Origin of the sequence: Cryobacterium sp. Hh38 (assembly GCF_004403235.1) — a bacterium.
GTDB lineage: Bacteria > Actinomycetota > Actinomycetes > Actinomycetales > Microbacteriaceae > Cryobacterium > Cryobacterium levicorallinum.
In genome coordinates this window covers 1-112,066 of sequence record NZ_SOHD01000017.1, presented here as the reverse complement: position 1 = coordinate 112,066, position 112,066 = coordinate 1, and the positions used below count along the sequence as shown (strand labels likewise).

At 63.9% G+C, this 112,066-nt stretch carries 110 protein-coding genes, 1 tRNA gene and 2 pseudogenes (1 of these 113 cut by a window edge); 64 read left to right on the top strand and 49 right to left on the bottom strand.

The window, feature by feature from the left end:
• From E3T41_RS06525 to dnaA, 7 genes are all read right to left on the bottom strand, one after another.
• Positions 1 to 237: the 5' portion of a DUF3566 domain-containing protein gene (locus E3T41_RS06525; RefSeq protein ID WP_092448022.1), read on the bottom strand. The gene continues 168 nt to the left of window position 1, outside the view; only the first 237 of its 405 coding nucleotides appear in the window; the start codon lies at positions 235 to 237; the stop codon falls past the left edge of the window.
• Positions 230 to 2,857 (bottom strand): DNA gyrase subunit A, encoded by a 2,628-nt coding sequence (gene gyrA / locus E3T41_RS06520; protein ID WP_241991056.1) that lies wholly within the window; start codon positions 2,855 to 2,857, stop codon positions 230 to 232. The genes E3T41_RS06525 and gyrA overlap by 8 nt, the downstream gene beginning before the upstream one ends.
• A gap of 52 nt (positions 2,858 to 2,909) precedes the next feature.
• Positions 2,910 to 4,928 carry a DNA topoisomerase (ATP-hydrolyzing) subunit B gene (gene gyrB / locus E3T41_RS06515; RefSeq protein WP_092448020.1) on the bottom strand — a complete coding sequence of 673 codons (2,019 nt, stop codon included), beginning with the start codon at positions 4,926 to 4,928 and terminating at the stop codon, positions 2,910 to 2,912.
• A 121-nt stretch (positions 4,929 to 5,049) separates the two neighbouring features.
• A complete protein-coding gene (locus E3T41_RS06510; protein WP_092448019.1) occupies positions 5,050 to 5,589 on the bottom strand; it encodes a DUF721 domain-containing protein in 540 nt (179 codons plus the stop codon).
• Positions 5,582 to 6,751 (bottom strand): DNA replication/repair protein RecF, encoded by a 1,170-nt coding sequence (gene recF, locus E3T41_RS06505; RefSeq protein WP_134477795.1) that lies wholly within the window; start codon positions 6,749 to 6,751, stop codon positions 5,582 to 5,584. The genes E3T41_RS06510 and recF overlap by 8 nt, the downstream gene beginning before the upstream one ends.
• A gap of 5 nt (positions 6,752 to 6,756) precedes the next feature.
• Entirely contained in the window at positions 6,757 to 7,905 is a 1,149-nt protein-coding gene (gene dnaN / locus E3T41_RS06500; protein ID WP_092448017.1) for a DNA polymerase III subunit beta, read from the bottom strand.
• A 438-nt stretch (positions 7,906 to 8,343) separates the two neighbouring features.
• Complete coding sequence (dnaA, locus tag E3T41_RS06495) at positions 8,344 to 9,762, bottom strand: chromosomal replication initiator protein DnaA (protein WP_092448016.1); 1,419 nt, start codon at positions 9,760 to 9,762, stop codon at positions 8,344 to 8,346.
• A 420-nt stretch (positions 9,763 to 10,182) separates the two neighbouring features.
• Here dnaA and rpmH point away from each other — a divergent pair, with 420 nt between their 5' ends.
• The 8 genes from rpmH to E3T41_RS06455 all read left to right on the top strand — a co-directional run bounded on the left by rpmH (position 10,183) and on the right by E3T41_RS06455 (position 15,377).
• Complete coding sequence (gene rpmH, locus E3T41_RS06490) at positions 10,183 to 10,320, top strand: 50S ribosomal protein L34 (RefSeq protein ID WP_010204566.1); 138 nt, start codon at positions 10,183 to 10,185, stop codon at positions 10,318 to 10,320.
• A gap of 23 nt (positions 10,321 to 10,343) precedes the next feature.
• On the top strand, positions 10,344 to 10,730 hold the full coding sequence (gene rnpA / locus E3T41_RS06485) for a ribonuclease P protein component (protein ID WP_092448015.1): 387 nt from the start codon (positions 10,344 to 10,346) through the stop codon (positions 10,728 to 10,730).
• Positions 10,727 to 11,038 (top strand): membrane protein insertion efficiency factor YidD, encoded by a 312-nt coding sequence (gene yidD, locus E3T41_RS06480; RefSeq protein WP_092448014.1) that lies wholly within the window; start codon positions 10,727 to 10,729, stop codon positions 11,036 to 11,038. The genes rnpA and yidD overlap by 4 nt, the downstream gene beginning before the upstream one ends.
• Positions 11,039 to 11,046: 8 nt before the next feature.
• Positions 11,047 to 12,030: a membrane protein insertase YidC gene (yidC, locus tag E3T41_RS06475; protein WP_092448013.1), complete on the top strand. Its 984-nt coding sequence runs from the start codon at positions 11,047 to 11,049 to the stop codon at positions 12,028 to 12,030.
• 164 nt (positions 12,031 to 12,194) lie between these two features.
• A complete protein-coding gene (locus E3T41_RS06470; RefSeq protein ID WP_233195422.1) occupies positions 12,195 to 12,671 on the top strand; it encodes a R3H domain-containing nucleic acid-binding protein in 477 nt (158 codons plus the stop codon).
• Between the two features lie 12 nt (positions 12,672 to 12,683).
• Entirely contained in the window at positions 12,684 to 13,379 is a 696-nt protein-coding gene (gene rsmG, locus E3T41_RS06465; protein ID WP_092448012.1) for a 16S rRNA (guanine(527)-N(7))-methyltransferase RsmG, read from the top strand.
• A gap of 76 nt (positions 13,380 to 13,455) precedes the next feature.
• Positions 13,456 to 14,427 (top strand): ParA family protein, encoded by a 972-nt coding sequence (locus E3T41_RS06460; RefSeq protein WP_174775284.1) that lies wholly within the window; start codon positions 13,456 to 13,458, stop codon positions 14,425 to 14,427.
• Positions 14,427 to 15,377, top strand: a complete 951-nt coding sequence (locus E3T41_RS06455) for a ParB/RepB/Spo0J family partition protein (RefSeq protein WP_092448011.1) — start codon at positions 14,427 to 14,429, stop codon at positions 15,375 to 15,377. Before E3T41_RS06460 ends, E3T41_RS06455 begins: the two co-directional genes overlap by 1 nt.
• A gap of 692 nt (positions 15,378 to 16,069) precedes the next feature.
• Here the strand turns inward: E3T41_RS06455 and E3T41_RS06450 are convergent.
• The 6 genes from E3T41_RS06450 to E3T41_RS06425 all read right to left on the bottom strand — a co-directional run bounded on the left by E3T41_RS06450 (position 16,070) and on the right by E3T41_RS06425 (position 23,954).
• The gene (locus E3T41_RS06450) at positions 16,070 to 17,026 is read right to left on the bottom strand and encodes a D-alanine--D-alanine ligase (protein WP_092448010.1); all 957 of its coding nucleotides are present in this window, start codon (positions 17,024 to 17,026) and stop codon (positions 16,070 to 16,072) included.
• A gap of 42 nt (positions 17,027 to 17,068) precedes the next feature.
• Positions 17,069 to 18,433 carry a PLP-dependent aminotransferase family protein gene (locus E3T41_RS06445; RefSeq protein WP_233195408.1) on the bottom strand — a complete coding sequence of 455 codons (1,365 nt, stop codon included), beginning with the start codon at positions 18,431 to 18,433 and terminating at the stop codon, positions 17,069 to 17,071.
• Between the two features lie 101 nt (positions 18,434 to 18,534).
• The gene (gene trxA, locus E3T41_RS06440) at positions 18,535 to 18,858 is read right to left on the bottom strand and encodes a thioredoxin (protein ID WP_092448009.1); all 324 of its coding nucleotides are present in this window, start codon (positions 18,856 to 18,858) and stop codon (positions 18,535 to 18,537) included.
• Positions 18,859 to 18,880: 22 nt separating this feature from the next.
• Positions 18,881 to 19,843 carry a thioredoxin-disulfide reductase gene (gene trxB, locus E3T41_RS06435; protein ID WP_092448008.1) on the bottom strand — a complete coding sequence of 321 codons (963 nt, stop codon included), beginning with the start codon at positions 19,841 to 19,843 and terminating at the stop codon, positions 18,881 to 18,883.
• A 180-nt stretch (positions 19,844 to 20,023) separates the two neighbouring features.
• Complete coding sequence (murJ, locus tag E3T41_RS06430; protein WP_104132964.1) at positions 20,024 to 21,652, bottom strand: murein biosynthesis integral membrane protein MurJ; 1,629 nt, start codon at positions 21,650 to 21,652, stop codon at positions 20,024 to 20,026.
• Positions 21,645 to 23,954 carry a DUF6049 family protein gene (locus tag E3T41_RS06425; protein ID WP_134477793.1) on the bottom strand — a complete coding sequence of 770 codons (2,310 nt, stop codon included), beginning with the start codon at positions 23,952 to 23,954 and terminating at the stop codon, positions 21,645 to 21,647. Before E3T41_RS06425 ends, murJ begins: the two co-directional genes overlap by 8 nt.
• A 79-nt stretch (positions 23,955 to 24,033) precedes the next feature.
• Between E3T41_RS06425 and E3T41_RS06420 the strand changes: the two genes are divergently transcribed.
• The 8 genes and pseudogenes from E3T41_RS06420 (at position 24,034) to E3T41_RS06385 (ending at position 30,410) form a co-directional block, all read left to right on the top strand.
• Positions 24,034 to 25,464: a CCA tRNA nucleotidyltransferase gene (locus E3T41_RS06420; protein ID WP_104132966.1), complete on the top strand. Its 1,431-nt coding sequence runs from the start codon at positions 24,034 to 24,036 to the stop codon at positions 25,462 to 25,464.
• Positions 25,465 to 25,612: 148 nt separating this feature from the next.
• A pseudogene (gene rpsF, locus E3T41_RS18410) lies at positions 25,613 to 25,981 on the top strand (30S ribosomal protein S6); the annotation flags it as partial.
• Positions 25,982 to 26,224: 243 nt separating this feature from the next.
• On the top strand, positions 26,225 to 26,743 hold the full coding sequence (locus E3T41_RS06410; RefSeq protein ID WP_092448003.1) for a single-stranded DNA-binding protein: 519 nt from the start codon (positions 26,225 to 26,227) through the stop codon (positions 26,741 to 26,743).
• 49 nt (positions 26,744 to 26,792) lie between these two features.
• Positions 26,793 to 27,056 carry a 30S ribosomal protein S18 gene (gene rpsR, locus E3T41_RS06405; protein ID WP_035835236.1) on the top strand — a complete coding sequence of 88 codons (264 nt, stop codon included), beginning with the start codon at positions 26,793 to 26,795 and terminating at the stop codon, positions 27,054 to 27,056.
• Between the two features lie 9 nt (positions 27,057 to 27,065).
• Positions 27,066 to 27,515 carry a 50S ribosomal protein L9 gene (gene rplI, locus E3T41_RS06400; RefSeq protein WP_092110565.1) on the top strand — a complete coding sequence of 150 codons (450 nt, stop codon included), beginning with the start codon at positions 27,066 to 27,068 and terminating at the stop codon, positions 27,513 to 27,515.
• A 594-nt stretch (positions 27,516 to 28,109) separates the two neighbouring features.
• A complete protein-coding gene (gene dnaB / locus E3T41_RS06395; protein ID WP_369828705.1) occupies positions 28,110 to 29,417 on the top strand; it encodes a replicative DNA helicase in 1,308 nt (435 codons plus the stop codon).
• A gap of 100 nt (positions 29,418 to 29,517) precedes the next feature.
• A complete protein-coding gene (locus E3T41_RS06390) occupies positions 29,518 to 30,114 on the top strand; it encodes a hypothetical protein (RefSeq protein ID WP_092448002.1) in 597 nt (198 codons plus the stop codon).
• 47 nt (positions 30,115 to 30,161) lie between these two features.
• Entirely contained in the window at positions 30,162 to 30,410 is a 249-nt protein-coding gene (locus E3T41_RS06385) for a hypothetical protein (RefSeq protein WP_092448189.1), read from the top strand.
• Positions 30,411 to 30,452: 42 nt separating this feature from the next.
• Here E3T41_RS06385 and E3T41_RS06380 read toward each other — a convergent pair whose 3' ends face one another.
• Positions 30,453 to 31,463: an AraC family transcriptional regulator gene (locus E3T41_RS06380; protein ID WP_233195409.1), complete on the bottom strand. Its 1,011-nt coding sequence runs from the start codon at positions 31,461 to 31,463 to the stop codon at positions 30,453 to 30,455.
• 226 nt (positions 31,464 to 31,689) lie between these two features.
• Here E3T41_RS06380 and E3T41_RS06375 point away from each other — a divergent pair, with 226 nt between their 5' ends.
• The 5 genes from E3T41_RS06375 to E3T41_RS06355 all read left to right on the top strand — a co-directional run bounded on the left by E3T41_RS06375 (position 31,690) and on the right by E3T41_RS06355 (position 37,422).
• Positions 31,690 to 33,036 (top strand): sugar ABC transporter substrate-binding protein, encoded by a 1,347-nt coding sequence (locus tag E3T41_RS06375; RefSeq protein WP_134477791.1) that lies wholly within the window; start codon positions 31,690 to 31,692, stop codon positions 33,034 to 33,036.
• A gap of 74 nt (positions 33,037 to 33,110) precedes the next feature.
• Positions 33,111 to 34,061 carry a carbohydrate ABC transporter permease gene (locus E3T41_RS06370; protein ID WP_134477789.1) on the top strand — a complete coding sequence of 317 codons (951 nt, stop codon included), beginning with the start codon at positions 33,111 to 33,113 and terminating at the stop codon, positions 34,059 to 34,061.
• Positions 34,061 to 34,873 (top strand): carbohydrate ABC transporter permease, encoded by an 813-nt coding sequence (locus E3T41_RS06365; protein ID WP_134443440.1) that lies wholly within the window; start codon positions 34,061 to 34,063, stop codon positions 34,871 to 34,873. Before E3T41_RS06370 ends, E3T41_RS06365 begins: the two co-directional genes overlap by 1 nt.
• Positions 34,874 to 36,367, top strand: a complete 1,494-nt coding sequence (locus E3T41_RS06360) for a mannitol dehydrogenase family protein (protein ID WP_134477787.1) — start codon at positions 34,874 to 34,876, stop codon at positions 36,365 to 36,367.
• Positions 36,368 to 36,414: 47 nt separating this feature from the next.
• A complete protein-coding gene (locus E3T41_RS06355) occupies positions 36,415 to 37,422 on the top strand; it encodes an NAD(P)-dependent alcohol dehydrogenase (RefSeq protein WP_370257233.1) in 1,008 nt (335 codons plus the stop codon).
• A gap of 59 nt (positions 37,423 to 37,481) precedes the next feature.
• On the opposite strand, the gene purB is transcribed toward E3T41_RS06355, so the two are convergent.
• Positions 37,482 to 38,864 (bottom strand): adenylosuccinate lyase, encoded by a 1,383-nt coding sequence (gene purB / locus E3T41_RS06350; RefSeq protein WP_092447996.1) that lies wholly within the window; start codon positions 38,862 to 38,864, stop codon positions 37,482 to 37,484.
• Positions 38,861 to 39,388 carry a low molecular weight protein-tyrosine-phosphatase gene (locus E3T41_RS06345; protein WP_092448187.1) on the bottom strand — a complete coding sequence of 176 codons (528 nt, stop codon included), beginning with the start codon at positions 39,386 to 39,388 and terminating at the stop codon, positions 38,861 to 38,863. The genes purB and E3T41_RS06345 overlap by 4 nt, the downstream gene beginning before the upstream one ends.
• A 126-nt stretch (positions 39,389 to 39,514) precedes the next feature.
• On the opposite strand from E3T41_RS06345, the gene E3T41_RS06340 reads away from it, so the two are divergent.
• Positions 39,515 to 39,796 (top strand): hypothetical protein, encoded by a 282-nt coding sequence (locus E3T41_RS06340; protein WP_104132972.1) that lies wholly within the window; start codon positions 39,515 to 39,517, stop codon positions 39,794 to 39,796.
• On the top strand, positions 39,793 to 41,253 hold the full coding sequence (locus E3T41_RS06335) for an alpha/beta hydrolase (protein WP_134477783.1): 1,461 nt from the start codon (positions 39,793 to 39,795) through the stop codon (positions 41,251 to 41,253). Before E3T41_RS06340 ends, E3T41_RS06335 begins: the two co-directional genes overlap by 4 nt.
• Positions 41,254 to 41,262: 9 nt before the next feature.
• Here the strand turns inward: E3T41_RS06335 and E3T41_RS06330 are convergent, their stop codons facing one another.
• Positions 41,263 to 41,655, bottom strand: a complete 393-nt coding sequence (locus E3T41_RS06330) for a phage holin family protein (RefSeq protein ID WP_092447992.1) — start codon at positions 41,653 to 41,655, stop codon at positions 41,263 to 41,265.
• A gap of 114 nt (positions 41,656 to 41,769) precedes the next feature.
• On the opposite strand from E3T41_RS06330, the gene E3T41_RS06325 reads away from it, so the two are divergent.
• From E3T41_RS06325 to E3T41_RS06255, 15 genes are all read left to right on the top strand, one after another.
• Positions 41,770 to 42,876, top strand: a complete 1,107-nt coding sequence (locus E3T41_RS06325; protein ID WP_134477781.1) for a histidinol-phosphate transaminase — start codon at positions 41,770 to 41,772, stop codon at positions 42,874 to 42,876.
• Between the two features lie 37 nt (positions 42,877 to 42,913).
• Entirely contained in the window at positions 42,914 to 44,065 is a 1,152-nt protein-coding gene (locus tag E3T41_RS06320; protein ID WP_092447990.1) for a thiamine pyrophosphate-dependent dehydrogenase E1 component subunit alpha, read from the top strand.
• Positions 44,065 to 45,069, top strand: coding sequence for an alpha-ketoacid dehydrogenase subunit beta (locus E3T41_RS06315; RefSeq protein WP_092447989.1), 1,005 nt, complete (start codon positions 44,065 to 44,067; stop codon positions 45,067 to 45,069). Before E3T41_RS06320 ends, E3T41_RS06315 begins: the two co-directional genes overlap by 1 nt.
• Positions 45,070 to 45,101: 32 nt before the next feature.
• A complete protein-coding gene (locus tag E3T41_RS06310; RefSeq protein WP_134477779.1) occupies positions 45,102 to 46,511 on the top strand; it encodes a dihydrolipoamide acetyltransferase family protein in 1,410 nt (469 codons plus the stop codon).
• 165 nt (positions 46,512 to 46,676) lie between these two features.
• The gene (locus E3T41_RS06305; RefSeq protein WP_092447987.1) at positions 46,677 to 47,105 is read left to right on the top strand and encodes a hypothetical protein; all 429 of its coding nucleotides are present in this window, start codon (positions 46,677 to 46,679) and stop codon (positions 47,103 to 47,105) included.
• Positions 47,106 to 47,177: 72 nt separating this feature from the next.
• On the top strand, positions 47,178 to 48,230 hold the full coding sequence (locus tag E3T41_RS06300; protein WP_092447986.1) for a metal ABC transporter substrate-binding protein: 1,053 nt from the start codon (positions 47,178 to 47,180) through the stop codon (positions 48,228 to 48,230).
• Between the two features lie 7 nt (positions 48,231 to 48,237).
• A complete protein-coding gene (locus E3T41_RS06295; RefSeq protein WP_241991050.1) occupies positions 48,238 to 49,035 on the top strand; it encodes a metal ABC transporter ATP-binding protein in 798 nt (265 codons plus the stop codon).
• On the top strand, positions 49,036 to 49,935 hold the full coding sequence (locus E3T41_RS06290; RefSeq protein WP_241991049.1) for a metal ABC transporter permease: 900 nt from the start codon (positions 49,036 to 49,038) through the stop codon (positions 49,933 to 49,935).
• Entirely contained in the window at positions 49,935 to 50,786 is an 852-nt protein-coding gene (locus tag E3T41_RS06285; protein WP_092447983.1) for a metal ABC transporter permease, read from the top strand. The genes E3T41_RS06290 and E3T41_RS06285 overlap by 1 nt, the downstream gene beginning before the upstream one ends.
• Entirely contained in the window at positions 50,783 to 51,202 is a 420-nt protein-coding gene (locus E3T41_RS06280; protein ID WP_134477777.1) for a Fur family transcriptional regulator, read from the top strand. The genes E3T41_RS06285 and E3T41_RS06280 overlap by 4 nt, the downstream gene beginning before the upstream one ends.
• A 244-nt stretch (positions 51,203 to 51,446) precedes the next feature.
• A complete protein-coding gene (gene rpmB, locus E3T41_RS06275) occupies positions 51,447 to 51,683 on the top strand; it encodes a 50S ribosomal protein L28 (RefSeq protein ID WP_035835252.1) in 237 nt (78 codons plus the stop codon).
• Positions 51,683 to 51,850 (top strand): 50S ribosomal protein L33, encoded by a 168-nt coding sequence (gene rpmG, locus E3T41_RS06270; protein WP_035880539.1) that lies wholly within the window; start codon positions 51,683 to 51,685, stop codon positions 51,848 to 51,850. The genes rpmB and rpmG overlap by 1 nt, the downstream gene beginning before the upstream one ends.
• A gap of 2 nt (positions 51,851 to 51,852) precedes the next feature.
• Entirely contained in the window at positions 51,853 to 52,158 is a 306-nt protein-coding gene (gene rpsN, locus E3T41_RS06265; RefSeq protein WP_092110538.1) for a 30S ribosomal protein S14, read from the top strand.
• A gap of 303 nt (positions 52,159 to 52,461) precedes the next feature.
• Complete coding sequence (locus E3T41_RS06260) at positions 52,462 to 52,749, top strand: HU family DNA-binding protein (RefSeq protein WP_092447981.1); 288 nt, start codon at positions 52,462 to 52,464, stop codon at positions 52,747 to 52,749.
• 203 nt (positions 52,750 to 52,952) lie between these two features.
• Positions 52,953 to 54,944: a cytochrome c oxidase assembly protein gene (locus tag E3T41_RS06255; RefSeq protein WP_104132982.1), complete on the top strand. Its 1,992-nt coding sequence runs from the start codon at positions 52,953 to 52,955 to the stop codon at positions 54,942 to 54,944.
• Here the strand turns inward: E3T41_RS06255 and E3T41_RS06250 are convergent.
• A complete protein-coding gene (locus tag E3T41_RS06250; protein WP_092447979.1) occupies positions 54,941 to 56,008 on the bottom strand; it encodes a hypothetical protein in 1,068 nt (355 codons plus the stop codon). The two genes, E3T41_RS06255 and E3T41_RS06250, sit on opposite strands and share 4 nt — an antisense overlap.
• A 126-nt stretch (positions 56,009 to 56,134) precedes the next feature.
• On the opposite strand from E3T41_RS06250, the gene E3T41_RS06245 reads away from it, so the two are divergent.
• Complete coding sequence (locus E3T41_RS06245) at positions 56,135 to 57,490, top strand: ATP-dependent RecD-like DNA helicase (RefSeq protein WP_092447978.1); 1,356 nt, start codon at positions 56,135 to 56,137, stop codon at positions 57,488 to 57,490.
• A 38-nt stretch (positions 57,491 to 57,528) separates the two neighbouring features.
• On the opposite strand, the gene E3T41_RS06240 is transcribed toward E3T41_RS06245, so the two are convergent.
• The 4 genes from E3T41_RS06240 to E3T41_RS06225 form a co-directional block, all read right to left on the bottom strand.
• The gene (locus E3T41_RS06240; protein WP_092447977.1) at positions 57,529 to 58,122 is read right to left on the bottom strand and encodes a hypothetical protein; all 594 of its coding nucleotides are present in this window, start codon (positions 58,120 to 58,122) and stop codon (positions 57,529 to 57,531) included.
• 51 nt (positions 58,123 to 58,173) lie between these two features.
• Complete coding sequence (locus E3T41_RS06235; RefSeq protein WP_092447976.1) at positions 58,174 to 58,584, bottom strand: DUF4383 domain-containing protein; 411 nt, start codon at positions 58,582 to 58,584, stop codon at positions 58,174 to 58,176.
• Positions 58,585 to 58,755: 171 nt separating this feature from the next.
• A complete protein-coding gene (locus E3T41_RS06230; protein WP_092447975.1) occupies positions 58,756 to 59,019 on the bottom strand; it encodes a GlsB/YeaQ/YmgE family stress response membrane protein in 264 nt (87 codons plus the stop codon).
• A gap of 115 nt (positions 59,020 to 59,134) precedes the next feature.
• Complete coding sequence (locus tag E3T41_RS06225) at positions 59,135 to 59,410, bottom strand: hypothetical protein (RefSeq protein WP_134477775.1); 276 nt, start codon at positions 59,408 to 59,410, stop codon at positions 59,135 to 59,137.
• Positions 59,411 to 59,680: 270 nt separating this feature from the next.
• Here E3T41_RS06225 and E3T41_RS06220 point away from each other — a divergent pair, with 270 nt between their 5' ends.
• Positions 59,681 to 60,148: a MarR family winged helix-turn-helix transcriptional regulator gene (locus E3T41_RS06220; RefSeq protein WP_092447973.1), complete on the top strand. Its 468-nt coding sequence runs from the start codon at positions 59,681 to 59,683 to the stop codon at positions 60,146 to 60,148.
• Positions 60,149 to 60,169: 21 nt separating this feature from the next.
• Here the strand turns inward: E3T41_RS06220 and E3T41_RS06215 are convergent, their stop codons facing one another.
• Both E3T41_RS06215 and E3T41_RS06210 read right to left on the bottom strand, forming a co-directional pair.
• A complete protein-coding gene (locus E3T41_RS06215; protein WP_134477773.1) occupies positions 60,170 to 61,033 on the bottom strand; it encodes an NAD-dependent epimerase/dehydratase family protein in 864 nt (287 codons plus the stop codon).
• A gap of 312 nt (positions 61,034 to 61,345) precedes the next feature.
• A tRNA-Gly gene (locus tag E3T41_RS06210) sits at positions 61,346 to 61,416 on the bottom strand.
• Positions 61,417 to 61,487: 71 nt separating this feature from the next.
• Here E3T41_RS06210 and dcd point away from each other — a divergent pair.
• On the top strand, positions 61,488 to 62,069 hold the full coding sequence (gene dcd / locus E3T41_RS06205) for a dCTP deaminase (RefSeq protein WP_092447971.1): 582 nt from the start codon (positions 61,488 to 61,490) through the stop codon (positions 62,067 to 62,069).
• A gap of 85 nt (positions 62,070 to 62,154) precedes the next feature.
• Positions 62,155 to 62,676: a hypothetical protein gene (locus tag E3T41_RS06200; protein ID WP_092447970.1), complete on the top strand. Its 522-nt coding sequence runs from the start codon at positions 62,155 to 62,157 to the stop codon at positions 62,674 to 62,676.
• Positions 62,677 to 62,711: 35 nt separating this feature from the next.
• Here E3T41_RS06200 and E3T41_RS06195 read toward each other — a convergent pair whose 3' ends face one another.
• From E3T41_RS06195 to E3T41_RS06185, 3 genes are all read right to left on the bottom strand, one after another.
• A complete protein-coding gene (locus E3T41_RS06195) occupies positions 62,712 to 63,512 on the bottom strand; it encodes an isocitrate lyase/phosphoenolpyruvate mutase family protein (RefSeq protein WP_134477771.1) in 801 nt (266 codons plus the stop codon).
• Positions 63,513 to 63,600: 88 nt separating this feature from the next.
• Positions 63,601 to 64,911: an MFS transporter gene (locus E3T41_RS06190; RefSeq protein ID WP_092447968.1), complete on the bottom strand. Its 1,311-nt coding sequence runs from the start codon at positions 64,909 to 64,911 to the stop codon at positions 63,601 to 63,603.
• Positions 64,912 to 64,994: 83 nt separating this feature from the next.
• Complete coding sequence (locus E3T41_RS06185; RefSeq protein WP_166791503.1) at positions 64,995 to 66,092, bottom strand: LacI family DNA-binding transcriptional regulator; 1,098 nt, start codon at positions 66,090 to 66,092, stop codon at positions 64,995 to 64,997.
• Positions 66,093 to 66,224: 132 nt separating this feature from the next.
• Here E3T41_RS06185 and E3T41_RS06180 point away from each other — a divergent pair, with 132 nt between their 5' ends.
• The 8 genes from E3T41_RS06180 (at position 66,225) to E3T41_RS06145 (ending at position 74,487) form a co-directional block, all read left to right on the top strand.
• Positions 66,225 to 67,238 (top strand): substrate-binding domain-containing protein, encoded by a 1,014-nt coding sequence (locus tag E3T41_RS06180; protein WP_158251677.1) that lies wholly within the window; start codon positions 66,225 to 66,227, stop codon positions 67,236 to 67,238.
• Positions 67,239 to 67,277: 39 nt separating this feature from the next.
• Positions 67,278 to 68,306: an ABC transporter permease gene (locus E3T41_RS06175; RefSeq protein ID WP_092447965.1), complete on the top strand. Its 1,029-nt coding sequence runs from the start codon at positions 67,278 to 67,280 to the stop codon at positions 68,304 to 68,306.
• A gap of 2 nt (positions 68,307 to 68,308) precedes the next feature.
• Positions 68,309 to 69,082 (top strand): ATP-binding cassette domain-containing protein, encoded by a 774-nt coding sequence (locus E3T41_RS06170; RefSeq protein ID WP_092447964.1) that lies wholly within the window; start codon positions 68,309 to 68,311, stop codon positions 69,080 to 69,082.
• A gap of 239 nt (positions 69,083 to 69,321) precedes the next feature.
• A complete protein-coding gene (gene dnaK, locus E3T41_RS06165) occupies positions 69,322 to 71,196 on the top strand; it encodes a molecular chaperone DnaK (RefSeq protein WP_092447963.1) in 1,875 nt (624 codons plus the stop codon).
• Between the two features lie 9 nt (positions 71,197 to 71,205).
• Positions 71,206 to 71,832, top strand: coding sequence for a nucleotide exchange factor GrpE (locus tag E3T41_RS06160; RefSeq protein WP_092447962.1), 627 nt, complete (start codon positions 71,206 to 71,208; stop codon positions 71,830 to 71,832).
• A complete protein-coding gene (locus tag E3T41_RS06155) occupies positions 71,825 to 72,826 on the top strand; it encodes a DnaJ C-terminal domain-containing protein (RefSeq protein ID WP_134477767.1) in 1,002 nt (333 codons plus the stop codon). The genes E3T41_RS06160 and E3T41_RS06155 overlap by 8 nt, the downstream gene beginning before the upstream one ends.
• 2 nt (positions 72,827 to 72,828) lie before the next feature.
• A complete protein-coding gene (locus E3T41_RS06150) occupies positions 72,829 to 73,245 on the top strand; it encodes a heat shock protein transcriptional repressor HspR (RefSeq protein WP_092447960.1) in 417 nt (138 codons plus the stop codon).
• Positions 73,246 to 73,320: 75 nt separating this feature from the next.
• Positions 73,321 to 74,487 carry a class I SAM-dependent methyltransferase gene (locus tag E3T41_RS06145; RefSeq protein WP_092447959.1) on the top strand — a complete coding sequence of 389 codons (1,167 nt, stop codon included), beginning with the start codon at positions 73,321 to 73,323 and terminating at the stop codon, positions 74,485 to 74,487.
• Positions 74,488 to 74,600: 113 nt separating this feature from the next.
• Here the strand turns inward: E3T41_RS06145 and E3T41_RS06140 are convergent, their stop codons facing one another.
• The 4 genes from E3T41_RS06140 to E3T41_RS06125 all read right to left on the bottom strand — a co-directional run bounded on the left by E3T41_RS06140 (position 74,601) and on the right by E3T41_RS06125 (position 80,823).
• The gene (locus E3T41_RS06140) at positions 74,601 to 75,194 is read right to left on the bottom strand and encodes a histidine phosphatase family protein (protein WP_241991048.1); all 594 of its coding nucleotides are present in this window, start codon (positions 75,192 to 75,194) and stop codon (positions 74,601 to 74,603) included.
• Positions 75,191 to 76,513: a glycosyltransferase 87 family protein gene (locus E3T41_RS06135; protein ID WP_134477765.1), complete on the bottom strand. Its 1,323-nt coding sequence runs from the start codon at positions 76,511 to 76,513 to the stop codon at positions 75,191 to 75,193. The genes E3T41_RS06140 and E3T41_RS06135 overlap by 4 nt, the downstream gene beginning before the upstream one ends.
• Before the next feature lie 169 nt (positions 76,514 to 76,682).
• A complete protein-coding gene (locus E3T41_RS06130; protein ID WP_134477763.1) occupies positions 76,683 to 80,123 on the bottom strand; it encodes a DEAD/DEAH box helicase in 3,441 nt (1,146 codons plus the stop codon).
• Between the two features lie 184 nt (positions 80,124 to 80,307).
• A complete protein-coding gene (locus E3T41_RS06125; RefSeq protein WP_092447955.1) occupies positions 80,308 to 80,823 on the bottom strand; it encodes an Lrp/AsnC family transcriptional regulator in 516 nt (171 codons plus the stop codon).
• A 234-nt stretch (positions 80,824 to 81,057) separates the two neighbouring features.
• Here E3T41_RS06125 and E3T41_RS06120 point away from each other — a divergent pair, with 234 nt between their 5' ends.
• From E3T41_RS06120 to E3T41_RS06105, 4 genes are read left to right on the top strand one after another with little or no spacing between them, the layout of a single operon-like run.
• On the top strand, positions 81,058 to 82,137 hold the full coding sequence (locus E3T41_RS06120) for a thiamine pyrophosphate-dependent enzyme (protein WP_092448186.1): 1,080 nt from the start codon (positions 81,058 to 81,060) through the stop codon (positions 82,135 to 82,137).
• The gene (locus E3T41_RS06115) at positions 82,130 to 83,212 is read left to right on the top strand and encodes an alpha-ketoacid dehydrogenase subunit beta (protein ID WP_134477761.1); all 1,083 of its coding nucleotides are present in this window, start codon (positions 82,130 to 82,132) and stop codon (positions 83,210 to 83,212) included. Before E3T41_RS06120 ends, E3T41_RS06115 begins: the two co-directional genes overlap by 8 nt.
• Positions 83,205 to 83,534 carry a biotin/lipoyl-containing protein gene (locus tag E3T41_RS06110; RefSeq protein ID WP_092447953.1) on the top strand — a complete coding sequence of 110 codons (330 nt, stop codon included), beginning with the start codon at positions 83,205 to 83,207 and terminating at the stop codon, positions 83,532 to 83,534. The genes E3T41_RS06115 and E3T41_RS06110 overlap by 8 nt, the downstream gene beginning before the upstream one ends.
• Before the next feature lie 2 nt (positions 83,535 to 83,536).
• Positions 83,537 to 84,307, top strand: coding sequence for an alpha/beta fold hydrolase (locus tag E3T41_RS06105; RefSeq protein WP_104132993.1), 771 nt, complete (start codon positions 83,537 to 83,539; stop codon positions 84,305 to 84,307).
• Positions 84,308 to 84,335: 28 nt separating this feature from the next.
• Here E3T41_RS06105 and E3T41_RS06100 read toward each other — a convergent pair whose 3' ends face one another.
• The 6 genes from E3T41_RS06100 to hisC form a co-directional block, all read right to left on the bottom strand.
• On the bottom strand, positions 84,336 to 84,620 hold the full coding sequence (locus E3T41_RS06100) for a type II toxin-antitoxin system PemK/MazF family toxin (protein WP_134477759.1): 285 nt from the start codon (positions 84,618 to 84,620) through the stop codon (positions 84,336 to 84,338).
• A 544-nt stretch (positions 84,621 to 85,164) separates the two neighbouring features.
• Positions 85,165 to 85,512, bottom strand: a complete 348-nt coding sequence (locus tag E3T41_RS06090) for a type II toxin-antitoxin system PemK/MazF family toxin (protein WP_092447951.1) — start codon at positions 85,510 to 85,512, stop codon at positions 85,165 to 85,167.
• Between the two features lie 356 nt (positions 85,513 to 85,868).
• Complete coding sequence (locus E3T41_RS06080; RefSeq protein ID WP_092447950.1) at positions 85,869 to 86,660, bottom strand: ABC transporter ATP-binding protein; 792 nt, start codon at positions 86,658 to 86,660, stop codon at positions 85,869 to 85,871.
• Between the two features lie 7 nt (positions 86,661 to 86,667).
• A complete protein-coding gene (locus E3T41_RS06075) occupies positions 86,668 to 87,579 on the bottom strand; it encodes an ABC transporter permease (RefSeq protein ID WP_092447949.1) in 912 nt (303 codons plus the stop codon).
• Between the two features lie 32 nt (positions 87,580 to 87,611).
• Positions 87,612 to 88,607, bottom strand: coding sequence for an ABC transporter substrate-binding protein (locus tag E3T41_RS06070; protein ID WP_092447948.1), 996 nt, complete (start codon positions 88,605 to 88,607; stop codon positions 87,612 to 87,614).
• Between the two features lie 67 nt (positions 88,608 to 88,674).
• Complete coding sequence (gene hisC / locus E3T41_RS06065; protein ID WP_134477757.1) at positions 88,675 to 89,742, bottom strand: histidinol-phosphate transaminase; 1,068 nt, start codon at positions 89,740 to 89,742, stop codon at positions 88,675 to 88,677.
• A gap of 271 nt (positions 89,743 to 90,013) precedes the next feature.
• Here hisC and E3T41_RS06060 point away from each other — a divergent pair, with 271 nt between their 5' ends.
• From E3T41_RS06060 to E3T41_RS06050, 3 genes are read left to right on the top strand one after another with little or no spacing between them, the layout of a single operon-like run.
• Positions 90,014 to 92,194: an ATP-dependent Clp protease ATP-binding subunit gene (locus E3T41_RS06060; protein ID WP_134477755.1), complete on the top strand. Its 2,181-nt coding sequence runs from the start codon at positions 90,014 to 90,016 to the stop codon at positions 92,192 to 92,194.
• Between the two features lie 60 nt (positions 92,195 to 92,254).
• Positions 92,255 to 93,304: a zinc-dependent alcohol dehydrogenase family protein gene (locus tag E3T41_RS06055; RefSeq protein ID WP_092447945.1), complete on the top strand. Its 1,050-nt coding sequence runs from the start codon at positions 92,255 to 92,257 to the stop codon at positions 93,302 to 93,304.
• A gap of 32 nt (positions 93,305 to 93,336) precedes the next feature.
• The gene (locus E3T41_RS06050) at positions 93,337 to 93,807 is read left to right on the top strand and encodes a hypothetical protein (protein ID WP_092447944.1); all 471 of its coding nucleotides are present in this window, start codon (positions 93,337 to 93,339) and stop codon (positions 93,805 to 93,807) included.
• On the opposite strand, the gene E3T41_RS06045 is transcribed toward E3T41_RS06050, so the two are convergent.
• The 8 genes from E3T41_RS06045 to E3T41_RS06010 all read right to left on the bottom strand — a co-directional run bounded on the left by E3T41_RS06045 (position 93,804) and on the right by E3T41_RS06010 (position 102,442).
• Positions 93,804 to 94,226, bottom strand: coding sequence for a nitroreductase family protein (locus E3T41_RS06045; protein ID WP_134477753.1), 423 nt, complete (start codon positions 94,224 to 94,226; stop codon positions 93,804 to 93,806). The genes E3T41_RS06050 and E3T41_RS06045 overlap by 4 nt on opposite strands.
• A 27-nt stretch (positions 94,227 to 94,253) precedes the next feature.
• Positions 94,254 to 95,939, bottom strand: a complete 1,686-nt coding sequence (locus E3T41_RS06040) for a long-chain-fatty-acid--CoA ligase (RefSeq protein ID WP_134477751.1) — start codon at positions 95,937 to 95,939, stop codon at positions 94,254 to 94,256.
• Positions 95,936 to 97,018, bottom strand: coding sequence for a low specificity L-threonine aldolase (locus tag E3T41_RS06035; protein WP_134477749.1), 1,083 nt, complete (start codon positions 97,016 to 97,018; stop codon positions 95,936 to 95,938). The genes E3T41_RS06040 and E3T41_RS06035 overlap by 4 nt, the downstream gene beginning before the upstream one ends.
• A gap of 31 nt (positions 97,019 to 97,049) precedes the next feature.
• Positions 97,050 to 98,162: an ABC transporter permease gene (locus tag E3T41_RS06030; protein ID WP_092447940.1), complete on the bottom strand. Its 1,113-nt coding sequence runs from the start codon at positions 98,160 to 98,162 to the stop codon at positions 97,050 to 97,052.
• Positions 98,159 to 99,043, bottom strand: coding sequence for an ABC transporter ATP-binding protein (locus E3T41_RS06025; RefSeq protein WP_104132999.1), 885 nt, complete (start codon positions 99,041 to 99,043; stop codon positions 98,159 to 98,161). The genes E3T41_RS06030 and E3T41_RS06025 overlap by 4 nt, the downstream gene beginning before the upstream one ends.
• 142 nt (positions 99,044 to 99,185) lie before the next feature.
• Positions 99,186 to 99,851: an SDR family NAD(P)-dependent oxidoreductase gene (locus tag E3T41_RS06020; RefSeq protein WP_170851516.1), complete on the bottom strand. Its 666-nt coding sequence runs from the start codon at positions 99,849 to 99,851 to the stop codon at positions 99,186 to 99,188.
• A complete protein-coding gene (locus E3T41_RS06015) occupies positions 99,851 to 101,257 on the bottom strand; it encodes a DUF6421 family protein (RefSeq protein ID WP_092447938.1) in 1,407 nt (468 codons plus the stop codon). Before E3T41_RS06015 ends, E3T41_RS06020 begins: the two co-directional genes overlap by 1 nt.
• Positions 101,258 to 101,821: 564 nt before the next feature.
• Positions 101,822 to 102,442, bottom strand: coding sequence for a Fic family protein (locus tag E3T41_RS06010; protein WP_198416392.1), 621 nt, complete (start codon positions 102,440 to 102,442; stop codon positions 101,822 to 101,824).
• 23 nt (positions 102,443 to 102,465) lie between these two features.
• Here E3T41_RS06010 and E3T41_RS18935 point away from each other — a divergent pair, with 23 nt between their 5' ends.
• The 3 genes from E3T41_RS18935 to E3T41_RS05995 all read left to right on the top strand — a co-directional run bounded on the left by E3T41_RS18935 (position 102,466) and on the right by E3T41_RS05995 (position 104,809).
• Positions 102,466 to 102,714 carry a nucleotidyltransferase family protein gene (locus E3T41_RS18935; RefSeq protein WP_134477867.1) on the top strand — a complete coding sequence of 83 codons (249 nt, stop codon included), beginning with the start codon at positions 102,466 to 102,468 and terminating at the stop codon, positions 102,712 to 102,714.
• Positions 102,715 to 102,993: 279 nt separating this feature from the next.
• Complete coding sequence (locus E3T41_RS06000) at positions 102,994 to 103,992, top strand: acetamidase/formamidase family protein (RefSeq protein ID WP_104133001.1); 999 nt, start codon at positions 102,994 to 102,996, stop codon at positions 103,990 to 103,992.
• Between the two features lie 55 nt (positions 103,993 to 104,047).
• On the top strand, positions 104,048 to 104,809 hold the full coding sequence (locus E3T41_RS05995) for an SDR family NAD(P)-dependent oxidoreductase (RefSeq protein ID WP_092447935.1): 762 nt from the start codon (positions 104,048 to 104,050) through the stop codon (positions 104,807 to 104,809).
• A 21-nt stretch (positions 104,810 to 104,830) separates the two neighbouring features.
• Here E3T41_RS05995 and E3T41_RS05990 read toward each other — a convergent pair whose 3' ends face one another.
• Together E3T41_RS05990 and E3T41_RS05985 are read right to left on the bottom strand one after the other, a co-directional pair.
• Complete coding sequence (locus E3T41_RS05990) at positions 104,831 to 105,724, bottom strand: amidohydrolase family protein (RefSeq protein WP_092447934.1); 894 nt, start codon at positions 105,722 to 105,724, stop codon at positions 104,831 to 104,833.
• 35 nt (positions 105,725 to 105,759) lie between these two features.
• Positions 105,760 to 106,536: a sulfite exporter TauE/SafE family protein gene (locus tag E3T41_RS05985; protein ID WP_092447933.1), complete on the bottom strand. Its 777-nt coding sequence runs from the start codon at positions 106,534 to 106,536 to the stop codon at positions 105,760 to 105,762.
• 267 nt (positions 106,537 to 106,803) lie between these two features.
• On the opposite strand from E3T41_RS05985, the gene E3T41_RS05980 reads away from it, so the two are divergent.
• Positions 106,804 to 108,582 (top strand): gamma-glutamyltransferase family protein, encoded by a 1,779-nt coding sequence (locus E3T41_RS05980; protein ID WP_370257170.1) that lies wholly within the window; start codon positions 106,804 to 106,806, stop codon positions 108,580 to 108,582.
• A 154-nt stretch (positions 108,583 to 108,736) separates the two neighbouring features.
• Complete coding sequence (locus tag E3T41_RS05975; protein WP_134477745.1) at positions 108,737 to 109,420, top strand: GntR family transcriptional regulator; 684 nt, start codon at positions 108,737 to 108,739, stop codon at positions 109,418 to 109,420.
• Between the two features lie 94 nt (positions 109,421 to 109,514).
• On the opposite strand, the pseudogene E3T41_RS18735 reads toward E3T41_RS05975, so the two are convergent.
• Positions 109,515 to 109,859, bottom strand: a pseudogene (locus E3T41_RS18735) (LLM class flavin-dependent oxidoreductase); the annotation flags it as partial.
• A gap of 80 nt (positions 109,860 to 109,939) precedes the next feature.
• Here E3T41_RS18735 and E3T41_RS05965 point away from each other — a divergent pair.
• Entirely contained in the window at positions 109,940 to 110,341 is a 402-nt protein-coding gene (locus tag E3T41_RS05965; RefSeq protein WP_233195416.1) for a DUF3592 domain-containing protein, read from the top strand.
• Here the strand turns inward: E3T41_RS05965 and E3T41_RS05960 are convergent.
• A complete protein-coding gene (locus tag E3T41_RS05960) occupies positions 110,338 to 111,489 on the bottom strand; it encodes a cation:proton antiporter (RefSeq protein ID WP_104133004.1) in 1,152 nt (383 codons plus the stop codon). The genes E3T41_RS05965 and E3T41_RS05960 overlap by 4 nt on opposite strands.
• Before the next feature lie 60 nt (positions 111,490 to 111,549).
• Here E3T41_RS05960 and E3T41_RS05955 point away from each other — a divergent pair, with 60 nt between their 5' ends.
• Entirely contained in the window at positions 111,550 to 112,017 is a 468-nt protein-coding gene (locus E3T41_RS05955; protein ID WP_104133005.1) for an SDR family NAD(P)-dependent oxidoreductase, read from the top strand.
• Positions 112,018 to 112,066: the final 49 nt, after the last annotated feature.

Here is a 112,066-nt window from a genome sequence, read left to right as displayed (position 1 = left end):
CGATTCTCCCGCCACGGTGGCGTACAGCTCATCGACACTGGTCAGTACCTCGGTCTGCACGAGCACGGTGTAGGTGAGGAAGGTAGCGACGATGGTGACGATCGCCAGGCACACCGCCACCAAGAACGACAGTTTCACGCTCGACCAGAAGTCGACGTAGACCAGTTTGAGTCGAACCTGCTTGCTTGTGGTCTTACGAGTGGACTTCTTGGCGAGCTTTTCGGCGACGCTACTCATTCGGTGTCTCTACTTTCCCTGAATCCGCGTGAGGAACAGCGCCGTCTGCAGCACTGCTGTCGACCGCACCAGCTGGTAGATCGGCATCCGTCACATCTTCTTCGTCGGTGATTTCATCGGTTTTTTCATCCGTGGCGACCAGATTACGTTCAATGTTTTTCGCGATGGAAATGATTCTGTCTTCATTCGCAAACTTTGCGAAAACAACACCCATTGTGTCCCGACCCTTGGCCGGAACCTCGGCGACGTCAGAGCGTACCACCTTGCCACTGGCAAGTACCACAAGGACCTCGTCCTCGGGATTCACGATCAACGAGCCGACCAGATCGCCGCGATCGTCGTTGAGCTTGGCCACCTTAATGCCCAGGCCGCCACGATTCTGCAGCCGATACTGGTCTGCCGCGGTGCGCTTGGCGTAGCCCCCCTCGGTGACGACGAAGACGTAGCCGTCATCATTGATAACGGATGCGTCCAGCAGCGTATCCTCACCGCGGAAGTGCATTCCGATCACGCCGGACGTGCTGCGACCCATCGGGCGCAGCGCTTCGTCGGTGGCGGTGAAGCGAATCGACATGCCCTTGCGGGATACCAGCAGCAGGTCGGAATCATCTTCGACCAGCAGGGCAGAGACGAGCTCGTCGCCCTCACGCAGCTTGATCGCGATGATGCCGCCGGTGCGGTTAGTGTCGTATTCACTAAGCGCGGTCTTCTTGATCAGTCCATCGCGGGTGGCGAGGGTCAGATATTGGGCAACCCCGTAGTCACGAATGTCGAGAATCTGTGCGATTTCCTCGCCCGGCTGCAGCGCGAGCAGGTTGGCAACGTGCTGGCCCTTGGCATCGCGACCGGATTCCTGCGCCTCGTACGCCTTGGCCCGGTAGACCCGACCGGTGTTGGTGAAGAACAACAGCCAGTGGTGTGTCGTGGTCACGAAGAAGTGTTCGACCACGTCGTCGGCGCGCAGTTGAGCGCCCTTGACGCCCTTGCCACCTCGGTGCTGGTTGCGGTAGTTATCGCTCCGGGTGCGCTTGATGTAGCCGCCGCGGGTGACGGTGACCACCATCTCCTCTTCGGGGATGAGATCCTCGATCGACATATCGCCGTCGAAACCGAACATGATTTCGGTGCGGCGGTCGTCACCGAACTTCGCGGTGATCTCGGCGAGTTCTTCGCTGATGATCGTGCGCTGACGCTCGGGGCTGGCCAAGATCGACTTGAATTCGGCGATCTGCACTTCGAGTTCGGCGGCCTGGTCGATAATCTTCTGGCGCTCGAGGGCTGCCAGGCGGCGCAACTGCATGGTGAGAATCGCGTCGGCCTGAAGCTTGTCCACGTCGAGCAGAGCCATCAGGCCTTCGCGAGCGTCGTCGACCGTATTCGACCGACGAATGAGAGCGATAACCTCATCGAGAGCGTCCAGCGCCTTGAGATAGCCGCGCAGAATGTGGGCATCCGCTTCGGCCTTGTTCAAGCGGAATTGGGTGCGCCGAACGATGACCTCGATCTGGTGCGCGACCCAAGCCGAGATAAAACCGTCGAGGGCGAGCGTGCGCGGCACGCCGTCGACGATGGCCAGCATATTGGCGCCGAAATTTTCCTGCAGCTGAGTGTGCTTGTAAAGGTTGTTCAGCACAACCTTCGCGACGGCGTCGCGCTTGAGCACGATAACGAGGCGCTGGCCGGTGCGACCAGACGTCTCATCCCGAATGTCGGCGATGCCGGCTACTTTGGCGTCCTTGACCAGATCGGCGATCTTGATCGCGAGGTTGTCGGGGTTCACCTGGTAGGGCAGCTCGGTAATTACGAGGCAGGTGCGACCCTGCAACTCTTCGATGCTGACCACGGCACGCATCGTGATCGAACCACGCCCGGTGCGGTAGGCGTCCTGAATACCCTTGGTGCCGAGGATTTGAGCGCCGGTAGGAAAATCAGGTCCCTTGATGCGCGAAATCAGCGCTTCGAGCAGCTCGTCGCGGGTGGCGTCGGGGTTGTCAAGGTACCACTGGGCGCCGGCGGCGACCTCGCGCAGGTTGTGCGGCGGAATATTGGTGGCCATACCGACGGCGATTCCGACCGAGCCGTTGACCAGCAGGTTCGGAAAGCGGGCCGGCAGCACGGTCGGCTCGAGCGTGCGGCCATCGTAGTTGTCCTGAAAATCGACGGTGTCTTCGTCGATGTCGCGCACCATTTCGAGGGCGAGCGGCGCCATCTTGGTTTCGGTGTACCGCGGGGCTGCTGCGCCGTCATTGCCGGGGGAACCGAAGTTTCCCTGGCCCAGGGCGAGCGGATACCGCAGACTCCACGGCTGAACCAGACGCACGAGCGCGTCGTAGATCGACGAGTCACCGTGCGGGTGGAACTGTCCCATCACGTCACCGACGACGCGGGCGCACTTGGAGAACGCCTTGTCCGGGCGGTAGCCGCCGTCGAACATGGCGTAGATCACCCGACGGTGCACCGGCTTCATACCGTCGCGCACGTCAGGCAGCGCACGCCCGACGATGACGCTCATCGCGTAGTCGAGGTAGGAGCGCTGCATTTCCAGCTGCAGGTCGACCTGGTCGATCTTGCCGTGCTGCACGAGGTGGGCCGCAGCCGCAGCCGCGTTCGCTGCACTCAGTTCAGGGGTCACTGCTTCGGGCGTATTCGAGTCGGAGTTGCCCGTGGTGTCATCAGATGTCAAGGAAACGCACGTCCTTCGCGTTTTTCTGGATGAAGTTGCGTCGGGATTCGACGTCTTCACCCATCAGGGTGGAGAAGATTTCGTCGGCGGATGCCGCATCATCCAGGGTGACCTGCAGCAGGGTGCGGGATTCAGGAGCCATCGTGGTTTCCCACAGCTCCTTGTAGTCCATCTCGCCGAGGCCCTTGTAGCGCTGAATGCCGTTGTCCTTCGGGATCCGCTTGCCCGAGGCCGCGCCATCGGCAAGGAGGGCGTCGCGCTCGGCATCGGAGTACACGTATTCGTGCGGCGAGTTGGTCCACTTGAGCCGGTACAGCGGCGGCTGGGCCAGATAGACGTAGCCGAGGTCGATCAGCGGACGCATGTATCGGAACAGCAGTGTCAGCAGCAGGGTCGTGATGTGCTGGCCGTCGACATCGGCGTCGGCCATTAACACGATCTTGTGGTACCGAACCTTGTCCGGGTTGAATTCTTCGCCCATCCCAGCACCGAAGGCCGTGATCATGGCCTGAACCTCTGCGTTACCGAGGGCACGGTCGAGGCGAGCCTTTTCGACGTTGAGGATCTTGCCGCGCAGCGGCAAGATCGCCTGGAACTCCGGGTTGCGCCCCTGAACGGCGGAGCCGCCGGCCGAATCGCCCTCGACGATGAAGATCTCGGACAAGGAGGGGTCCTTGCTCTGGCAATCCTTGAGTTTGCCCGGCATGCCGCCGCCCTCGAGCAGTCCCTTGCGACGAGCGGTTTCCCGAGCTTTGCGGGCCGCCATACGAGCGTTCGATGCCTGTAAGGACTTACGAATAATTTCGCGGGCCGGGTTCGGGTTGCGGTTGAACCAGTCGGTGAGCTGATCGTTGGCGACCTTTTGTACGAACGACTTCGCCTCGGTGTTGCCGAGTTTGGTCTTGGTCTGGCCTTCGAACTGCGGTTCGGCGAGCTTGATCGACACGACCGCGGTCAATCCTTCACGCACGTCATCGCCGGTGAGGTTGTCATCCTTTTCTTTCAGGATGCCCTTTTCGCGGGCGTACTTGTTCACGAGTGTGGTCAGCGCGGCGCGAAAACCTTCTTCGTGGGTGCCGCCCTCGTGGGTGTTGATCGTATTCGCGTAGGTGTGCACGCTCTCGGTGTAGGCCGTGGTCCATTGCATGGCCACTTCCAGCGCCATCTTACGTTCGTGGTCTTCCCACTCGAACGAGATGATCTCTTCGTTGACGAGGTCAGCCTTTTTGGCACGGTTGAGGTACTCGACGTAGTCGACGAGTCCCTGATCGTACTTGAAGGTGTTACTAACGACCGTGCCGTCGTCATCGCGGTGGGCTTCACGCTCGTCGGTGAGGGTGAGACGCAGGCCCTTGTTCAAAAAACCCATCTGCTGAAAACGAGCGCGCAGCGTTTCGTAATCGAAATCGATCGTCTCGAAGGTCTCAGCGCTCGGCCAGAAGGTAATGGTGGTGCCGGTTTCGTCGTTCGCTTCGCCCTGTTCCAGGGGAGCGTTGGGGACACCGTTGGCGAAACTCTGACGCCAAATGAATCCCTGGCGACGAACCTCGACCTCGAGGCGGCTCGACAGGGCGTTCACCACGGAGCTGCCGACACCGTGCAGTCCACCGGAAACGGAATAACCGCCGCCGCCGAACTTTCCACCGGCGTGCAGCACAGTCAGGACAACCTCAACGGTCGAACGGCCCTCTGCCTTGTGAATGTCGACGGGGATTCCGCGACCGTTGTCTTCGACGCGAATAGCGCCGTCGGCCAGAATGCGAATATCAATCGTGTCGCAGTGCCCCGCCAGGGCTTCGTCGACGGAGTTGTCAACGATCTCATAGACCAGGTGGTGCAGTCCGCGCGGTCCGGTGGATCCGATATACATACCGGGTCGCTTTCGAACGGCTTCCAGCCCCTCGAGGACCTGGATATCGTCTGCACCGTATTCGTGCTCCGGCTCCCGCTCCGCCACTATTGGGGATATATCTGGGGACGTGCGTTCGGGCGTCGGTTCAACTGTCATCTGAAAATAGGCTCCTGACCATCGCACGGGCGACCATTCAGTCTACCAAATGAGGCGAGACCAACCGGCCATAATCGCCGTTTGACGCCTTTTGTTCAAGGGGGTGACCTTATTTGCTGGATCACCCGTAGGTATCGCGTGGACCACGCCCTGGAATTGATCTGGGACCCTTTTTCCAGGATGGGGCGTTGGGCCCCTGGAAACGAATCGATTGGATGCCGGCATCTGGGTAGCGGGTCGCGATGTGTTCCATGATGACGTTCCGCATCAGACGTAGCTGTGTCGCCCAGGCAGTCGACTCGCAGTGCACCGTGAGTACGCCGTCATCGATGCCCGCCGGGGTGGAATGCTTGGCGGTTTCTTCACCGGCCAGCAGCATCCATGAAGCAAGCAGTTCCGATTGAGCCAGTGGTGAATTCCAGCCGAGTTGCATGGTGAGCGAGTTGATGGTGTCGCCGAGGCCACGCGGATCGCGTCCAATTCCAAAGGGCACACTCGAACCGGCGGCCGGGGCGATGCGCTTGCGTCCGCGGGTACGGCGTGCGTTCGGATCGCCAAAGATACTCTTGAATCGTAGGTAAACCTGGCTGGCTTCACTGGCATTGGATTCCAGTGAATCACTGCTCTCTGGTGTTTCACGTGGAACATTCTGGTCAGCCATCGATGACCGCGCCGGCGTGAATGTGGATGGTGTGCGCCACCAGCGCCTGGGGAACGTCTTCCAGTACGGCGGCCGTGATCAGAACCTGCTCAAAAGACCCGATCGCCGCGGCCAGTCGGGCTCGGCGGTCCAAATCCAGCTCTGCGAATACGTCGTCGAGAATCAGCACTGGATCCCCGCTCGCTGAATCCTGGCGTAATAGCTGAGCGGATGCCAATTTCAGCGACAGCGCGAACGACCACGATTCCCCATGACTCGCGTAGCCCTTGGCCGGCAGCTCGTTGAGCATGAAGACGAGGTCGTCCCGGTGCGGGCCAGCGAGGGTTATACCGCGTTCGAGTTCACGTTTGCGGAGTCCTACCATGGCGGTACGAAAGATCTCAGTGGTGGAGGATTCCACCGAACCCGGTCCGGCCGCCGAGCCGATGCCGCCGAGCGCAGCCCCGCCGACGTCTTCATCGGCGCCGAGAATGCTCAAACTTGCCACCAAGGCAGGCCCATGGTCTTCATTCACAACGGCCCGATAGGCCGCGCGCAAAGGATCTCCGAGCAGATACACGAGTTTGGCCCGCTCGTCGATAATTTCTGAGCCGAACTCGACGAGTCGTTCGTCCCAGATATCGAGGGTGGACAGCTTATTTCCGCGGAGACCGGAAGAGCGCGCCGACTTGAGCAGGGTATTGCGCTGTTTGAGCACGCGGTCGTAATCGCTGAGAACCGCGGCCAGCCGCGGGGTCCGCAACACCAAAAGTTGATCGAGAAACTTACGCCGACCAGAGGGATCTCCGCGCACGAGCGCGAGGTCCTCCGGGGCGAACACCACACTGGAGAAATAACGGGGCAGGTCACGGGTCTTGATCACCGAGCGATTGACCTGCGCTCGATTCTGTCCGGTGCGGTTGAGTTGTACCTCGGCCAAGATGTCACGACCGTTGTACTCGAGTCGCGCCCGGATGATTCCGGCGTCCTGCCCAGCCCGAATCATGGCCTTATCGGTCGAGACCCGATGCGAGCCGAGCGTACTGAGAAAACCGAGGGCTTCGACCAGGTTCGTTTTTCCTTGACCATTACGTCCGACGATGAGGTTAGGCCCGGCGTTGAATGAAACCTCGGCCGTCGTGTAGTTGCGAAAGTCGGTGAGCGAGAGGTGGGTGACCCGCACCGTCGTTAGCGCAGCAGCAGGTTGGGCTGGAGCAGGTACTTGTAGCTGTCCGCTCCGGCCTGCTCGCGCGACGTCTGGCTGGTAATCAGAACGGGACCGGGCTTATTCGGGTTTTCCGTCTTCGTGAATGAGATGCGCACGAATTCCGAGTGCACTGCGCTGAGTCCGTCGAGGAGGAACTGCGGCTTGAGCGACACGATCGTCTCGGTCCCGGAGAGAATCGCGTCGATGGTCTCCGAGGCCTGGGCCTGTTCGGAACCGACCGCTTCCAGGGTGACTCCGTCAGCGGCGAAGGTGAAACGCAGGGCTGCTTCACGCTCAAGCACGAGCTGCACGCGGCGCGTTGCCTCGATCAGCTCGGCTGTGTTCATGACCGCGTAGTTGTCGACCGTTTCGGGGAACAACCGACGCACCGGAGGAAAGTTGCCTTTGATCAGCAGTGATGTGACGGTTTTCTTGTTGGCGGTGAAGGCAATCAGTTCGCGGTCGTCATTGTTGGTGATCGACACCGAAATGGTTCCGCTGTGGCCGAAGGTCTTGCCGACTTCCTGCAGGGTTCGAGCCGGCACCAGGGCCGTAATCGTTCCCTCGGTGGTGTTGCTTCCGTGGTCCCAGTCGATTTCGCGAACGGCCACACGGTAACGGTCGGTGGCAACGAGGCTCAGGCTGTTTTCGGTTATTTCCAGCTGCACGCCCGTGATGACGGGCGTGACATCATCACGGGAAGCGGCGACGGCCACCTGGGCTACTGCGGCGGCAAATTCTTCGGCGGGCACCAGACCGGACTGGGTGCTCACCTGCGGAATGCTGGGATATTCCTCAACCGGCATAGACAGCAAGGTGAAGCTCGCCGAACCACAACTGACCTTGATCCGGGAATTTTCCGTGGAAAAACGTACTGGCGCGTTGGGCAGGCGGCTGGCGATCTCGGCCAGAAGACGTCCGGAGACGAGTATTTTGCCGGTTTCTTCAACTTCGGCGATGATCTCGGTCTGGGCGGAGACTTCGTAGTCGAAGGACGAGAGTATCAGGCCCGTTGCCGTGGCTTCGATGAGCACACCGCTGAGGATTGGCAGGGTCGTTCGCTGGGGTAGAAGTTTTACGGCGAAGGAAACTGCTTCGCTGAAGACATCCCGATTTGCCTGAAATCTCACGATGTCATTCCTTAGCGTTGCGAAAGCGGATGGTTGGGCCTCAATGCTAGCTGGCTTCACCGTCCGGTTCGGTACCGGGGCCCATCGGTGGCTTCGGCAGTCAAGGTTGTCGGCTAGATCTGGTTAAAGAATTTTTGTTAATCTTCTTAACCGTTGTGGAAACTGTGGATAACTCTGTGAAAACGGCTGAGGTACTGAGAACTACACGTTTGTAACTTGTGGGCGACCTGTGGAAGTTTGTCATTCGTTTGCGCAAGCGCAACTCTTGGTAATTACAAGTTTCTACAGGGAAGCTCCGAGTTTCTACAGGCGACGACCGGTTGTGTGAGTTAATTCCACAGGGTTATCCACAGGTGTGAAAACTAAAAAAAATTCAACCCCTCCGGGTCAAACTCAGCTGAGCTTGCCGTGAGGGGCCGAAAATTTTGCCGTTGGCGCTTACTTGTACCGGTGATCCTGCTTGATGCGGTTGGTTAGTTCAGTGACCTGATTGTAGATCGACCGTCGCTCCTTCATGAGCTCACTGATCTTCTTATTGGCGTACATCACTGTTGTATGGTCCCGATTGCCGAACAGCTGCCCAATCTTGGGCAGCGACAGATTCGTGAGCTCACGACACAGGTACATGGCGATTTGGCGGGCCGTGGCGATGGCCTGCGAGCGACTCGACCCGTACAGGTCATCGACCGAGAGCTTGAAGTAATTAGCCGTGTTGGTGATGATGTCGACTGGAGCAATGACGTTGTCTTCGTCCAGGGTGATGAGGTCCTTCAACACCGTTTGAACGAGGTCCATGTCAACCGGAGTCTTGTTCAAACTTGCGAAGGCAGTGACCCGAATCAGTGTTCCCTCCAGTTCGCGAATGTTGGACGATACCTTCGACGCCATGAACTCCAGAATGTCGTGGGGCACCTGCAGCTTCTCGCTCTGGGCCTTTTTGCGCAGAATGGCGATGCGCGTCTCGAGGTCGGGAGCCTGGACATCTGTTATCAAACCCCACTCGAAGCGGCTGCGCATTCGGTCTTCAAAACCGGTGAGGTGTTTCGGCGGCAGGTCACTCGTGATGACCACCTGCTTGTTGTGGTCGTGCAGGGTGTTGAAGGTATGGAAGAAGGCTTCCTGGGTCTCCGCCTTGTTCTGCAGAAATTGGATGTCGTCAATCATCAGAATGTCGATATTGCGGTACCGAGCCTGAAAGGCCGAGCCACGGTTGTTGGCGATGGAATTGATGAAATCGTTGGTGAACTCTTCGGAACTGACATAACGTACCCGGATGCCCGGATACAGGCTCATGGCGTAGTGGCCGATCGCGTGCAAAAGGTGGGTCTTGCCCAGCCCGGACGACCCGTAAATGAAGAGCGGGTTGTAGGCCTTGGCCGGCGCTTCAGCCACGGCAACAGCGGCCGCGTGAGCAAAGCGGTTGGATTGCCCGATGACGAAATTGTCAAAACTGTATTTGGGGTTGAGTCGCGTCTCGTGTGGCCCCGCGGGGGCAGCACTCTCGAACACCGATTGCGGCGGTGCCGGCGTAATGACGTCGGGCGGGGTCATCGTCTGCTGAACCGGGCGCAACGACTCCTGCTCGAGTTCGGGATTCACGACGACGTAAAACGTCGACACCGCGGTGGCCTCGTCGAGCTGACCCATTGCGGTGAGCAGAGGAACCCGCATCCGCTGATTGAGCATGCTGGCCGTGAACTCGTTGGGTACCTCAAGATAGAAGGTGCCAGCGGCGATACCTTTCGGCTCGACCAGACTGAGAAAGCCGTAGAGCATGGGCGTAATCGTGGCGTCGGACTCCAGGGAGGTCAGAACGGACCGCCAGGTTTCGGCTATCGGCGCTTCAACGTCTGCCATGGTTCCTACAATCTGTGTGGTTCGAAATAACTCTGTTCAACTGTGAAGACCGGCGCGCCTTCGTTCGGGTGGTACCGGTACGTTCGTCAGGACTGGATCAAAGTTATCCACCGCTTGTGTATAAAACCGGTGGAATTCTCAGGTTTAGGGCACCATCCTGTGGATAACTTGTCTTTACGGTAGTCAATCCCGGTCGTGGAGGCTAATTTTGCAGTTCCTGCGCCCGAACGTTCGGTTTCTGCGTTGGAGTCATTATTGTGGAGAATCACTCGATTCGGGCGCTGAGTTTGACCAGACGTTACCGAGGCCGTAGTTTTAATCAGTTGACCCCATCCCGCGGGCTTCCAACTTCTGTGCGCGCCGCTGTTCTGGCCGAGGGGAAATTGGCCAGCGGTGATTCAAATACGTGGAGATTGAACTATGAGCAAGAGAACCTTCCAGCCGAACAACCGCCGTCGCGCCAAGGTGCACGGCTTCCGCCTGCGCATGCGTACCCGTGCGGGCCGCGCCATTCTCGGTGCTCGCCGTCGCAAGGGTCGCACCGAACTCTCCGCGTAAGTTCTCGTGGTCGCCAGGTTCTCGTGCTCGCTCACGTAAATCGCATCACGAGCGGCAGTGATTACCAGGGCGTCGTTCGGCGCGGTGTGCGGATCGTTGGTGCGCACACCGTTTTGTACATACGCAAAAGTGACGGTCGGCCCGGATCCGCTCAAACGGATGCTGTCGGCCCGGTTCGCTTCGGATTCATCGTCGCTAAGAATGTGGGTGACGCCGTGAGGCGCAATCTCGTTCGCCGCCGCCTCAAGGCGGTCACGTTCGAGCTGCTCCCCGCGGTGACGCCGGGAACGGATGTCGTCATCCGTGCTTTGCCTGCGGCGCGCGATGCCGCGTGGCAGACGCTGCACGACGAGGTTCAACGTTCCCTGTCTCGCCCCCTCCCGATGCGAAAAAGCAGCCCGGGCCGATGACCCCCGTACTCGCGACGATTATTCTGCTCCCGCGCAATGTGGGCGTGCTGATTCTTCGCGTGTATCGCGCCGTGATTTCTCCCCTCTACGGGGATGTGTGCCGGTTTTACCCGTCTTGCTCGGCCTACGCACTGGGGGCCGTTCAGGAACACGGACTAGCGTGGGGAAGCGTCCTCGCTGCACGGAGACTGAGCCATTGTCATCCGTGGTCTGAAGGCGGCATCGATGATGTACCTCTCAAAAGCACGCGTCGCTTTCGTTTGACGTCGTTCGGTTTTGTCGTTGCACCCAGCCACGGAAAGGGCTAACCCACAGTATGGACCTCATAGGTACGATCCTCTGGCCTCTGAAATGGGTGGTCGAGCTGCTGCTCGTAGCCTTCCACTGGCTGTTTTCCCAGATCGGAATCGCGGGACTGGGCTACGACGACGGTCTCACGTGGGTGCTGTCCATCGTCGGCCTCGTTCTGGTCGTGCGTGCCGCCCTCATCCCCATCTTCGTGCGGCAGATCAAGAGCCAGCGCAAGATGCTCGAGGTCGCCCCACAACTGAAGAAGATCCAGGACAAGTACAAGGGCAAGAAGGACCAGTTCTCGCGTGAGGCAATGTCCCGCGAGACCATGGCCATGTACAAGAAGACGGGTACCAACCCGCTGAGCTCCTGCCTGCCGCTGTTGCTGCAGATGCCAATCTTCTTCGCACTGTTCTCGGTGCTCAACGACGCCCAGCGCGCCAAGGCCGGCGTCGGACCGCTCAATCAGAGCCTCGCCGAGAGCTTCGGCAATGCCACGCTCTTTGGAAATGCACCCCTGCACGACACCTTCGCCTCCCAGTGGTCGCTGTGGACGGCCGGTGACCCCTTCAACGGCACCGTCATGATTATCGCGGCCACCATGGTCGTGCTGATGACCGCGTCGCAGTTCATCACGCAGCTGCAGATCGTCTCCAAGAACATGTCGCCGGAAACCAAGGCGAGCCCCATGTTCAAGCAGCAGCGCATCATGCTCTACCTGCTCCCCCTTGTCTTCGCTTTCTCCGGTGTCGCGTTCCCGCTCGGCGTCATGTTCTACTGGCTCACCTCCAACTTCTGGACCATGATTCAGCAGTTCCTGGTGATCCGAAACATGCCGACGCCCGGCAGTGAGGCCGCCAAAGCTCGCGAAGAGCGCATGGCCCGCAAGGGCAAGCTCATCGCGACCGATGGTGACATCATTGTGGTTGAGGAGCCCGCCAAGCCGGTACAGCGTCAGCAGCCGGTCGGCAAGGCCCGCGCTAAGAAGCAAACCGGCCCGAAAAAGTAGTGGAGATCACCGTGACGGAAAAGATCGACCTGACCGAGGTCAACAACGCTGAGGTCGATATCACGGCGGCCGCTGCTGTCGAAGGCGACAGCGCGGCGCTCCCCAGTGGTATTGCTGCAACGGATCCGTCCCCCGACGTTCCAGAAACGGGTTCCGTCGCGAGCATCGAGACTCCCCTCACGACCGATCAACTCGAACGTGAGGGCGACATCGCTGCGGACTATATCGAGGAATTCCTTGATATCTGCGACCTCGATGGAGACATCGACATTGATGCTCGGAATGGTCGGGCCTACCTCTCGGTCAAGGCATCCGACGCGGACAACCTGCGGGTGTTGTCCAAGCCAGAAACAGTCAATGCGCTGCAGGAGCTGACCCGCCTCGCGGTGCAGAACAAGACGGGATCATTCTCCCGTCTCATTCTCGACATCGGCGGATCTCGGGAGGCTCGTGAAGCTGAGCTGGCGGCGCTCGTTGCCCGTGCCATTGCCCGCATCGAAGCCGGCGCGACCGAGGCCGACCTGCCGGCCATGTCCTCTTACGAGCGCAAACTTGTGCACGACATCGTGTCGGCGAGCGGATACCGATCCGAGTCGTCCGGCGAGGGCCGCGATCGCCATACCGTCATTACCGCAGCGTAGATTCCGGCCGTTATGTCGGAGTCAGCCACACCGGGAGTGCGCGTGCCCGAACCCCTCGCACCGGGAACTGCCGATCCTGAGCTCGTTGAACTCGAGAAGGAACCGGCGGAAGCTGCGAACTTGTTCGGAGCCCAACTCGACCTGGTCCGAGCTTTTACGGGTAATTTGGCTGATCAGGGAGAAATACTGGGCTTGATCGGCCCGCTGGAACTCCCCCGGTTGTGGTCGCGTCACATTCTTAATTGCGCGATCGTAGCGCCCCTGCTGCGCCCCGGCCTTGTGGGCGACGTTGGCTCCGGCTCCGGCCTCCCCGGCCTCGTTCTGGCCATCGCTCGCCCCGACGTGAACTTCGTTCTGATCGAACCGATGGAACGGCGAGTCGCCTGGCTGAACGACCAGGTGGCGGTGCTCGGCTTGAAGAATGTCACTGTAGTGCGGGCGCGTGCGGAGGAAGCGCGCCTGAAGCATCCGCTTGATCAGGTCACGGCACGAGCCGTGAGCGCTCTCGGTAAGCTGATCCCACTGACCGCTCCCCTGGTTCGCTCAGGCGGGGAGCTCATCCTCATGAAGGGTGAGGGTGCCCAGCGCGAAATTGAAGCCGCCGCGAAGGCCATTCGCAAGTACGGCCTGCGCGATGTCGAGGTCATTACCCTTGGTGCTGGCGTGCTGCCGGAGGTAACCCGGGTCATCCGGGCTACAGTGGACTAGTCCCGAATGCCGCAAGAATTGGTGTTCGGGGGTCCCTTTCGGGTGGCTCATCAACCGTCGAACGTAAAGGTTTCACGTGAAACATCCTGCTGAAGATCAGCGCGTTGCCAAGGCGGCCGGGATCGACGCTGCACCGCCACTCGCCCGCGAAATTGCTGAGCTGACCCGCCGGCGCCAGGTCATTGCTGCCGGTGAACTGCCCAAACCCGAGAAAACCCGGGTCCTGACCATCTCCAATCAGAAGGGCGGGGTTGGCAAGACCACGACCGCTGTCAACCTTGCCGCGGCCCTCGCGCGTCAGGGAGCCCGGGTGTTGGTCATCGATCTTGATCCGCAGGGAAATGCTTCAACCGCCCTTGGTGTTGAGCACCGAGCCGAAACGCCCAGCGTTTACGACGTCATCATTAACGACATGCCCATGATCGAGGTCGTGCAGAAGAGCCCCGAATTCGGTGCTCTGTTCTGCGTTCCGGCTACGATTCATCTGGCCGGTGCCGAGATTGAACTGGTCTCCCTGGTTGCGCGCGAACAGCGCCTGCGTCGTGCGCTCGACCTGTACCTCGCCGAAATGACTGAGCCGTACGACTATGTCTTCATTGACTGCCCGCCGTCCCTGGGACTGCTGACGATCAATGCGTTTGTCGCGGCGCGAGAAGTGCTCATTCCCATTCAGTGTGAGTACTACGCGCTCGAGGGGCTGAGCCAGCTGCTCAAAAACATCAAGCTGATCGAGAAACACCTCAACCCGGATCTGGTCGTGTCGACGATTCTCCTGACCATGTACGACAGCCGTACCAATCTGGCGACCCAGGTAGCCAAGGAAGTGCGCGATCACTTCCCCAAAGAGGTCCTTAATACGGCAATTCCGCGCTCTGTGCGGGTTTCTGAGGCCCCGAGCTACGGTCAGAGCGTCGTCAGCTACGACCTGAACTCGGCAGGATCGCTCTCCTATCTCGAAGCAGCAGCAGAAATGGCCCATCGGGGGGCACCGAGAAGCGCAGATCAGCCCCAATCGAACGAAAAGCCCCACAAGAGAGAGCAATACTGATGGCAAAGAGAACCGGGCTTGGCCGCGGTATTGGTGCACTCATTCCGGTGCAGGATGACGCTTCGGCTCCGCGCCCGGTCGACGTCTTCTTTCCCCGCGCCGTGACCGTTGAAGCGGATGCCTCCCCCGCGCTGATTCCCGTGCCCGGAGCGCGCCTCGCGCACCTCAACCCGCAGGATATCGTTCCCAACCGGGCCCAGCCGCGCACCATCTTCGATGAGGATGACCTCGCCGAACTCGTGCACAGCATTCGCGAAGTCGGGGTGCTGCAGCCCATTGTGGTGCGCCCGTTGCCCGACGAGCCCGGCAAGTATGAACTCGTCATGGGTGAGCGCCGGTTGCGCGCCACCAAGGAAGTTGGGCTGGATATTATCCCGGCCGTCGTTCGCGACACTGCGGACGTGGACATGCTGCGCGACGCACTCCTGGAGAACCTGCACCGTGCGCAGCTGAATCCGCTCGAGGAAGCATCCGCTTATCAGCAGTTGCTCGCGGATTTTGGCATTACCCAGGAAGAATTGGCTAGCCGGATCGGGCGCTCGCGTCCGCAGATCACCAACACGTTGCGACTGCTCAAACTACCGGAACCGGTTCAGTTGCGTGTCGCAGCGGGGGTGCTATCGGCGGGTCACGCTCGCGCCATTCTCTCGGTCGGGGACCCCGCCGGCATGCTGCGCTTGGCCGACAAAATTATTGAGGAGGACCTGTCGGTTCGTGCGGCGGAGGCGGCAGCGTCGGCTGGTCCCAGGAAAATTGTTGTGAAGCCGTTGCCTGGTCGGCGCCAGGGACACCTCGATGAGATCGCCGAACACCTCGGAGATCGTCTCGACACCCGGGTCAAGATTAATCTGGGCGCACGAAAAGGCCAGATCACAGTAGATTTCGCGACAATCGGTGATCTGAATCGCATTCTGACCGTTTTGGGAGAGCCTGGCTTCAGCGCCAGCTAGCTCGTACCGACGTTTCACGTGAAACGTACCCAATCCGTTGGTCAATTTTGCCGCCACCGCGATCGCCATCGGCATCGCGCGAGCAACCTGTTGGGAGAGGGATTTTCGTTGGTCGAGCCTGGTGAGACCGCCATCGTCCTCGCGTGAGTTGTTTGGGGGAATCCCGTTGTGGTGTTTCACGTGAAACAACATCACATCACATCACATCAAGTCATGGCTGTGCAAAGGCATTTTTGCGATGAAGGCGGCGTGGTCTGCGGTGTACGGTAACGCGCGCTTCAGCTGGAGCATTCAGCCTTTGCGGAGAGTCTTCACGAAAAGCGTGCAGAGACTTGCCGCAAATACCGAGAACTCGCACCCCGTGCATGACCTGATTCCGCCTGCACTTTCGGGGAATGAACCTGCGCCAAGGTGGTCACTGGAGTTTCACGTGAAACATGGCCGATGCCTTGCGTGTCGTGTGTGTGTTCGGGAATTCGGTAGGCACGGTCAAACTGCTGCCTGGCGATCTCGGCAAGCTCGACAACGGTGGTTGCACGGGAGTGTGGCCTCGGTTCCGCAGGCTGGGCAGACTGAAGGTACACGAATGCCCATCCCGTTGGTCGAGCCTTCCGAGACCGCCATCGCCCTCAGCTAAACAATCAGGGGAAGGTGGTGCCGCGATGTTTCACGTGAAACGCAGGAGAGAGAGGTTATTGGGCGGCGCGGGCGTGGGTGGCCAGGGTCGAGTAGGTGGCGCCAAGGGTCTGCTTGGCGGCCTCGATGGCCTGGGGCACTAGGGACGTCTCGGTCAGACCGGGGAAAACATTGGCCTCGAGGAACCAGGGGGTGCCCGCTGCGTCGACGATGAGGTCGACTCGGCTCAGGTGGCGCAGGCCGAGCAGGGTGTGAATTGCCACTGCGGTGTCGGAGACGGCTGCCGAGACCGCGTCGGCGAGGCGAGCGGGGGTGTAAAAGTCCGTTTCGCCTGCGTTGTAGCGTGCCTCAAAGCTGTAAACGCCGTCGACTGGCACGATTTCCACGATAGGCAGTGCGGTGGGGCCGTCGCCGGACTCGATCACAGCCACGGTGACCTCGGTGCCGTCCACGTATGCCTCTACCAGGGCGGTATCGGCGTAGGTGTACGCCTCGACCATGGCGCGGGGCAGATCAGCGGGCGTGCGCACGATCGTGACGCCCTGCGAGGAGCCGCCCTGTGCTGGTTTCACAACCAGGGGCAGGCCGATCGCGCTGACCAGATGCTCGAGAACGCTCGTGGCGCCGAGATCCCGAAAGGTCTCGGTCGAGAGCGCTATGGCCGGGGGAGTGGCAAAGCCGGCGCGCAGCACGAGTTCTTTGGCGGTGGCCTTGTTCCAGGCGAGGGCTGCGGCCGGGCCGCGGGAGCCGAGAAAAGGAATCCCGGTTGTTTCGAGCAGGGAGAGCAGGGCGCCATCCTCGCCGGTGGCGCCATGCAGGGTAGGCCAGATGAGGTCGGGAGCTTGTTCGGTGAGGGTCGTGAGCAGGTTGGCTCCGGGGTCGAGCACCGTCACCGTGTGACCTTCGTCGGTGAGGGCATCCGCTACCCTCCGGCCTGAGCGGAGCGAAACGTCGCGCTCGTGCGAGATGCCACCGGCCAGGATGGTGATGTTCAGGGGGATGAATTCGCTCATGATCAGGACTTTTCCTAGCTGCATACGGGTAAGGTGGCGAATTTAGGAGATATTGGCTGGCGGGCCAGCGAAGCGCTGATTCCTGGCTCCGGGCCGGTCGGGTGCTGCGCCGAGCGCGCCCGTTCCGGCGAAAGTGTCGAGCAGGTCGAGTTCGCCGCGAATCACCGTGGCGAGACGACGGATACCGACCCGAATGTTGTCCGGCGTGGGATAACAGAAGGCAAGCCGCATGTTCTGGCGACCATCACCGTTGCCGTAGAAGGCTGTTCCGGGCGTGTAGGCCACTAGTTCCTTCACCGCGCGGGGCAGCATGGCTTTCGAATCGAGCTGTTCGGGCAGGGTGACCCAGACGTAGAAGCCGCCGGTGGGGTCGGTCCAGGTGAGGTCGGGAAGGTATTCGTCGAGCGCCGAGAGCATGGCGTTCTTGCGCTCGTGGTACACGCCGCGGAAGGTGTTGATCTGGCCCTTCCAATCGGCCGTGGAGAGGTATTCCGAGATGACCATCTGCGTGAACGAGCTGGGGGAGAGCACGGCGGCTTCGTTGGCGAGCACGAGTTTCTCGCGGATCGCGTGTGGAGCGAGCGCCCAGCCGACCCGGAAGCCGGGGGCGAGGGTTTTCGAGAAGGTACCCAGGTAGACGACGCCGTCGCGCTCGAGCGAGCGGATCGCATCCGGGGCTGGCTTGTCGAAATAGAGCAGGCCGTATGGATTGTCCTCGAGGACCAGGATGTTGTTCGACCGGCAGATCTCGAGAATTTCCAGACGGCGTTCCCAGCTGAGGGTGACCCCGGCCGGGTTGTGAAAGCTTGGGATCGTGTACAAAAACTTGATCCTGCGCCCGGCTGCCTTGAGGGCAGCGATGTGCTCGATCAGCGCGGCCGGGATGAGGCCGTTTTCGTCCATCGGAACGTGGTCGACCTCGGCCTGGTAAGACTTGAAGATCACCATGGCGGTGACGTAGCTCGGGCCCTCGGAGATGACGACATCTCCGGGGTCGAGAAACAGTTTGCTGACCAGTTCGAGGGCGTGCTGGGAGCCGGTTGTCACGACGACATCATCGGCGTTGGCCTTGATTCCTTCGAGCGCCATGACGTCGAGAATCTGCTCGCGCAATAAGGGAATTCCCTGACCAGAGCCATATTGCAAGGCTGTGGCACCCTTCTCGCGCATGACCCGGTCCATGGCGTTGATGACGAGGTCCTCGGGCAGTGCCGCAACGTACGGCATGCCGCCGGCCAACGACACCACTTCGGGGCGGGAGGCCACGGCGAAGAGAGCACGGACCTCAGAGGCCTTCAGGCCCGCGGCTCGTTCGGCGTAGTGGTGGTACCACGGGTCGAGGTTGTTTCCGGCCTGTACAGTACTTGACTGCACAGCGCTGACGTCAGTGGAACCCTGATTTGTCACGTCACATCCGTTCTGCTGTTCACTTCATCGTATGGGGTGGCACCGGGCACAAAAAAACCCGCCCGGTCGAAACCGGGCGGGTCGGGTGGTGCGGTGAACAGTTAGACCAGATAATCGGCCAGGTCCTTCTCCAGCTGGGGCTTCGGCTTGGCGCCGATGACGGTCTTGACCACCTCGCCCTTCTGGAAAACCTTCATCGCGGGGATGGAGGTGATCTGGTACTTGGCGGCCAGGGCCGGGTGCTCGTCGACGTTGAGCTTGACGATGTCGATCTTGTCCGAGTTCTCGGCCGCGATCTGGTCGAGGATCGGGCTGACGGCGCGGCAGGGGCCACACCACTCGGCCCAGAAGTCCACCAGCACGGTCTTCTCGTTGTTAATGACTTCCTGGTCGAAGTTGGCCTCTGTTACAGCGCGTGCAGTCATGTGTATCTCCTTCTTGGGTAAATTAAACGAGCTCGGGTTCGCTGGCCGAGGCCAGCAGGTTCTGGGAAAGTGTGCTGAGGTAGTGCTCGGCATCGAGAGCGGCCGCGCAGCCGGAGCCGGCTGCGGTGATGGCCTGCCGGTAGCTGGAGTCGATGACATCACCGGCCGCGAACACGCCCGGCTGGCTGGTCAGTGACGACCGGCCGGCGACAGCGATGGTGCCCTCGGGGGTGAGGTCAAGCTGCTTGTGCACGAGGTGGGTGCGCGGGTCGTTGCCGATCGCCACGAACACGCCGCCGACCGGGAGGCTGGTCTCGGTACCGGAGACGGTATCGCGCAGGGTCAGGCCATCGACGGCCTCTGCGCCCGTGATGCCGACGACTTCGGAGTTCCAGATGAACTCGATCTTGTCGTTGGCGAAGGCACGCTCCTGCATTATCTTGGAGGCGCGCAACTCACCCTTGCGGTGGATGACGTGCACCTTGGAGGCGAACCGGGTCAGGAACGTTGCTTCTTCCATGGCCGAGTCGCCGCCGCCGATGACGGCGATTTCCTTGCCCTTGAAGAAGAAGCCGTCGCAGGTAGCACACCAGGAGACGCCGCGCCCGGACAGACGCTCTTCGTCGCTGAGGCCGAGCTTGCGGTAGGCGGAACCGGTAGCGAAAATGACCGTGAGCGCCTGCTCAACATCGCCATTGCCGAGGGTGACCGTCTTGATCGGGCCGGACAGGTCGACCGACTCGACGTCGTCATAGACGACCTCGGTGCCGAACCGTTCGGCCTGTTCCTGCATCTTGGTCATCAAATCAGGGCCCTGCACGCCCTCCGGGAAACCCGGGAAGTTTTCAACATCGGTTGTGTTCATCAATTCGCCGCCGGCCTCAACGGAGCTGGCGATCAGAAGCGGTTTGAGGTTGGCTCTGGCGGCATAGATCGCCGCGGTATAACCGGCCGGTCCTGAACCGATGATGATGATCTGACGCACGCGCACGCTCCTTGCAGTGGGGGGGCGAAACGGGCAATATCCCGCCTCACATTTCGATACAACACATCCTAATCGGATGCTATTCCACGCCCTCCCAGCTTGCGAGGCGGTGTTCAGCTGGCGGAAGACTATGCTAAGGCGCTCAAGGGAGCGCTGAGCCGTGTGTCCGGACCGAAGGCCTTACCGGCCCAGGCGCCGCTGCAGGGGCGCGAGAAAGGCCGTCAGCTCGGCGCTGCGCATGACCAGGAGCAGGCCGAAGTACGCCGCGGCCATGACGAGCCCGATGAGGAGCATGGAGAGGATGGCGGTCAGTCGGGACGCGACGGCAAAACCGTCCTCGACGTTTCCGCCGAGAATGAACAACAGTGTGATTCCCAGGCCGACCGGAATGATCGCCGCGGCGAGGTACTTCACCAGGCTGCGCACGATGCGTCGGCCGTCGATGCCACCGAGGCGGCGGCGCAGCAGTACGGCGGCCAGCAGGCACTGGAGCACGCCGGACACGGTGATGACCAGGGCGATCCCGACCGCGATCCACTCCACCGGAAGCCCCGCGCAGCCCGCGACCCCGAGCACAATCAGCACCACCTGGAACAGAGTGAAGAAGAACGGCGTACGGGTGTCCCCGAGGGCGTAGAAGGTACGTTGCAGCACGAACAGGATGCAGAATGCGATCAGTCCGAGAATGAAGGCGATGATGACGTTTCCGATGCCCTGGACCTGCTCGAACGGTGCCACGAATACCGCGGCGAACGGATACGCGCATACGGCGATCACGGCCGTCGCGAGCACGATGATCAGGGTGGTGCCTCGGATCGCGGAGGACGCATCCGTTCTGACCAGATCGAACTTTTCCAGCGCAGCATGCTCGCTCATGCGGGTGAAATAGGCGGTGGCGACGGAGACGGTGATCACCGAGTGCGGCAACATGAAGATGAGCCAGGCGGTGGCGAGCACCGCAATGGACGCCTCACCGGTGGCGAGCGAAACGACCTGCGTCTCGACGATCCCGGCGATGGTGGTCAGCAGCAGCATGCCGAAGGTCCAGGTGGCCATTTTGCCGGCGGCTCCGAGGCCGACGCCGCGAAAGTGAAAGTCGGGGCGATAGCGCAGGCCGATGCGCTTCCAGAAGTAGAACAACACCACGGCCTGCACGATCACGCCGAGGGTGGCGCTGCCGGCCAGGACCGCGATCATGGCCGGGGTGAATTCACCGGCCGCTCGGTTGCCGGAGGCATCGGCACCGTACATGGCGCCGAACACCAACAGGCCGGCGATCGCCACGACGTTGTTGAGCACCGGAACCCAGGTGAATGGTCCGAACATTTTGCGCGCGTTGAGCACCTCCCCGAGCAACGTGTAGAGGCCATAAAAAAACATTTGCGGCAGGCACCAGTAGGCGAAGGCGATGGCGAGGTTCTTTTGGTCGGCCGGCAGGTTAATGCCAATGAATCCAGTGATGGCCGGCGCGAACAGCGTGCCGAGGATCGTCGTCACCGCGAGAATCGACAGGGCGAGGGTGAGGAGCTTGTTGATGTAGGCCGTACCGCCGTCGAGGTGCTGGCTGGCACGCACGATCTGCGGCACCAGAACAGCCGTGAGGATTCCGCCGGCGACGATGACGTAGACGGTGTTGGGCAGCTGATTGGCCAGCGCGAACGCATCGGCGCTATCGCCGAGCTGGCCGATCATACCGGCCAGCACGATGAGCTTGACGAAGCCGAGAAGGCGCGACACGATCGTGCCGGAGGCCAGGAAGGCGCTGGCCCGGCCGATGCTGCCGCCCGTGCTGGTCGGGGTGTTAGACATCGGGGGTCACCGCCAGCTGCCCCGCCGCATTTTCACCAGCGGATGCCTCGGCGGAGTGTTCCCGCCGACGGCTGATGATATTGCGCCAAATACCGAATCCAAAGAAACCCACGACCAGGATCGCAAAAATGCTCGCGCCGACGCCTTCCCAGTCGGCGCGCACGGTGACGTCGATGGGAGCGGGCTGGCCGAGGGGGGTGCCGTTCAGGGTGAACAGGGTGACCCGAAGAACGACGTCACCGTTTCCGACCGCAGCGCTCAACGGCACGGACACCGCCTGCGCGGAGTTGGGCTGGATGATCGTCTCGAGTGTGTCGCCCACAACGAGGCGCCCATTCGACGGTACGACCTCGGTGCGCACGGTCACGGCCTGTTCCAGGGCGTTGTTGAGGGTGATGCGGAGGTCGACCTGGCTACCGACGACGATGATCGGCCCGCGCGTAGTCACGGTGACGGCATGCATGAGGTCGAAGGATGACGCCAGACTGGCCGCGACATGGTCAGCCCAGGCCGAGGACTGCACGTTCCATGAGGTATCCAGTAGTGCCAGCAGGTCGAGGCGCTGGGGGGAAGTCACCACGATCGGATCGGCCAGGATCGTGGCAAAGTCAGCGACCGCGCCCTCACGGTCGAGTAGGGAACGGGCCAGCGTGACCCTGCCGGAGTCGATTGCCTCGTTCTGGAACGTCACGGTGGTGGCCGGAGTGGACTCCTGCGCCGCCTGAAGGGAGACGGCATCCGCCCAGGAAAGACCGGCCACGGCGGCCATGGTTTGCTCGACCCGGTTGGCGGGGGTCGGACTGCTGCGATCAAACGTGGCCAGCAGCGTGCGCGTCGAGTTCGGGTTCTCGGCCGAAACGATTGCCAGCAGCGAGGCGGCTTCCGACATGCTGACCCGCCAGTCATGGTCGGTCGTGGCATCGGCGGCAGCACGAATGGCCGAGGACAGCGCGCTGTCGCTGACCAGGCCGAGCCCGGTGGGGAGGGTAACCGCGGTGTTCGGGGTGAAGACGTCGGACTGCTCCACATTTCCGCTGGAGAGGATGGTGGTGGTCAGCCCACTCGCGGCGAACACGTCGAGGTCGGTGCTGGCGACTTGGCCTGCGCTGGGCCAGCCGATCGTCGTGCTGGTGTAGTTCCAGGCCAGTAGGTCACTGGTTGTAGGAATGACCGTCTCGCCCGGCGTCACCGTCGGGCCGGGCGTCGGAGTCGGTGACGGCGTGGTCTTAGTGGATGTGCGGGAGGTGACGCTCGGCACGTCGCTGGTCGTCTCAGGAACGGGAGTGTTCGAGGGGACGACGAACAAACTCGGATCGATGGCCTGCGCGAAGGACGTCGGTGCGCGCAGGGTGGACGCACCGGCCTGGGCCTGCAGGGAGATATCGGCGTCGGCGTAGCCAAGCGGGAAAATGTCGTTGCTCGCCGTGGCAAGGCGATCGAGCCAGGCCACCGCGGACGCGGGAGCTTTGCTGCCCAGAACTCGAATGGACGCGATGATCTGCGGGTCGATGGCGATAGCCATCGTGGGCAGGTCGATCACGGAATCGAGCTGGCGTGAGAGCAGGCCGACCGAACTCGTATAGGACTCGAGCGCCTTGGCTGTAATCAGGCCGGTCGCGCTCTCTGGGGTCGTGATCGGCATGATCGACGCCAGCCTGACCGGGGTGGTGGCGCTGCCCGGTGACCAGACAAAAGTTCCCCGGCCCTCGGAGCGAACGACATCATCGACCGTGAGAATGGCCGCAACACCGCGCGCCCCCCAGGCATTCTGGTCGGTCAAGCCGAGGGAGGCAGCGGGAACGGTGATCGACAGATTCGTGTTCGCACCGGACGGAATAGCTTGCGTAGTCGGCACGCTCAGCATTTGATCGCCCGAATTGGCGTCAGCGTCCGGGCGGAGCCAGGACTCGAGGGCCGCTCGGGTCGTGAGAGCGAGGTCGGCGAGGTACACATCGACCCGGCCGATCGGAATGGCCGCATCGGTATTGTTCTGCACGGCAACCGTCAGGAGCAGATCCTGGCCGGGCGACAGCTCGGAGGAATTCGTGCCGGATATGGTGATCCCGACCGAATCGGCGGCGGTCGTGGCGGTTTCGACCGCCGTTTGTGGAGCCTGGGCCTGGGCTGCAGAGAGCCCATTGACTGGCGTCAGAATCAGCGCGGCCAGGGTGAGGATGCCCACCAGTAACCCCGCCGTCGGCCGCAAGCGCCGTGCTCTGCTGGTGCGCTGGGCCGGGCGCACGGCAGTGCGTGCGGCAGCCGGAAGCGCGGGCCGATGCGCGGAATCTGACTCGGCCACCATAGGGGGATTCTACGGCGTGCCAGCCGGAAGCCACCTGCACCGCGTCTGCGCGCCGCGCGCTGACAACTAATATGGGCATATGCAGAGCGTCGCGGCAGCCCTCGCACGACTGGGCGACCTGGCTGCCTCTCCCACGGTATCCCGTCTGGCGAACGCATTTGCGGCGGCCGGCCATGAGCTGGCTCTAGTCGGCGGTCCGGTGCGAGATGCGTTCCTCGATCGGCCAGTGCATGACTTGGACTTCACGACGGATGCGACGCCGGATCAGATTCTCGCGCTCGTCAAACCACTCTCCGAGGCACAGTGGGACATTGGTCGGGCCTACGGCACGATCGGAGCGAGCCTGGCCGGTGAAACCGTGGAAATCACCACCTATCGCGCCGACAGCTACGACGGGACCACCCGCAAACCCGACGTGGTCTTCGGTACGAGCCTCGAACCCGACTTGCTCCGCCGGGACTTCACGGTCAATGCCATGGCGCTGCGCCTGCCGCAGCTGACCCTGGTCGACCCGTCCGGTGGCATCGACGACCTGCTGGCCGGGCGCCTGCGCACCCCGAGCACCCCGGAGGTCTCCTTCGGAGACGATCCATTACGGATGCTGCGCGCGGCCCGATTCACCGGCCAGCTGGGTTTCACGCTGGATCTGGACACGGCACTCGCGATGGAAAAGATGTGCAACAGCATCCGTATCGTGTCGGCCGAGCGCATCGGCGACGAGCTCTCGAAGATGCTCGTATCAGCGGACCCGCGCGCCGGCATCGAGGTGCTGATGGAATCGGGACTGGCTGAGATCGTGCTGCCGGAGATTCCCGGCCTGCAGTTGGAGATCGACGAACACCACCACCATAAAGACGTCTATCAGCACACGCTGACGGTACTCGAGCAGGCGATGGGCTACGAGAAATCCCGCGGCAACCTGGAGGCACCCGACCTGATCGTGCGGCTCGCAGCTTTGCTGCACGACATTGGCAAGCCGGCCACCCGCAAACTTGAACCGGGCGGGGTCGTCAGCTTCTACCACCACGACGTGGTCGGGTCGAAGCTGGCCAAGAAGCGGCTGCGCGCCCTGCGCTTCGACAATGACACGATCAACGCGGTGTCCCGGCTAATCGAGCTGCACCTACGGTTCTTCGGGTATACCGAGGGCGCCTGGACCGACTCCGCCGTTCGCCGCTATGTTCGCGATGCTGGTGACCAGTTGGAGCGGTTGCACATTCTGACCAGGGCCGACGTGACGACACGCAATCGGCGCAAGGCCGACCGGCTCGGCTTCGCGTACGACGACCTGGAACACCGCATTGCCGAGCTCAACGAGAAGGAAGAGCTCGGTGCCGTGCGCCCCGACCTCGACGGCGAGCAGATCATGGCCGTGCTCGGACTGAAGCCGGGGCGTGAGGTCGGCGAGGCCTACCGGTATCTGCTCGAACAGCGACTCGACGACGGTCCGCTGGGCGAAGCGGAAGCCACCCGCCGGCTGCAGGAGTGGTGGGCAGGGCGGAACCGGTAGGAGCGCAGTGGCAAAAGCTGCCAACATCCGGTAGTCTGGGCAGGTTGCCTGCGTGCCGGATTCCCCGGACCAGCGCCGGCAGCACATGCACAACCCTCCTGTTGCAGAAAGTCTGCAGCCGTTTTAGTCCGAAGGAGGTGGGTTAGTCATGCATCAGTACGAACTTATGGTTATCCTCGATCCCGAGATCGATGAGCGCACCGTAGCTCCCAGCCTTGACAAGTTCCTCAACGTTGTTCGCAACGATGGCGGAACCATTGACAAGGTTGATGTCTGGGGTCGTCGTCGTCTCGCTTACGAGATCAACAAGAAGACCGAAGGCATTTACGCCGTTGTCGACTTCACCGCGAACGCCTCAGCCACGGTCGAGCTCGACCGCCAGCTGAAGCTGTCCGAGGCCGTCATGCGCACCAAGGTGCTCCGCGCCGAAGAGGGCATCGCCCAGGTCGTCGTCGCGAGCAAGCTGGCCGCCGAGAAGGCTGCCCGCAAGGCTGCCAACCCGAAGGTCATCGCTGCCAAGGCTGACGCTGCTGCCGCAGCTGCCGCAGCACCGGCTGCCAAGGTTGCCGCTGCCCCGAAGGTTGATACCGCGCCGGTCGTTGCCGAGGCCGTTGTGGCAGAGGCTCCGGCCGCTGCTGCTCCGGTTGTTGCTGCCTCCACCGCGGTTCCGGCCGCGAAGGTTGCTGGCGCTAAGCCTGCTGCTGCCAAGGCCGCTCCGGCTCCGGCCGCTGCTGCCGACAAGGCAAGCGACAAGTAGCCCATGGCTGGCGAGACCGTAATCACCGTGGTGGGCAACCTCACCAGCGATCCGGAACTGCGTTACACGCAGAACGGGCTGGCGGTTGCCAACTTCACCATCGCTTCCACTCCGCGTACGTTCGATCGTGCGGCCAACGAGTGGAAAGATGGCGACGCGCTGTTCCTGCGTGCAAGCGTTTGGCGTGAATTCGCCGAGCACGTGGCAGGTTCACTGACCAAGGGTTCGCGTGTCATCGCTTCCGGTCGTCTCAAGCAGCGTTCGTATGAGACGAAGGAAGGTGAAAAGCGCACGAGCATGGAGCTTGAGATCGACGAAATTGGTCCTTCGCTGCGCTACGCCACCGCTTCCCTCACTCGCGCGCAGTCGTCCGGCCCCCGTAGCAGCGCTCCTGCTGCCGGTGGCCAGGGCAATGATGAGCCGTGGGCTCCCAGCGCACCCGCCAAGACTGCGTCGCCCGCAGCATCCGGTGGGGACGTTTGGAACAGCCCAGGCAACTTTAGCGACGAGACCCCCTTCTAAGCCTCGCCTCGCGCGGAGCTAACGTCTTCTTTTAGAAAGTAAGGAAATCATGGCTGGAAAGTCGAGCGGCGACCGCCGCAAGCCGCTTCGCGGAGCAAAGGGTGGCAAGAACGCCGCTCCCGCGAAGTCGATTCGGGTTGGTGTCATTGATTACAAAGATGTCCCCACCCTGCGCAAGTTCATCTCCGAGCGCGGAAAGATCCGCGCCCGCCGCATTACAGGCGTTTCTGTTCAGGAACAGCGCCTCATCGCCCGTGCCGTCAAGAACGCCCGCGAAATGGCTTTGCTGCCCTACGCAGGCTCAGGCCGGTAAGGAAACCAAATGTCGAAATTGATTCTGACGCATGAGGTCTCCGGCCTCGGTGCACCCGGCGACGTCGTAGACGTCAAGAACGGGTTTGCTCGTAACTACCTCGTTCCCAAGGGCTTCGCTGTGGCGTGGACCCGCGGTGGCGAGAAGCAGATCGAGCAGATCAAGGCAGCCCGCGCAGCGCGCGAGCACGCCACCTTCGAAGAGGCCGAGGCGCTCAAGGTCAAGCTTGAGAACACCAAGGTCACCCTGGTCGTCAAGGCCGGCGCCGGCGGACGTCTGTTCGGTTCGGTCAAGACCACGGATGTGGCTAACGCCGTTGCAGCCGCCGGTCTCGGCACGGTTGACAAGCGCAAGATTGAACTCACCGCGATCAAGCTGACCGGTGAGCACACGGCAACGGTTCGTCTTCGCGACGAGCTCAGTGCCACGATCACCCTGGTGGTCGTCGCAGCCAAGTAAGGTCAGTGCCGGTTCCGCGAGTTACCGGCACGTTTGCCTCTTCCATAGCGGAGGGTTCCGAAAGGAACCCTCCGCTATGTGGCGTTAAGAGGCATTTTGTCGGGGTAAACGCAACGCTTTTGTGCACAGGTGAGCATTCGTCTCGTCAAGGTTCAACGGTTGGTTGAGGCTACTTTATTCACAGCCTTGATAATCAACGAAATTGCTGATCAAAGCTATTTATGTGGCTTAGTTCAACTATTTATCCACAACTGAGTGCACAGGTTCTGCACAATCTCCACGGCGTTTCGCGCAGATTCTCCACAGAGTTATCCACAAGGGGGTTTGTGGGGGCGCTGCTACCTACCTAAGGTGATGCAGTGCCGGTTTCCAGCTCAAGCTGGTGCATCGTGGCCCGTGTCGGTGGGTCCTGATACACCTGAAAGCACACGGATTCTCCGAAGTGCACGAAGAAAGAGGTACCGAGTGTCGATCGCTCACCTGGGCCTGGCCAACCAGCCAGCGTCAAACGAGTACGCTTCGTCAGTCCGCGGCGGCGCAGTCGACCAAAATCGAGGCGAGCGGCCCGCTGAAGCCTGGAAGTCGGAGCGTGCCCTGCCACACGACCTGCTGGCCGAGCAGAGCGCCCTCGGTGGCATGATGCTCAGTAAAGACGCCGTTGCCGATGTCGTCGAGACCGTGCGCGGCGGGGACTTCTACATTCCCAAGCACGAGATCATCTTCGATGCCATTCTCTCGCTCTACGCGCAGGGTGAGCCCACCGACGTCATCACGGTCACCGACGAGCTCACCAAACTCGGAGAGCTGTCGCGGGCCGGTGGTGCCGACTACCTGCACACCCTCACAAGCCTCGTGCCCACGGCAGCGAATGCCGGCTTCTACTCCACGATCGTGGCTGAGCGTGCCCTGCTGCGCCGCCTGGTCGAGGCTGGTACCCGCATTGCCCAAATGGGCTACGCCGGCGAGGGTGAGGTGCTCGACCTCGTCAACACCGCCCAGGCCGAAATTTACTCGGTCACCGGCGGCACCGAAACCGAAGACTACGTTCCACTGACCGATGCCGTCACCGCCGCCATCGAGGAGATCGAGGCGGCCAAGCTCAAAGACGGCCAGATGAGCGGCGTACCGACCGGCTTCGCTGACCTGGACGAACTCACCAACGGATTCCACGGCGGCCAGCTCATCATCGTCGCGGCCCGTCCGGCACTGGGAAAGTCCACCCTCGCACTCGACTTCGCGCGCTCGGCTTCGATCCACAACAACATGCCCAGCATCTTCTTCTCCCTCGAAATGGGGCGCAGTGAAATTGCGATGCGTCTGCTCGCAGCCGAGGCATCCGTTCCCCTGCAGAGCATGCGCAAGGGAACTGTCGAGGCCCGCGACTGGACCACGATCGCGTCCACCCGTGGTCGCATCAACGATGCGCCGCTGTACATTGACGACAGCCCGAACATGACTCTGGTCGAGATTCGGGCCAAGTGTCGCCGTCTCAAGCAACGGGTGGGGCTCAAGATGGTCATCATTGACTACCTGCAGCTCATGACGAGCGGTAAGAAGGTCGAATCACGTCAGCAGGAGGTCAGTGAATTCTCGCGCGCGCTTAAGCTGCTCGCCAAAGAACTGCAGGTTCCCGTGATCGCGCTGTCCCAGCTCAACCGTGGTCCGGAGCAGCGCGCCGACAAGATGCCGGCCATCTCCGACCTTCGAGAATCGGGTTCGCTCGAGCAGGACGCCGATATGGTCATCCTGCTGCACCGCGAGAGCGCGTACGAGAAAGACAACCCGCGGGCCGGCGAGGCCGACCTCATCGTCGCCAAACACCGTAACGGGCCCACCCGTACCGTCACGGTCGCCTTCCACGGCCACTACTCCCGGTTCGCCGACATGGTCGCCGGCGGGTAGCCTCCCCTACGCAGCCCCGCACGCAGCGCGCTCGCAGCCCCGCGACCACCTCGCCGCGTAGACTGAGGGGGACAAAATTGTGCAACGAAAGAGGTCGTGCGTGGCGAAGGTCCAGGCGCCATCAAACGTCGGTCCCGGGTACTGGCGCGTGCCCTTCGGGCGCGCCCTGATCGCGTTGATTCCGGCCGCGATCATTACCTTCAATGGCGATCACTCCGCCGAGTTCGGTGTGATCACGTTCGGCGCATTCGCCCTCGCGAGCGGACTCTGGCTCATTCTGTCGGGACCTCGCACCCTGACCGTCGCTACCGACCGCAGCCTGTTCCTGATCAGTGGCATCGTGAGCATGGTCGCCGGCGGAGTGGCCCTCGCCTTTCACGCCGGCGGGCACGGGTTTTTCCTGTTCGTGGTGAGCGTCTGGGGAGCCGTCACGGGGTTCCTGGAGATCTATGCAGGTATTCGCGTGCGCAAGCGAGCACTACCCGCGAAGGACTGGCTGTTCACCGGCATCGGCACCGCCATCCTCGCGCTACTGTTCCTCCTGCTTCCGCCCAACCCCGTCGTGTCGGTCGGGCTGTTCGGGGCCTATCTGGTCTTTCTCGCAGTTTTCCTGCCCATTGCCGGGCTCTCCCTCAAGTGGGATTCCCCGCGGCAGCGCCGCGGCGTTCCCGTCCCCAACGATTCGGATTCCCTGTGACTTCAAAACGCGTCCCCAGAAAAAAAATGGCCAAGAAGACTCCCGGTATGCCCAATCCCGCGCACCAGCCGAGCCGGTCCGATCGGCTGAAACCAGCCGAGCTGCTCGGTATTTCCGGCCTGATGGGCCTGTTCATCGCAGGCACGATTCTATTGACCACCCGCGACCTGATACTTTCGGCGATCGGTTTCGGCGTGACCTTCATCGTGGCTCTCGTGGTGATTGCGATGCTCGTTCTCGGCATGAAGCCGAACGCGTCGGAGCAGACCGACCTTGATGAGCAGAACGGCCACTGACCGCACGCTGGCGCGTCACGTGGCACGCCCAGCCCAACAGTCCTAGACCGGGATGCCCGCCGTGGACTCGAGTACCGACGGTGGTCGCTGGGTCTTGAGGTCGAGACTGGGGGTCTGTCCTGCCGGGCGTTCAGCGGTATCCAGTCGCCGATAGCGGCTCGGAGTCATTCCCACCTCGGTGTGGAACTGTCGATTGAAGTTGGCCAGGTTGGAATAGCCAACTCCGAGAGACACCGAGGCGATCGAGTCGTCGGTCTGGGCCAGCAATCGGCAGGCATTCGCGATGCGCAACTTCTTCACCATGGCGCTAAAAGTCAGCCCGCTCGACTTCTTGAAGTACTTTGAAAACGTCGGCTCCGACATGTGGGCCAGCCGGGCGGCGTCGGACATGCGAATGCGGGTTGACAGATTGTCGAAGATGTAGGCCAGCCCAGCCTCGACGGCGAGTCTGCCGTCGCCCTGACCGGCCGTGGAGAACCACTCCCGGGCGACAAAGGCCTTCTCGTCGACCGGTGCTTCCGCCAGGGTCGCCAGCACGGCGAACACGTAGGAGACCTTGCGGGCGCCCTGCGCGGTGCCTATGAGTTCGAGCTCGGCGGCCGCACGCGCTGCCGTCGAACCGGTGAAGATAATGCCCCGGCCCGAGGACTCCAGGAGCGCCCGCACTGGATTGAGTTCGGGCAACGTGCTCGCGCACCTTTCGAACCATTCGCCGGTGAACTGCAGCACGACGTCGCGGTTGTAGACCACCTCGTCGGTCTGCAGGTCGCTCATCCAATCGTGCGGAACCCCCGGCCCGATGAGCGCCACCTGACCGGGCCCAAACGGGCCAACCTGGTCGCCAATGATGTAGCTGCCCGTGCCGTGCCGAATGAGGTGTAGTTCGTACTCGGGGTGGTAGTTCCAGCGCGCGATTTCGCTCGGGTAATCGTGTTCCAGCCAGCGAAAAGATTCGCTCGGCAGGTGTCGGATCACCTCGCGCGTCGCGGGTCGTTCGAGGAACCGGGCCGCCATGGCGACGGGTCGCGTTTCGTCCGTGGGTAACGCTTTCATCACAACTCCGATCAGACCAGTCAAGCGGATGCGGATAATGCAGCGTAGCCGCAGCATCCGTTGGAAAGAAAGTATCAGAATCGTACTCTGCGCGGACTAGGAGGGCGCGAACGAATTCGGGTAACTTCAAGAATCGGATGACGGCGGGAACGCTCCGGACGGAGCGGTGGATTTCTACCCACCCGCCCCCGCACACAGCAAAAGCAACGACGACAAAGGAGTTCCAATGCTTGGAAAGAAACGTGCGATCACGCTGGGGGCGGGGCTCATCGTGATCGCCTTCGCGCTCACGGGCTGTGCCGGTGCCGGCGGGGGCGGAGCGGCGTCGGGAGACGTCACCCTCACCCTCGCCACGGTGAACAACCCGCAGATGAAGGACATGGAACAGCTCAAGGGAACGTTCGAAGAGGACAACCCCGGCATCAACGTCAACTTCGTGCAGATGGAAGAGGGCGACTTGCGGGCCGCCGTCACCGCCGACGTGGCCTCCGGGGCCGGCCAGTACGACATTGTCACGGTCGGGGCCTACGAGGTGCCGCAGTGGGGCGCCCAGGGCTGGCTCACCGACCTCACCTCGGCCCTCGCCGACGATCCCACCTACGACGTCGACGACACCCTGCCGGCGGTACGCACCGCACTCACCGTCGACGGCAAGCAGTATGCCGTTCCCTTCTACGGTGAATCGTCGATCCTGATGTACAACAAGGAAATGACCGACGCGGCCGGAATCACGATCAGCGACCACCCCACTTGGCAGGAAGTCGCGATGGCAGCCAAAGCGCTCAACACGCCGGACGTTGCGGGCATCTGCCTGCGCGGCAAGCCCGGCTGGGGTGACCTGTTCGCACCGCTGACCACCGTCGTGCAGACCTTCGGTGGCGCGTGGTACGACGAAGACTGGAACGCGCAGGTGAACTCGCCCGAGTTCGTCGAAGGCGTGAACTTCTACGTCGACCTGCTCGCGGCGGCTGGCGAGCCCGACCCCGTGTCGAACAGCTTCACCGAGTGCCTCAACCAGCTCCAGTCCGGCAAGGTCGCCATGTGGTACGACGCATCGGTAGCCGCGTCGATCCTCGAGGACCCCGAGACTTCGGCCGTTGCCGGCAAAATGGCCTACACCCACGCTCCCGTCTACAAGACAGAAGAATCGGGCTGGCTCTGGTCCTGGAACCTCGCCGTTCCCAAGACCACTAAGAACGCCGAAGCCGCGACCACCTTCGTCAAGTGGGCCACGAGCAAGGAGTACCAGCAGCTAGTCGGAACGACCCTCGGTTGGACCCGGGTTCCCCCGGGAGCGCGCACGTCGACCTACTCGATCCCCGAATACGAGGAAGCCGCTGCCGCCTTTGCCCCGATCACGCTCGACGTCATGAATGCGGTCAATCCGGAGCAGCCAGGACTCAACCCGCAGCCGTGGGTCGGAATCCAGTACGTGACGATTCCAGAGTTCCAGGACGTGGGAAACCAGGTCGCCCAGCTGGTGGCTGATGCCATCGCCGGACGGACCACCGTGGAGGAGGCCCTGGATAAGGGCCAAGTCATCGCCCAGACCGCGGGCGACAAGCAGAAGTAGCACGGCACCAGGTACGTGCTGTCGGGGGTCGGTCGAACGGCCCCCGGCAGCACCTCAACTATGAGGAAGAAGCAATGACAACCCTGACGACAGCCCCGCCTCCGGCGCCGGCACAGCCCTCGGCAAAAAGATCGCACGCCGCCGCACTCTCCCTGCGCAAGAAGGCTCGAGCGTCACGGGCACTCGTGTTACCGGCACTCTTCTTTTCGATCGTACTGACCCAAATTCCGTTTCTGGTCACGATCTACTTCTCGTTCCTGAACTGGAATCAACTTCGCCCGGCCGAGATCGCGTTCGCCGGCTTTCAGAACTACGCGGTCGTCTTCACCGGCCCCGACTTCTTCCCTTCACTGATGGCAACCGTCGTCATCACGGGCTCGTCCGTGGTGCTGTCGCTGGTTTTCGGTTTGTTCTTTGCTGTGTTGCTCGACCGCAAGTTCATGGGCCAGGGCCTCGCACGCACCCTCATGATCACGCCGTTCCTGGTGATGCCGGCCGCCGCGGCGCTCATCTGGAAGTGGTCGATGCTCGACGTCAACGTCGGCATGGTCAACGTTGGACTCAACTTCATCGGTCTGCCCTCGATCGCCTGGAACACCGACTTTCCGGCGCTCACCATCATCATGATGCTGACCTGGCAGTACACGCCGTTCATGATGCTCATCCTGCTCGCCGGGCTGCAGAGCCAGAGCCGGGAAGTGCTCGAGGCCGCGTCCGTCGACGGTGCCGGTCCGTTCCGCACCTTTCAGTGGATGACGCTGCCGCACCTGCGCCAGTACATTGAAATCGCGACCCTGCTCGGGTCGATCATGTTGCTGCAGGCCTTCGACCCGATCGCGATCATGACCAAAGGAACGGGCGGCACCAAGACCCTCTCCTATCTGCTCTATGAGCGGGCGTTTATCGGACTCGACGTCGGGCAGGCCGCCGCCTTCGGGGTCGTCACGGTCATCGTCACGATCGCCGTCGCCACCATCGCTCTCCGCACCCTTTTCAAAGTATTCATGAACGGAAGTGAACGCTGATGCGCACACTCAAGGGCACCCTGATCACGACAATGACGTGGGTTCTGGTGCTGATGTTCTTCTTTCCGATCGCCTGGATGGTCTTCACCAGTTTCAAGACCGAGGGCGCAGCGGCCTCTATCCCGCCGACCCTCTTCACCGCGTTGAGTTTCGACCAGTACCAGCTCGTCTTCGACCGCGGCATGGGAACCTACCTGCTCAACTCCCTCACCGCGAGCATCTCGTCGACGGCGATCGTGCTGCTCCTCGCCATCCCCGCGGCCTATGGGCTCAGCATCCGCCCGATCAAGCGCGTGCAGGACGTGTTGTTTTTCTTCATCTCCACGCGCTTCCTGCCGGCTGCGGCGTCGATCCTGCCGGTGTTCTTCATTCTCAAGGCCCTCGGCGCTCTCGACAACATCACCGCCATCGGCCTGCTCTACGCGGCGATGAACCTTCCGATCGCTGTGTGGATGATGCGGTCGTTCTTCAACGAGGTTCCGCGCGAGATCGTTGAAGCCGCCCAGATCGACGGGGCAAACCTGCGCACCGAACTGATCCGGGTGGTGTTGCCGATTCTGCTGCCCGGCATCGCGGCCGTCGCGCTGATCTGCTTCATCTTCGCCTGGAATGAGTACTTTCTCGCAACGCTGCTCACGACCTCGATCGCTCGCACGACGCCGCCGTTTCTGGCGAGCTTTGTCGACGGTCGTGGCCAGTTCCTTGCGGTGCTCTCCGCCGCGTCAACCATCGCCGTGCTTCCGGTCATCATCGCCGGCTGGGTTGCCCAAAAGCAGCTCGTACGCGGACTCGCCATGGGAGCGGTGAAGTAGATGGCGCAGCCCACACTGTGCACGGCGACACTCGGCAACCTCAAGTCCGGTGTCGCTCGGCCCAGCTACGACCGCTCGACCCTCACTGCGGGAATCATGCACTTTGGTGTCGGCGGCTTTCACCGCGCCCACCAGGCCGTCGCCCTCGATGAGCTCATGAACGCCGGCCTCGCCCAGGACTGGGCGATTTGCGGGGTCGGACTGCTCGAGGGCGACCGCAGAATGAAGGAAGTGCTCGACCAGCAGGACTGCCTCTACACGGTCACCCTCAAACACCCGGACGGCCACCGCGAGTCGTCGATCATCGGCAGCATGGTCGAGTATCTGTTTGCGCCCGACGATCCGGAGGCCGTGCTCGAGAAAATGGCTAGCCCTGCTATCCGTATCGTGTCGCTCACGATCACGGAGGGCGGTTACAACTTCGACCGGGTGACCGGCGAATTCGACCAGACCCACCCTGGAGTCATCGCGGACCTGGTCGACGGGGCCGTGCCGACGACCGTCTTCGGCTATGTCACCGAGGCCCTCCGTCGCCGTCGCGAACGCGGGCTCGAGCCATTCACGGTGCAGTCCTGTGACAATATTCAGGGCAATGGCGACATGGCGAAACGCATGTTCTCGGCCTTCGCGGTGCAGAAGGACGCCGAGTTCGGCGAGTGGATGTTGCACAACGTGCACTTTCCCAACGCGATGGTCGACCGCATCACCCCCGTCACCTCTGCCGACGACATTATCGAAGCTGCTGCCCTCACCGGGCTGCACGACGGCTGGCCCGTGGTCTGCGAACCGTTCTTTCAGTGGGTCGTCGAAGACGACTTCGGTCTCGGTCGTCCGCCGCTTGAGCAGGCTGGTGTGCAGCTGGTCGAGGACGTCACGCCCTACGAGTACATGAAGCTGCGGCTGCTCAACGCCAGCCATCAGGCCCTGTGCTACTTCGGCTATCTCAGCGGCCACCGCTATGCCCACGAGGCCATGGCCGATGACGCCCTCCGCAGATTCGTCCAACGCTACATGGACCGAGAGGGCACACCCACGCTCAAACCGGTGCCCGGAATCGACCTCGACGACTACAAGGCCACGCTGATCGTGCGGTTCTCCAACCCCGAGGTGCGCGACACTCTCGCCCGGCTCTGCGCCGAGTCATCCGACCGAATCCCCAAATGGCTCGTGCCGGTCATTCATGACCAGCTCGCCAGCGGTGGCGAGATCGAGTGCTCGGCCGCGATCGTCGCCAGTTGGGCGCGGTATGCCGAAGGCATCGACGAACAGGGTGAGCCGATCACGGTCGTCGACCCCCTGAGTGCCGAGCTTGTGGCCATCGCGCAGACTCAGCGGGGCGACCGGCTCGCCTTCGTGCGTAATGAGAAACTGTTCGGAAATCTCGCCGACAACGAGCGATTCGCCGCCGCCTACCTGGCGGCGTTGGATTCGCTCCTTGAGAAGGGCGCGCACGCTACCGTCATGTCGTACCTGTCCATCGAGGACCGCTCATGACGGATGCTTCAGCCACGACACGCCTACCGAAAGAACCCCCAGTGACCATGATGAAAGCCTCCTTGCTGCGCGCCGCCGGAGAGGTCACCGTCGACACGGTGCCCGTTCCCGACCTCGAACACGACCAAGTTCTTGTGCAGGTTGCCGCGGTCGGTGTTTGCGGGAGCGATGTGCATTACTACCAGCACGGCCGAATTGGGCCGTATGTGGTCGAGCATCCGCTTATTCTCGGTCATGAGTTGTCCGGACGCATCACCGCGGTCGGCTCGGGGGTCGACCCCGCTCGCATCGGGCAGCGTGTGGCCGTCGAACCGCAGCGGCCGTGCCGCATCTGCGAGCAATGCAAGGCCGGCCGTTACAACCTCTGTCCCGACATCGAGTTTTTTGCGACGCCGCCGATCGACGGGGCGTTCTGCGAGTACGTGGCGATTCAAACGGACTTTGCTTATGCAATTCCGGACAGTATCTCCGACGAGGCCGCCGCGCTGATCGAACCACTCTCGGTCGGGATCTGGGCCTGCAAACGCGCCGACATTCGCCCGGGAAGCTCGGTGCTCATAGCTGGCGCCGGCCCGATCGGCGTGATCCTGGCGCAGACTGCACGCGCGTTCGGTGCCACAAAAATTTATATCACGGATATCGCGGATGACCGTCGCGCATTCGCCCTCGAGCACGGGGCCACCGTCGCCCTCGACCCCAGGGTCGAGTCGGTCGAAGGCCTGGAAGTGGATGCGTTCATCGACGCCTCCGGAGTTGCGGCGGCGGTGCAGGCCGGAATTCTGGCGGTGCGACCGGGTGGCCGGGCCATCCTCGTCGGGATGGGCAACGACACCGTTGAATTGCCCGTCTCCTGGATTCAGAACCGGGAGATCTGGCTGAGCGGCGTCTTTCGATACACCAACACCTGGCCGCTCGGCATTCAGCTGGTTGAGAGCGGCGCCGTCGACCTCGACGTGCTGGTCACGAGCACCTTTGCGCTTGCCGACGCTGAGCAGGCCCTCAATGCCGGTCGCCAGCCCGGCCAGATGAAGGTCATCGTCTACCCCGGTCGGTGATGAAACGGCGCACGTCCGGAGCAATCCGCAACGTGCGCCGTTTGACCGATCAGGACCTCCTAGCGCAGAAAGTCGATCAGGGAGTCGGCGAGGCCGACATAGCCGGCCGGGGTGAGGTGGAGCAGGCGAGTCTTCGCGGCCGGGCCGATATCGAGGGCTGAGACAAAGGCGGCCAGATCGGCGCTGGTGATGCGCTTGCCGCGGGTCAGCTCCTTGAGCAGGGCGTAGGGGTCTTCGATCGAGGATCGTCCGGCCGAGACCTCGGCGCGAATCACGGTCTGGATCGCTTCACCGAGAATCTCCCAGTTGGAGTCCAGGTCGCGCTCGAGCAGGGCGCGGTCGATGTCGATCTCGCCGAGGCCGCGCAGAATGTTGTCGAGGGCGAGCAGCGAGTGCCCGAAACCGACGCCGATGTTGCGCTGGGTGGTGGAATCGGTGAGGTCGCGCTGCAGCCGGCTGGTCACCAGCGTCGCGGCGAGCGAGTCGAGAATGGCGCAGGACAATTCGAGGTTGGCCTCTGCGTTCTCGAACCGGATCGGGTTGATCTTGTGCGGCATGGTGGAGGATCCGGTGGCTCCGGCCTGCGGAATCTGGCGGAAGTAGCCGATCGAGATGTAGGTCCAGATGTCCGTGGCCAGGTTGTGCAGGATGCGATTGGCGTGGGAGGCGCGGGAGTACAGCTCGGCCTGCCAGTCGTGCGACTCGATCTGAGTGGTGAGCGGGTTCCAGCCGAGGCCGAGGCCCTCGACGAACTCGCGGGACACGGCGGGCCAGTCCACCGACGGATCGGCGGCGACGTGGGCGGCGAAGGTGCCGGTGGCGCCGCTGAACTTGCCGAGGTAGTCACCGGCGTCGATCTGGGCCACGATGCGCTCGAGTCGATAGACGAACACGGCGAGTTCCTTGCCCATGGTGGTCGGCGTCGCGGGCTGCCCGTGGGTGCGGGCCAGCATCGCATCCGCTCGAAATTCGAGAGCACGGCTGCGCAGCGCGTCGATGACCAGGCGAAGCTTGGGCAGCCAGACCGTCTGCACCGCATCACGCACAGTGAGGGCGTAGGAGAGGTTGTTGATGTCCTCGCTGGTCGCCGCGAAGTGGGTGAGCTCGCTGATGTCGGCGAGGCCGAGCGTGCCGAGGCGGCGACGGACGAGGTATTCGACAGCCTTCACGTCGTGCCGGGTGGTTGCCTCGAGCTCGGCCAGCTCATCGATCTCGGCCTGCCCGAAATTCGTCACCAGGGCTCGCAGGTCGAGCTTCTGCTCGGCGGTCAGCGGGGCTGAGCCGAACAGGCTGCGGTCGGTGAGGGTGATCAGCCACTCGACCTCCACGCGCACCCGGGCGCGGTTGAGGCCGGCCTCGGACAGGTACTCGCCCAGATCGGAAACGGCGGATCGGTAGCGGCCGTCAAGCGGGCTTAGAACCTGTACGGGTAGGTGACTCATTGGACTCCCTGTCGAATTGCGGGTGCAAGTTGTTTCAAAAGTGCGTGGTTGGCACTCTCAATCATGCCCAATACCGAGTCAAACAACGCATCGTCGGAATAGTAGGGGTCTGGCACGTCGCACAGGGCGGCCTGCTCGGCGTCAAAACTCAGCAGCAGGCGCACCTTGGCGCGATCGCGATCAGCCAGCGCCCAGTTCCGCAGGATGCGCTCCTGGCCGCGGTCGAGTACGACGACCAGGTCGTGGTCGGCGAACCAGAGCGGATCGAATTGGCGAGCCCGGTGGTGGCTGCCGTCATAACCCCGCTTGGCCAGCGCGGTAATCGTGCGACCGTCGGCCTGCTCACCCACATGCCAGTCTCCGGTGCCGGCTGAGCTGGTCGCGATCAGTCGCCCCAGGCCGAGCTTCGTGATCAGATCACGCAGCACGACCTCGGCCATGGGCGATCGGCAGATGTTGCCGGTGCAGACGAAAATGATGCGGAATGGCGTCGACTCGTCGGGGGTGAGTGACGCGAAAGACATGTATCCCATTGTGGAGCAGATTCGGCTCCTGCACATGCCCAGTATCCGGAGTCTGTGCACAGAATCGTCGAGGGGAGGCCCGGTGGCCGGCGATTCTGCGACGATCGGTCCTGTCGGGGAGGTGCCATGGATGATCTGGCTGGACTCATCGCATCGGGACGCACCGATCAGCTTTCCGTGTTTCGAGCTCAACGGCTGCGGGTGCAGGCCCTCACCGCCGATGTCGTGGATTTACAGGGACGGTTGCGCCGGGGGGACGAAAGCGAATTCTGGCAGTCGGCCGCGAAGCGTGCCTACCGCGAGCGGGTCGCAGAGATTGTTCACGACCTGGGCCTGGTCGTGAACTTTCTGGACGAAGCGCAGGACCAGTTAAGGCAGAACATTTGGCAGCTGGAGTCGGAGCAATGAGCGAATACGACGTTGGCGTGGGTGGAAGCGAACTGACAGTGTCCGTGGGGGGAACCACAATCGTGTCAACGGATGTCGTACTGGCCGAGGCCGAGATGCTGCGGTATGCCCAGGCCCAGGCCGAGGACTTTCGCGTCAGGGTGGACAGTATCCGGCAACTGGACTCCGCCGGCGGGGCCATGAAATGGACGCCGGGGGACGCCGGGATACCCCTGCTCTGGGCCAGTGGGGCGCTCGGCGAACTGGTGCAGCGCAGCGGCGACCTGGCCGAGTCCCTGGTGGCTGCCGCGGAACGGTACGGCTGGGCTGAGCACAGCGCCCTGCAACTGGCCGTGCTGGGGAGCGCGAAAGTGGGGCATGATGTCGGGACGATTATCAGGCTGATGCTCCTGCTCGGAGCCACTCCACTGGTCCTGGGAGTAATGGCAACCTCTCTGCCTGCTCTGGGATTGGTCGTCTGGGCGATGGCGGGGCTCGTGAAGCGTGAGACGGGATACGGGTTTGTTCTCGACCAACGGGTTATCACGGACCCGCAAACGGTCCTCATGGCCAAGCTGCTCGTCTCTTCGCTCGATGACGTCGCTCTGGGCGCACTGGGAGTGCCTCTTGGAGTTGACCTGATTCTCGGAGACACCGGCCTGGGTGTGACGGGCATCTCGAGCACCGCAGTCGCCGTGCTCGCCGTAGCGCGAAGTGGCGGGCTGTTGCGGGAAGGTGCGGTGAGGGTGCGGCGGGTCCGTATTTTGGCAAAATTGAAGCCACCCACCGGGGTGAGTGACGTGGCCGCGCGAATTCCCAAAGCCGCCAAAGGCGGGGCGCAGGTTCGCATCGAGAAATATGGTGACGGCGAGCAAACGTCCTGGGCCGTGTACATCGGTGGGACGGTCGACTGGGATCTGGTCGCCACGAACGAGCCCTTCGACCTCGCCGCGAACGTGTCTGCGATTGCCCAGCAAAACGCGGGGTCCTTTCGGGCGGTGATGGAGGCGATGCAGGCCGCCGGCGTTGAACCCGGTGATCCAGTAGTCGTGGCCGGTCATTCGCAGGGTGGCATCGTCGCCACGCAGGTAGCTGCCTCTGAGGCGTTCAACGTGCAGGCGGTGGCCACTTTTGGGGCGCCGGAAACGTGTGTTCCGGTGCCGTCCGGTGTCGCGACGCTCACCGTTGAGCACAGCGATGACGTGGTGACGGCTCTTGGTGGGTCATGCCTGATCGACTCGGAGGATCGCCTCACCGTGCGTCGCGAGGTCTTCGCGACGACCGAACCCCCAGTTGGGGAGAACGTGCCGGCCCACCACCTTGATCGCTACCGCGAGACGGCGCAACTCATCAACGCCTCCCCAGAAGAGAACCTGCAAAATTTTCAGGACACGATGACTGGCATTGTCGGGAGCGCGGAGGGCGAGGCCGTCTTGTGGCGCGGCATCCGCTTGCCAGCCGGGTCAGCGCCGAAGTGACGGCGCGGCTTAGTTACGGTCGGTGACCGGGCGCACGATCAGACCGAGCAGCCAGGAGATGATTCCGAGTACCAGGGCACCGAGTACGCCCCACCAGAAGCCATCGACAACGAGGCCAAAACCCAGAAAACCGGAGAGCCAGGCGACGAGCAGCAGCAGCAGGCCGTTGACGATGAGCGCAAACAGTCCGAGCGTGAGAATGTACAGCGGAAATGCGACGACCCGCACGACGCCGCCGACGACGGTGTTCACGAACCCGAAGATGAGCGCGATGAGCAGGTAGGTGATCACGCTCGCACCCGAATCGGGTGCGTACGGAATGACGTGCACTCCGGTGACGAGCAGGGCGGTGAGCCACAGGGCCACCGCGTTGACGATCAACTTGATCAGGAATCTGGCCATGTCCCTACTATCTCACCGGGAAGCGCCGTCGGGTGCGGCGTCCGGGCCGCGCGGTCGAAAGGCGGGTAATCATTCATTCGCCATTGCGAATATATGCGGGCGTAGACTCCACGAGTGAGCCTCTCCGACCGACCCTCCGTCCGCCTGCGCCCGGAGATCATCGCACTCCCGGCCTATAAGCAGGGCAAACCGGCTGACGCCAGTGACTTCAAGCTCTCCAGCAACGAGAACCCCTTTGACCCGCTACCGGGGGTCGTGGCGGCGGTCGCCGCCGAAATGGCCTTCAACCGCTACCCGGATGCCTCGGCGCTGGCCCTGTGCGAACGCCTCGCTGCCAAGTACAGCATCGATGTCGACCAGGTGCACGTCGGTTCGGGTTCGGTGGCCCTGCTGGCCCAGCTGATTCTCGCTGCCGCAGGCCCTGGCGATGAAGTGCTCTACTCCTGGCGGTCTTTCGAGGCCTATCCCTCGCTCGTCACCGTCGCGGGCGCGACCAGCGTGCGCGTGCCCAACCGCGCCGATCACGGTCATGACCTACCCGAAATGGCCGCCGCGATCGGCGAGGCGACCCGGGTCGTCATCGTCTGCTCGCCCAACAACCCCACCGGTACCATCGTCACCAAGGACGAATTCGAGGCCTTCATGGCCGTTGTCCCGACCGATCTGCTGGTCATTCTCGATGAGGCATATATCGAGTTCGTCACCGAAGCGGATGCCGTGACCGGCCCGCCGCTCCTGGCCCGCTACCCGAATCTGGTCGTGCTGCGCACCTTCTCCAAGGCTTACGGCCTGGCCGGACTGCGCATCGGCTATGCCCTCGGGCCGGTGGATATTCTGAACGCCGCCCGCGCGACCGCCATCCCGCTCTCGGTTACCGCGCCAGCAGCCGCGGCAGCGATCGCCTCGCTCGACGCCGAAAAGGAACTGCTTGACCGGGTTCGGACCATTGCTGCGCGTCGCGATGCAGCCTGGACGGCACTCACCCAGCAGGGCTGGAATATTCCCCAGCCGCAGGGCAACTTTCTTTGGCTGCCCACGGGTGCCGAAACCGCGAGCGTGGCCGAGGCTCTCGGCGAGGCCGGCCTTATCGTGCGCCCCTTCGTGCCGGAGGGCATTCGGGTGTCGATCGGTGAGGAGCAGGCTGTGGCGACACTCCTATTAATGAGCGCGGATCTTGTCGACGCCCTTCCCGCCGGTCACCCGGCACGAAAGATAGGTTAGTACGGTGTCAGCCACCCGAAACGATGCGACTGTGCCCATGACAGCAGCGCCCACGTCAGCAGCCTTTGGCCTCGATGGGGCCGCGACCTGCGTACGCATGATCTCCCCGAACGGCACGTTCGAACCCAATGCCGCCGCCGAGGAGTTTCTGCCCTACCTCGATCGCCTCAGTGAGGCGGACCACCGCCGCTTCTACCGTGACATGGTCGTGGTGCGAAAGTTCGATACCGAAGCGGCCAACCTACAGCGCCAGGGCCAGCTTGCCCTCTGGGTTCCGAGCCACGGCCAGGAGGCCGCCCAGGTCGGGTCGGCCTACGCCACAAGGCCCCAGGACCACGTCTTTCCCTCCTACCGCGAGCACGTCGTCGGCATGATCCGCGGCCTCGATGTCGTTGATATTCTGCGGATGCTGCGCGGCGTGACCCTCGGTGGCTGGGTGCCGGAAGAACACGGAAACTTTCACCTCTACACCCTCGTGCTGGCCTCGCAGACGCTGCATTCCACCGGCTATGCCATGGGCATGCAACTGGATGGGTCGACCGCGACCGGCAACCCGGAGACCGACCAGGCCGTCATCGTCTACTACGGCGACGGTGCCTCCTCGCAGGGCGACGCCAACGAGGCGCTGGTCTTCGCGGCCAGCTACCAGACCCCGCAGGTGTTTTTTCTGCAGAACAACCACTGGGCCATCTCGGTACCCGTCGCCCGGCAGTCGCGCACTCCGCTCTACCTGCGCGCCGGTGGTTTCGGCATGCCCGGCACCCAGATCGACGGCAACGATGTGCTCGCGAGCTTCGCCGTCACCGCGAAGTCGATGGATGACGCCCGCGCCGGCCACGGACCGGCACTGATCGAGGCACTCACCTACCGGGTCGGCGCGCACACCACCGCCGACGACCCCACCAAGTACCGCGATCCGGACGAACTCGCCTACTGGGTGGCCCGCGACCCGATCGTGCGCTTTCGCAGCTATCTGCAGGGCCGGGGGATCGAGCAGGAGTTCCTCGACGCCGTCGATGAAGAAGCGGCCGACTTCGCTGCCGACACCCGCAAGAGGGCGCTGGAGATCACCGGCCCGGAGCAATCGGTGATCTTTGACAACGTGTATGCCGAACCGCATCCGCTCGTGGCCGAGCAGAAGGCCTGGCTGGAACGCTACGAAGCGTCTTTCGACGAGGGTAAGAACTGATGACCGCTGTAATTGACACGAGTGTGGCATCCGCTTCACTGCCGATGACGAAGGCCCTGAACGCCGGGCTGCGCCGGGCGATGCTGGACGATCCCAAGGTGCTGCTGATGGGCGAGGACATCGGCCCGCTCGGCGGCGTCTTTCGGGTCACCGAGGGGCTGATCGCTGAATTCGGCGACAAGCGCGTGCTCGATACCCCGCTCGCCGAGTCCGGAATCATCGGCACGGCCATCGGCCTGGCCATGCGCGGGTTTCGTCCGGTCTGTGAGATCCAGTTCGACGGATTCGTCTTTCCCGGGTTCGACCAGATCACCAGCCAGCTGGCGCGTATGCGCAACCGCCACGAGGGGGGCCTGATCATGCCCGTCGTGATTCGCATTCCCTACGGTGGACACATCGGCTCAATCGAGCACCACCAGGAAAGCCCGGAGGCGTACTTCGCGCACACCCCCGGCCTGCGCGTGGTGAGCCCGTCCAACCCGCACGATGCCTACTGGATGATGCAGGAAGCTATCGCGAGTGACGATCCGGTCGTTTTCTTCGAGCCGAAGAGCCGCTATTGGCCCAAGGGCGAGGTGCGGTTCGAGCAGAGCGGAACGCCGCTGCACGCCAGCCGCGTGGTGCGGGCTGGGACCGACGTGACCGTCGTCGGCCACGGCGCCATGGTGAGCGTGCTGCTGCAGGCCGCCGAATTGGCCGCCACCGAGGGCATCAGCCTGGAGGTGATCGACCTGCGCTCGATCTCCCCGATCGATTACGGACCGATTCTGAACTCCGTCCAGAAGACCGGTCACCTCGTGGTCACCCAGGAAGCCCCCGGCTTTGTCAGTGTCGGCAGCGAGATCGCCGCCACGGTCGCCGAGCGGGCGTTCTATACGCTTGAAGCGCCCGTGCTGCGCGTCTCCGGCTTCGACACCCCCTTCCCGCCGGCGGCGGTCGAGACGCACTTTCTGCCGAGTCCCGACCGGGTGCTCGAAGCCGTGGACCGCGCTCTCGCTTACTAATTAGCACTTACGAACTTCAAGAAAGGCACCTTATGAGCGTGTCGAAATTCACCCTCCCCGATGTCGGCGAAGGCCTGACTGAGGCCGAAATTGTGGAATGGAAGGTCGCCCCCGGCGATACCGTGACGATCAACCAGGTGCTGGTCGAGATCGAAACGGCCAAATCCCTGGTCGAGCTGCCGTCTCCGTTCGTGGGCGTCGTCGGTGAAATTCTGGTCGCGGCGGGCACGACGGTCGACGTGGGTACGTTGATCATCACGATACATTCCGATAGCGGGCCGAACGCCGACGCGAGTGCAGACCTGCCGGCGGCTGGTTTGGCAGTGGAGGCCGGTGCATCCGCTGCGCAGACGGCCGACAGTGACAGCGCCGACACGACCACGCTCACAACGGACACCAGCAGCAGCATCAGCGATGAGGCGCCCGAACCGCTTCTCGTCGGCCGCGGCTCTGCCGCGACGATGCCCACCCGGCGGCGTCGGCACAGCGGCTCGAGTGTCGCCCACGAGACGCTGGCGCCCGAACCCGCTGTGCGCCCGCGGGCCGAGCCGCTGGAACCGACCCGGCGCGCGGCATCCGTCGGCCCGGTCATGGCCAAGCCGCCGATTCGTAAGCTCGCCAAAGACCTCGGCGTCGACCTCGCCCTCGTCGAAGCGACCGGCCCGGTGGGTGACGTGACCCGGGAAGACTTGCTGCGCGGGGCGACCCAGGCCAGTGTGTTTCGCAACATCCAGACGCCGGAATGGCCGGTCGATCGCGACGAGCACATTCCGGTGAAGGGCGTTCGCAAAGCCATCGCCCAGGCCATGGTGAAGAGCGCCTTCACGGCGCCGCATGTGAGCCTGTTCGTCGACGTGGATGCCACCCGCACGATGGAATTCGTCAAGCGACTCAAGGCCTCGACCGACTTCGCCGGCATTCGCGTCTCGCCGTTGCTGATCATGGCGAAGGCCATGATCTGGGCGGTGCGCCGCAATCCAACGGTGAACTCCACCTTCACCGATGAGGAAATCATCGTGCGGCACTACGTCAACCTCGGCATTGCCGCGGCGACCCCGCGCGGGCTGATCGTGCCCAACATTAAGGAAGCGCAGGATATGAGCCTGCTCGAACTCGCTGCGGCGCTCGAGAAGCTCACCATGACCGCGCGCGACGGCAAGACCAGCCCGGCCGAGATGAGCAACGGCACGATCACGATCACCAATATCGGCGTGTTCGGTATGGACACCGGCACCCCCATTCTCAACTCCCCGGAGGCCGGAATCGTGGCCCTCGGCACGATCAAGCAGAAGCCGTGGGTTGTCGATGGCGAGGTACGGGTGCGGTACGTGACCACGATCGGTGCGAGCTTCGACCACCGGGTCGTCGATGGCGACGTCGCGAGCCGTTTTCTCGCCGACGTCGCGAGCATCATGGAGGAACCGGCCCTGCTGCTCGAGTAGGACGGCGCGTCGTTCACAAGGGCGGAAAGACCCACGGTCAGCGTCAAATGTGGCCCATTCCTTCGACCTGACCGCAGTTGTGACTCCCCGATCGTGGCAGACCTCAGGATGAAGGGTCGAGGAGAGCGAGTTGGCGGCGGTCGATGTACGCGTGCGGCGGTTGGCATGCCCCCTGGCGTTTGCGTCGCTGACCGCCCGAACCGTCGTGCCCCTGCACGCGATCATCGCCACCTCGGGCAGATCGGTTCGGTCGATGTGGCGGAGATCAATGCCGTCGTCAGCTGGCTCGCTGCGCTGACCAGTGAGGGGGCCCTGCGCCAGAAACTCCTCGTCCTGCACCAGTTTCGCTCCAGCATGATCGGCAACCGTGCGCTGCTCGACGTGACGCATGCGGAGATCGGACTGCTCATTCACGTGGACGGTCCCGGCAGCCAGCCCGACAAACAGGCCACCTGGTCGGCACTGCACGTGGATGCCCCGGCCGATGTCGCCTGGGGGTGGAAGAACTTCTACGACGAAGACACCCCCACGCTCAGCCCGGAGCAAACCACGTTGCAGGTCGTGCCGGCGCCCGACCTCATCACCGACCAGTAGCGCGGTCAGAGGGTGTGTGCGCACACTGTTAATGGTTTTGACAATCATTATCAACAACGCTAATCTCGAAGCATGCACAAGAGATATTTCGCCGTTCCCGTACTTCTCGCGTCCGCCGCACTCGCCCTTTCGGGGTGCTCGGCCGGCACGACCGCCAGCGCCGACAGCGCGGACGTTGGACTCAAGGTCGTCGCCACGACCACGCAGGTCGCCGACTTCGCCCGCAACGTGATCGGTGACGCCAGCGGCGTCGACCTCACGCAGCTGATTCAGCCCAACCAGAGCGCCCATAGCTATGACCCGTCCGCGGCCGACCTGACCGCGCTCGGCGCCGCCGACGTGCTCGTCATCAATGGTGTCGGACTCGAGGAGTGGCTCGACGACGCCATCGTCGCGTCGGGCTTCGACGGTGTCACGATCGACGCCGACGAGGGCATCACCATCTCCGAGGTTGGGGCCGGCGAAGATCACTCCGACGAAGTCGCCGAGGAGGATGACCACGCTGACGAAGAAGCGGATGCCCACGCAGGCGAGGCCGAAGATGCCCACGACGGTGGAGACCCACACATCTGGACCGACGTGCACAACGCCGAGACCATCGTGCAGACGATCACCGACGGCCTCGTGGCTGCCGACAGCGATAACGCCGCGAACTTTGAGGCCAACGCCGCAGCGTATTCCGCCCAGCTCAGTGCGCTCGACGACTGGATCCGTACCAACGTGGAGACCGTGCCGGAAAGCGACCGCCTGCTCGTGAGCAACCATGACGCCCTCGGCTACTTCACCGCGGCGTACCACATCGACTACGTCGGATCGGTGATTCCGAGCTTCGACGATAACGCCGAGCCGAGCGCCGCCGAGATCGATTCACTGGTCGCGGCGATCACGGCCACCGGTGTGACGGCCGTGTTCTCCGAGGCGTCACTCAGCCCGAAAACCGCCGAGACGATCGCCACCGAAGCCGGCGTCACCGTCTACTCCGGTGACGACGCCCTCTACGTCGACTCGCTCGGCCCCGCCGGTAGCGCCGGCGACACCTACATCAAGGCGCAGCTGCACAATTCAACGCTGATGCTCGAATCGTGGGGCGTCACACCCTCTGCTTTGCCCGCCGAACTGCAATAGTTAACACGTGATCGAGAACACTTCTCAAGAAACACCAACATCGGACGCTGCCGCCGCTCTTCGAGTGGCGGCAGCGTCGTTTGCCTACGGCGCAGAGCCTGCGCTCACCGGCATTGATTTCACCGTGTTGCCGGGTCAGGCCGTTGCCCTGATCGGCCCGAACGGCTCGGGTAAGTCCACCCTGCTCAAGGGCATTCTCGGACTCATCACCCGCACGGACGGCACGGTCGAGGTGCTCGGCCAGTGGCCAGCCCCCGCTGGCTACATCGGCTATGTACCCCAGACCGACCAGCTCGACCCGCACTTTCCGGTCTCGCTCGAGCAAGTCGTCATGATGGGCCGCTACCGCTCGCTCGGCTGGTGGCGCATGCCGGCCAGGGCTGATCGGCAGGCTGTCGCCGAGGCGCTGGAGACCGTCGGACTTAGCAATCGAGCCAAGACCCGGTTCGGGGAGCTGTCGGGCGGGCAGCAGCAGCGCGGTCTGCTGGCGCGAGCCGTCGCATCCGCCCCGCGTTTGCTTCTGCTCGATGAGCCCTTCAACGGACTCGACCAGGTGAACCGCGATGCCCTCATCGAAACGGTAAAGCGGCTCAAGCTGCAGGGGGTCGCCGTACTGGTATCCACCCACGACCTCGACCTGGCCCGCGCCGTGTGCGAAAGCGTGCTGCTGCTCAACGGCGCCCAGGTGGCGTTCGGGCCGCGCGATACGGTGCTGACCCTCGCTAACGTGCAGCAGGCGTTCGGCTCGGTCGGCGTCGAAATGGACGAGCACACCATCGTGGTTCCCGGCCACGGGGGGCACTGAGTGGATGCCGTCACGCCGGTGATGAATACCGTGCTGATCACCGCGTTCGACCTGCCTTTCATGGCTCGGGCGTTGCTCGTGCTCGTGGTGCTGAGCCTCGTGGCCGGCCTCGTCGGCGTACTCGTCAACTTGCGCGGACTCGAATTCATCAGCGACGGACTCACCCACGCCGTCTTCCCCGGGGTGGCGATCGGATTCGTCTGGGGTGGTCGTGACGGACTCTTTGTCGGAGCACTGGTGGCGGCCCTCATCGCCGCCGTCGTGCTCACGGTGATCGTCAAACGAGCGGTCACCTCGGATGCTGCGATCGCGATCGTCTTCACGGCCATGTTCAGCGTGGGAATCATCGTGGTTTCACGGGAAACAAATTACGTCGGCCAGCTCGACGCGCTGCTGTTCGGGCGTCTGTTGACCGTCAGTACGGCCGAGGTCAATCAGACCGTCGTGGTCTGCCTGATTGCGCTGATTATCGTGGGGTTCACCCTCAAGGAGCAGGTCTTTCGCGCCTTTGACCTCGAGGGCACCGCTGCGGCCGGATACCGCCCGCTCGTCCTCGACATTCTGCTCAACGTCGCCATCGCCCTGGTCGTGGTGGCCGCCAGTAGCGCGGTCGGTAACCTGCTCGTGCTTGCCGTGCTGATCGTGCCGGGCGCGGTCGCTCGTCTGGTGACCCGTCGCCTCTGGCTGCTCTTTCCGGTCGCCGCCAGTTTCGCGATTCTGGCCGCCTGGCTGGGCCTCGTGCTCGGCTACGAAGCCTCGGTGAACCGCGGTGTCGACCTGCCGAGCGGCGCCACCGTCGTGCTCGTGCTCGTCGGCGGCTACGTGCTGGCCCTGGTCGCTCGGCTCGGGATCGACCGGATCGGCGGCCCTCGTCGCACGGCGGGCGCGGTGCTGCGCTGATGGGCTACTTCGAGCAGGCGCTCCTCGCCGCGCTGCTGATCGGCGCGCTCAGTGGCCTCGTCGGGACCCTCGTGGTACTGCGCCAGCGCACCTTTTTCGCCCAGGCCCTCACCCACGCGACCTTTCCGGGAGCGGTCGGCGCCGCGATCCTGGGCGTGAGCATCCCGCTCGGCGCCGCAGTGGCTAGCGTGCTCATTGTGGGGATCATGACCATGATCGGACGCGTCAAGCGACAGGGAAATCAGGTCGCATCGGGCATTCTGCTCACCGCCGGATTCGCGCTCGGTGTTCTGCTGCAGGGACTCAATCCCTCGTTGCCGGTCAAGGTCGACTCCTATCTGGTCGGCTCGATTCTCACGGTGACCACCAGGGATGTGACGCTCGTAACCATCGTGCTGGCATTCGCAGTGCTGACCATCGTGGTTTTGGGCAAACAGATCATGTTCTCGACCTTCGACGTGAACGGTTTTCGCGCAGCGGGCTATCGAGAATGGCCGATCGAATTGCTGTCCCTGGTGCTCATCACGGCCACGGTCGTGACCGCGATGCCGGCCGTCGGAGCAATCCTCGCCATCGCCCTGATCGCCGCCCCCGCCGCCGCGGCCCGCCTGGTCTCGCGCACGACCTCGCAGATGTTTCTGATTGCCCCCGTGCTCGGCGCGGTGTCCGGCGTGATCGGCGTGCTGCTCTCCCGCTCGCTCGATGTGGCCGCCGGCCCCAGCATCGCCCTCACCGCGGCGGCGTTCTTTCTGCTCGCCCTGGTCGCTCGGCGATTGGTCGGTGCCGCGCGGGTGCCCCAAGAAGCGGATGCGCGCCGGCCCGCGCGAACATCGCTACGGTTGAAGTCATGAAGCGAAACACCTGGCAACGTGAGGCCGTTCGAGGCGCCCTCGATGCCAACGACGGCTTCGTCAGCGCCCAGGCGCTGCACTCCGCCCTGCACGCGACCGGATCCCCAATCGGCCTCGCCACGGTCTACCGCGCCCTCGCCGACCTCGCGGTCAAGGGTGACGCCGACTCCCTGCAGTCCCCGGAGGGCGAGAGCCTGTACCGCGCGTGCAGCACCAATGATCATCACCACCACCTGATCTGCCGCAATTGCGGGCTCACGGTCGAGATCGAAGCGGATGCCGTGGAAACCTGGGCGAAAGACGTCGCCGCCAAGAATGGTTTCACCGCCGCCGCCCACGTCGTGGACGTTTTCGGTCTCTGCGCCGCCTGCACTGTCACGGCGACGAGTCAAGCAGCAGCCGCAGCATCCGCTTAACAAGTTGCGCGAAAGCGGGTGAACGGTTGCTTCGTGCTCGCTGAAGTAACCGTTCACCCGCTCTCGCGGCCAGGAGAGTTTGCGGGAGGCGCGCGGATCTAGTAGCGTTGAGAGCTGCTACGCCTGTGTGCGTACATTGCGGGCGATTCTCCCCCGGCCTTGAGTTAGCTCCGGGCCGATGTGGTTCTGCCCGTCGACAAGGGATCTTGGGAAGAGCACTCGCTCTTCGGTAATGGAGGAAACCATGGCATCTGTATGCCAGGTGACCGGAGCTGTTCCCGGCTTCGGACACAACATTTCGCACTCGCACCGACGCACCAAGCGTCGTTTCGACCCGAACGTTCAGAAGAAGACGTACTACGTGCCGTCGCTTCGTCGCAAGGTCACGTTGACCTTGTCCGCAAAGGGCATCAAGGTTATTGATGCTCGTGGTATCGAGAGCGTCGTCAAGGACGTTCTCGCTCGTGGGGTGAAGATCTAATGGCTAAGGCTCATGACGTACGTCCGATCATTAAGCTTCGTTCCACGGCTGGAACCGGTTACACCTATGTGACCAAGAAGAACCGCCGTAACGACCCCGACCGTCTGGTACTCAAGAAGTACGACCCGGTCATCCGTAAGCACGTTGACTTCCGTGAGGAGCGCTAAACATGGCGAAGAAGAGCATGATTGCCAAGAACAACCAGCGCAAGGTCATCGTCGAGCGTTACGCCGTCAAGCGCCTTGAGCTCAAGAAGGCCCTGGTTGACCCTGCCGGCACCGACGAGTCGCGTGAAGCTGCTCGCAAGGGCCTGCAGAAGCTGCCGCGCAACGCGAGCCCGGTGCGCCTGCGCAACCGTGACGCCGTTGACGGTCGTCCCCGTGGCCACCTCTCCAAGTTCGGCATCTCGCGCGTTCGTTTTCGCGACATGGCGCACCGCGGCGAGCTGCCCGGCATCACCAAGTCCAGCTGGTAACTCCTGCGCTGGTAAGTGCAGTTGGTAGCCGGTTTCGCCGGTGTCTGAACCATCAAAACGGGATGTCAACTTCGGTCGACATCCCGTTTTGTGGTCACGACCTTTTCGCGGAGAGCGAAATCGGGTGTCTTAGCGGGTGAAACTGCCCTGAAATGGTCGCAAATCGCCGTAAATCCGGGGATTTTGGCGGATCAATGCTAGATTTCAACTCGGTCGAACCGACCAGCGGGGCTTCTCTCTCGAGGAGCATCCGTATCACGAATATCGCTGTTTATACAGACGAAGGTCCGAGGAGGACACTCAATGGCTGACAAGTCGCTGAACAAGACCGAGCTCGTTGCCAAGGTTGCCGCTGACTCCGGACAGAGCCAGGCCGCCGTTGACGGCGTTCTGAATGCATTCTTTGCAACCCTGGCCGAGACCGTTGCCGCTGACGGCAAGGTCACCATCCCGGGATGGTTGGGCGTTGAGCGCACCGCAACCGCTGCTCGCACCGGTCGCAACCCGCAGACCGGCGCCGAAATCGCCATCGCTGCCGGCCACCGCGTCAAGCTGACCGCCGGAAGCAAGCTCAAGGCTGCCGCGAAGTAGATTCCAGTACTGAAAGGGGGCGTCGACCACGGTCGGCGCCCCCTTTGGCGTCCCCGGACATCCTCCGATGTCGATCGAGGGCCGCGTCGAGACGTGAATTTCTCCTCGAAAAAGGGCCAAAACTCACGGCTCGGCGCGCGCCGGCACCGGGCACCGGCCTCAGGCGAGACGGATGCCCAGGGCTGGGCGAATAAGCTGGGCAGGTGCCCCGTCTCGTCCGCGTTCTCGGACCGGCAGCCCTGCTGCTGGTCGCTGTGTTGTCCACCCTCGTTGCCCTCGCCTATGGCGGCGGAGCTTCGGCCCAACTGCTGGCCGACCCCGGGCCGGTGGTGCGTTGGGGACTTCCCCTCGCCAAGGTCATTGTCAACATCAGCGCGGCCGGAACGATCGGTGCCCTCGTGCTCACGCTTTTCGCCCTCAGCCCCCGGGAACGCGAGTTCGGCACCGCCCTCGACTTCGCCGCAGCCTCGGCCGCACTGTTCGCCGTCGCATCCGCTGTCACCGGCTTTCTGACCTTTCTCCAGGTCACCAACGTTCCCTTCGGCTTCAGTGATCAGTTCAGCGCCACGGTCGGACAGTTCTTCAGCCAGATCGACCTCGGCCAGGCCTGGCTCGCGACCACGCTGATCGCCGCCGGCGTGACCGTGCTCTGCTTCGCCGTGCGCAACCAGACCGCCCTCATCTTCGTCACCGTGCTGGCGCTGCTCTCGCTGCTACCCATGGCCCAGCAGGGCCACTCGGCGGGCGCTGCCGGCCACAACGCCGCGATCACCGCCCTCGGCCTGCACCTTGTCTTCGCGGCGATCTGGCTCGGCGGCCTGCTGACCATCATCGTGCTGCGCACCCAGCTCGACGGCGAACGCATCCGCTCGGTGATTGCACGCTATTCCTCCCTCGCCGTGGTCTCCTTCGTCGTGGTGGCCGCCTCCGGCTATGTCAGCGCCGAACTGCGCATCGGCAGCTGGGACAACCTGTTCAGCCCGTACGGCTTGCTTGTGCTCGTGAAGGTCGCTGCCCTCGTCGCCCTCGGCGGCTTCGGCATTCTGCAACGCCGGTTCTTCATCAAGCGGATGCAGCGGACCGACTCGACGCACGGTCGCTGGTTCTGGTGGCTCGTGGTGACCGAACTCGGCTTCATGGGGCTCGCCTCGGGCGTAGCCGCCGCCCTCGCTCGCACGGCGACACCGGTCGCCCAGGTTGTCGCCACCGAGATTCCGCAGTCGACACCGGCCCAGATCCTCACCGGCGAACTCCTGCCGCCGGAACTGACCTTCTCCCGCTATTTCACCGAGTGGAGCTTCGACCTCGCCTGGATTCTGTTCTGCGCCTTCGGCATCTTCTTCTACCTGGCCGGCGTCTGGAGGCTGCACCGCCGCGGCGACTCCTGGCCGATCTATCGCAGCGTGCTCTGGATTCTGGGCATCCTCACCCTGTTCTACATCACCAACGGGGGGGTGAACGTTTACGAGAAGTACCTGTTCTCCACCCACATGCTCATGCACATGTTGCTGACCATGCTCGTGCCCCTGATGCTCGTTCCGGGAGCCCCGGTGACGCTGGCAGCTCGCGCCATCGCCAAGCGCCACGACGGCAGCCTTGGGGCGCGCGAATGGATTCTCACCGCCGTGCACTCGCGCTTCGCCGGCATCGTCGCCAACCCGATCGTCGCTGCCCTACTCTTCGGCGTCTCACTCTGGGTGTTCTACTACACGTCCATTTTCAGCTGGGCGACGACCGACCACATCGGCCACCAATGGATGATCGTGCACTTCCTGATCACCGGCTACCTGTTCGTGCAGTCCCTGATCGGCATCGACCCGGTGCCGTACCGCCTGCCGTATGCCTTCCGACTGCTGCTGCTGCTGGTGACGATGGCTTTCCACGCCTTCTTCGGCCTCGCCCTGATGAGCGGCACCGGGCTACTCCTGGCCGACTGGTACGGCGCGATGGGCCGCACCTGGGGTCTCTCCGCCATCGCCGACCAGCAGATGGGTGGCGGCGTCGCCTGGGGCATCGGCGAGCTGCCGACCTTTGTACTGGCCGTTGTCGTGGCGATTCAGTGGAGCCGCGACGACACCAAGGTCACGAGAAGGCTGGATCGCAAGGCCGATCGCAACGAAGACGCCGAGCTGATCGCCTACAATACCAACCTGGCCCGGATCACCGAGCGCGACGCGCAAAGTCCGCGCGGCTAGTGCAGCTGGATGGCCAGGGCGCCGCTGGGCTGCACGATGACGCTGAGCCCCATGGTGAACGGCACGTCTTCGTCGCGGGTGCTGATGTCGCCGTCGAACAGGGATTGCACCTCGACCACAATGTGGGCCTGTCCGGCCGTCGCCACCATCTCGAAGGACCGCTCGCCGGCGGTGAGTTCAACCGCGGGGTAACCGGTGATCGACCAGGCCGGGGCGCCCTTGATGCGGTCATCGATCGAGATACCCCACGGACAGCTGGTCGGTTGCAGCACGGTCTGGGTGGCACACTCGTCGAGGAACTTGTTCAGTTCTGACTGCACCTGCGCAATCATCTTTTCGTTAGGCAGGGCGTCGATCTCGACCGCGGTGGCCCCGGATGCCGTCACGCGCACGCTCGTCTTCTCCGCTGTCAGCATGGCTGAGGAGTGTTCAATGGTGTAGCGGTTCGGGGCGAAGGCGAGGTACGCGGCGCCGGAAGAGAAGGTGGCTGGCGCATCCTCTGCCGCGTGGGCGCGGGTATCGAGCGTGAGCCCGTTGACCGTGAAGGTGCGTTCGTGCAGCACCGACACCTGCAGCACAGCGAGCGGGCTGACGGCAAACGTCCAGGCGTTGAAGACGCCAGCGAAGGTTCCGGCCCGCTCGACCGTGAACGCCATGCTCGACGCTGTGCCGTTCAAATCAAAGTCGAAGACGACCCGGTGCGTGTCATCGCCGGCCGCATTGCTGGGCGTGTCACTCTTCAACTCGATATCGCTCAGACCGCTCAAAACGGATGCCCGCAGCAGCGTCTCCGGCAATTCGACGGTCAGTTCCGCCGCGGTCAGTTCCGCAGCCGAAGGCATGACCCCACCGAGCGCGAGGGCTCCGACGGTATCGCCGCGGGCGAGGGCGTCGAGGTACTGTTCCACAAATCCGCCGGCGCTGTACACCGTGCGATTGAGGGCGGTGATGGTTCCCACGAGACCGGCCGCGAGGAGGGCAGCGACCACCACGAGGGCGAGGACGGCCCGGAGCATTCTGCCGCGGCGCCCGCTCGCCCGCTGGTTTTCGGCCGGGGTGGTCACATAAATATTGTACGGGGGGCGGGTCGGACCTACGGCCAGTGCCCGATCCAGTGCTCGCTGTGGGCCCACGGGACGTTACAGTGGTATGTCCCCCGCGCAGCATGAGCCTGCCAGAGAAAGTGTGCCGTGTCCGAGATTCCGCTCAGCCGTGAACAGGCGCTGGTTTTCGCGGCAATCGAGGGAACCAAGCAGAACGTGTTCGTCACCGGTCGGGCCGGAACGGGTAAATCGACGCTGCTGAACCACCTGTCCTGGAACACCAGCAAGCAGATCGTGATTGCGGCACCCACCGGTGTCGCTGCGCTCAACGTGGGTGGCCAGACTATTCACTCGCTCTTTCGCCTGCCGATCGGAGTCATCGCCGACAGCCCGATCGACCAGAACGACCAGGTGCGCAAGCTCCTCAATACCATCGACACCCTCGTGATCGATGAAGTCTCGATGGTCAACGCCGACCTGATGGACGCGATCGACCGCAGTTTGCGTCAGGCCCGCCAACGCCCGTTCGAGGTGTTCGGCGGGGTGCAGATCGTGCTGTTCGGCGATCCGTACCAGCTGGCCCCGGTGCCCGGCGGCCCCGACGAGCGCGCCTATTTCGCCGACCACTATCGGTCGATGTGGTTCTTCGACGCCAAGGTCTGGCGGGATGCCGAGCTGCGCATCTTCGAGCTCACCGAGATTCACCGCCAGCGGGACAACGATTTCAAGCTCATGCTCAATGCCGTGCGCCATGGTCAGGTCACCGCCGAGATCGGCGGTGCGCTCAACGGTGCGGGGATGCGAACCCCGCCGAGTGAGGGCGTGATCACCCTCGCGACGCGCAATGATGCGGTAAACCGCATCAACGCATCCGCTTTGAAGAAGCTGTCGGGCAAATCGCTCACCGCGAAGGCCGATATCACCGGGGATTTTGGCGGCAAGCAGTTTCCGGCCGACGAGGTGCTCGAGCTCAAGGTGGGAGCACAGGTGATGTTTTTGCGCAACGACTCCCCGCTCGATGGCGGGCCGCGCTGGGTGAATGGCAGTATCGGCACGGTCACCAAGGTCACCTCGACGGTGTTCGTCGACATCGACGGTGACGTGCACGAGGTTGAGCCGACGGTGTGGGAGAAGTACAAGTACACCTACAACGCCGCGACCAAGAAGCTGAGCCGGGATGTCGTGGCGGAATTCACGCAATTTCCGCTGCGGTTGGCCTGGGCGGTCACCATTCACAAGTCTCAGGGTGCGACCTACGAGCGGGCGATTGTCGACCTGGGAGCACGGGTATTCAGCCCCGGTCAGACGTACGTTGCGCTGAGCCGGCTGACCAGCCTCAATGGCCTGTACCTGACCAGGCCACTGCGACCGAGCGACATAATCGTCGACGAGAACGTCAAACGGTTTATGAACATCGAGGTGGTACCGCCGGTGGCTAACCTGGCGGGGCTTGACACGTCGGGCCAGGAGCCAACCGACCCCGAAACCGGGCTGCCCGCCTGACCCGTGCTGTCGTGCGCTGGTGAGCTCTGCGAGGGACTCTAGTGTGCTCCGTGGCCGCCGGAGTCGGGGATGGTCGGTTCGGTCACTCCGGGTGAACCGTGGGGCACGGCATGGGAGCCGACCTCCGTGGCGGCGAGGGCCGGGGTGGTGAGCGCCGAAAGCAGAAAGCCTCCGACGACGAGACCGGTAAGAAAACGCCAGCCGCTGGGTGTGGCAGCGCCTGCTGCGGAAGCACGTCGCGTTTCAATGCTGGGGGTCGCGGGCGTAGGGGGCCCGGTCGGAGAGCGGCGCAGTGCGATGGCTACCGTGGCGGCCAGGAATACGTTGAAGAGTGAAGCGACGGACATCGGGTAGAGCGGCAGGCCGGTTTGGCCACTGGTCACCCCGAGGCCATTACCGAGCACGGCGGTGGTACCCCAGATGAAGACCGGGATGAGCGCCGCACCCACGATGATCCGGGGCACCAGAACCCGGCCAGCAGCGAGGGTGGCGATTCCCCAGCCGAGTTCGGCAATGCCGAACCCGACCAGCAGAACCGACAGGGGCAATGGAGCGGTCACACCCACGGCCAGATGGATCAGGGCGGCGCCGAAAGCGGCGAAGCCGAGCCAGGTGCGAACGACCGGGGACATGATGCTCCTATTGACTTGGTGCGCGAAGGGATGGAGTGAAGCGGTGCGGCGTTAGGCGTTGGCTTTGCTGTGAACCGTTTTGTCTGCGGTGAGGCCGACACCGAGAAGCACGATCGCGCTGGCGAGGTGTAGGAAGTGGTCGGCGGTGTTGAGCGCCAGGATGTTCAGCGAGGTGCTCGCGATGAAGAATCCGACGATTCCGAGGAGCAGGTACACGGCACCGATCGTGCTGTTGGTGGCCTTGGCTGCCATGGCGTTGGAGAGTCCGGCGATGAGCAGAGCCGCTCCGATCAAGAGGTGCGCGATGTTGTGCAGCGGGTTGACCTCGAAGATGCCGAGAAGCAATCCGCCCTCGGTGGCGATGAAGCCGACACTGCCGGTGACGGCGAAGCCGAGTAATCCGACGAGAAGATAGACCGCGCCGAAGACGGTGGCGATCAGGCGATTGGGTGATGTGCGCATTTCAGGTGCCTCCTAGGTGATTCACGGTTAACCCGTGGTTGCTATTTATTCGGAGCTCCATCCGCTTCGGATTGGTACTAATTGTGGCCCTGATCTCCCCGTTTAAGGGGATCGGTGCGCAAAAAACAGCGCGCCACCCGAATTGGGTGACGCGCTGTGTGCCGAGGCGGGTCAGGCCTTGCGACGGTTAGTGATCGCGCCGAAGATAAGCAGCACGATCAGCGATCCGACGATAGCGAGGGCCCAGGTAGTCAGCGAGAAGAACTCCTCCAGACTGACATTGAACAGGAGCCCGCCGAGCCATCCACCGAGGAAGGCACCGACAACCCCGAGCAGCAGGGTGATAAGCCAGCCCCCGCCCTGGCGACCGGGCAGGATCGCCTTCGCGATAGCTCCGGCGATGAGACCGAGCAGGAGAAATCCGAGGAAACTCATGAGAACTGCCTTTCAGGTTGGCCTGGATGTGGCGCGGACTAAGCCGTTCGCGTGAATGTACCCGCCTGTCTGTGCACCGTCAATAGCCACCGGCCAACGATTCGACTTGCGGGCTTCAGTCCAGCCAGTAGTCGTCGTCCATGTACTGCGGGCCGGTCACCGGGGTTGCGTCGTTGATATCGGGGAGGTCGACGGCATTGATCGTTTCAATCTTGACCATGGAGTGGGCCGTGATCAGCAGGGAGACGTGCGCCCGCATGGGGCTGACGACGTCGACGAAGCCTCCGCCGCTGTGCACGGCGGCGGACAGGGCTGACTTGAGACCGGCAATGTTGTACTCGTCCGATAGGTAAAACCAGTCGTCATTGATCGTCAACCGATAGCTCTGCATTGCATTGTCCATTTCGTTGTGACAGGTTCGTGAGCGCGCTGCCGGTTAGGAGCATGCGGGGGCTTCGCTGCCACCGCGGACTCTGCGCGTCGCGCTGCTCGGCAGCGCGCGTTTCAATATACGGGATTTACTTCAAACAGTAAACTATTTAAGAGTTAAGAAACTTAGTAATTGATCTAGCGGCTACACTGACAGAACAGAATGCCCTCACGGGCAATTTTGCGAGCCTGAAGTTGGGCGAAACCAACAGACCAGAGGTCAGGAGAACGAATGTATGGTCGGGACAGTTCCGGACGCACCCCGGACGCCTTGTCGGCATCCGCTTTAGCTTTTCTGCGCGCCATGGATCGGAATCGAAACCGGGTCGCGACCGAGAGCGGTCTGACCGGGAGCGAGCTGCGCGCCGTGGCTCGCGTTGCCGAAGCGGGCAGCATTACCCCGAAATTGCTCGCGGAATCGATGGAAATGACGACCGGTGCAGTGACCGCGATCTCGAATCGACTCGTGGCCTTGCAACTGCTGGTTCGGGTGGCTCACCCGCACGATCGACGGAGTCTGCTCTTGACCTTGACACCGGCCGCGGAGCAGATCACGCAGAAAATCTACGACGATTTCGAGGCGCTCATCACTCACTCCGTGCGCGACGTGAGCCCGGAGGACCAAGCACGGCTGGGCGCCATGCTGTCCGCGATGGCGTTGACCGTGGGATCGGACGCCGATCTGAGCCTGACCGCCTGAGTATGACCGCCTGGGCCACCGTTAGGGGTGGCGGATTCCGCGCCCGGCCAGCATGGCCCGGTAGCCTTCCCGGTAGGTGGGGTAGCTGAAGATGAAGCCGGTATCGCGCAGAAGCTGGTTGCTCAGTAGCTTGTCGCCGCCTCTTTGGCTTTCGCGGGTGCGCGTCGGCTGGTCCGACTCGTTCAGCGCCGGTTCGGGCAGGCCGAGCTCGGCAGCGAGAAAGGTCAGCACCTCGTCACTGCGCACTGGCTCATTGTCGACGCCGAGATAGAGCGGCGCCGGTTGCTCAGAACGCAGCAGCAGGTGAACGATCGCGGCGGCTGCGTCGTCCCGGTGGATGCGGTTGGTGTGGCGTGACTGGGCGGAGAGCCCGGCACCCGCGCGTACCTGGGCGATCAGTCGTTCACGGCCGGGGCCGTAAATGCCGGCCAGGCGCAGAACGGTGGCGGCGGGGAGTCTGGAGTGGAGCATCCGTTCGGCATCGAGCACGATTGAATCGGTGCCCGGTTTCGGATTCGCCGGCGTCTGCTCGTCGACCCGGCTGCCGTCGTTGACGTCGTAGACCGCCGTCGACGAGACCAGCAGCACGCGGCGCGGCGTGACCTGTGCCTCATTGATCGCGTCGAGCAGGTTGCGCAGGCCGTCAAGGTAGGTGGTGCGATAGGCCAGGGCCGTGGGGCTGCCGGCCGAGATCGCGACGACCACGAACTCGGTGTCTGGCGGGATGGTTGGCTTCTCGACGCTCAGGTCGATGGACTGGCCGGTGATTTCTGGGGGGAGCAGGCGTGCGTTGCGCCGCAGCCCGACCACAGTGTGCCCCAGCCGCGCGAACCGCAGGCCAACCTCGGTGCCGAGGTCGCCGCATCCGGCAATGAGTACCGTCATCTGTCTCCTTGATTTATTCCACGCTAGCGGGCGCACCATGACGATGAGCCCGCAGCGCCGCGAAGTGCGGGCGTTACCATGAAACCATGCCTATCGTTCCTGACACGTCTGACTGGAGCTGGGTACTCGAACGCCCATGCCCGGCCTGTCGTTTTCGGGCCGGCGAGGTGGCCTGGTGACGACGCTCGGGGCGTACTTTCTGCACGACGTGGGTGCCGACCAACCTCGTCGCTGACTGGACAACTTTGGGTGGTCACAGTCCGGTTGCACCACACGAAGTTGTCCACTGAGAACGTGACGGTGCTTATTCGGAGCGGATGACGGGAATCGAACCCGCGCTATCAGCTTGGGAAGCTGAAGTTCTACCATTGAACTACATCCGCGCGCCCGACCGTGAGTGGACAACAATCGGAACCGTGCCAGCATATCAACCCAGCGCGGCTAGGCTGGCACCGTGCTGCTCTCAGATCGCGATATCAAGGCTGAACTCGACGCTGGACGAATCGGTTTGGAGCCGCTCGACCCCGCAATGATCCAGCCATCGAGCATTGATGTGCGCCTCGACCGCCTGTTTCGGCTATTCGACAACCACAAGTACGCCTACATCGATCCGGCCGAGGACCAGCCAGAGCTGACCCGCCTGATCGAGACCAAGCCCGACGAGCCGTTCATTCTGCACCCGGGCGAATTCGTGCTCGGCGCCACCTACGAGCAGGTGACCCTGCCAGACGACATTGCCGCCCGGCTCGAGGGCAAGAGCTCGCTCGGACGTCTCGGTCTGCTGACCCACTCCACGGCTGGGTTCATCGACCCCGGCTTTTCGGGCCATGTCACGCTCGAGCTCAGCAACGTTGCGACGCTGCCGATCAAGCTCTGGCCCGGAATGAAGATTGGCCAGCTGTGCTTCTTTCAGCTCAGCTCCCCGGCCGAGAAGCCCTACGGCTCGAACGAATACGGCTCCCGCTACCAGGGCCAGCGCGGCCCGACGGCGTCACGCTCGTTCCAAAACTTTCACCGCACGGTCATCGACCGCTGACGCAGCCTTCCAACACCAGCGGCTGCCCGCGGGCCGAGCAAACGTAATACGTCGAACGTAACCACGCGTCGGGTAAAATCTGAGTATGACCTCCATGCCGACCCGATTCGACGAGGCGCTGATCGCGCACGGCCCCACGCCAGAGTATCCGGGGCGCATGCACCGCTTCGGCCAGATGGTCGGATCCTGGGCCGCCAAGGGTACCCGCCTCGACGAGACCACCGGAGAGTGGATCGAACGTGACTTCGTCTGGATGGTCGAATTCATCCTCGACGGTCGGGCCGTGCAAGACGTCGAGGTCGTTGCGAGCACGACACATCCGTCTGGGTTTGAAACCGTCGCCACTACCGTGCGCGTCTACGACCCGTTCGCCGGAGCCTGGCGCGTGAGCTACTTCGCCCCGGCGCTGGGCGAATACTGCCAGCTCGTGGCCACCCCATACCGGCATGGAGTTCGGCAGGAGGGCACCCGCACGGACGGCCGCCCGATCCGCTGGAATTTCACCGCCATCACCCCCGACAGCTACAAGTGGGAGGGGTGGGTCTCCGCCGATGAGGGCGCGACCTGGCAACTCGTCGAACACAATGAGGCCACCCGCATCCGCTGAGAAACGGATGCTGATGGCCTCGGTGTCTGGGTGGCTTAGAGGGTGAACTTGAACCCGAGGTCGGCCGGGTAGTCGCCGAGGGCGGTGAGGTTCGTGGCCGCGGCCTGCAGTGCTGCGAGGGTGAGGCCGAGGGTGCCCGGGCCGAAACTGACTCGGCTGATGCCGAGTTCGGCGAGGCGCTTCAGCGGAACGAGTCCGGGCGCACCGATCACCGATATTTTGCCGTTAACCTGCTCGATCGCGCGGGCCACCTTGTCCTCGTCGGTCAGGCCGAGGAAGAAGATGACGTCAGCGCCGGCGCCGAGGTAGGCGTTGGCGCGGGCGACGGCTTCGTCCCAGTCGCCGCCGCCGGCCAGGGTGTCGACGCGGGCGTTGATGACGACGGGAATGCCGCTCTGCTCGGCGCCGGCTCTCGCGGCGGCCACGCGGGCGGCGGCGGTCTCGATGTCGAACTGCGGGGCCTTCGCGGCGCCGACCGAGTCCTCGATGTTGATGCCGACGATGCCGGATTCCTCGATCAGGCGACGCACGTTGCGGGTCACGCCGGCAACATCCGGTGCGTAGCCCTTCTCGAAGTCGGCAGAGACCGGCAGGTCGACGGCGCGGGCGATGATCGTGGCGGCGAGAATGGCCTCGTCGAGCGAGAGGCCTTCGCCGTCTGGCAGGCCGCGCACGTTCGAGATGGAGTGGCTCGCGGTGGCGAGGGCCTTCACGCCGGGCGCATCGGCCACGATCTTGGCGGTAATGGCATCCCACACGTTGGTGACGATGAGGGGCTCGCCGGGCACGTGCAGCGAGAGCAGGAGTTCGGCCTTCTGGAGCTGGGTAAGAGTCATGCTCTTCAGTCTGACCGGCCTGCGCGCCCTGGGCGAGGGAACAGCCGCAATTCAGTAGATGCTCAGGCAAGGACGGGCTGGCGTCCGGCTAGGAGATATGCTGCTGCCTGGCCGAGACCGGAATGAGCAGTAGCAGGCCGACGAGCAGCACGAGCATGATGCCCAGGATGCCCCAGTAGGTCTCGCCGAAGATTGTGACCGACAGCGCGAAGGCGGCCGGCGCGAGAAAGCTGACGGCTCGACCGGTCGTGGCGTAGAGCCCGAACACTTCACCCTCGCGGCCGACGGGAATGAGCCGAGCCAGAAAGGTGCGGCTGGCCGATTGGGCGGGGCCGACGAACAGGCACAGGGCCAGCCCTGCCGTCCAGAACACGATCTGCCCGCCGTCGTGCAGGAAAAACACCAGGAGGCCGCTGACCAGAAGCCCGACCAAGGCGGTCATGATGACGGGCTTCGCGCCGAGCCGGTCGTCGAGCGCGCCAACACTCATGGTCGCGATGCCGGCGACCACATTGGCCGCGATGGCGAAAATGATGACCTCGCCGGGCGAGAATCCGAAAACGGATGCCGCGAGCACACCGCCGAAGGTGAACACGCCGGCCAGGCCGTCGCGGAACACCGCGCTCGCGATGAGAAAGTACACCGCCTGGCGGCTGGTCTTCCAGAGGCGGGCAATATCGTGGCCGAGCACCCCGTAGCTTTGGAAGAAGCTGACTTTTTCGCGTCGGGCGGCCTTGGGCGCCCGATACTCCGGTACCCGCAGGAGCACGGGCAGCGCGAAGAGACCGAACCAGGCGGCTGCGAGCAACATGGAGACGCGCACGGCGAGACCGTTGTCGCCGGTCACCCCGAACAGGCCGACCTCGGGCTGGATAAAGCCGAAGTACACGATGAGCAGCAGCACGATGCCGCCGAGGTAGCCCATGCCCCAGCCGAATCCGCTGACCTTGCCGATAGTGCGCGGTGTCGACACCTGCGCAAGCATGGCGTTGTAGTTGACGCCTGCGAATTCGAAGAAGACGTTGCCGGCCGCGACCAGGAACAGTCCGAGCAGCAGGTAGCTCGGGCTTGCCTGCACGAAGAACATGCAAGCGGTCAGCGCGACGACGATGAAGGTATTCACGCCGAGCCAGAATTTGCGGCGGCCGGAAGTGTCGGAGCGTTGCCCGGTGATCGGGGCCAGTGCGGCAATGACGAGGCCGGCGATGGCCAGGGCCCAGCCGAGCTGGGCGCTGATCACGTCTTCATCGCCGAAAGACGCGCCGGTGATGTACACAGTGAAGACGAAGGTCGTGACGACGGCGTTGAACGCGGCTGATCCCCAGTCCCAGAACGCCCAGGCCACCACCCGGCCACGCGTTGGAGTGGTGGCTGCGTCTCCGGCGACAGTGTGGATCATGTGCACAATCTACTGCCCGCCGGTAAGGAACGGATGCTGCGCTGATACTGGGACCGTCGGGTCGGCATCCGCTCGGGCGAACGTCAGCTGACGCGGTAGTCCTGCAGGTAAAGGTTCGCCACCGAATCGCGGGTGATGAGTTCGGTTGGCAGCACCACGACTTCGATGGGCTGGCCGGGCTCGGCGATTTCGGCCAGCAGCTTCGTGACGGCCAGTTGGCCGATTTCTTCAACCGGGCGGGCGACCACGGTGATGCCGGGAACTATTGCCGCCGCCCACTGGCTGTCGTCGACCGTCACGAGCGAGATGTCCCGGCCGATGGTGAGGCGCCGGTTTCCGGCAACCTTCAGCACGGCCAGAGCCATGTCGTTGTTCGACGTGAAAATGATCGTGGGTGGGTTCGGTCGGTCCAGGAGCGACGCCACGGCCGCCTCGGATGACTTCGGCTTGTCCTCACAGAAGATCCAATGCTGGCTGTTGCGACGGATACCGGCGTCGGAGGCGCCCTGCAGAAAGCCTTCTGTGCGGTCCAGAACGGTCGAGATGAGATGGGTTGGCCTCTGGTCGGTCACGCCCTCGACGCTCGAGGCCGAGATGAGAAAACCCAGCCGTTTATGGCCGAGTGAAATGGCGTGGCGCACGGCTTCGCGGGTGCCGGCGAAATCGTCGGTGGTGATGGAGGTGAGCGGCGGGTCGTCCAGGCGGCGGTCAATGAGCACGATCGGTCGGCCGCCGAGCTGAGCCGGCTTTAGATGCTCGTAGCCCGCTGACAGCGACGGCACCACGATCAACCCATCGACCTGTTTCTCGAGCAGGGTCTCGATAGCTTGGCGCTCGATCGCGGTTTCTTCATCGGTGTTGGTAATGAGCACCTGGTAGCCGTGTAGTTTGGCCTCGTCCACGATGGCCTTGGTAGCGCGATCGAAAAACGCATTCGTGAAGTCAGCGATGATGACCAGACCGATGGTCTTGGTGACACCGACGCGCATCGCCCGAGCGAGTTCGTTCGGGCGGTAACCCAGCACGTCCGCCGCCTGCTCGACCCGCGCGATGGTGGAGGCCGAGGTGCGGCCGTAGCGGCCGAGCGCCCGCGAGGCCGTGGCTCGGGACACACCCGCCTCGGCGGCAACGTCGACGATTGTCGGCAGATGACTTGGCTTCGTGACGTCGTCGTCCCGCACAGTGACCCCTTTGTAAACGTGATGCAACCGTTACCTACTCGAGTTGCATTACTCATTCTCCCATTGGAATATATAGTACCAAGGTTTGCGAGAACGATCTCGCATTGGTCACGTAAGTCAAAGGAGACATTCATGAGGCGCTCATTCCGAACGATTGCAGCAGTTGGTGCAATGACGGCATTCGCACTGACCCTGGCCGGTTGCTCGACCGCAGCCACCACCGATTCCACCGATGCTGCGGCAGCGGATGAAATCACCATTGCATTCGTCATGGGCGCAGAGGCCGACCCGTTCTTCCAGGCGATGAAGGCCGGCGCAGAGGAAGAAGCCGCCAAGCTCGGCGTCACGCTCATCTGGCAGGGCGACCCGGCGAACTACTCGGCCGAGACCCAGATCCCGATCGTCGACGCGGTTCTGGCCCAGCAGCCCTCCGGCCTGGTGCTCATCCCGACCGACCCGACGGCCCTGCAGTCCTCGGTCTCCAAGGCCGTTGCCGCCGGCATCCCCGTGGTCAACGTAGACACCCACGTCGACGACCTCTCCGACGTCGTGTCATTCATCACCGGTGACAACGCCGACGGCGGCGCCAAGGCCGCTGACGCGCTCGCTACCCAGATCGGCTACGAAGACGGCGGAACCTACCAGGTTGTCGTCGGGCTCACCAGCGCCACCGCGACCACCAATGTCAGCCGCCTCGACGGCTTCACGGCCCAGATCGAAGCCGAATATCCCGGCATTGAAATCGCTGACGTCGCGTACTCCGAGTCCAACCCGGAAAAGGCCGCGACCAACGTGAACAACTGGCTCACCCGCTTCCCTGACCTGGCCGGCATTTTCGCCATTGACGGCACGAACGCCTCGGGTGCGGCTGCGGCCCTCGAATCCAAGGGCCTGGAAGGCACCATTGGACTCGTCGGCTACGACGCTTACCCCGACAACGTCGCGAAGATCAAGTCCGGCGTTTTCACCGCGCTCATCGCGCAGGATCCCGCCGCCGAAGCCCGCCTCGCCATTCAGACGCTCGTCGAGTACATCAAGACCGGTGAGACGTCGACCGAGCACGAGGTTGTCATTCCGAACGTAGTCCTGGATTCCAGCACCTCTGATGACGACTTCGCGAAGTACACCTACGTCGCCACTGAATAAGTCGTCTTCCCGGTAGCTGTAGAAAACAAAGGCAAATACATGACCAACGTCAGTCAGAGCGTGCAGAAGTCAGCGCTCTCGTCACGGTTCTCCTCCCTGGCCGCCAATCAAAGCACCATCCTGGTGGGCGTGATGATCATTCTGATCGTCGTGTTCACGGTGCTCGAACCGAAGTTCTTTTCGGTCGCGACGGCCAATAACGTCCTCACGGACTGGGGTTCCGTTGCCCTGATTGCCGTTGGTCAAACCTTTGTGGTGATCAGCGGTGGCATCGACCTGTCGGTCGGTGCCACCATCGGACTCAGCGGCGTCATCTCGGCCTGGACCATGGCCAACGTGCTCGGCCTGGACCAGACCGTCAAGGGGCAGGATGCTGCCGGCCCGCTCCTGATCGGAACCGTGGTCTCGGTCGCCGTCGGTTTGGGCGTCGGTCTGGTCAACGCATTCCTGATCAACAAGCTCAAAATCGTGCCGTTCATCGCTACCCTGGCCACGATGGGCGCGGCGCTCGGATTCTCGGTCATCATTTCCAAGGGCGCCCCCATCGGCAGCGCCAATGACTTCACTCTCATCAGCGCGATGTCGCCGACCTGGAATCCGCTCTCCTGGGCCGTGCTCTTCGTGGCCATCGTCATTGCCGTGCTGGGCCTGTTCCTGCACAAGGCCCGCTTTGGTCTGTACACCTACGCCATCGGCTCGAATGCCTTTGCGGCACGGGCAGCGGGTATCAACGTGGAACGACACCTCACCATGGTCTACGCGCTGTCCGGTGCGCTGGCCGGCCTGGCCGGCATGTACGTCTATATCCGTCTCGGCGCAGGTTCCCCCTCGTCGGGAACGGGCCGTGAACTCGACGCCATCGCGGCTGTCGTCATCGGCGGCGCGTCCCTCATGGGTGGCGTCGGCCGCATCATGGGCACCATCCTCGGCGCCCTCATCCTCTTCACCGTGCAGTCCGGCCTGATCATGATCGGTGTTGCACCGGACTGGAAAAAGGTTGTCGTGGCCGTTCTGATCGCTGCGGCGGTCGCCGCTCAGACGCTGCAGAGCAAGAACGGGAGAAAGTGACCATGGTCGGCGAAGTCATCTACGAAGTCCGGAACGTTTCCAAGCGCTACGGCTCAGTCATCGCCCTCGACGGGGCCAGCCTCAAGCTCCACGCCGGCGAAGTCGTCGGCCTGGTCGGCGACAACGGTGCCGGAAAATCGACCCTGGTCAAGGTGCTCTCGGGCGCCCACCAACCCGACGGCGGACAGATCTTGCTCGACGGGGTGGAGCGGGAATGGAGCTCGCCGCGGGAGGCCCTCGAGGCCGGGGTGGAGACTCTCTACCAGGACTCCGGTCTGGCACCGCACCTGACCGTTTCGGAAAACGTGTTCCTCGGCCGTGAAAAGGTCGTGCCGGGATTCCTGGGAAAGCTGGGGTTTCTGTCGAAGAAGACCATGGCCCGCGAGGCGCACGCTGACCTCGAGCGGGTTGGAATCGCCGTGCCGGCGTCGAACCGTTCCGTTTCTCAGCTCTCCGGCGGCCAGCGCCAGGCGGTGTCGATTGGCCGGGCGGTGTCGTGGGCGCGAAAAGTGATCATTCTGGACGAGCCCACCAACCACCTCGGTGCGCGTCAGGCGGGCGAAGTGCTCAATGTCATTCGTGCGGCCAAGGCCAAGGGACTCGGCGTTATCTTCATCTCCCACACACTGCCGCACGTACTCGAGGTGACGGACCGCATCGTCGTGCTGCGCCTCGGCCGCATCGTGATGGATGCCCCCACCACCGAGTTCGACGGTGACCGCCTGATCGGCGTGCTCACCGGTACCATCGCCACCATCAAGGTGGAGGGCGACTAACCAGCCTTCGGGCGAAAAATACGTGGACGGGTCGCACTGGTTACATCGTGCGGCCCGTTCTTCCATGTCTGCCGTCGGCGGAGCGGCATCCGCTTTGAAAGTTGAGCCACTCACACTCAACTTTCAGCCGTAGAAATTGACAGGGACGAAACGGCTCTGGAATACTTGAGCCATCGAGGCTCAAGTCTTGAGATTACTTAGCAGTTCGTTTCGCACATGATTGAAGGAGAACAACCCAGATGGCTCGTGCAGTAGGTATTGACCTCGGAACCACAAACTCGGTGGTGTCCGTGCTCGAAGGTGGAGAACCCACCGTCATCGCCAACGCCGAGGGCTTGCGCACCACCCCCTCGGTGGTCGCATTCACCAAGGACGGCGAAGTTCTCGTCGGAGAAACCGCCAAGCGCCAGAACGTCACCAACGTCGACCGCACCATCTCCAGCGTCAAGCGCCACATGGGCACCGATTGGACCGTCGCGATCGACGACAAGAAGTACACCCCGCAGGAGATCAGCGCGCGTATCCTCGCCAAACTCAAGCGGGATGCCGAGCAGTACTTGGGCGAGAAGGTCAGCGACGCCGTCGTGACCGTGCCGGCGTACTTCAACGACGCCGAGCGTCAGGCCACGAAGGAGGCCGGCGAGATTGCCGGACTCAACGTATTGCGCATTATCAACGAGCCGACCGCCGCCGCGCTGGCCTACGGTCTCGACAAGGGCAAGGAAGACGAGCTCATTCTGGTCTTCGACCTCGGAGGCGGAACCTTCGACGTGTCGCTGCTCGAGGTGGGCAAGGACGACGACTTCTCCACCATCCAGGTGCGCTCGACCGCCGGCGACAACCGCCTCGGCGGCGACGACTGGGACCAGCGCATCGTTGATCACCTGATCAAGCGCTTCAAGGAGACCACCGGCGTTGACGTGTCCAAGGACAAGATCGCCAAGCAGCGCCTCAAAGAAGCCGCTGAGCAGGCCAAGAAGGAACTCTCCTCGAGCATGTCGACGAGCATCCAGCTGCCCTACCTGTCGCTGACCGAAAACGGCCCGGCCAACCTCGACGAGACGCTCACCCGCGCCCAATTCGAGAAGATGACTGAGGACCTGCTCGACCGCACCAAGAAGCCCTTCCAGGACGTTATTCGTGAGGCCGGCGTCAAGGTCGGTGACATCGCCCACGTCGTTCTCGTCGGTGGTTCCACCCGTATGCCCGCCGTCTACGAGCTCGTCAAGAGCGAGACCGGCGGCAAGGACCCGAACAAGGGTGTCAACCCGGACGAGGTCGTCGCCGTCGGCGCCGCACTGCAGGCCGGCGTGCTGAAGGGCGAGCGCAAGGACGTTCTGCTCATCGACGTCACCCCGCTGAGCCTCGGCATCGAAACCAAGGGCGGCATCATGACGCGCCTGATCGAGCGCAACACGGCCATCCCGACCAAGCGCAGCGAAACCTTCACCACGGCCGACGACAACCAGCCGTCCGTTGCGATCCAGGTCTTCCAGGGCGAGCGTGAGTTCACCCGCGACAACAAGAACCTCGGAACCTTCGAGCTCACCGGCATCGCGCCGGCGCCGCGCGGCATTCCGCAGGTCGAGGTCACCTTCGACATCGACGCCAACGGCATCGTGCACGTGTCTGCCAAGGACAAGGGCACTGGAACCGAGCAGTCGATGACCATCACGGGCGGTTCCTCGCTCGCGAAGGAAGACATCGAGCGCATGGTGCGCGAGGGTGAAGAGCACGCCGCAGAAGACAAGCGTCTGCGTGAAGTCGCCGAGACCCGCAACACGGCCGAGCAGCTCGCCTACTCGATCGAGAAGCTGATCAAGGACAACGTCGACAAGCTCCCCGAGGACGTGAAGAATGAGGTGCAGGCTGATGTCGACGCCCTCAAGTCCGCTCTCGCCGGCGACGATGACGACGCGGTGAAGACCGCGTTTGACAAGCTCAACGAAAGCCAGGGCAAGCTTGGCGAAGCCATCTACAAGTCCAGCCAGGCGGATGCCGCAGCCGGCGCTGATGAGACCAGCACCGACGAGGCTCCTGCCGAAGAGAACAAGGACGAAGACGTTGTCGACGCCGAAGTTGTTGACGACGACGAAGACGAGAAGAAGAAGTAGGCCGTAACCATGGCTGACAAGAAACATCCAGACAACGACGCGTCCGCTGCGGGGGTGCCCGATGACGGCACCGCCGCTGCGGGCGCGGCCGCAGCTGATGCAGCATCCGCTTCTGAACCTGACAGTGCTGTAGCCGACGGTACGGCCGACGGGATCGAAGAAGACGAATTGACCGTTCAGGACATTCTGGACGCGGCGGAACGCGAAGTTGCTGAGCCGACGAGCGAACACCTCGCCGACCTCAAGCGCGTGACGGCCGAGTACGCCAACTATCGTCGGCGCACCGAAGCCAACCGGGCCATCGAGAAAGAGCGCGTGACCGGGGATATCGTCAAGGTGCTTATTCCGGTACTCGACGACATCTACCGTGCTGAGAAGCACGGCGATCTCGTGCCCGACTCGGCCTTCGCCACGATCGCAGCCAAACTGCGTTCGAGCGTTGAACGGCTCGGGCTGACCTCGTTCGGCACGGTCGGCGAACCCTTCGACCCAACCATGCACGAGGCGATCTTCCAGCAGCCGAGTGCAGCGGTCGACGTGGAAACCGTCGGCGACGTCGCGGAGACGGGGTACTACCTCGGCTCCACGCTGCTGCGCGCGGCCAAGGTCGTCGTTCAGGTACCGAGCGATGGCTAGCCAGGATTGGTTTGACAAGGACTTCTACAAGGTTCTCGGGGTATCGAAAGATGTCACGCCGGCCGAGTTGAAGAAGGCGTACCGCAAGCTCGCGCGTAAATACCACCCGGATTCCAACCCGGGGAACCCCGCCGCCGAGGCGAAGTTCAAGGAACTGAGCGAGGCGCACTCGGTGCTGGGCGATGCCGCGCAGCGCAAGGAATACGATGCCGTGCGGGCCATGGGCAGTGGGGCGCGGTTCGCCGCGCCCGGCGGCCGGGCCCAGAGCGGTGGCTTTGAGGACGCCTTCGGAGGCATGTTCGGCGGCGGAAGTCGTCAGCAAAGTTATACCTTCGAGCAGGGCGGCTTCGACGATATCCTCGGGGGTATGTTCGGCAGAGGTGGCGGCGGTGGCGGCGGCTTCGGCAACCCCACCGGCGGCTACCGCGGATCGGGCGCGCCTACCCGAGGCCGCGATGTGATCGCGTCGACGACCATCGACTTCATCACGGCTACCCAGGGCGACCAGATCAGTCTGCAGACCCAGGACGGCCGGCCGATCAAGGTCAAGGTGCCAGCGGGCGTCGCCGACGGGCAGAAGATTCGCCTGCGCGGCAAGGGCCAGCCCAGCCCCGACGGCGGAGAAACCGGCGATATCGTGCTGACGATCACCGTGCGCAAGCACCCGGTGTTTGAACGGGACGGCCTCAACCTGCGGGTGACCGTTCCGGTCACCTTCGTCGAGGCGAGCCTCGGTGCGACGATCGAGGTGCCCACCCTCGGTGGTGCCCCGGTCAAACTGCGCGTGGCCCCCGGCACTCCCGGAGGACGCGTGCTGCGGGTCAAGGGTCGCGGCGTCACCACGGCGAAGGGCACCGGCGACCTGCTCGCCATCGTGCAGGTCGCTGTACCGTCACACCTGTCAAAGGATGCGGAAGAAAAGCTCGCAGCCTTCGCCGCGGCACTGCCCAAGGAAAATCCGCGTGATGAACTGATCGCGCGAGCGAAGGGCTAGTCATGGACGAGACCACCCGGGTTTTCGTGATTTCCACGGCAGCAGAGCTTGCGGGAATGCACCCGCAAACCCTGCGCCAATACGATCGCCTGGGCCTGGTCAGCCCGGAGCGCACCCCCGGAAAGAGCCGTCGATACTCCATGCTCGACGTGGCAAAGCTCCGTGAAATTGCGTTCTTGGGCTCAGAAGGTGTGAGTCTGGAGGGCATCCGTCGTATCCTCGAACTCGAGGATCACGTGCGCGGGCTCGAAAAACGCCTGCGCGAGTTGGAATCGACGCTCGCCGACGAATTGCTGAACCGTCCGGGCCGCCGCGTTTTCGCGGCTGGCTCGGCCGGCGACGTCATTTCGATGAAGGCGGGCACCCGCACCAGACGCAGCAACCAGATTGTCATCTGGCGGCCGCGAGACCACACGTAGTTCTACAACACCTAGCTCCACGTTTCGCTTTCACAGCACGAACTGGTTGCACCGGCACCACTTTCAGGGGGAACCATGTCCGAATCGGGCACGCACGACCAGTCCGCGCCGCGGAACACCAATGATTTCGACTTCGATCGGCTGCGACGTCGCCCCGACATCGAGGCCGAGAACCTGTTCGCCGTCGACGCCAGCGACCGGCTCATCCTCGATGAGGCCGCCGGTGCGATCGCCGCCTACCGCAGCGGTGGAGTCGTCGTGCTCGAGGACCGCTATGGCGCCCTCACCCTCGGCGCCGCCGCACTGCACGATGCCCGCGGCATTCGCGTCTATCAGGACGCCCTCTCGGGCGAGTACGCGCTTGACAGCAACGCCTCCGGCGTCAACCTGACGGATGCCTACCGCTCCCTTCCGCTCGGCGAGGAACTGCTGGCCGACGCCCACGTCGTGCTGCTGCAGCTGCCAAAAAGCCTCGACGCCCTCGATGAGATCGCCGGCGCCATCGCCAAGTACGCCGCCCCCGACGTGATCGTCTTCGCCGGCGGCCGCATCAAGCACATGACCGTGAGCATGAACGAGGTGCTGCGCCGTCACTTCGGCGCCCTCAACGTGCGCCCGGCTCGCCAGAAGTCCCGCGTGCTCATCGCCTCCTCGCCGCTCACCACGTCGACGACCGACTGGCCGCACAGCGAGAAGCACGAGGACTTCGACCTCGTGGTGCGCGGCCACGGCGGAGTGTTCGCTGGAACCAGCATCGACATCGGCACCCGGGCGCTGCTCGAGGTGCTCGACCGCATGAAGCCCGATGCCGAGCGCGCCATCGACCTCGGCTGCGGCACCGGCGTGCTCGCCGCGGCGCTCGCTGCGCAGCGACCCCTGCTGCGGGTGCTCGCGACGGACCAGTCGGCCGTTGCCGTGGCATCCGCTCGTGCCACCGTCGACGCCAACGCGCTCGCCGAACGAGTCACCGTCGTGCGGGCCGATGGCCTGTCCGGCCAGGCTGATGACTCCGCCGACCTGATTCTGCTCAACCCGCCCTTTCACATCGGCGCATCCGTGCACGCGGGCCTGGCCGAGAAGCTGTTCATCGACGCGGCCCGAGTGCTTGCGCCCGGCGGCGAACTGTGGACGGTCTGGAACACGCACCTCGGCTACCGTCCGATGCTGACCCGCATCGTCGGTTCGACCCGCCAAGTCGGCCGCAACACCAAGTTCACGGTGACGGTGTCGACCGGTCGCTAGCTTTTTCGGGGCGGCTTACGGCGGGCCTAGGGCGATCTCGGCAAGCTCGATCAGTGGATGGTGACGACCGGCAGACACTGGTCTGCCGGTCTGCGGTGATACTTCGGGCGCGATCAGGCGCGTACGAGCGGCTCGCCGTTCAGAACGTCGAGCTGCCAGGCGGTCGATCCATCAGCGTGTGTGTGGTGGTGCTGCACGACGTTGAGCGAGGCGTTGGTAATGCTGCCGATGGGCTGGTCGAGCGCGTTTTCGAGGCTCAAACGAATGAGCGTGCCGTGCGCGACCACAATGATGCGCGCTCCGGGGTGCTCGCGGGCGAGGTCGCGCAGGGCGTCGATGCCGCGCGCGGCGACGGCCTGTTCGGTCTCGGCACCGTGGAACCCTCCGGGAAAACGCAGGGCATCGAGTTCGGCGCCAGCGCTCAAACCCTCGGCCGGCCCGTAGTTGCGCTCGATCAGTGCCGGGAGGCGGCGGGCCGTGTCGAGGCCGAGCCGCTCGCCGATCAGGTCGGCGGTTTCCGCAGCACGGGAGAGCGGGGACGAGACGATGAAATCCCAGTCGTAGCGTTTCAGGGGAGCGATGGCATCCGCTGCCTGACCGCGCCCCACGTCATTCAGTGGGATATCGGTGGCGCCCTGGATGCGCGCGGCGGCGTTCCAATCGGTCTGGCCGTGGCGGATGAGGGCGAAGGTCGTCGTCGTGGTCACCCGTCTATTCTGCCTTGGCCGACTGGGAGTGCGCGCCGCGCGCCAGCGGCGGCCTCGTTCCGCCATGCGGTGTGGGCCAACCGTGCGACCGCGACGATGGACCAGCCGCAGAGTGCGACGAGCAGCCCGTTGCGCGCCGTGAGCAGCAGCAGCGAAAATAGGTTGCCGTCGATCAGGGGCAGGTAGAAGATTGGAAAGATCAACGTCGTCAGGGCTGAAATGGCCAGCATCAGCACGGCGGGCACCCTCCAGGCCGCCCAGCTGCGGCCAACGCCGACCGCGACGATCGGCACCAGCCAGAGCATGTATTGCGGCGACCCGACCTTGTTGAAGACAATGAATGCGCTGACCAGGGCCAGGGAACCAAGCAGCAGCAGCTCGGCGGCATCCGCTTGTCGACGTTGAGCAATGACCATCAGCACGAAGATCGCCGCGATGGCACCGAACATGACCGGTGTCATCAGGGAGGCGACGAGACCGGCCCCGGGGCCACTCACCTCGCGGGTCGCGATGGCAAAGTTTTCGTAGATTTCCGTGTCGTGTTGGCCGAGCGAGGCCAGCCACACCCACGGAGTCGTGACCGGAGCCTCGAGCTGCAGCGCACGGTCGGTCTGTTCGGTGACGAATCCGGTGAGAAACTGCGCAGCGTCGAGCAGCCAAACGGATGCCGCCACCGCCGCCGACAACGCCGCTCCGGTCAGGACCATCGTCAGTTTTCGCGACGATACCGTGACGACCGCGAGGAAAACGGCGGCCGGCCAGACCTTGATCCAGGTGGCGAGGGCCAGCAGGAGCGCGGCGATGACCGGTCGACGCGCGAGCAGCACGAGGCCGACAATGACGATCGGTGCGGTGACTCCTTCCAGGCGTAACAGCCCGACCGGGCTCAGCAGGAACGAGCACAGCAACCAGTACCAGGCCGGCTTGTAGCCGCTGCGGCGGCGTCCCCAATCGGTCAGGGCTCCGACGGCGACGGCATTGAGCGCTGCCGTCATCAGAAACCAGAGCAATTGGTAGAGCAGCGGCCCGGCGATGCCGGCGAACGCGATCGGCAGCATGGCCCCGATCGGATACACCCAGGCCACGTCGAGGCCCTGCCAGAAACCGTTGCCCAGGCCGAGTTCGGCCCATCGTCGGTAGAGCGGGAGATCACCGAGCACCCGGCCGGTGAGGATGGTCGGGAGCAGCGCGACGAGAAAGACCGCGTGCAGGCCCAGGAACCCCAGGGCCAGAGTGCGCGGTCGTTGCAGGGTGAGACGGCGGCTCGGGGTGAGCGCCGTGGCGAGGCGGGCGTCGATCCAATCGAAGGTTCTAGACATGTCACCGTTTCTGCAGCGCGGGGTGGGGAGTCGCGGGCAGTCTAGGGGTGGCGAGTGAACTTCTGGTGACGGATGGTCATCCCTCGGGCCCAGGTTGTGGAAGCGGGCCCATGACCTATCATGGGCCCGCTTTCCGGGCCCGGGCCCCGACCGCAGGGGGTGGAGGGGGTCAGGCGAGGAGCTCTCGGATGTCGGCGGCGGTCAGGGCGGTGCCGGCCGGGGCGCCATCGGTCATAACGCTCTCGAACAGGCGGGCCTTGGTGGCTTTGAGGGCCATGACCTTCTCCTCGATAGTGTCCTTCGACACCAATCGGTAGACCATGACGTTCTTGGTCTGGCCGATGCGGTGTACGCGGTCGACCGCCTGTGCCTCGGTCGCCGGGTTCCACCACGGGTCGAGCAGGATGACGTAGTCGGCCTCGGTGAGGTTGAGGCCGAATCCGCCGGCCTTGAGACTGATCAGGAAAACCGAACTCGAGCCCTCCTTGAAGTCGCTGATGGCCTTGGCTCGATTGCGGGTCTTGCCGTCGAGGTAGGAGTAGCTGATGCCGGCTGCGTCGAGCCGGTCCCGCGCCTTGCCGAGGTACTGGGTGAACTGGCTGAAGATGAGGGTGCGGTGGCCCTCGGCGACGGTGTCTTCGAGCAGCTCCAGCAGGGCGTCGAGCTTGGTCGAGGGAACGCTGTCGTACTTCTTGTCGTACAGGCTCGCATCGAGGCTGAGCTGGCGCAGCATGGTGAGCGAGCGAAAGATCTCGAACCGGTTCGCGTTCATGTCCTCGATCAGGCCGAGCACCTTCTGGCGTTCCCGGGCCAGGTGCATGTCGTAGACCTTGCGGTGCCGCGGGTGCAGGTCGAGTTCCAGCACCTGCTCCTGCTTCTCGGGCAGGTCGCTCGCCACCTGGGCTTTGGTGCGGCGCAGCATGAAGGGACGGATGCGGCGGCGCAGCTGCGTGAGCCGCTCACCGTCGGCATCCGTTTCAATGGGCTTGCGGTAGTAGTCGGCGAAGCGGCTCGGGCTCGGGAACAGGCCGGGCGCGGTGATGGAGAGCAGTGACCACAACTCCATCAGGTTGTTTTCCATCGGCGTGCCGGTGATGGCGAGCTTGAACGCGGTGCGCAGCCGGCGGGCGCAGACGTGCGCCTTGCTTTGGTGGTTCTTCACGAACTGGGCCTCGTCGAGCAGCAGTCCGGCCCAGTCCTGAGCGTTGTATTCCTCGAAGTCGAGGCGAAAGAGCGTGTACGAGGTGATCACGACATCCGCTTCACCCATCACGTCCTGCAGGCTGGAGCCGCGCTTTCCGGCGGTCTGGGTGATGGCTGCTGTCGCCAGGTCGGGAGCGAACCGGGCGCACTCGGTGGCCCAGTTGGAGACGACGCTCGTGGGCGCGACGACGAGGAACGGCTTGCGCACGGTGCCCGGCTGCGCGCGTTCGCTGTCCCGGGCGTGGGCGATCAGGGCGATCGCCTGCAGGGTCTTGCCGAGCCCCATGTCGTCGGCGAGTACGCCGCCGAGCTGGTGGTCGTAGAGAAAGCTGAGCCAGTCGAAACCGGTCTGCTGGTAGGCGCGCAGGGTGGCGTGCACGGCCAGCGGGAGCGGGCGTTCGGCGATGGGAGCGGCTTCAGACAGGCCCTCGACGGCGCTGCGCCAGGTAGCGGCCTGTTCGGCGACCACGCCGAGCAGCTGCAGTTCGTCCCACAGGTCGGCCTGAAAACGGCTGAGGCCGAGAGTGCCGGCATTGCTCTCCTGCAGGCCACGGGCCTCTTCGATCAGGCGGCGCAGCTGCTGCAGCTCGGGCCGGTCGAGGCTGAAATAGGTTCCGCTGTCGAGGATCATCAGGTCCTGGTCGGTGGCCAGCGCTCGAAAGAGGTCGTCGAAGGGAATGTCTTCGCCCTCGATCGACACGGTGACGGCGAGGTCGAACCAGTCGCGGGTATCGGTGCTCTCGGTGGTGGCGAGGCTGATCACGGGCGCTTCGTCAGCCTCGCGATAGCTCGGCGCGTCGGCGGAGACCTGCACGATGACGCCATCTTTCGCGAGCTGGGATACGGCTTCACCGAGGAAGGTGATCATGACGGCGCCCTGCAGCTCGGCGTGCTCGAGCAGTAGGGCCGCACTGATCGGGGTTGCCGGCTGCCAGAGCTGCTCGAACGAGCTGATGGCGCGTTCGACGTCTCGCAGCGTGTCGCTCTCGCGGGTCGCGTTGCGAAAGCGGGTGTCGTTGGGTGTCGGGCGCAGCGGGTGGCGGTAGAGCACGGGGGCGGGCTCTATTTCGAAGGCGTCGGTCGGGACGGCTGCGGCCTGGTCGGTGGGCGCGACGTACTGCCACTCCCAGGCCAGGGTGATGCGGGCATCCGTTTGGTGCGTGATGGTGAGGGCGAGTTGGGGGCGAGCGGTCTTGGGCAACTCAAACGATGCGTCATGGCTGGTCAAGATTAGTTTTTGCTGAAGAAAGGGGTAGAAGTCGGTGAGGAAGGCCACCTCGTCGTCGGCCGGAATATCGAAGCCGCCGGTCACGGCCAGGGCGCGGATCTCGGAGTTCACCGTGGCAGTCAGCGGGGCGAGGATGAGCTGATTGCCGGTCGCGAGCGGGTCGGCCGGGGCGGTCCAGGTGTAGGCGCCGTGCGCCGGATCGCCGAGAAAACCGAATTCGGAGCCGCGGTGCAGCTTCTCGCTCAACACGAGCAAGGGGGTCAGCTGCAGGCCGTCATCGTCCCGCCGAATGTCGACCTCGAGCGAGGCGGGCGTGGGAGAGAGGAGGACGGGATTCTGGGCATCCGTTGCGCAGACGAGTGGCAGACCGCTCAGCTGGGCCTCGTGCAGCAGATCCCAGAGGGCCTTGTTCTCGAAGTTGTCGAGGTAGAGCCAGTGGTCGGTGTAGCTGTAATAACGCTGCCCGGTGGCCGACAGGGCGTAGAGGGCGTTCAGGATTTTGCGGTGGCCGCGGTTGTAGGTGCCGGGCGTCCAGGACAGGTTGTCCCAGGTGAGGGAGCCGCGGATCCACTTGCCCTTCTTGCCCATCACCATGGGGCGTGCGCCGAGGCGGCGAGGCCCGGTGCGGCGGTTCGGGCTGTAGACGGGATCAAGCAGGTCGAATTGCAGCGCGAGGGCCGTGCTCGTGACCGTCTCGGCGCCGCTCGGCTTCGCAAGCGGGGCCAGGGCGGCGCGCCAGGCCGGGACCGGTGGGCGAATGGGAACGACGGGGGCCGGGGTGGGCGGCTGATACGCGGTCGGTACGAAGGTCGACTCGAAGACGGGGGTGCGGCGGTCGCCGATGGCACGCACGTTGGACGCCGCGCGCTCGGCATTCAGCTCCGCGGGCGTGCTGCGGCTCGCCAGCAGCAGGGCGGCGACGTGCTTGCAGTTCCTGGCCATCGGGCAGGTGCACGTTCCGCTGGCTCGAACGGCCTGGCCGGCCGCATTGAGGGTGAACGAGACCAGCACGGTGTACGGCTGGGGACTGGTGCCGCTCACGCGTCCGGTGAGGTGTGTTCCCGACGGGGCCCAGGACTGTTCGGTGACGTGTCCGTTGCGGGCGTACCGTTCACCGCGCGAGAACGACTGGCTGCCGACGATGCGGGCGATCTCGTGAGTGCTGAGGGAATGGGCCATAGGTGAGGGAGCTCCGTAAGAAAAAGGGACCAACCCTTATTCTCTCACGCGAGCCTGAGTGGCTCAGCTCAGCGTGGTGTGTCACGGAGCTGCCTGGTGGCTAATTCAGGAAATTGCCTGAGCGGGGGGAGTTGCGCCGCATTGGTTCGGGAGCCGCGGGGTCGCTCGCCGAAATTATCCTGAATTAGCCACGATCGACGGGCGGCTCCGGCGTGCCAGGAGTGGAGATAGTGCCGGCGGCAGTGGCCTGCAGCAGGGCCAGGGCCTGCGCCTCGATGCGGGTCTGCAGCACGATCACGCTCGAGGAGCGCACGACCGTTTGGGTGGCGACGATGAGGTCGAGCACGCGCTGCACGTCGGCGTTCGACCGGGCGACGACCCGGGCGAGCATGTCGCTGTCGCCGGAGACCGTGTGCAACTCCAGAATCTCGGGAATCTTCGCGAGAGCCGCAACGACAACCGCGTGGCCAGAGTCCTGCCGCACGGTGAGCGAACAGTAGGCGGTGACCGGGTAGCCGAACTCGCTCGGGTTCAGGGTCGGCGCCCAGGATTTGATCACCCCGCGGCTCATTAGCCGGTCGAGCCTGGCCTGCACGGTTGCCCTGGCCACCTTGAGCCGCCGCGAGGCCTCGAGCACCGAGAGCTTCGGCCGCTCGCAGAACAGTGTGACGAGTCGAGCATCCAGCGAGTCGACATCCATGAGCGTGACCTTTCGGTGGTCCGGTCGGGCATCGTTGCCGAGCGGGGGTGTACCAACTGTATGGTGTTTCGTTGAAAATGCACACAATTATTCACAGAGTGTGCACTTCAAATGGTCGCTGTGGCAGACGCTCGGCAAAGTCACTAACTTTGCGGTAGCCCGCCCAGTCAACGATCAGAAGGAGCCAGCATGGCGACTCACGCCCTCGACACCCTTCCCCTGCGTTCAGGGCAGATGCAGATGCAGAGTGCGGATGTCGGCGACCTCACCCCGGATCAGCTGCGCGACCTGTATCGGATGCTGGCGAACGTGCGTCAGCTCGACCGCGATGCCGTGGCGTGGCAGCGCCAGGGTCTTATTCCCGGTTACGCGCCGATGCTCGGCCAGGAGGCAGCCCAGGTCGGTGCCGGCTTCGGCGTCGATAAGACCCGGGACTTCATCTTTCCGACCTACCGTGAGATGGGCGTGGCCTACACGGTCGGCGTGAACATGGTCGAGTACATGTCGACCCACAAAGCGATCTGGCACGGCGGGCTCTACGACCCCGGGGCCACCCACTTCGCGCCCTTTCAAGCGGTTGTCGGCGGATCCGTTCTGCACGCGGTGGGCTGGGCGCACGGGCAGACCCTGAACGGCCAGACGCTGAACGGGACGGCTGTGGTAACGGGCGGTGCAGCATCCGTTTCAACAACCGGCCTCGGCGTGGGCCTGGCCTTTCTCGGCGACGGCGCGAGCTCGCAGGGTGACGTGCACGAGGCGATGAACTTCGCCGCCATTCTGAAGGCGCCGGTGGTGTTCTTCGTGCAAAACAACGGCTGGGCCATCTCGGTGCCGACCGAACAACAGGTGGCCGGCGGCTCGGTGGCCGCACGCGCTGCCGGCTACGGCATGCCAGCCGTGCAGGTCGACGGCAACGACGTGCTCGCCGTGCTGGACGCCACCCGACGCGCGGTCGCCCACGCCCGCGCGGGCCTCGGCCCGGTCGTGGTCGAGGCGATGACCTACCGGCGCGGTCCGCACTCCACGAGCGACGACCCCGGTCGCTACCGCACCCTCGAGGACGAGAAAACCGACGGTGGCGAAGATCCGCTCAACCGGTTTCGCGCGGTGCTGCTGGCCGACAACGTGGCTGACTCTGCCTTCTTCGCCGTGGCTGACGCCGACGCCCAGGCGCGTGCCGACGAGATTCGCGACGGAGTCGTGGCCCTCGAAAGCCGGCCCGGAAGCGAAATGTTCGACTTCGTTTTTCAAGAATCAACCCCGACGCTTGGCGCCCAGGCGCGCCAGTGGAGAGAGGAATCCGAGCATGTCTGAGTCTATGAACGGCGCCATCCTCGAACTCGTGCGGGAGGCCCCGCTCCTGCAACTCTCCATGCAGCAGGCCATCAACCGGGCGCTCGGTGAGATTCTCGAAACGGATGAGCGCGCCCTCATCTTCGGCGAAGACGTCGGCGTGCTCGGCGGAGTCTTTCGGGTCACCGACGGGCTGCAGCAGCGCTTCGGCGCGAACCGGGTCTTTGACACCCCGCTCGCAGAGTCTGGCATTCTCGGCACCGCGATTGGGCTGGCCATGGCCGGTTTTCACCCGATCCCCGAGGTGCAGTTCGACGGCTTCGCCTACCCGGCCGTCAACCAGATCATCACGCAGCTGGCCCGCATGAACTATCGCAGCCGCGGACGCCTGCCGATGCCTGTGACGCTGCGGGTGCCGAGCTTTGGCGGCATCCGCGCCCCCGAACACCACGGTGAGAGCCTCGAATCGCTGTTCGCGCACGTGCCCGGACTCAAGGTCGTGTCGCCGGCCAACCCGCAGCAGGCCTACCACCTGCTCAAGCACGCCGTCTCGATGCCCGACCCGGTCATCTTCATGGAGCCCAAGGCGCGCTACTGGAACAAGGCCGGGGTCAACCTGGTCGACAACGTGGTCGGTGATGGCATCTCCGGGGGAACGGATGGCCCGCTCACCGGCCGCGCCTCCCTCGAGGGCTCGGTGATCGCCCGTCCGGGCAAGCACGCGACCCTCATCGCGTGGGGCTCAATGGTCTCCCGCTGCCTCCAGGTGGCGAAGTTAGCCGCGGAAGATGGCATCGAACTCGAGGTGCTCGATCTGCGCTGGCTGAAGCCGATCGACGAAGCGGGGCTGGCGGCATCCGTTTCACGCACGCGTCGGGCCATCGTCGTGCACGAGGGGCCGCGCACCATTGGCCTCGGTGCCGAGGTCGCCGCGCTCGTCTCGCAGAGCTGCTTCGACACGCTGCGGGCGCCGGTCGAGCGCGTGACCGGCTTCGACGTGCCGTACCCGTCTGGCGATCTGGAGGACGAGTACATCCCGAACATTGATCGAATTCTCTTTGGAGTTCAGCGAGTATTGGAGTACCGCCGTGGCTGAAATCTCTTTTCCCCTGCCCGACCTCGGTGAGGGACTGCTCGAGGCGACCGTGCTCGAATGGCTCGTCACGGTGGGTGACCAAGTCGAACGCAACCAGCCATTCGTCGAGGTTGAAACGACGAAGTCGTCGGTGGAATTGCCGTCACCCATCGCCGGTATCGTGCTCACCCTGCACGGCGAGCCCGGCGACGTGGTGCTCGTCGACACTCCGCTGATCACCTTCACGGTCGCCGACGACTCGGCCGGCATCGTCGGCACTGTGCCGGCAGAGGCCGCGCCGAAACGCCGCGTGCGCCTCACCGTCGTTCTCGACGGGGACTAGACATGCTCACCAGTTGGCGCCAGCACGAACCCGAACTCGACGCGGGCCTTGCCCCGGTGCTGCTCGTGCACGGCTTCGCCTCATCCACCGCCCTCAACTGGGAGGCGACCGGCTGGGTGCGTGACCTCGTGAGCGCCGGACGGCGCGTCATTACCATCGATCTGCTCGGCCACGGAGCGAGCAGGGCACCGCTCGAGACGGATGCCTACGCCCCCAGCCGCCTGCGCGCGGCGGTTCTCGAGGTGCTCACCCTGGCCGGCGCCCGGCCCCGCAAGGTCGGCCAGCCCGCATCCGGCGTCGACCTGGTCGGGTACTCGCTCGGCTCGCGCCTGGCCTGGGAACTCGCCGCCGAGCGGCCCGACCTGGTCAATCGCGCGGTGCTCGGCGGCATGAGCGCCGAGGACCCGCTCGCCGACTTCGACCTCGAGGCGGCCGCCCTGTTTCTGTCGGATTCCAGCGCGATCGCGCACGAGTCGACCGCCTCACTGATGACCCTGATGCAGCTCGCTCCGGGCGCGAACACCCCGGCCCTGCTGCGGCTGGTCGCCGCGATCAAGGCTGAGCGGTTCGAGCCGGGCGCATCCGTTCCGTCTCGGCCCCTTCTTTTCGTGACCGGCGACCGTGATGTGCTCGCGACCGGCACGGCCGAGCTCGCGGCGCTCGCCGCCTGCTCCGAAGTGTTGTGGCTGCCGGCCCGTACCCATATGAACGCGGTCAGCTCACGGGCGTTCAAACAAGCTGCGATCGAGTTTCTCGCCCGCTACCAGTCGTAGCGGAACGGCCCGCCCCCGCAACTAGCGGTCAGTCCGGACCCAGCAGGTTCTGCAGAGCCGCGTCTATGGCGCGCATTTTCGAGCCATTCAAGCGACCGGCGAACTCACCCAGCCGGATTTCCTGATTGACCGCTGTCAGTTGCTCGACCAACACTCTGGTCTTCGTTCCATTGATTTCGACCTCGGGGCGAAATGACGCCTCACCTCGTCGGACTGCAGGACCGGACTGCAGGACCACAGCGAACCGCGCCCCAGTTTGCTCGTGTCCACGAGGGTCACTAGGCGTCTTCAGGCGGTAGAGGTCGCCACGCACGAAAAGCGTCCAGCTCGGCCGCAAGTTTGCGAGAAGCGGTGACGTCTTCCGGATCGTTCCGGAGCGCTTCGGACTCGGCCCGGAGTCGAGCGCGGCGGTGAGTACGTTCAGCCTCCATGATCGCCATCCGAGCGGGACAGTCCGTCACCGGTCAGCGCTGCTAGAGCCCGTTCAGTTTCTAGGTCAGTGCGTATCGTGAGCGAAGTCTTGCAACAGTTTGTACTCCAAGAGAACTTGCATATTTGCGTTCGTTTCGTCTCCCGTGCCACCGTTCAGCTGATGATCCACAAGTATCCGCAGTTGTGAACGGCGCCGGGTGAATGCGGATACTCTGGCGCCGTACCACAGCACGTGGCTCCACCACCGTGCGCTCTCTGCGCCCTGTTCGCACTTACGCTGACGACACCGGGATTGCGGATAGCGGGAGTGTTGAGCAGCGGAGCCATCGCGCCCTGGTCGCTCATAGCCTGGGTTCTGCGGCGGCGAATTGCCCGAAGGGCATTCAGTCAGACGGCTAAGTTAGCTGCCGCGGGGCGTTCTGGCTCTATAAACCGAGTGCGAGGCGAATGCCCGCGCCGATCTCGGCGAGCAGGTACGCAGGTACATGCCCGGCGGGATAGGGGTCGAGGAATTCCCGGCTGATCGGACCGACCTGAGAGACAATGGCGACGGAGTCCTTCTCAAGTCCGGAGGCCTCGGCGGGTATCAGGACGTTCCCCGGGAATGCTTCCAGTCCCGTGTTCGACGTCAACGGGACGACCTGTACCGTGGCGATGTTCGTGGCCAACAGCCAGTCCTCCTGAACAACGACCGCAGGGCGAACTTTCGCCGGTTCGGAGCCGCGGGACGACCCGAAATCGACCCAGACGACATCCCCGCGCGCCGAGTCGATAGAACTCCGAACGGTTCATGCCGTGCTTGCCCGCGATGCGCTCGAAGCGCTCGAAATCGCCATCGGGAACCGAGATCGCAGTCTTCATGACGCAAGTCATAACCCGTCATACCGTCTTCGTGTGTGACGCGTGGTGCTCAATCTGGTGGACTGCATCCGCTCAAAATGGTGTGCCAGTGAAGATGCGCTGGAGGTCCAACCGGACCACGGCCTGCTCTTCGTCACCAAGGTCGTTATAGACCGCCTGTCCGGCTCAGACGCCGCCGAGCCAGCCGCGATTGAGTCCCTGACCCTAGAAGCGCCGCCCGGCCTGCGCAATTCCGCAGGGCCGAACCCGCGTTCCTTGCCGCCGCCGACTACCCGAGCAGCGCCCGGTCGTCGAGGGACGCGCCCTTGATCTTCGCGAACTCAGCGAGCAGGTCGGGCACCGTCATGGTGGCCTTGCGCTCGGCGTCGACGTCGAGAATGATCTGGCCCTCGTGCATCATGATGAGTCGGTTGCCGAGGCGCAGCGCCTGTTCCATATTGTGCGTGACCATGAGCGTGGTCAGATGGTGCTTCTCGACGATGCTCTGGGTGAGCGTCGTGACCAGCTCAGCCCGCTGCGGGTCGAGGGCGGCGGTGTGCTCATCGAGCAGCAGGATGCGTGGCTGAGTGAAGCTCGCCATGAGCAGTGACAGCGCCTGCCGCTGGCCGCCTGAAAGCAGTCCTACCCGGGCCTTGAGCCGATTTTCGAGGCCGAGCTCAAGCGAGAGCAACTCCTCGCGAAAGAACGCCCGACGCTTGTGGGTGACGCCCCAGGCGAGCCCGCGACGCTGACCGCGGCGCAGCGCGAGCGCAAGGTTTTGTTCGATGCTCAGGTCGGGCGCTGTGCCGGCCATGGGATCCTGGAACACCCGGCCGACGTACGCGGCGCGTGCGTAGTCGGGCATCCGCTTGACAGAACTGCCATCGATCGACAGGTCGCCGGAATCAATCGGCAGCTTGCCGCTGATCATGTTGAGCAGGGTGGATTTGCCGGCGCCGTTGCTGCCAATGACGGTGACGAAATCACCGGTTTTCAGCTGCAGTGATACGTCGTTGAGGGCGACGCGTTCGTTGATTGTGCCGGGAAAGAAGGTCTTGGTGATGTTCTGAATGAGCAGCATGAGACTCCTAAGTGGCTTTGCTGTAGTTGGCACTGCCGGCGGCGGAACGCATCTGGCGCAGCGAGGGGATGTGTTTCAGGAAGCCCCAGCGCGGCAACAGCAGCGCTGCGACGACGAGCAGCGCCGAGATGAGCTTCATATCGTTCGGGTTGAGGCCGGCGCCCAGGGCAAAGAAGATCACCAAGCGATAGATGACGGCGCCGCCGATGACGGCGAGCGAGGCGAGAAAAATGGTGCGACGCCCGAAAACGGCCTGGCCGACGATGACGGAGGCGAGTCCGACCAGAATGAGGCCGATGCCCATGCTGACGTCGGCGAAGCCCTGGTACTGCGCGATGAGCGCGCCGCAGAGCGCGACAAGCCCGTTGGAGATCGCGAGGGTGAGAATCGTCGTGCGGTGCGTATTGACGCCGAGGCTGCGGATCATCTGCTCGTTGTTGCCGGTCGCCTGAATCGACAGGCCGAGGTCGGTACTGAGAAACCAGTCGATGGCGAACTTGATGATGAGGGCCGCAACGGCGAAGATCAGGATGCTCCAGGCTCCGCCGAGCAGACCGGCGTCACGCAGCGGCGTCATCATGGTGTCTTCGCGCAACAAGGGCAGATTGGATTTGCCCATGATGCGCAGGTTGATCGACCACAGCGCGATCATGGTCAGGATGCCGGCGAGGAGGCCGTCGATACGCCCCTTGGTATAGAGCACACCGGTGACCAGACCGGCCACCGCTCCCGACGCCGCCCCGGCGAGGGTGGCGAGGGGAGCGGGCACACCATTGATAATGAGCGACGCGGCTACCGCGGCCCCGGTCGTGAAACTTCCGTCGACGGTGAGGTCGGGAAAGTTGAGGATTCGAAACGTCAGGTAGACACCCAACGCCATGATTCCGTAGAGCAGGCCGAGTTCGAGAGCCGCATTCATCTGGTTATTCCTTCGGATATGAGGAGCGGTTGTTATTCGATGATTCGGTCGGCCTTGGCGATGAGTTCTTCGGTGAGGGTCACTCCCATGCGCTCGGCAGCGGCCGGGTTGAGGATGAACTCGATCGTGTCGAGGGTTTCAACGGGCATATCGCCCGGGTTCTCCCCGTCTTCGAGGATGCGGATGGCCATCTGGCCGGTCTGGTAGCCGAGGTCGGTGTAGCTGATGCCGTAGGTCGCGATGGCGCCACGCTCGACCTGGCCGTTTTCGGCACCGAACAACGGAATCTGGTTCGACTCGGAGTACTGGATGACGGCTTCGAGGCCCTCGGTGACACGGTTGTCGGTGGGAATATAGATGGCGTCGACATCGCCGAGCGATACGGTGGCCTGGGCGACCTCGCTTGAGTTGGTGACGGTGGCTTCCTTGATGGTCAGGCCCAGGTCCTTAGCAGCCTCCTTGGCGAGCTCAACCTGCACGTCGGAGTTGACCTCGCCCGAGCTGTAGATGATGCCGACCGTCTGGGCGTCTGGCAGAATCTCCTGGATCAGTTCGAGCTGTTCCTTGACCGGGTTCAGGTCACTAGTACCACTGATGTTGCTGCCCGGCTTCTCCCAGCTCTCGACCAGTCCGGCTTCTTTGGGCTCGGTCACGGCGGTGAACAGCACGGGAATGTCGATGATCGTCTGCGCGGCGGCCTGCGCGGTGGGCGTGGCGATCGCCAGCACGAGGTCGACCTTGTCGGCGGCAAACTTAGCAGCGATGGTGCTCGCGGTGGCCTGCTCACCCTGCGCGTTCTGCTCGTCGAACTCAATGTCGGTGCCCTCGACGTAGCCGGCGTCCACGAAGGCCTGCTTGAAGCCCTCGCGGGCGTCGTCGAGCGCCTGGTGCTGCACGATCTGGCTGATGCCGATCGTGATCATGTCGTCTGAAGCGGATGCTTCCGGCTCGCTCGCCGCGCATCCGCTGAGTGCGAGGGCGCCCGCGGCGACCAGGGCGAGACCGGATAAAGATCTGGTGTGTTTCATGCTGGAAATTCTCCTTTGAATTTATGCTGATACGGCACGCAGGAATCTGCGGCCGGACGGTTAGGGGTTAGACGGTTGCGGGCGCGAGGGCGGCTGCCGCGGCGACCAGGAATCGGTCGTTTTGCTCGGCCGTGCCGATCGTCACGCGCAGTCCCTCGCCGGGGAAAGCCCGGGCCAGAATGCCTTCGGTGATGAACACGGCGTTCACCCGGTCGGTGTCGTCGCCGGTGCGGAGCCAGACGAAGTTTCCCTGCGAGTCGGTTACGCGCCATCCGCTCGCCTGCAATGACCCGAGCACCCGGGTGCGTTCGGCCACGATCTGGTCGATGCGCACGGTCAGCTCGGCCTCCGCGTCGAGGGAGGCGAGGGCCGCGCGCTGGGCGAGCGCGGTTACGCCGAACGGCAGGGCCACCCGGCGCAGGTTGGCCGCGATAGCGGTCGGTGCGATCGCGTAGCCGATGCGCAGGCCGGCCAGGCCGTACGCCTTGGAGAAGGTGTGCAGCACGGCCACGTTGGGGTAACGGCGAAAGAAATCAATGCCAACAGCGGAGGAGGCGTCACGGTTGAAGTGCACGTAGGCCTCGTCGACGACGACCAGCACGTTCTCGGGGACCCGGGCCAGGAACGCGTGCAGTTCCTCGCTGGTGACGAAGGCGCCGGTCGGGTTGTTGGGGTTGCAGACCAAAATCAGTCGCGTCTGCGCGGTGATGGCATCGGCCATAGCGTTCAGATCGTGGCACTCATCGCTCGTGAGCGCGACCGGCACCGGCGTCGCACCGGCGACCTGCACCAGAATCGGGTAAGCCTCGAATGACCGCCAGGCGAAGATGACCTCGTCACCGGCCCCGGCGCTCGCGTGGATGATCTGGGATAGCACCTCGACCGACCCGGCACCGAAGGCCACGTTGTCGCTCGAGACGCCGAACCGGGCCGCAATACGGTCGGTGACTTCGGCGACGGCCATGCTCGGGTACAGATGAATCTCCCCGAGAGCGGATGCGATTGCCTCGGTCACCGAGGCGAGCGGCGCAAACGGGTTCTCGTTCGAGGAGAGCTTGAACGCTCCGGAATCGCCCGCTGCGGTGCCCTGCTTGTACGCGGGCAGTCTGCTGATGGCTTCGCGTTGCTGCACCATAACTTTTCAACCTCAACTCGGGACGGGTGTGCCAGACATGCGCGTCGAGTAAAGCGTCGGCAATGACGGGTCTGGTTCAGAGCGTAGTGATGCAGCAGAAGTTTGACAATTCGACCAATCAGCACGTCACAAACTGCACTATCTGACTGGTGTTCAGCGGGCTTGGCCGAACAAGTTGTTCAGTTTTGTAATTTTCGGCGACCTATTTCGGCGGTTAGCCTGGGGGGACTAAACTTGAGCCAGCAAGGCTCAACTTTAGAGGAGACAGCTCATGCAAGCCGGTCAGCGACCACCGCAGCAAGACGCCAAGACGGCCCTCGAGCTCTACGGGGTGAACCTCACCGACATCGCCCGCAGCGGCAAGCTCGACCCGGTGATCGGGCGCGACGCCGAGATTCGCCGGATCAGCCAGGTGCTCACCCGGCGCACCAAGAACAACCCGGTCTTGATCGGCGAACCCGGCGTCGGCAAGACCGCCGTGGTCGAGGGACTGGCCCAGCGCATCGTGGCCGGTGACGTTGCCGACTCGCTCAAGGACAAACAGCTGGTCTCGCTCGACCTGGCCGCCCTCGTGGCTGGCGCCAAGTATCGCGGCGAGTTCGAGGAACGGCTCAAGGCCGTGCTCAAGGAGATCAATGACGCCGACGGAGCGATCATCACCTTCGTCGACGAACTGCACACGCTCATGGGCGCGGGCGGCGGCGAGGGCTCCGTCGCGGCCAGCAACATGCTCAAGCCCATGCTCGCCCGCGGCGAACTGCGCCTGATCGGCGCCACGACCCTCAACGAGTACCGCGAATTCATTGAAAAGGATGCCGCGCTCGAGCGCCGTTTTCAGCCGGTGCTCGTCGGCGAACCCTCGGTCGAAGACACCGTCGCTATTCTGCGCGGGCTCAAGGAACGCTACGAAGCCCACCACAAGGTGACAATCGCCGATTCTGCCCTCGTGGCCGCGGCATCCCTCTCGAATCGGTATATCACCGCCCGCCAGCTGCCCGACAAAGCCATCGACTTGATCGATGAGGCCGCGAGCCGGCTGCGCATGGAGATCGACTCCTCTCCGGTGGAGATCGACGAGCTGCGGCGCAGCGTCGACCGGCTCAAACTCGAAGAACTCGCCTTGAAGAAGGAGAAAGACGACGCGTCGAAAGCACGTTTGGTAAAACTGCGCAGCGACCTCACGGAGCGCCAAGCGAACCTGGGGGAACTACAGGCCCGCTGGGACGCCGAGCGGGCCTCGCTCAACCGGGTCGGCGAACTGCGCGAGCGGCTGGACACCGCGCGCATCGAATCGGACCGGGCTCAGCGGGAAGGCGACCTCGAAAAGGCCTCCCGGCTGCTCTATGGGGATATTCCGGTGATGGAACGCGCGCTCGCCGACGCCGAAAAAGAAGAATCAGTCGGACCCCGCATGGTCAACGACCAGGTCACGAGCGAGGACATCGCCGCTGTCGTCGCCGCCTGGACCGGCATTCCGGTCGGCCGGCTGCTGCAGGGCGAAACCGAAAAACTGTTGAACCTCGAAAATGAGCTCGGCCACCGCCTGATCGGGCAGAAGCGGGCAGTTCGCTCGGTCGCCGACGCCGTGCGGCGTTCACGCGCCGGGATCTCCGACCCCGACCGGCCGACCGGATCCTTCCTCTTTCTCGGCCCGACCGGCGTCGGCAAGACCGAGCTCGCCAAGGCGCTCGCCGAGTTTCTATTCGATGATGAAAAAGCAATGGTGCGCATCGACATGAGCGAGTACGGCGAGAAGTTCTCGGTGTCGCGCCTGGTCGGAGCGCCTCCGGGCTACGTCGGCTACGAGCAGGGTGGGCAGCTGACCGAGGCCGTGCGGCGTCGCCCGTATTCGGTGATTTTGTTCGACGAGGTCGAGAAGGCGCACCCCGAGGTATTCGACGTGCTGCTGCAGGTGCTCGACGACGGCCGCCTCACCGATGGCCAGGGCCGCACGGTGGACTTTCGCAATACCATCCTCGTGCTCACCTCGAACCTTGGTTCGCAGTTTCTAGTCGATCCGACCCTGTCGGTGGAGCAGAAGGAACAAGCCGTGCAGTCGCTCGTGCGGCAGGCCTTCAAGCCCGAGTTCGTCAACCGGCTCGACGACATCGTGGTGTTCTCCTCGCTCACCACCGAGGAGCTTGGCGAAATCGTCGAACTCGACGTCGACCGGCTGCAGAAGCGCCTGGCCGAACGTCGCCTCGAGCTCGCCGTGACACCGGATGCCCGCCGCTGGCTGGCCGAACGCGGCTATGACCCGATCTACGGTGCGCGTCCGTTGCGACGCCTCATGCAGCGCGAGATCGACGACCGCCTGGCGAGGGCGCTGCTCTCCGGGGAGATTCGCGACGGCGACACGGTGCTCGTGAGTCTGGAAGCCGACGGGGACTCGCTCACCGTCGAATCCGCCCCCGCGCTGGTGGACGTTCCCCTCGAGGAGGACCTGCTCTAGCCGATTCCCGCTCTCGCGTGTAAAAGGGAGATGTCCAGAGTCGCGGGTTACGCTTAATTCATGCTCGCAACTGTGATTTATGGCGAACGGGATGTTCGCCTCGAAGAAGTTCCCGAACCCGTACTCTCGACCGGTGGCGACGCCATTGTTCGCGTGACTGCGGCCTGCGTCTGCGGGTCAGACCTGTGGCCGTACCGGGGTATCGCCCCCACCAAGGAACCGCACCGGATCGGCCATGAATTCGTCGGCATCGTCGAAGCCATCGGTCCCGACGTCTCGACCATCAAGGTCGGTGACTTCGTCATTGCGCCTTTCTACGACTGCGACGGCACCTGCATCAACTGTCAGAACGGTGTGAGCACCTCCTGCCTCAACGGCGGCTGGTGGGGCGCGGACGACCAGCTCGGCGGATTCGCCGACGGAGCCCAGGGCGAGCGCGTGCGTGTTCCCCACGCCGACGGTTCGCTCGTTGCCACGCCGACAGTTCCGAGCGATGACCTCGTTCCGAGCCTGCTCACCCTCGCCGACGTCATGGGCACCGGACACCACGCGGCCGTCTCGGCCGGCGTGGAACCGGGCAGCACCGTGGTCGTCGTCGGTGACGGAGCTGTTGGACTCTGCGCCATTCTCGCGAGCAAGCGCCTCGGCGCGAGCCGCATCGTGGCCATGTCCCGCCACGCCGACCGCCAGGCCGTCGCCCGCGAATTCGGTGCGACCGACATCATCGAGGCGCGCGGCGATGAAGGCGTTGCCGCCGTGCAGGCCCTGTTCGATGGCGTCGGCGCTGACTACGTGCTCGAGTGCGTCGGAACCCAGGAATCCATGGACCAGGCCATCCGATCGGCTCGCCCCGGCGGAATGGTCGGCTACGTCGGCGTGCCCAACGGCGGCGCCGAACTGCCGATCCGCACCCTGTTTGGAACAAACGTGGGCGTGAACGGTGGTGTCGCATCCGTTCGCAGCTATGTCGAGGAGTTGCTGCCCGAGGTTCTCTCCGGCCAGATCAACCCGGGCCGGGTCTTCGACCTGCAGCTGCCGCTGGCCGAGGTGGCCGAGGCCTACGCCGCGATGGACGAGCGCCGCGCTATTAAGGTGCTGCTCCGCCCCTGACCCACCGTCTGGCCCGCTCTGGAGGGACAATTGTGAACCAACCGTTCCTCTGGGGAGGGCTACTGGCCTTCGCCATCGCCTCCGCGATTCTGCGGCTCGTGGTGGGTCACCCGCTGCTGCGAGAACGTTCGGTGCGCGTGGGATGGCTGGGGGCTGTGGTGGCGTTCGTCAGCGGGCTTGCCCTGGTTTTTCACTGCGCCGCGATGTTCTTCGGGCCCTGGGTCGACGCCGTGTCGTTTCTGCTGGCACCGGCCGACATGGTTCGGGACATGGGTGCGGGCAGCCAAGTCGCCTACTGGCTTCCCGCCGCGGCCCTGGTAGTGGCGTGGCGCAGAGTGTGGGGGCCGGCCCTGGGTGCACTCATTGTCACCCTTGCCGGCGTGGGGGTGACCATGTATTGGCCGTTCCCGCTCGACGTACACCTCGCGTGGCTCACGGCCCTGATCATTGTCGGTTCGTTGATTCCGACGCTGTTACTCCGTGGGCCACGCGCTGCGAGCTAGTCGTTGACGAGCAGCAGCTCGGTGAGCGGCTTGCAGCTGCGCGGGGCAACTTCGCGTTCGCGCAGCTCGGCGGTGAGATCGTCGGCATTGCCCAGCACTCCCAGCGCCGTGACGGTGACGACGGTCTGATCCTCGGTGAGGTTGAACGCTGCGGCGATGGCTGCACCATCGAATCCGCCCATCTGGTGGGTGTGCAGTCCGTCGTGCTGGGCCTGGATCGACAGGTGGGCAACGGCCTGACCGAGGTCGTAGCGTGCCCACGGGTTCTCGCGGGTCTCATCGATCGACAGCTTCGCCACGCTGGCGATCAGAACGGATGCCGTGTCGGCCCACGCCTTGTTGAAGCCCATGAGAGCATCGTTGATCTTCGTAAAGCTCGCCGAGCCGCGGCGGGCAACAATGAACCGAGCCGGCTGCATGTTGCTCTCCGACGGAGCCCGACCGGTCTACTTGCCCTGCAGCCGGCCCCGCACCTCGCGGCGCAGCACCTTTCCGAGGAGGCTGCGCGGCAGGTCGTCGACCTCGACGATGCGGCGCGGCACCTTGTATGCCGAGAGCCGGGTGCGGCAGTACTCGCGCACCGCGGCCACGTCGAGTTCGGCGCCGGTAGCCAATACGACCACGGCCACGACGTCTTCGCCGCCGTTCGCGCTCGGCAGACCCACCGCGGCAGCATCAACGATGTCGGGGTGCGAGAGCAGGGCTTCTTCGACCTCAGACGGCGACACGTTGAATCCGCCGGTAATGATGAGTTCCTTCATCCGGTCGACGACGGTGATGAAGCCGTCGGCGGAGACCCGCACGATATCGCCGGTGCGCAGCCAGCCGCCGGGCAGCAGCACCTGGGCGGTCTCGCTCGGGCGGTCCCAATAGCCCGAGAACACCTGCGGACCGCGCACGAGCAGCTCGCCCTCCTCCTCGAAGCCGCGCTCAACCGTCGGGTCCTCCGGGTCGACCACGCGAATGTCGGTGCTCGGAAACGGCACGCCAACCGTTCCGGGGCGGCGGCTCGGGCCGATCGGGTTGCCGGCCACGATCGGGGACGCCTCGGTCATGCCGTAGCCCTCGACCAACAGCCCGCCGGTCGCGCTCTCCCAGCGCTCCACGATCGACACCGGCAGGTTCATGGCACCAGAAATAGCAAAACGGATGCCGGCGAGACTCACGTTCTTCTTCGCAGCGGCCGTGACCAGGCGGTCGTAGATCGGCGGCACTGCCGGCAGGAAGGTGGGCGGTGCGTGCTTGGTGGCGTCGAGCACGAGCTTCTCGTCGAATTTGGGAAACAGCACGAGGCGGGCACCGATGCTCATCGCAAAGGTGAGGCACAGCGTGAGGCCGTAGGCGTGGAACATGGGCAGCACGCCGTACACGGTTTCCTCGCCGGGCCGCAGGCCCGCCACCCAGGCGGAGCCCTGGGCGGCGTTGGCGCGCAGGTTGTAGTGACTCAGAATGGCGCCCTTGGGGGTGCCGGTCGTGCCGCTCGTGTACTGCAAAACGGCGGTGTCCCCGAGCAGTGGGCGCTGATGCGAGGCATGCAACTTGCGGGTTCCGACGAGGGAGTCCCAGCTGATCGCGCCCTTTCCAGGCCCGGCGGTGAGGGAGGCGCGAGCGTCCCGGGCCTTCCTGATCGGCAGCTTGAGGGCCAGCCGTTTCGAGAACGGCATGGCGCGCGTGAGATCGATGGTGACGACATCCGTTATGCCCATATCTCTGGGAAAAGCACGGACGGCGTCGTAGACCTTGTCCCAGACGATCGCGACCTTGGCGCCGTGGTCTTCAAACTGGTGGCGCAGCTCGCGGTCGGTGTAGAGCGGATTGTGCTCAACCACGATGGCGCCGAGGCGCAGCACCGCGTAGAACGCCACGACGTGTTGAGGGCAGTTAGGCAGCACGAGGGCCACTCGGTCACCCGGGCTCACGCCGAGCTTGCGCAGGCCGTTGGCGGCTCGGGAGATCTGCTCACCGAGCTGCTCAAAGGTGGTCGTGGCGCCGAAGAAATCCAAGGCAATGTTCGACGCAAAGGTCTCGACCGAGGCCTCGATCATCTCGGTGAGGGTTTCGGTGGTCTCGTCGATGGTGCCGGGCACGCCGGGCGCGTAAGAGGCGAGCCAGGGCTGATCCTTGAAGGTCATGACAGTTCTCGGGTGATGGCGGCGATGAACTGGTCGATGTCGTCTTCGGTCGTGTCGAAGCCGCACATCCAGCGCACCTCGTTCTTGGACGCATCCCAGTCGTAGAAGCGAAAGGATTCGCGCAGCCGGTCGGCGACACCGTCGGGCAGGGTGGCGAAGATGGCGTTGGCCTGGGTGGCCTGGCTGAAGTTGAGGCCGGTGATGGTTCCCTGGGCGAGTTCGGTCTCGAGCGCGCGGCGCAGCCGAGCCGCCATGGCATTGGCGTGGCTGGCGTTGCGCAGCCACAGGTCGCCGTCGAGCAGCGCGATGAGCTGCGCCGAGACGAACCGCATCTTGCTGGAGAGCTGCATGTTCGACTTGCGCAGAAATTTCAGACCAGTGGATGCCGATGGGTTCAATACCACGATGCACTCACCGAGCATCATGCCGTTTTTGGTGCCGCCGAAGCTGAGCACGTCGACGCCGGCGTCGCGGGTGAACGCGCGCAGCGGCACACCCAGGCTGGCGGCGGCGTTGGAGATGCGGGCGCCGTCCATGTGCAGCGTCATGCCCTTGGAGTGGGCGTGATCGGCGATGGCGCGCACCTCGTCGACGGTGTACGCGGTGCCGAGCTCGGTGGTCTGGGTGATCGCGACGACGAGCGGCTGGGCGCGGTGCTCATCGCCCCAGCCCCAGGCTTCCTGGTCGATCAGCTCCGGGGTCAGCTTGCCGTCGGGGGTCACGACCGGCAGCAGCTTGAAGCCGCCGACATGTTCGGGGGCGCCGCCCTCGTCAGTGTGAATGTGCGCGGTGGCCGAGCAGATCACGGCGCCCCAGCGTGGCAGCATTGACTGCAGCCCGGTGACGTTGGCGCCGGTGCCATTGAAAACGGGGAACGCTTCAACGCCAGCGCCGAACTGTTCGACGAAGACCTCCTGTAGCCGGGCCGTGTAGACGTCTTCACCGTAGGCGACCTGGTGGGCGCCATTGGCCCGGGTCATCGCCTCCAGAATCTCCGGATGAATGCCGGAGTAATTGTCGGAGGCGAAACCGCGGGACGAAAGATCATGGAGTTGGGTCACCCCTCCATCCTCCCGCATCCGTCTGGCCGTCTGCACGAAGTGGATGCCGCTACTTGTGCAGAGCCTCGCGCAGGGAGACGCGGGAGCCCATACGCAGCAGCGCGTTCGAGTAGATGCGCGACCCGATCAGAATCACCACCATCGTCGACAGGGCGAGCACGACGAGCGAGAGCACCGGCTCCCACCATTCGGCCTGGCCCAGGAAGATGCGCACCGGCATCCCGACCGGCGCTGAGAACGGCACGTACGACATGATTGCCAGCACGAGTGGGTTGTCGTTGAAGAAAACCACCATGAAATACGGGATCATGACGAGGAACAACACCGGCGAGGTCGCTGATCCCACGTCTTCCTGCCGGGACACCATTGATGCCGTGGCCGCGTAGAGGGCGGCGAGCAGCACGAAGCCGAAGGCGAAGAACACGGCGAACCACACGATCGCCGGGCCGACGTCGGCCAGCAGCACCCGCTGCCCGGTCACCGCCAGACCGATCGAGACCAACAAGCCGATCGAGACGATCTGCGCGAACGCCATCAGGCTGTTGCCGAGCACCTTTCCGGCGAGCAGGGCCCGCACCGAAATCGTTGACAGGAGAATCTCCACGATGCGGGTCTGCTTCTCTTCGACGACGCTCTGCGCGATCGTGGCGCCAAAGGTTGTCGCGGACATGAGAAAGATGATTCCAAAGCCGATCGCCACGAGGTACGCAAGAAAACCGTCCTGCTCGGCCGGTTCGAGAATCGCAAGTTCGGGGTTCACGCTGAGCGCGCCGAGAACCTCGCCCGGCGCCGAATCGAGCGCGATCACGGTGATGCCAAGCAAGGAAGCGGGATTCGTCGACGGCACAACGGCCGCATCGACCGTGCCATCGCGCACGAGCGCCTCGGCGTCTTCGGCACTGGATGCTTCCACGATGTCGAAGGCTTGCGTCTGCTCGACGACGCTGATCGCGGTGCCGACCACGGCGACCTTGGTCAGGCTGGTGTTCTGGCTCATAATGCTGCCGACGATGACGGAGCCCATCGAGATGAACAGCAAAATGCCGGTCGCGATCAGAAACGATTTGCTGCGCAACCGCGCCGCGATCTCGCGGTTGGAAACCAGCCAGACACCCTGGGCGAAGGTGGGCGCGGTGTGCAGCGGGCGGGTGGCGTTGCTCATGCGATGACCTCCTTGAAGATGGTGGCGAGACTGGGTCTCTGCTGGCTGAAGGTGTGAACCGCGCCGAGCGTGATCGCGTGCTGCAGGACCGCCTGGCTGGCGGCATCCGTTTCTGCCTCGAATTCGGCGTAATCGCCGTCGAAGTCGACGACGGTGATGCCGGGCTGCGAACGGATCCAGCTGATGTTGCCCGCGGTACGAATCTCATACCGGGGGCGACCGTGTTGGTCGCGCAAGGCCTCGCCGGAGCCATTGGCGCGAATTTCACCCTCGGCGATGATGACGAGGTCGTTGCAGAGCCGTTCGACGATGTCAAGCTGGTGCGACGAGAACAGCACGGGCGCGCCCTGCGCCGCGTAACCCGCGAGAACGCTCATGACCACCTCGACGGCGAGTGGGTCAAGGCCGGAAAACGGCTCGTCGAGCACGAGAAACTCGGGGTCGTGCACGAGCGCGGCGGCGATCTGGGCGCGCTGCTGGTTGCCGAGCGACAGTGACTCGACGGTATCGCCGGCCCGTTCGCCGAGGCCGAGCTGCTCCAGCAGATTGGTCGTGTTGCGGCGCGCGGATGCCGGTGACAGCCCGTGCAGGCGGGCCAGGTAGACGAGTTGCTCGGCGACCTTCATTTTCGGGTAGAGGCCGCGCTCCTCGGGCATGTAGCCGAACCGGCGGCGATCACTCGCGGTAACCGGAACCCCGTCGATGAGCACGGTGCCCGAGTCGGGCGACAACACACCGAGAATGATGCGCATCGTCGTGGTCTTGCCGGCCCCGTTCGCGCCGACGAAGCCGGTCATGCGGCCGTCCCCGACGGTGAAACTCACGTCGCTGAGCACCTGCCGGGTTCCGTAGCTCTTGGTGACTCCCCGAATGTCGAGCATGCCCGCCCCTTCGTTGTGCGTGACTTCACGGTAGCGCGGGCGGCCGGCGCGACACATCCACCGGCCGACACATCCACCGGCCGACACATCCACCGGCCGGCGCGTGCGCCGGTTTCGGCAGCGCGGCTTGTGTTTCACAGCATTAGGTTTCGGTGTCGGCCTTGAGCAGGACCCGACTGTTATTGACGGATGCCGCCGCCTCCTCCCACAAACCCGTCACCCGGGTAGCCAGATCTGTTTCGAGCCCGTCGAGCGAGCGCACGACGAAGATCGCAGCCGCGGCGGTGTCGCCCGCTTTCGCAAACCCCGCTCCGACCGCGCGCACCCAGGTTTCGGCCGCGGACTTCGCGGCCGCATAATTTGCGCCGCCAGCGGTCGGTCGGTCTACCGACACGCTCGACACAATGGCGAGCCGCCCGGCCGACGCGGCCAGCAGGTCGGCGTTGAACGCCCGGGTGGTGTTGCGCAGCGTGGTGACCACGTGCGAGTGCAGAAATTCCCAATCCTCGTCGGTCTGACCGGCCAAACCGCCGCCGCCGCGCCAGCCGCCCACGAGGTGAATGAGCCCGTCGATCGGGCCGATCGCGCCGGCTAGGGCAGTCACGGCGGCAAAGTCAGTGAGGTCGCACTCGTAGAGCGCGGCCTCGGGCGCGACCGCGAGCACGGACTGGAGGCGGGCGAGATTGGAGCCGACGGCGACGACGCGCGCGCCGGCATCCGCTAGTGACGAGGCGACGGCCAGGCCGGCCGTGCTGGTCGCCCCGGCGATGAGCACGGTTCGGCCAGCGACGGCCAGACTGGCACCCATCAGTCGACCGCGCTGGCGGTGATACCGGCCGTCGAGTCGATGACCGTGCGCATCTTCTTTTCCAGCGCTTCGAAGAACATCGACAGCGGAAATTCGTCGTCGAGAACCTGGTCGGTGTAGCCCTTCGGGGCGCCGGCGAGCACCTCGAGCGGCAGGCCGCGGGCCCAGGTCGACGCCGGATTCGGAGTGAGGGTCTTCGAGATCATCTCGTAGGCCGCGAGCCAGTGCGCCTTCTTCGGTCGGTCGATCGACGCCCAGTACAGCTCGTCGACCTGCGCTCCGAGTGCGATGACCACCTCGGGAACGGCGTCCCAATCGAAGGTGAGGCGGGTGTCGGTCCAGTGCAGAACACCGTGCTGGTGCATCCAGGCGAACAATAGCTGGCCGCCGAGGCCGTCATAGTTGCGCACCCGGTTGCCGGTGATGGCGAACCGAAAGATGCGGTCGAAGATGACCGCGTACTGCACCAGTTTCGCGTGCCGACGCGCCTCCGGGCTGGCCAGCTCGCTGCGCTCGATCGTGACCGACTCGCGAAAGGCGGTCAGGTCGCAGCGCAGTTCTTCGAGTGAATACAAGAAGAACGGCATGCGCTGCTTGATCATGAACGGGTCGAACGGCAGGTCGCCGCGCATGTGCGTGCGGTCGTGGATGAGATCCCACATCACGAAGGTCTCTTCGGTGAGGTGCTGGTCGTCGAGCAGCGCGGTAGCCTCGGACGGCAGCTCGAGCCGCGTGATCTCGGCGGCCGCGCGCACGACCCGGCGAAAACGGGCGGCTTCACGGTCGGCGAAAATCGCCCCCCAGGTAAACGTCGGAATCTCGCGCATCGCGACCGTCTCGGGAAAGAGTACGGCCGAGTTGGTGTCGTAGCCAGGCGTGAAATCGAGAAAACGAATTGGCACGAACAGTTTGTTCGTATAGCCGGCCTCAAGTTCGCCGATGAATTCCGGCCAGATGACCTCGATCAGCACGGCCTCGACGAGCCGGTTGGCGCTGCCGTTCTGCGTGTACATCGGGAATACCACGAGGTGGCGCAGCCCGTTGATGCGGTGCTGCTGCGGCTGAAAAGCCATCAGGGAATCGTAGAAGTCGGGCACGCCGAATCCGTCGGAGGCCCAACGGTCAAAGTCCACGATCAGGGCTTCAAGATAGGCGGCATCGTGTGTGAAGCGCGGCGCGAGGTCGGTGACCGCGGCGGTGATGCGCGAAACGGAGACGTCAGCATCCGCATGCCGCGAGGCGTCGGCAATCGAGCCGTCCTGCGACTGCAGGCCCTGCAGCGAGGTCGCCGCGGCCTTGAGGTCGAGCCAGGACGGATGCTGCGCGAGATTGACGCCGTCCTCGAGAACCTCGGGCTCTCCGACCAGAGCGTTAGCTACGTGTGTTTTTTCAACAGATATCGACATGGGAACCTCCCGTTCTCGTGAGTGCCGCGGTCGCGACGGGCGTGCGCACCGAAAAGGCTGCTATTTCAGAATATCGGTCACGGAGCGGCGTTTTCTTGCTATTTTTCGCAACAAATCGTCGCTCGTGCTGGGTTTGGACGCCGAGAATCGACGTTCCGCTCGCGTGCGCGCACTTCATACCGACGTGACCGTGCACCGGAGTGGAGCGTGCATACTCAGGCTCTGATACGCCTGCCGGGGACGATTCGGGAATCGCGGCCCTTTGTGATGCCGAGGAGGTGTCCGATATCGCGAACCGAATAACCTGCGTCGGCCAGTTCGACGGCGCGTTCGGACGTGTCGGTGACCACCGCCCGAGTTTCGGCCTCCCTCGCGTGTGACTTCTACTGTGTAGCTCACCGGAGTCACCCCTTCCCCAGAACCCCTTCGAGGTCCCGTCCTATCGCGCGGAGCAAGCCAGAGGGGAGTCGTGAGTTCCGCGCGCGACACGTAATGCGAAATCTGGGGGCCCTCAGTTTCCCAAGCGTTGACGACGTGCGCGGGCACCGAAATCGTCCAGCGCGTTCAGTAGTTCTGTCGCCTGCCAATGGCGATTGCGTCGGCCTGCTGTCGGCTGAGACAGGATGCCGGCATCGACGAGCGCGCTTGTACCGTTGCGTCCCATCCGGCGGTGATCGACGTGATTTCCTTCTCCAGCCTGCGACCGTTTGTGACGGCAGCGAACGCGGCTTCCGCCATCGTCTCGATAATCGGACGCACATCCCCATTGCGATAAGCATTAAGTGCATTGAAGTAGCCCTTGGTGTCGCCGAGGAGACCGGCGGAGACTGGGACGGTCACGTTTTTGGTGACGCCGCCTGCGCGCAGCATCCCCTGCACTAGGGCGCGCCCGGTGCGACCGTTGCCGTCGGGGAAGGGATGGATGGTTTCGAACTGAGCATGCGCTATCGCGACCTGCGCGATCACAGGGAGATCGCTGCGACGTACGAACTTCATTACGTCATCCATGAATTCGGGGGCTCGGTCCTGGTGCGGGGGAATGAACGAGGCGTTGTGCGGAGAAATTGAACCACCGCCGATCCACACTTGCTCGTTCCGCCAGCGTCCGACAATCAGGGGATTCGACTTCTCCAACAGAGCACGGTGCATGGTGAGAACGGCGTCGAGGTTTAAGCCGTCGGCCAAAGCGATGGCAGCATCGCAGCAAGATAATCGCTCTGGCCGCCGCTCGCGGGGCTACGAACCTCCGCGTCTTCGGGAGTGCTGCCCGCGGCATCGATACCTCGGAGTCCGATATCGACCTGAAGGCCGACATTGCGCCAAGAACGGGACTGCTCGCGCTGGCTCGATTGGAACGCGAGCTGGGCGACCAGCTCGGAACCAAAGTTGACGTCGTGGCCAGTGGCCTTCGCGAACACCTCTCTGAACGAGTAGTGAAAGAGGCCGTGCCGCTGTGAGCCGGTCCGATGTCGAGCTCGTGCGGGACGCACTCGATCATATTGACGTACTCAACCGACCACCCTCGAGCGGCGCGCCGCCTACCGCGCCGCGCGGGGCGTGCTCATGGGTGGGACCGACGCTGGCGACGGGTATTACGTCGTGGGCGGGGCATCCGGTCTGAGCGATTTTCTACTCCCCGCCGCGGATTGAAGTAGGTTGACCGCCGCCAACGCAAGCCATGCAGGTATCGGCATATGGTGACGACGTGGGCATATATCGCCGCGATATGCTGCATTATGGACTCCCTCGACTTTCGCCCGGATCGCAGCCAGTTCGTGTACACCTTCGGCGGCGCGGCGCCCAGCCACCGGGTGCGGCCAGGGACCCTGCTCAACCTCTGGTCGGAGGACGCGTTCAACCACGCACTGACGCGCGTCAGCGACGTCGCCAGCCACGTGCTCGACTTTCGCTACCTCAACCCGCAGACCGGCCCCTTCTACGTGGAAGGGGCCGAACCGGGCGACACTCTGGCCATTCACATCATTGATCTCACCCCGGCGCGCAGCTGGGGAGCCTCGGCTGCCATCCCCTTCTTTGGCGGCATGACGAGCACCGATCGCACCGCCATGCTGCAACAGGCGCTGCCTGAAGCTACTTGGATCTACGAGGTTGATACGCTGGCTGGCACCGTCGGCTTCCAATCCCGCTTTAGCGATTTTGAGGTAGCACTGCCACTCGCACCCATGCTCGGCACGGTGGGAGTAGCCCCATCAGGGGGCGAGGTGCGCTCCTCCCTCGTGCCCGAGCGTTTTGGCGGCAACATGGATACCCCCGAGATCAAGCCCGGCACCACCGTCTTTCTAGGTGTAAACGTTGAGGGCGCTCTATTCTCTATCGGCGACGGTCACTACCGGCAGGGCGAGGGTGAGAGCTGCGGCACCGCCGTCGAGGGTGCAATGAACTCCGTCATTCTGGTCGACCTGATCAAGGGCCGCGCTCCGCTATGGCCGCGCCTGGAAACCGACGACTACTGGATGATCGTCGGCTCGTCCCGACCCATGGAAGATTCCTGGCGGATCGCTCAGCTCGAGATGATCCGCTGGCTCAGCGAGCTCTTCGATCTGCACGAAATGGATGCCTACCAACTGCTTAGCCAGACCGCCGAGGCACCCATTGCCAACGTGGTCGACCCCAATTACAGCGTCGTCGTGAAGGTGCGCAAATCGCTATTCCCCACCGTTCACGCTTTCGACGGGATGCACCGCGACCTGCGCGAGCGGGCCGCCATCCGCTGACCTGTTCCGAGACTTTCTCACTCGCTCCGAACCCGCATCACCGAAAGGACCCACCTTGGATCTGCGCATCGCCCAAAAAACCGCACTCGTCACCGGCGGCACGAAGGGCATCGGGCGCGCGATCGTCGATGCCTTCGTTGCCGAGGGCGCCAACGTCGCCTTCTGTGCCCGCAGTGCAGCGGAAGTCGCCGCTACCGAATCCGAATTCGCCAATGGCCCAGCCACTGTCGTCGGCACGGTGCTCGACGTACGCGACAGCGAGGCTCTGGGGCGATGGGTTGCCGACTCCGCCAAGCGCTTCGGCGGCATCGACATGGTGGTGAGTAACGTGAGCGCCCTGGCCATTCCAGATACGGCGGCCAACTGGACGGACTCAATCGAGGTCGATCTAATGGGAACGGTCAACCTCGTGAAGGCATCGATCCCATTTCTGGAGCAGAGCACCGCGCCGTCGATAGTGGCGTTGTCGAGCGTATCCGGCCGCGAGGTGGACTTCGCGAGCGGCCCGTATGGCACGGTGAAGACGGCCATCATCGGTTACATTGCCGGTGTCGCCTACCAGCTTGCAGCGAAAGGAATCCGTGCAAATACGGTTTCACCGGGCAATACGTACCATGCGGGTGGAGTCTGGGAGAGCCTCGAGACCAGTGATACCGACTTCTTCACCGAGGCGGTAGGGCTCAACCCGACCGGTCGCATGGGCACGCCGCAGGAGATTGCAGCGAGCGTCGTGTTTCTATCCAGCCCGGTGTCGAGCCGAACAACGGGCGCGAACCTGCTGATCGATGGCGCGCTCACCCGCGGAATCCAATTTTGACGTCCTGAGTTCGTTACCGAACTACTCGCCGATCAGGCGCAGGCCGTTGTACCAGCAGACCGCGCGTAGCCAGTCGTCGTCGAGTCGCGGCTCTCGGGCGCGCAGGCGTTCGAGCACCTCCAACTGGTGCGCATACGGGTACGGAATGTTGGGAAAATCGCTGCCGAGCACCACACGGTCGGGCAGGTCCGCCAGCCGGGACAGCAGGGCGGGGTCGAAGGGCGCGAGCTGCTCGAAAAAGTCGGTGAACACCATCGTCGTATCGAGGTGCACCCAGGGATACCGCTCGGCCAGGTCGAGAAACTCGCCGTATTCCGGGGCGCCCATGTGTGCAACGACGACCGTCAACAGCGGATGCCGCACCAGCACTCCTGCAAGCGTGTGCGGCCCGGTGATGCCCGGTCGAGGAACCGGCCCGCTGCCGACATGGATCACGACCGGAATCGCTGCGTCGGCCAGTAGCCCCCAGACCGGGTCGAGGATCGGTTCGCGCAGGTCAAAAGCCCCGATCTGCACATGAATTTTGAATACTCGAGCGCCGCGGTCGAGGGCGGACTGAACCTGATCGAGCACGCCATCCTCCGGGTAAAACGTGGCACTCGGAACGCAGTCGGCATGCTCGTCCGCGAGGTCCAGTGAGAAATCGGTCAGGGACGCCGCCATTCCGGGGCGATGCGCATAGGACAGCGCGGTGAAGCGCCGCACGCCGAGTCGGCGAATCGTCGCGAGTCGCGACTCCTGGTCGTCGCGATAGTGAATCGGCCACGGGTGACCGATGAGCGGCTCGATCTCGTCGAAGTGAGCCCAGACGCGCCGCAGCATCCGCTCGGGAAGAAAATGGGTGTGCAGGTCGACCAGCCCGGGCAGGCCGAGCCCCCGCCACCAGGTTGGTACCGCGTTGTCACTGAGACTCATTGCATCCAGTGTGTCAGATTGCCTGACCGGAGTAACTACGTGACCAGCAACACGGCCGCGGCCGTCAGCGCGACGATCACGAGAATCGTGCGCAGCACTGGAGCGGGCAGGCGCCGCCCGATTCTGGCACCGAGCCAGCCGCCGAGGGCTGAGCCCACGCCGATCAGGAGGACAATCATCCAGTCGACCGTGCCGCTGGAGATAAAGATCACCGACGACACGACGTTGGCGACACCGGCCAAAACGTTCTTGGCCCCGTTGGCGCGGTGCATGTCGGTCGACCAGAGAATCCCGAGGAGGGCGAGAAGTACAACGCCCTGGGCTGCACCGAAATAGCCGCCGTACACGCCCGTCGCCAGCACGCCGAGGCTGAGACCAATCGTCACCGGGCGGGTGTCGGCATGGGTTGCTGCAGATTTGCGCCGCACGAATCGCGCGATGCGCGGCTGAATTGCGGAGAGCACACCTGCAAGGATCAGCAGGTACGGAACGACCATGGAAAATGCGGATGCCGGCAGAACCAGCAGCAGGACGCCGCCGACGATCCCGCCGATGGCGGAGAAGATGGCCATGAGCCCCACGGCGCGCCACTGCCCCTGGAGTTCTCGACGGTAGCCGTAGGCGCCGGTGACGGAGGCTGGTACCAGACCAACGGTGTTCGACACATTGGCGGTGATCGGGGGGATGCCGAGGGCGAGCAGGGTCGGAAAGGTGATCAGCGTTCCCGCGCCGGCCACCACGTTGATGATTCCGGCCACGATCCCCGCCACGAAGATAATCGTGCCATTGAGTAGCCCTATCTCAATTTCCATGGTTATTGTCCTATTCATAGACGATCTGTCTCTATACCGTATACAGTATCCAGACAACGGACGAACTATTTCACTCCTTTCACCTGCCGAGTCCAACCGAAGCAATAAGTGGATGCCCGTTCCACGCCCGTTGCCCGGTTGCGATTGATCACTGCCGAACCGAGGTGCCGCGTCTGCTCGGCGGAACAAGCCCCGAACACCAGAGCGCCTGCCACCTCGTCACCGCAGAAAATGGCGCACCGCGCATCAGCCAAGGAGACACGAATTTTGTTTACCACCCGTCCTGAACTCGTCGGAAACGTCGGTATGGTGGCCTCCACCCACTGGATCGCCTCGGCCACCGGAATGAGCATCCTCGAGCGCGGCGGCAATGCCGCCGATGCCGCGGTAGCCACCGGCTTCGTGCTGCAAATTGTTGAGCCTCACCTCAACGGACCCGGTGGCGAGGTTCCGATTTTGGTCTGGTCGGAAATCGACCAGCAGGTATCCACCATTTGCGGTCAGGGCGTGTCGCCGGCTGCGGCAACGATCGAGGCCGTGACCGGGTTGGGCCTGGACGTGATGCCAGGGACGGGCCTGCTGCCCGCGGTCGTGCCGGGTGCCTTTGGGGCGTGGACGCTCCTCTTGGAACTGCACGGCACCATGACGCTGCGCCAGGTGCTGGAACCGGCCATCCACTATGCCGAGGAGGGGCATCCGCTGCTCAAACGGGTATCCGTTGCCATCGAAACGATGCAGGAACTGTTCACGACCGAGTGGCCCACCTCAGCTGCGACCTGGCTGCCGGGCGGACAGGTGCCCGCGACCGGAAGCTGTTTCCGAAATCCTGTGCTGGCCGCGACCCTGCGCCGGATAGTCGCGGAGTCCGAAGCTGCCGGCGGGTCGCGAGAAGCGCAAATCCGCGCGGCCAGGGACTGCTGGTACCGAGGTTTTGTCGCCGAAGCCATCGGTGAATTCTGCGCAGACAACGAGGTGATGGATACCTCGGGGGAGCGTCATCGGGGGCTGTTGACAGCCGAGGACCTGGCCCGGTGGGAGCCCACGGTGGAACAGCCGCTCACCTACGAGTATCACAACTACACCGTCTGCAAGACGGGCCCCTGGGGGCAGGGACCCGTCTTTCTGCAGCAACTGGCGCTGCTCGAAGGCTTTGATCTGACCGCGATGGGACCCGGCTCAGCTGACTGGGTGCACACCATCCTGGAGAGTTGCAAACTCGCCTTTGCCGATCGCGAGGCCTGGTACGGCGACCCGAATTTCACCGACGTGCCCATGGCGGCTCTGCTCAGCCCGGAATACAACGCGCAGCGTCGCCTGCTGATCACCGACACGGCCTCCGTGGAACTCCGCCCCGGCAACCCCGGCGGCGCCCAGGCACGACTGCCGCATTACCCGGCATCTCCAGCCGGATATGAGAATTTGATCGGATCCGGCGAGCCGACGATCTCCAATTCGGGGGAGACCCGGGGGGATACCTGCCACGTCGACGTGGTCGATGCCAACGGGATGATGATCTCGGCCACGCCCAGTGGCGGCTGGATGCAATCGTCCCCAACGATCCCCGCCTTGGGCTTCTGCCTCAGCACCCGCGCTCAAATGTTCTGGCTCCAGGAGGGTCTGCCGAACTCCCTGCGCCCGAGCGCTCGCCCACGAACCACGCTGACGCCGTCCTTCGCCCTGCGCGACGGCAGGCCCTGGCTCGCGTTCGGAACCCCGGGCGGCGACGCGCAGGATCAATGGTCGTTGAACTTCTTCCTGAACCTCGTGCACGGCGATATGAATCTGCAGGAGGGTATCGATGCCCCCGGTTTTCACTCCACGCACATGCCCAACTCTTTCTTCCCGCGGGATGCGCATCCAGCCGAGGTCTATCTGGAGAGTCGGTTTGATTCGGCCGTGCTTGACGAGCTGCGGGATCGCGGTCACGTCGTCGTGGTCGGTGAGCCGTGGTCCGAAGGGCGAGTGAGCGCCGTGGCGCGCGATGGCGGCTGGCTCAAGGCTGCGGCCAACCCTCGGGGCAACCAGGGCTACGCCGTCGGGCGCTAGTCGCACGGGGCACTGAACGAGGCGCCCCGAGAACTGCGGCATAATCAACAAATGTTGTGCGCGCCGGACGGCGGCAGATGGCGGTCCGCCACGCAGGAATGGTCGAAGAGGAATAGCTGAAGTGTGGGACGTCTTGGAGTCGAAAGGGGATGAGTTGCGCACTCTCGGCCTACTGAAAGCTGCGCAAACCCTGGGCGAACGGGTTTACGAGGTGTTGGAAGAATCCATTGTCGACGGTGTCATCGCACCGGGTTCCCACCTGCGCGAAGACGAAGTCGCCAAGCAGCTGGGGGTGAGCCGAAACCCGGTGCGTGAGGCCATTCAACGGCTCGTGCACGACGGCTTCGTCGAACATCGGCCGGGCAAGAAGGGTGCCTTCGTGCACGCTCCCAGTGACAAGGAAGTGCAGGAGGTTTTCCACGCCCGCTCACTGTTGGAAAGCGACTGCGCACGGTTGGCCGCCGAAAATATTTCAGACGTCGATTTAGCTCGGCTCCAGGAACTGCTGGGGCATGGTGATGCGGCGATCGCGGACCAGGACGTTAAGCACCTGCTGGAGCTCAACGACCGGTTTCATAATATTGTCGTGGAGGCCGCCGACAACTCGGTGATTGCCCGAATGCTGGGGGTGCTGCAACGACGAATTCGCTGGTATTTCTACCAGGTCGTCGTGACCCGGGCCGCCGGCTCGTGGGATCAGCACCGCCAGATTTACGAGGCGCTGCGCGACCACGACGGCGACCGGGCAGCGGTGTGCATGATGGCTCACGTCATGCAGACCGCCGCGACGATCCGTGATCACCAAGACACGGTAGACGGCGCCGGCCTTCCCCATTAGTCGGCGCAACCTTGTCAAGAGCGCGCAGCAGGCCGATTTTTCCCAGCCAGGATGCCCGCGACGGCATGGCCGAAAGCGGCATGGAATTGGTATGGCCCAGGGCTACGATCGGCTCGATGCGTCCACCCGAGATGATATCGGCGGTCGTGGCCACTTTGGCCAGGTAACCGGGGTTGCGGTAGCTCATGCAGGTGCACATCTGGCCGAGGTGCACTCGTGTCGTGGTGGCAGCGAACGCGGAGATCAGCGACCACGCATCGTGCATGGCCTGCCTGCTTGGCACCGGCACGGTATGAAAGTGGTCTTAGACCCAAATGGATTCCCCGGCACCGGCATCGGCGTGGGTGGCCAGGCCGCTCATGGTTGCCCACTGCTCGGCGGGTTCGATTCCGACCAGATCGTGTCGCCAGCCCTGGGGTACCAACAGTCCGAATCGCATGGTTTCATGCCTAGACTGCCGCCTGGTCGGGGCGTCAAACGTTACTCTGGAGCCAGGACGACAACAATAAACGGACGGCGGTGACAGTGCACGCTCTCGACTTCGCCGGCATCATGAGCGAGATCCTCACCCTCGTCGGCCTCATCATCGGAGCGCTGCTCTACATTGTCGGCTTGTCCGTGCGCGGCATCAGTGGCCGCTGGACCCGCACGACCGCGGTGATCGCCGCGTCGGGGCCGGCCACGGTCATCCGCTGGTTTGATGGCGACGGCGATGTCCACGAATGCCCGGCCGACACCCACGAGACGCACCACCTGGTGCCCGGCGACGATGTGCGCGTGTGGTTTCGCAACCGCCATCCCGAGCGTTGCCGCACACACGACCCCGAACTCGACGGCAAGGGCCTGCGCCTGATCGGCCTGGTCTTGCTCGGCATCGGCGTGCTCGCCGGCGTGACCGGCATCGTGCTGATGTTCGTCTAACCGACCGTCTTTTCGGCAGCGGATGCTGCGCGCGGCCGCGCCCATCCGCTTGCCGCCGCGGTCACCGCGATGGTAACGAGTGCGCCGAGCAGCAGCGCCGCCGCCTCCCCGGGGGCGAGCACGTGCAGCTGGGTACCGATCGTCGCGGCCGCGATCGGTATACCGAGCTGGGCCGCCGACAGCAGCCCGAATGACAGGGGCAGGCCCAGCACCCGGGTGGTCGCGTGGGTCAGCAAGGTCGCCAGGCCCAGTGTCAGGCCGAGGGCGATCATCTGCGGGTGGTCGGTCAGGTCGCGCAGCGCGAGCGAAGCGCCGAGCCAGACGAAGAACAGCGGGCCGAAGAATCCGTCGGCGAGGGCGAAGAGCTGTCGGGCGAGGCGGCGCGGTTCGCCGACCGCTGCGACGGCGAGCCCGAACGCGAAACCGGCGAGCATGACCGAGACATAGCTGAACACGGCCACCGCCGAGAGGGCAAACAGAATGGCCAGTTGGATGCGCAGCTCGAGGGCGAACTTGCGGTTCGCCGAGAGCTTGTGCAGCCGTGCGCGGGAGCCGTTTCGTTCCAAACGGGACAACAAGACGTACAAGGCCACGGCCAACGCCGCGATCAGGGCGGCGCCGAGCGCCGCGCGGCCCGCATTCGGCGGGTCGATGGCCAGGGGCAGCGCCACGATGGCCGCGATGTCCGCGATCGCAACCTGTGCCGTGAGTTCGAGCATCGAGCGCCCGCGCAGCCCCAGGGAGTGGATGAGCGGCAGCACGAGCGCGGCCGACGAGGAAGCCAGCAGCACTATATAGAGAGGTGCATGATTCGTTCCGAACATTATCGCGATGGCCACGCCGAGGGCGCTCGCCGAGACCGTGACGAGAATCGCCCGCACCAGGCCCGCCGAGAGCGCCGCGCGAATCGCGCCGGTACGGACCGGCACGTGCGTGCCGGCCACGAACATGATCAACGCGAATCCGACATCCGCTAACAGGGTCAGCGTGGGGTCGGCGGCCTCGATGAGGCCGAAGCCGGTTCGACCGACGATGACGCCGGCGGCGAGCTGGCCAATGACGACCGGGATATTCCAGCGGCGCGGCATTGCCAGGAGTGGCCCGAGCAACGCGACCACGGAGATGATCGCGAGGGTTTGAAAGTCCATCCGCGCCTCCTCCTATTGCTAGATCGAGCGTAGTACTGCTGCAGACGGCATGATGGGGGTATGAGTCGAACCGTCGCCGGAGCCCACGTGCTGATAACCGGAGCAGCCAGCGGCATGGGCCGCCTGTATGCCGAACGCTGCGTTGCCGAGGGGGCCAAAGCCGTCATCCTCTGGGACCGCGACGGTGCTGCGCTCGCCCAAACTGCTGCCATCCTGACGGAACGCTCCAACGGGCTCACCCGGATCGCGCCGTACGTCGTGGATATCGCCGATCTCGGCGCCATCGCGCAGACCGCACAGCGCGTGCGCACCGAGATCGGCAACCCCGACGTCGTCATCAACAACGCCGGAATCGTGCGTGGCAAATATTTCTGGGAGCACGACAACGGCGCAGACACCCGCCCTACCATGCAGATCAACGCGCTCGCCCCGATGTACATCACCCGAGAGTTTCTCCCGGCCATGATTGGGCAAAGTCAAGTGGTCAGGGCAACGCGGGGGTTTTTGCTTCGAGAAGTAGCTGGTTGAGGCGGTAGGCGGGGGTTTCGAGGTTGAGGGTGGGGCGTGGGCGGCGGTT

What these genes read in the sequence shown, in the direction of transcription:
- rpmG (WP_035880539.1), top strand. Translation starts at nt 51,683, where the DNA reads ATGGCTAAGGCTCATGACGTACGTCCGATCATTAAGCTTCGTTCCACG.
- E3T41_RS06385 (WP_092448189.1), top strand. Translation starts at nt 30,162, where the DNA reads ATGCCCAATCCCGCGCACCAGCCGAGCCGGTCCGATCGGCTGAAACCA.
- E3T41_RS06070 (WP_092447948.1), bottom strand. Translation starts at nt 88,607, where the DNA reads ATGAAACACACCAGATCTTTATCCGGTCTCGCCCTGGTCGCCGCGGGC.
- E3T41_RS06000 (WP_104133001.1), top strand. Translation starts at nt 102,994, where the DNA reads ATGGACTCCCTCGACTTTCGCCCGGATCGCAGCCAGTTCGTGTACACC.
- E3T41_RS06360 (WP_134477787.1), top strand. Translation starts at nt 34,874, where the DNA reads ATGGCGCAGCCCACACTGTGCACGGCGACACTCGGCAACCTCAAGTCC.
- E3T41_RS06410 (WP_092448003.1), top strand. Translation starts at nt 26,225, where the DNA reads ATGGCTGGCGAGACCGTAATCACCGTGGTGGGCAACCTCACCAGCGAT.
- rpsR (WP_035835236.1), top strand. Translation starts at nt 26,793, where the DNA reads ATGGCTGGAAAGTCGAGCGGCGACCGCCGCAAGCCGCTTCGCGGAGCA.
- dnaK (WP_092447963.1), top strand. Translation starts at nt 69,322, where the DNA reads ATGGCTCGTGCAGTAGGTATTGACCTCGGAACCACAAACTCGGTGGTG.
- E3T41_RS06025 (WP_104132999.1), bottom strand. Translation starts at nt 99,043, where the DNA reads ATGCTCGACATTCGGGGAGTCACCAAGAGCTACGGAACCCGGCAGGTG.
- E3T41_RS06045 (WP_134477753.1), bottom strand. Translation starts at nt 94,226, where the DNA reads ATGCAGCCGGCTCGGTTCATTGTTGCCCGCCGCGGCTCGGCGAGCTTT.
- E3T41_RS06420 (WP_104132966.1), top strand. Translation starts at nt 24,034, where the DNA reads ATGCAGAGCGTCGCGGCAGCCCTCGCACGACTGGGCGACCTGGCTGCC.
- purB (WP_092447996.1), bottom strand. Translation starts at nt 38,864, where the DNA reads ATGAGTCACCTACCCGTACAGGTTCTAAGCCCGCTTGACGGCCGCTAC.
- E3T41_RS06060 (WP_134477755.1), top strand. Translation starts at nt 90,014, where the DNA reads ATGCAAGCCGGTCAGCGACCACCGCAGCAAGACGCCAAGACGGCCCTC.
- E3T41_RS06020 (WP_170851516.1), bottom strand. Translation starts at nt 99,851, where the DNA reads ATGGGTGCCAGTCTGGCCGTCGCTGGCCGAACCGTGCTCATCGCCGGG.
- E3T41_RS06230 (WP_092447975.1), bottom strand. Translation starts at nt 59,019, where the DNA reads ATGAGTTTCCTCGGATTTCTCCTGCTCGGTCTCATCGCCGGAGCTATC.
- E3T41_RS06285 (WP_092447983.1), top strand. Translation starts at nt 49,935, where the DNA reads ATGGGCTACTTCGAGCAGGCGCTCCTCGCCGCGCTGCTGATCGGCGCG.
- E3T41_RS06305 (WP_092447987.1), top strand. Translation starts at nt 46,677, where the DNA reads ATGCCCCCTGGCGTTTGCGTCGCTGACCGCCCGAACCGTCGTGCCCCT.
- dnaA (WP_092448016.1), bottom strand. Translation starts at nt 9,762, where the DNA reads ATGGCAGACGTTGAAGCGCCGATAGCCGAAACCTGGCGGTCCGTTCTG.
- E3T41_RS06190 (WP_092447968.1), bottom strand. Translation starts at nt 64,911, where the DNA reads ATGATCCACACTGTCGCCGGAGACGCAGCCACCACTCCAACGCGTGGC.
- E3T41_RS06130 (WP_134477763.1), bottom strand. Translation starts at nt 80,123, where the DNA reads ATGGCCCATTCCCTCAGCACTCACGAGATCGCCCGCATCGTCGGCAGC.
- E3T41_RS06425 (WP_134477793.1), bottom strand. Translation starts at nt 23,954, where the DNA reads ATGGTGGCCGAGTCAGATTCCGCGCATCGGCCCGCGCTTCCGGCTGCC.
- E3T41_RS06180 (WP_158251677.1), top strand. Translation starts at nt 66,225, where the DNA reads ATGAGGCGCTCATTCCGAACGATTGCAGCAGTTGGTGCAATGACGGCA.
- E3T41_RS06225 (WP_134477775.1), bottom strand. Translation starts at nt 59,410, where the DNA reads ATGCAGAGCTATCGGTTGACGATCAATGACGACTGGTTTTACCTATCG.
- gyrB (WP_092448020.1), bottom strand. Translation starts at nt 4,928, where the DNA reads ATGACAGTTGAACCGACGCCCGAACGCACGTCCCCAGATATATCCCCA.
- E3T41_RS06030 (WP_092447940.1), bottom strand. Translation starts at nt 98,162, where the DNA reads ATGAGCAACGCCACCCGCCCGCTGCACACCGCGCCCACCTTCGCCCAG.
- E3T41_RS06280 (WP_134477777.1), top strand. Translation starts at nt 50,783, where the DNA reads ATGAAGCGAAACACCTGGCAACGTGAGGCCGTTCGAGGCGCCCTCGAT.
- E3T41_RS06035 (WP_134477749.1), bottom strand. Translation starts at nt 97,018, where the DNA reads ATGCGGGAGGATGGAGGGGTGACCCAACTCCATGATCTTTCGTCCCGC.
- E3T41_RS06040 (WP_134477751.1), bottom strand. Translation starts at nt 95,939, where the DNA reads ATGACCTTCAAGGATCAGCCCTGGCTCGCCTCTTACGCGCCCGGCGTG.
- E3T41_RS06160 (WP_092447962.1), top strand. Translation starts at nt 71,206, where the DNA reads ATGGCTGACAAGAAACATCCAGACAACGACGCGTCCGCTGCGGGGGTG.
- E3T41_RS06370 (WP_134477789.1), top strand. Translation starts at nt 33,111, where the DNA reads ATGACAACCCTGACGACAGCCCCGCCTCCGGCGCCGGCACAGCCCTCG.
- E3T41_RS06125 (WP_092447955.1), bottom strand. Translation starts at nt 80,823, where the DNA reads ATGGATGTCGACTCGCTGGATGCTCGACTCGTCACACTGTTCTGCGAG.
- E3T41_RS06120 (WP_092448186.1), top strand. Translation starts at nt 81,058, where the DNA reads ATGCAGATGCAGAGTGCGGATGTCGGCGACCTCACCCCGGATCAGCTG.
- yidD (WP_092448014.1), top strand. Translation starts at nt 10,727, where the DNA reads ATGACCCCCGTACTCGCGACGATTATTCTGCTCCCGCGCAATGTGGGC.
- E3T41_RS06055 (WP_092447945.1), top strand. Translation starts at nt 92,255, where the DNA reads ATGCTCGCAACTGTGATTTATGGCGAACGGGATGTTCGCCTCGAAGAA.
- E3T41_RS06365 (WP_134443440.1), top strand. Translation starts at nt 34,061, where the DNA reads ATGCGCACACTCAAGGGCACCCTGATCACGACAATGACGTGGGTTCTG.
- E3T41_RS06320 (WP_092447990.1), top strand. Translation starts at nt 42,914, where the DNA reads ATGACAGCAGCGCCCACGTCAGCAGCCTTTGGCCTCGATGGGGCCGCG.
- E3T41_RS05960 (WP_104133004.1), bottom strand. Translation starts at nt 111,489, where the DNA reads ATGGACTTTCAAACCCTCGCGATCATCTCCGTGGTCGCGTTGCTCGGG.
- E3T41_RS06015 (WP_092447938.1), bottom strand. Translation starts at nt 101,257, where the DNA reads ATGTCGATATCTGTTGAAAAAACACACGTAGCTAACGCTCTGGTCGGA.
- trxA (WP_092448009.1), bottom strand. Translation starts at nt 18,858, where the DNA reads ATGACTGCACGCGCTGTAACAGAGGCCAACTTCGACCAGGAAGTCATT.
- hisC (WP_134477757.1), bottom strand. Translation starts at nt 89,742, where the DNA reads ATGGTGCAGCAACGCGAAGCCATCAGCAGACTGCCCGCGTACAAGCAG.
- E3T41_RS06175 (WP_092447965.1), top strand. Translation starts at nt 67,278, where the DNA reads ATGACCAACGTCAGTCAGAGCGTGCAGAAGTCAGCGCTCTCGTCACGG.
- E3T41_RS06080 (WP_092447950.1), bottom strand. Translation starts at nt 86,660, where the DNA reads ATGCTGCTCATTCAGAACATCACCAAGACCTTCTTTCCCGGCACAATC.
- E3T41_RS06375 (WP_134477791.1), top strand. Translation starts at nt 31,690, where the DNA reads ATGCTTGGAAAGAAACGTGCGATCACGCTGGGGGCGGGGCTCATCGTG.
- E3T41_RS06335 (WP_134477783.1), top strand. Translation starts at nt 39,793, where the DNA reads ATGAGCGAATACGACGTTGGCGTGGGTGGAAGCGAACTGACAGTGTCC.
- E3T41_RS05985 (WP_092447933.1), bottom strand. Translation starts at nt 106,536, where the DNA reads ATGGAAATTGAGATAGGGCTACTCAATGGCACGATTATCTTCGTGGCG.
- rplI (WP_092110565.1), top strand. Translation starts at nt 27,066, where the DNA reads ATGTCGAAATTGATTCTGACGCATGAGGTCTCCGGCCTCGGTGCACCC.
- rsmG (WP_092448012.1), top strand. Translation starts at nt 12,684, where the DNA reads ATGTCGGAGTCAGCCACACCGGGAGTGCGCGTGCCCGAACCCCTCGCA.
- E3T41_RS05955 (WP_104133005.1), top strand. Translation starts at nt 111,550, where the DNA reads ATGAGTCGAACCGTCGCCGGAGCCCACGTGCTGATAACCGGAGCAGCC.
- murJ (WP_104132964.1), bottom strand. Translation starts at nt 21,652, where the DNA reads ATGTCTAACACCCCGACCAGCACGGGCGGCAGCATCGGCCGGGCCAGC.
- E3T41_RS06330 (WP_092447992.1), bottom strand. Translation starts at nt 41,655, where the DNA reads ATGGCCAGATTCCTGATCAAGTTGATCGTCAACGCGGTGGCCCTGTGG.
- E3T41_RS06240 (WP_092447977.1), bottom strand. Translation starts at nt 58,122, where the DNA reads ATGTCCCCGGTCGTTCGCACCTGGCTCGGCTTCGCCGCTTTCGGCGCC.
- E3T41_RS06235 (WP_092447976.1), bottom strand. Translation starts at nt 58,584, where the DNA reads ATGCGCACATCACCCAATCGCCTGATCGCCACCGTCTTCGGCGCGGTC.
- E3T41_RS06215 (WP_134477773.1), bottom strand. Translation starts at nt 61,033, where the DNA reads ATGACGGTACTCATTGCCGGATGCGGCGACCTCGGCACCGAGGTTGGC.
- E3T41_RS06300 (WP_092447986.1), top strand. Translation starts at nt 47,178, where the DNA reads ATGCACAAGAGATATTTCGCCGTTCCCGTACTTCTCGCGTCCGCCGCA.
- E3T41_RS06155 (WP_134477767.1), top strand. Translation starts at nt 71,825, where the DNA reads ATGGCTAGCCAGGATTGGTTTGACAAGGACTTCTACAAGGTTCTCGGG.
- E3T41_RS06510 (WP_092448019.1), bottom strand. Translation starts at nt 5,589, where the DNA reads ATGGCTGACCAGAATGTTCCACGTGAAACACCAGAGAGCAGTGATTCA.
- E3T41_RS06355 (WP_370257233.1), top strand. Translation starts at nt 36,415, where the DNA reads ATGATGAAAGCCTCCTTGCTGCGCGCCGCCGGAGAGGTCACCGTCGAC.
- E3T41_RS06150 (WP_092447960.1), top strand. Translation starts at nt 72,829, where the DNA reads ATGGACGAGACCACCCGGGTTTTCGTGATTTCCACGGCAGCAGAGCTT.
- E3T41_RS06220 (WP_092447973.1), top strand. Translation starts at nt 59,681, where the DNA reads ATGTATGGTCGGGACAGTTCCGGACGCACCCCGGACGCCTTGTCGGCA.
- E3T41_RS06315 (WP_092447989.1), top strand. Translation starts at nt 44,065, where the DNA reads ATGACCGCTGTAATTGACACGAGTGTGGCATCCGCTTCACTGCCGATG.
- rpmH (WP_010204566.1), top strand. Translation starts at nt 10,183, where the DNA reads ATGAGCAAGAGAACCTTCCAGCCGAACAACCGCCGTCGCGCCAAGGTG.
- E3T41_RS06145 (WP_092447959.1), top strand. Translation starts at nt 73,321, where the DNA reads ATGTCCGAATCGGGCACGCACGACCAGTCCGCGCCGCGGAACACCAAT.
- E3T41_RS06200 (WP_092447970.1), top strand. Translation starts at nt 62,155, where the DNA reads ATGACCTCCATGCCGACCCGATTCGACGAGGCGCTGATCGCGCACGGC.
- E3T41_RS06115 (WP_134477761.1), top strand. Translation starts at nt 82,130, where the DNA reads ATGTCTGAGTCTATGAACGGCGCCATCCTCGAACTCGTGCGGGAGGCC.
- E3T41_RS06135 (WP_134477765.1), bottom strand. Translation starts at nt 76,513, where the DNA reads ATGTCTAGAACCTTCGATTGGATCGACGCCCGCCTCGCCACGGCGCTC.
- E3T41_RS05990 (WP_092447934.1), bottom strand. Translation starts at nt 105,724, where the DNA reads ATGAGTCTCAGTGACAACGCGGTACCAACCTGGTGGCGGGGGCTCGGC.
- E3T41_RS06455 (WP_092448011.1), top strand. Translation starts at nt 14,427, where the DNA reads ATGGCAAAGAGAACCGGGCTTGGCCGCGGTATTGGTGCACTCATTCCG.
- E3T41_RS06105 (WP_104132993.1), top strand. Translation starts at nt 83,537, where the DNA reads ATGCTCACCAGTTGGCGCCAGCACGAACCCGAACTCGACGCGGGCCTT.
- E3T41_RS06310 (WP_134477779.1), top strand. Translation starts at nt 45,102, where the DNA reads ATGAGCGTGTCGAAATTCACCCTCCCCGATGTCGGCGAAGGCCTGACT.
- E3T41_RS06345 (WP_092448187.1), bottom strand. Translation starts at nt 39,388, where the DNA reads ATGTCTTTCGCGTCACTCACCCCCGACGAGTCGACGCCATTCCGCATC.
- E3T41_RS06260 (WP_092447981.1), top strand. Translation starts at nt 52,462, where the DNA reads ATGGCTGACAAGTCGCTGAACAAGACCGAGCTCGTTGCCAAGGTTGCC.
- yidC (WP_092448013.1), top strand. Translation starts at nt 11,047, where the DNA reads ATGGACCTCATAGGTACGATCCTCTGGCCTCTGAAATGGGTGGTCGAG.
- E3T41_RS06340 (WP_104132972.1), top strand. Translation starts at nt 39,515, where the DNA reads ATGGATGATCTGGCTGGACTCATCGCATCGGGACGCACCGATCAGCTT.
- E3T41_RS06195 (WP_134477771.1), bottom strand. Translation starts at nt 63,512, where the DNA reads ATGACTCTTACCCAGCTCCAGAAGGCCGAACTCCTGCTCTCGCTGCAC.
- E3T41_RS06075 (WP_092447949.1), bottom strand. Translation starts at nt 87,579, where the DNA reads ATGAATGCGGCTCTCGAACTCGGCCTGCTCTACGGAATCATGGCGTTG.
- rpsN (WP_092110538.1), top strand. Translation starts at nt 51,853, where the DNA reads ATGGCGAAGAAGAGCATGATTGCCAAGAACAACCAGCGCAAGGTCATC.
- E3T41_RS06170 (WP_092447964.1), top strand. Translation starts at nt 68,309, where the DNA reads ATGGTCGGCGAAGTCATCTACGAAGTCCGGAACGTTTCCAAGCGCTAC.
- E3T41_RS06380 (WP_233195409.1), bottom strand. Translation starts at nt 31,463, where the DNA reads ATGAAAGCGTTACCCACGGACGAAACGCGACCCGTCGCCATGGCGGCC.
- rpmB (WP_035835252.1), top strand. Translation starts at nt 51,447, where the DNA reads ATGGCATCTGTATGCCAGGTGACCGGAGCTGTTCCCGGCTTCGGACAC.
- E3T41_RS06450 (WP_092448010.1), bottom strand. Translation starts at nt 17,026, where the DNA reads ATGAGCGAATTCATCCCCCTGAACATCACCATCCTGGCCGGTGGCATC.